At 71.9% G+C, this 114,519-nt stretch carries 97 protein-coding genes, 2 tRNA genes and 2 pseudogenes (2 of these 101 cut by a window edge); 62 read left to right on the top strand and 39 right to left on the bottom strand.

Translation table 11 applies throughout. From position 1 onward, the window contains the following. From AB0C46_RS08180 to AB0C46_RS08170, 3 genes are all read left to right on the top strand, one after another. A protein-coding gene (locus tag AB0C46_RS08180) for a Xaa-Pro dipeptidyl-peptidase (RefSeq protein WP_362827010.1) crosses the window boundary here: on the top strand, positions 1-887 show its end. The gene continues 1,030 nt to the left of window position 1, outside the view; only the last 887 of its 1,917 coding nucleotides appear in the window; its start codon lies beyond the left edge, outside the window; it ends in the stop codon at positions 885-887. A 139-nt stretch (positions 888-1,026) separates the two neighbouring features. Further along, a complete protein-coding gene (locus tag AB0C46_RS08175; protein WP_362827009.1) occupies positions 1,027-2,319 on the top strand; it encodes a M14 family metallocarboxypeptidase in 1,293 nt (430 codons plus the stop codon). A 78-nt stretch (positions 2,320-2,397) separates the two neighbouring features. After that, positions 2,398-4,095, top strand: coding sequence for a BCCT family transporter (locus AB0C46_RS08170; protein WP_362826660.1), 1,698 nt, complete (start codon positions 2,398-2,400; stop codon positions 4,093-4,095). 121 nt (positions 4,096-4,216) lie between these two features. Here the strand turns inward: AB0C46_RS08170 and AB0C46_RS08165 are convergent, their stop codons facing one another. Both AB0C46_RS08165 and AB0C46_RS08160 read right to left on the bottom strand, forming a co-directional pair. Continuing rightward, the gene (locus AB0C46_RS08165; RefSeq protein ID WP_362826658.1) at positions 4,217-5,110 is read right to left on the bottom strand and encodes a D-alanyl-D-alanine carboxypeptidase; all 894 of its coding nucleotides are present in this window, start codon (positions 5,108-5,110) and stop codon (positions 4,217-4,219) included. Between the two features lie 275 nt (positions 5,111-5,385). Continuing rightward, complete coding sequence (locus AB0C46_RS08160; RefSeq protein WP_362826656.1) at positions 5,386-6,426, bottom strand: FAD-dependent oxidoreductase; 1,041 nt, start codon at positions 6,424-6,426, stop codon at positions 5,386-5,388. A gap of 268 nt (positions 6,427-6,694) precedes the next feature. Here AB0C46_RS08160 and AB0C46_RS08155 point away from each other — a divergent pair, with 268 nt between their 5' ends. Continuing rightward, entirely contained in the window at positions 6,695-7,222 is a 528-nt protein-coding gene (locus tag AB0C46_RS08155; protein WP_362826654.1) for a TrmH family RNA methyltransferase, read from the top strand. Positions 7,223-7,466: 244 nt separating this feature from the next. Further along, positions 7,467-9,476, top strand: coding sequence for an FUSC family protein (locus AB0C46_RS08150; protein WP_362826652.1), 2,010 nt, complete (start codon positions 7,467-7,469; stop codon positions 9,474-9,476). A 93-nt stretch (positions 9,477-9,569) separates the two neighbouring features. Here the strand turns inward: AB0C46_RS08150 and AB0C46_RS08145 are convergent, their stop codons facing one another. The 5 genes from AB0C46_RS08145 to AB0C46_RS08125 form a co-directional block, all read right to left on the bottom strand. Then, complete coding sequence (locus tag AB0C46_RS08145; RefSeq protein WP_362826650.1) at positions 9,570-10,826, bottom strand: Cmx/CmrA family chloramphenicol efflux MFS transporter; 1,257 nt, start codon at positions 10,824-10,826, stop codon at positions 9,570-9,572. 389 nt (positions 10,827-11,215) lie between these two features. Next, a complete protein-coding gene (locus AB0C46_RS08140) occupies positions 11,216-13,141 on the bottom strand; it encodes an ATP-binding protein (RefSeq protein ID WP_362826648.1) in 1,926 nt (641 codons plus the stop codon). Beyond that, a complete protein-coding gene (locus tag AB0C46_RS08135; RefSeq protein ID WP_362827008.1) occupies positions 13,138-14,532 on the bottom strand; it encodes a hypothetical protein in 1,395 nt (464 codons plus the stop codon). The genes AB0C46_RS08140 and AB0C46_RS08135 overlap by 4 nt, the downstream gene beginning before the upstream one ends. Before the next feature lie 156 nt (positions 14,533-14,688). Next, positions 14,689-17,166, bottom strand: a complete 2,478-nt coding sequence (locus tag AB0C46_RS08130; RefSeq protein WP_362826646.1) for a Tex family protein — start codon at positions 17,164-17,166, stop codon at positions 14,689-14,691. 244 nt (positions 17,167-17,410) lie between these two features. Further along, positions 17,411-18,280 carry a hypothetical protein gene (locus tag AB0C46_RS08125; protein ID WP_362826644.1) on the bottom strand — a complete coding sequence of 290 codons (870 nt, stop codon included), beginning with the start codon at positions 18,278-18,280 and terminating at the stop codon, positions 17,411-17,413. Positions 18,281-18,495: 215 nt separating this feature from the next. Between AB0C46_RS08125 and AB0C46_RS08120 the strand changes: the two genes are divergently transcribed. Continuing rightward, positions 18,496-19,467 carry a GlxA family transcriptional regulator gene (locus tag AB0C46_RS08120; RefSeq protein ID WP_362826642.1) on the top strand — a complete coding sequence of 324 codons (972 nt, stop codon included), beginning with the start codon at positions 18,496-18,498 and terminating at the stop codon, positions 19,465-19,467. A 62-nt stretch (positions 19,468-19,529) separates the two neighbouring features. Next, the gene (locus tag AB0C46_RS08115) at positions 19,530-20,174 is read left to right on the top strand and encodes a DJ-1/PfpI family protein (RefSeq protein WP_362826640.1); all 645 of its coding nucleotides are present in this window, start codon (positions 19,530-19,532) and stop codon (positions 20,172-20,174) included. Positions 20,175-20,216: 42 nt separating this feature from the next. Here the strand turns inward: AB0C46_RS08115 and AB0C46_RS08110 are convergent, their stop codons facing one another. Then, the gene (locus AB0C46_RS08110) at positions 20,217-20,987 is read right to left on the bottom strand and encodes an enoyl-CoA hydratase-related protein (RefSeq protein ID WP_362826639.1); all 771 of its coding nucleotides are present in this window, start codon (positions 20,985-20,987) and stop codon (positions 20,217-20,219) included. A gap of 55 nt (positions 20,988-21,042) precedes the next feature. Here AB0C46_RS08110 and AB0C46_RS08105 point away from each other — a divergent pair, with 55 nt between their 5' ends. The 3 genes from AB0C46_RS08105 to AB0C46_RS08095 all read left to right on the top strand — a co-directional run bounded on the left by AB0C46_RS08105 (position 21,043) and on the right by AB0C46_RS08095 (position 23,693). Next, complete coding sequence (locus AB0C46_RS08105; protein ID WP_362826637.1) at positions 21,043-22,686, top strand: ABC-F family ATP-binding cassette domain-containing protein; 1,644 nt, start codon at positions 21,043-21,045, stop codon at positions 22,684-22,686. An 86-nt stretch (positions 22,687-22,772) separates the two neighbouring features. Beyond that, a tRNA-Met gene (locus tag AB0C46_RS08100) sits at positions 22,773-22,846 on the top strand. 355 nt (positions 22,847-23,201) lie between these two features. After that, positions 23,202-23,693 carry an ATP-binding protein gene (locus AB0C46_RS08095; protein ID WP_208680120.1) on the top strand — a complete coding sequence of 164 codons (492 nt, stop codon included), beginning with the start codon at positions 23,202-23,204 and terminating at the stop codon, positions 23,691-23,693. On the opposite strand, the gene idi is transcribed toward AB0C46_RS08095, so the two are convergent. Continuing rightward, the gene (gene idi, locus AB0C46_RS08090; RefSeq protein WP_362826636.1) at positions 23,668-24,279 is read right to left on the bottom strand and encodes an isopentenyl-diphosphate Delta-isomerase; all 612 of its coding nucleotides are present in this window, start codon (positions 24,277-24,279) and stop codon (positions 23,668-23,670) included. The genes AB0C46_RS08095 and idi overlap by 26 nt on opposite strands. A 547-nt stretch (positions 24,280-24,826) precedes the next feature. Here idi and AB0C46_RS08085 point away from each other — a divergent pair. From AB0C46_RS08085 to AB0C46_RS08010, 16 genes are all read left to right on the top strand, one after another. Beyond that, a complete protein-coding gene (locus AB0C46_RS08085) occupies positions 24,827-26,632 on the top strand; it encodes a DUF5941 domain-containing protein (protein WP_362827006.1) in 1,806 nt (601 codons plus the stop codon). Next, positions 26,629-27,366 (top strand): phosphocholine cytidylyltransferase family protein, encoded by a 738-nt coding sequence (locus AB0C46_RS08080; RefSeq protein WP_018090622.1) that lies wholly within the window; start codon positions 26,629-26,631, stop codon positions 27,364-27,366. The genes AB0C46_RS08085 and AB0C46_RS08080 overlap by 4 nt, the downstream gene beginning before the upstream one ends. Continuing rightward, the gene (locus tag AB0C46_RS08075) at positions 27,354-28,415 is read left to right on the top strand and encodes an iron-containing alcohol dehydrogenase family protein (RefSeq protein ID WP_362826634.1); all 1,062 of its coding nucleotides are present in this window, start codon (positions 27,354-27,356) and stop codon (positions 28,413-28,415) included. The genes AB0C46_RS08080 and AB0C46_RS08075 overlap by 13 nt, the downstream gene beginning before the upstream one ends. Continuing rightward, positions 28,393-29,172 carry a CDP-alcohol phosphatidyltransferase family protein gene (locus tag AB0C46_RS08070; RefSeq protein ID WP_362826632.1) on the top strand — a complete coding sequence of 260 codons (780 nt, stop codon included), beginning with the start codon at positions 28,393-28,395 and terminating at the stop codon, positions 29,170-29,172. Before AB0C46_RS08075 ends, AB0C46_RS08070 begins: the two co-directional genes overlap by 23 nt. Before the next feature lie 14 nt (positions 29,173-29,186). Beyond that, positions 29,187-30,059, top strand: coding sequence for a glycosyltransferase (locus tag AB0C46_RS08065; RefSeq protein WP_362826630.1), 873 nt, complete (start codon positions 29,187-29,189; stop codon positions 30,057-30,059). Between the two features lie 78 nt (positions 30,060-30,137). Then, positions 30,138-31,067, top strand: a complete 930-nt coding sequence (locus AB0C46_RS08060) for an ABC transporter permease (protein ID WP_362826628.1) — start codon at positions 30,138-30,140, stop codon at positions 31,065-31,067. After that, positions 31,060-31,863: an ABC transporter ATP-binding protein gene (locus AB0C46_RS08055; protein WP_362826627.1), complete on the top strand. Its 804-nt coding sequence runs from the start codon at positions 31,060-31,062 to the stop codon at positions 31,861-31,863. Before AB0C46_RS08060 ends, AB0C46_RS08055 begins: the two co-directional genes overlap by 8 nt. Positions 31,864-32,312: 449 nt before the next feature. After that, positions 32,313-33,179, top strand: coding sequence for a squalene synthase HpnC (hpnC, locus tag AB0C46_RS08050; RefSeq protein ID WP_362827005.1), 867 nt, complete (start codon positions 32,313-32,315; stop codon positions 33,177-33,179). Next, positions 33,176-34,129, top strand: a complete 954-nt coding sequence (gene hpnD, locus AB0C46_RS08045; RefSeq protein WP_362826625.1) for a presqualene diphosphate synthase HpnD — start codon at positions 33,176-33,178, stop codon at positions 34,127-34,129. The genes hpnC and hpnD overlap by 4 nt, the downstream gene beginning before the upstream one ends. A 100-nt stretch (positions 34,130-34,229) precedes the next feature. Next, complete coding sequence (gene hpnE / locus AB0C46_RS08040; RefSeq protein ID WP_362826624.1) at positions 34,230-35,690, top strand: hydroxysqualene dehydroxylase HpnE; 1,461 nt, start codon at positions 34,230-34,232, stop codon at positions 35,688-35,690. A gap of 53 nt (positions 35,691-35,743) precedes the next feature. Beyond that, positions 35,744-36,808 carry a polyprenyl synthetase family protein gene (locus AB0C46_RS08035; RefSeq protein WP_362826623.1) on the top strand — a complete coding sequence of 355 codons (1,065 nt, stop codon included), beginning with the start codon at positions 35,744-35,746 and terminating at the stop codon, positions 36,806-36,808. 140 nt (positions 36,809-36,948) lie between these two features. Next, positions 36,949-38,967 carry a squalene--hopene cyclase gene (gene shc / locus AB0C46_RS08030; protein ID WP_362826622.1) on the top strand — a complete coding sequence of 673 codons (2,019 nt, stop codon included), beginning with the start codon at positions 36,949-36,951 and terminating at the stop codon, positions 38,965-38,967. After that, positions 38,967-39,638, top strand: a complete 672-nt coding sequence (locus tag AB0C46_RS08025; RefSeq protein ID WP_362826620.1) for a 1-hydroxy-2-methyl-2-butenyl 4-diphosphate reductase — start codon at positions 38,967-38,969, stop codon at positions 39,636-39,638. Before shc ends, AB0C46_RS08025 begins: the two co-directional genes overlap by 1 nt. A 5-nt stretch (positions 39,639-39,643) precedes the next feature. Beyond that, entirely contained in the window at positions 39,644-40,669 is a 1,026-nt protein-coding gene (gene hpnH, locus AB0C46_RS08020) for an adenosyl-hopene transferase HpnH (RefSeq protein WP_362826619.1), read from the top strand. Positions 40,670-40,908: 239 nt separating this feature from the next. After that, complete coding sequence (locus tag AB0C46_RS08015) at positions 40,909-42,291, top strand: aspartate aminotransferase family protein (RefSeq protein ID WP_362826617.1); 1,383 nt, start codon at positions 40,909-40,911, stop codon at positions 42,289-42,291. Positions 42,292-42,313: 22 nt separating this feature from the next. Then, positions 42,314-43,483, top strand: coding sequence for a serpin family protein (locus tag AB0C46_RS08010; protein WP_362826615.1), 1,170 nt, complete (start codon positions 42,314-42,316; stop codon positions 43,481-43,483). A 15-nt stretch (positions 43,484-43,498) separates the two neighbouring features. Here AB0C46_RS08010 and AB0C46_RS08005 read toward each other — a convergent pair whose 3' ends face one another. After that, positions 43,499-44,308: a tyrosine-protein phosphatase gene (locus AB0C46_RS08005; RefSeq protein ID WP_362826613.1), complete on the bottom strand. Its 810-nt coding sequence runs from the start codon at positions 44,306-44,308 to the stop codon at positions 43,499-43,501. Between the two features lie 254 nt (positions 44,309-44,562). Between AB0C46_RS08005 and AB0C46_RS08000 the strand changes: the two genes are divergently transcribed. After that, complete coding sequence (locus AB0C46_RS08000; RefSeq protein ID WP_362826611.1) at positions 44,563-45,363, top strand: SGNH/GDSL hydrolase family protein; 801 nt, start codon at positions 44,563-44,565, stop codon at positions 45,361-45,363. A gap of 69 nt (positions 45,364-45,432) precedes the next feature. Here AB0C46_RS08000 and AB0C46_RS07995 read toward each other — a convergent pair whose 3' ends face one another. Then, positions 45,433-45,894: an ATP-binding protein gene (locus AB0C46_RS07995; protein WP_362826609.1), complete on the bottom strand. Its 462-nt coding sequence runs from the start codon at positions 45,892-45,894 to the stop codon at positions 45,433-45,435. 137 nt (positions 45,895-46,031) lie between these two features. Here AB0C46_RS07995 and AB0C46_RS07990 point away from each other — a divergent pair, with 137 nt between their 5' ends. The 3 genes from AB0C46_RS07990 to AB0C46_RS07980 are packed head-to-tail and all read left to right on the top strand — an operon-like array spanning position 46,032 to position 48,082. Next, positions 46,032-46,898, top strand: coding sequence for a helix-turn-helix transcriptional regulator (locus AB0C46_RS07990; RefSeq protein WP_362826607.1), 867 nt, complete (start codon positions 46,032-46,034; stop codon positions 46,896-46,898). 3 nt (positions 46,899-46,901) lie between these two features. Further along, positions 46,902-47,180, top strand: coding sequence for a DUF397 domain-containing protein (locus AB0C46_RS07985; protein ID WP_362826606.1), 279 nt, complete (start codon positions 46,902-46,904; stop codon positions 47,178-47,180). Beyond that, positions 47,177-48,082, top strand: a complete 906-nt coding sequence (locus AB0C46_RS07980) for an SAM-dependent methyltransferase (RefSeq protein ID WP_362826604.1) — start codon at positions 47,177-47,179, stop codon at positions 48,080-48,082. The genes AB0C46_RS07985 and AB0C46_RS07980 overlap by 4 nt, the downstream gene beginning before the upstream one ends. A gap of 42 nt (positions 48,083-48,124) precedes the next feature. Here the strand turns inward: AB0C46_RS07980 and AB0C46_RS07975 are convergent, their stop codons facing one another. Beyond that, positions 48,125-49,141, bottom strand: a complete 1,017-nt coding sequence (locus AB0C46_RS07975) for a carbohydrate kinase family protein (protein WP_362826603.1) — start codon at positions 49,139-49,141, stop codon at positions 48,125-48,127. Positions 49,142-49,554: 413 nt separating this feature from the next. On the opposite strand from AB0C46_RS07975, the gene AB0C46_RS07970 reads away from it, so the two are divergent. From AB0C46_RS07970 to AB0C46_RS07955, 4 genes are all read left to right on the top strand, one after another. Beyond that, the gene (locus AB0C46_RS07970; RefSeq protein WP_362826601.1) at positions 49,555-50,961 is read left to right on the top strand and encodes an FAD-dependent monooxygenase; all 1,407 of its coding nucleotides are present in this window, start codon (positions 49,555-49,557) and stop codon (positions 50,959-50,961) included. 340 nt (positions 50,962-51,301) lie between these two features. Continuing rightward, positions 51,302-52,477: an MBL fold metallo-hydrolase gene (locus AB0C46_RS07965; RefSeq protein WP_362826599.1), complete on the top strand. Its 1,176-nt coding sequence runs from the start codon at positions 51,302-51,304 to the stop codon at positions 52,475-52,477. Between the two features lie 178 nt (positions 52,478-52,655). After that, positions 52,656-53,096: a GNAT family N-acetyltransferase gene (locus AB0C46_RS07960; RefSeq protein ID WP_362826597.1), complete on the top strand. Its 441-nt coding sequence runs from the start codon at positions 52,656-52,658 to the stop codon at positions 53,094-53,096. A gap of 31 nt (positions 53,097-53,127) precedes the next feature. Next, positions 53,128-53,826: an alpha/beta hydrolase gene (locus AB0C46_RS07955; protein ID WP_362826595.1), complete on the top strand. Its 699-nt coding sequence runs from the start codon at positions 53,128-53,130 to the stop codon at positions 53,824-53,826. A gap of 3 nt (positions 53,827-53,829) precedes the next feature. Here AB0C46_RS07955 and AB0C46_RS07950 read toward each other — a convergent pair whose 3' ends face one another. Next, a complete protein-coding gene (locus AB0C46_RS07950; protein WP_362827004.1) occupies positions 53,830-54,432 on the bottom strand; it encodes a helix-turn-helix domain-containing protein in 603 nt (200 codons plus the stop codon). Between the two features lie 249 nt (positions 54,433-54,681). On the opposite strand from AB0C46_RS07950, the gene AB0C46_RS07945 reads away from it, so the two are divergent. Continuing rightward, the gene (locus AB0C46_RS07945) at positions 54,682-55,866 is read left to right on the top strand and encodes an NAD(P)/FAD-dependent oxidoreductase (RefSeq protein WP_362826594.1); all 1,185 of its coding nucleotides are present in this window, start codon (positions 54,682-54,684) and stop codon (positions 55,864-55,866) included. Positions 55,867-55,942: 76 nt separating this feature from the next. Here AB0C46_RS07945 and AB0C46_RS07940 read toward each other — a convergent pair whose 3' ends face one another. After that, on the bottom strand, positions 55,943-56,425 hold the full coding sequence (locus tag AB0C46_RS07940) for a DUF2269 family protein (RefSeq protein WP_362826593.1): 483 nt from the start codon (positions 56,423-56,425) through the stop codon (positions 55,943-55,945). Positions 56,426-56,483: 58 nt separating this feature from the next. Continuing rightward, positions 56,484-57,167, bottom strand: coding sequence for a DJ-1/PfpI family protein (locus AB0C46_RS07935; protein ID WP_362826592.1), 684 nt, complete (start codon positions 57,165-57,167; stop codon positions 56,484-56,486). A 217-nt stretch (positions 57,168-57,384) separates the two neighbouring features. Between AB0C46_RS07935 and AB0C46_RS07930 the strand changes: the two genes are divergently transcribed. The 6 genes from AB0C46_RS07930 (at position 57,385) to AB0C46_RS07905 (ending at position 62,745) form a co-directional block, all read left to right on the top strand. Then, on the top strand, positions 57,385-58,311 hold the full coding sequence (locus AB0C46_RS07930) for a helix-turn-helix domain-containing protein (protein WP_362826591.1): 927 nt from the start codon (positions 57,385-57,387) through the stop codon (positions 58,309-58,311). A 303-nt stretch (positions 58,312-58,614) separates the two neighbouring features. After that, the gene (locus AB0C46_RS07925) at positions 58,615-60,705 is read left to right on the top strand and encodes an ATP-binding protein (RefSeq protein ID WP_362826590.1); all 2,091 of its coding nucleotides are present in this window, start codon (positions 58,615-58,617) and stop codon (positions 60,703-60,705) included. After that, positions 60,695-61,144 carry a roadblock/LC7 domain-containing protein gene (locus AB0C46_RS07920; RefSeq protein ID WP_362826588.1) on the top strand — a complete coding sequence of 150 codons (450 nt, stop codon included), beginning with the start codon at positions 60,695-60,697 and terminating at the stop codon, positions 61,142-61,144. Before AB0C46_RS07925 ends, AB0C46_RS07920 begins: the two co-directional genes overlap by 11 nt. A gap of 2 nt (positions 61,145-61,146) precedes the next feature. Then, complete coding sequence (locus tag AB0C46_RS07915) at positions 61,147-61,545, top strand: DUF742 domain-containing protein (RefSeq protein ID WP_042160962.1); 399 nt, start codon at positions 61,147-61,149, stop codon at positions 61,543-61,545. Further along, complete coding sequence (locus tag AB0C46_RS07910) at positions 61,523-62,143, top strand: ATP/GTP-binding protein (protein WP_362826587.1); 621 nt, start codon at positions 61,523-61,525, stop codon at positions 62,141-62,143. The genes AB0C46_RS07915 and AB0C46_RS07910 overlap by 23 nt, the downstream gene beginning before the upstream one ends. Beyond that, entirely contained in the window at positions 62,140-62,745 is a 606-nt protein-coding gene (locus AB0C46_RS07905; RefSeq protein ID WP_362826586.1) for a GAF domain-containing protein, read from the top strand. The genes AB0C46_RS07910 and AB0C46_RS07905 overlap by 4 nt, the downstream gene beginning before the upstream one ends. A 123-nt stretch (positions 62,746-62,868) precedes the next feature. Here AB0C46_RS07905 and AB0C46_RS07900 read toward each other — a convergent pair whose 3' ends face one another. Both AB0C46_RS07900 and AB0C46_RS07895 read right to left on the bottom strand, forming a co-directional pair. Then, complete coding sequence (locus tag AB0C46_RS07900) at positions 62,869-64,206, bottom strand: acyl-CoA dehydrogenase family protein (protein WP_362826585.1); 1,338 nt, start codon at positions 64,204-64,206, stop codon at positions 62,869-62,871. A gap of 438 nt (positions 64,207-64,644) precedes the next feature. Next, a pseudogene (locus AB0C46_RS07895) lies at positions 64,645-65,778 on the bottom strand (twin-arginine translocation signal domain-containing protein); the annotation flags it as partial. Between the two features lie 178 nt (positions 65,779-65,956). On the opposite strand from AB0C46_RS07895, the gene AB0C46_RS07890 reads away from it, so the two are divergent. Beyond that, complete coding sequence (locus AB0C46_RS07890) at positions 65,957-66,880, top strand: alpha/beta hydrolase (RefSeq protein ID WP_362826584.1); 924 nt, start codon at positions 65,957-65,959, stop codon at positions 66,878-66,880. 59 nt (positions 66,881-66,939) lie between these two features. On the opposite strand, the gene AB0C46_RS07885 is transcribed toward AB0C46_RS07890, so the two are convergent. From AB0C46_RS07885 to AB0C46_RS07875, 3 genes are all read right to left on the bottom strand, one after another. Continuing rightward, positions 66,940-67,848: a transketolase gene (locus tag AB0C46_RS07885; RefSeq protein WP_362826583.1), complete on the bottom strand. Its 909-nt coding sequence runs from the start codon at positions 67,846-67,848 to the stop codon at positions 66,940-66,942. 53 nt (positions 67,849-67,901) lie between these two features. Next, positions 67,902-68,552 carry a thiamine pyrophosphate-dependent enzyme gene (locus AB0C46_RS07880; protein WP_362827002.1) on the bottom strand — a complete coding sequence of 217 codons (651 nt, stop codon included), beginning with the start codon at positions 68,550-68,552 and terminating at the stop codon, positions 67,902-67,904. A 226-nt stretch (positions 68,553-68,778) separates the two neighbouring features. Continuing rightward, entirely contained in the window at positions 68,779-69,072 is a 294-nt protein-coding gene (locus tag AB0C46_RS07875; RefSeq protein WP_362826581.1) for a YiaA/YiaB family inner membrane protein, read from the bottom strand. Between the two features lie 161 nt (positions 69,073-69,233). Between AB0C46_RS07875 and AB0C46_RS07870 the strand changes: the two genes are divergently transcribed. Then, positions 69,234-69,307: transfer RNA gene (locus tag AB0C46_RS07870), tRNA-Pro, on the top strand. A 212-nt stretch (positions 69,308-69,519) separates the two neighbouring features. On the opposite strand, the gene AB0C46_RS07865 is transcribed toward AB0C46_RS07870, so the two are convergent. Continuing rightward, a complete protein-coding gene (locus AB0C46_RS07865; protein WP_362826579.1) occupies positions 69,520-69,909 on the bottom strand; it encodes a helix-turn-helix transcriptional regulator in 390 nt (129 codons plus the stop codon). Between the two features lie 332 nt (positions 69,910-70,241). Between AB0C46_RS07865 and AB0C46_RS07860 the strand changes: the two genes are divergently transcribed. The 5 genes from AB0C46_RS07860 (at position 70,242) to AB0C46_RS07840 (ending at position 75,404) form a co-directional block, all read left to right on the top strand. Then, positions 70,242-70,730: a helix-turn-helix transcriptional regulator gene (locus AB0C46_RS07860; protein ID WP_362826578.1), complete on the top strand. Its 489-nt coding sequence runs from the start codon at positions 70,242-70,244 to the stop codon at positions 70,728-70,730. 4 nt (positions 70,731-70,734) lie between these two features. Beyond that, the gene (locus AB0C46_RS07855; RefSeq protein WP_362827001.1) at positions 70,735-71,421 is read left to right on the top strand and encodes a hypothetical protein; all 687 of its coding nucleotides are present in this window, start codon (positions 70,735-70,737) and stop codon (positions 71,419-71,421) included. Beyond that, positions 71,414-72,634 carry an MAB_1171c family putative transporter gene (locus tag AB0C46_RS07850; protein ID WP_362826576.1) on the top strand — a complete coding sequence of 407 codons (1,221 nt, stop codon included), beginning with the start codon at positions 71,414-71,416 and terminating at the stop codon, positions 72,632-72,634. Before AB0C46_RS07855 ends, AB0C46_RS07850 begins: the two co-directional genes overlap by 8 nt. 170 nt (positions 72,635-72,804) lie before the next feature. Further along, a complete protein-coding gene (locus AB0C46_RS07845) occupies positions 72,805-74,028 on the top strand; it encodes a cytochrome P450 (protein WP_362826574.1) in 1,224 nt (407 codons plus the stop codon). Between the two features lie 209 nt (positions 74,029-74,237). Further along, the gene (locus AB0C46_RS07840; protein ID WP_362826573.1) at positions 74,238-75,404 is read left to right on the top strand and encodes a serine hydrolase; all 1,167 of its coding nucleotides are present in this window, start codon (positions 74,238-74,240) and stop codon (positions 75,402-75,404) included. A 202-nt stretch (positions 75,405-75,606) separates the two neighbouring features. On the opposite strand, the pseudogene AB0C46_RS07835 reads toward AB0C46_RS07840, so the two are convergent. The 6 genes and pseudogenes from AB0C46_RS07835 to AB0C46_RS07810 all read right to left on the bottom strand — a co-directional run. Beyond that, a pseudogene (locus tag AB0C46_RS07835) lies at positions 75,607-76,143 on the bottom strand (DUF309 domain-containing protein); the annotation flags it as partial. A gap of 527 nt (positions 76,144-76,670) precedes the next feature. Continuing rightward, positions 76,671-77,003, bottom strand: a complete 333-nt coding sequence (locus AB0C46_RS07830; RefSeq protein WP_362826571.1) for a DUF427 domain-containing protein — start codon at positions 77,001-77,003, stop codon at positions 76,671-76,673. Positions 77,004-77,220: 217 nt separating this feature from the next. Next, positions 77,221-77,691 (bottom strand): thioesterase family protein, encoded by a 471-nt coding sequence (locus AB0C46_RS07825; protein ID WP_362826569.1) that lies wholly within the window; start codon positions 77,689-77,691, stop codon positions 77,221-77,223. Further along, positions 77,688-78,659 carry a 3-hydroxyacyl-CoA dehydrogenase NAD-binding domain-containing protein gene (locus tag AB0C46_RS07820; RefSeq protein ID WP_362826568.1) on the bottom strand — a complete coding sequence of 324 codons (972 nt, stop codon included), beginning with the start codon at positions 78,657-78,659 and terminating at the stop codon, positions 77,688-77,690. The genes AB0C46_RS07825 and AB0C46_RS07820 overlap by 4 nt, the downstream gene beginning before the upstream one ends. Before the next feature lie 57 nt (positions 78,660-78,716). Continuing rightward, a complete protein-coding gene (locus AB0C46_RS07815) occupies positions 78,717-79,604 on the bottom strand; it encodes a 3-keto-5-aminohexanoate cleavage protein (RefSeq protein ID WP_362826567.1) in 888 nt (295 codons plus the stop codon). 53 nt (positions 79,605-79,657) lie between these two features. Continuing rightward, positions 79,658-80,527: a TetR/AcrR family transcriptional regulator gene (locus AB0C46_RS07810; RefSeq protein WP_362826566.1), complete on the bottom strand. Its 870-nt coding sequence runs from the start codon at positions 80,525-80,527 to the stop codon at positions 79,658-79,660. A 206-nt stretch (positions 80,528-80,733) separates the two neighbouring features. On the opposite strand from AB0C46_RS07810, the gene AB0C46_RS07805 reads away from it, so the two are divergent. The 4 genes from AB0C46_RS07805 to AB0C46_RS07790 all read left to right on the top strand — a co-directional run bounded on the left by AB0C46_RS07805 (position 80,734) and on the right by AB0C46_RS07790 (position 86,048). Then, entirely contained in the window at positions 80,734-82,797 is a 2,064-nt protein-coding gene (locus tag AB0C46_RS07805) for a SpoIIE family protein phosphatase (RefSeq protein WP_362826565.1), read from the top strand. Between the two features lie 84 nt (positions 82,798-82,881). Then, positions 82,882-84,282 carry a glutamine synthetase family protein gene (locus tag AB0C46_RS07800; RefSeq protein ID WP_362826564.1) on the top strand — a complete coding sequence of 467 codons (1,401 nt, stop codon included), beginning with the start codon at positions 82,882-82,884 and terminating at the stop codon, positions 84,280-84,282. Positions 84,283-84,455: 173 nt separating this feature from the next. Continuing rightward, a complete protein-coding gene (locus AB0C46_RS07795) occupies positions 84,456-85,745 on the top strand; it encodes an MFS transporter (RefSeq protein ID WP_362826563.1) in 1,290 nt (429 codons plus the stop codon). 39 nt (positions 85,746-85,784) lie between these two features. Continuing rightward, positions 85,785-86,048: an oligopeptide/dipeptide ABC transporter ATP-binding protein gene (locus tag AB0C46_RS07790; protein WP_362826562.1), complete on the top strand. Its 264-nt coding sequence runs from the start codon at positions 85,785-85,787 to the stop codon at positions 86,046-86,048. On the opposite strand, the gene AB0C46_RS07785 is transcribed toward AB0C46_RS07790, so the two are convergent. After that, positions 86,035-86,817, bottom strand: coding sequence for a L,D-transpeptidase family protein (locus AB0C46_RS07785; RefSeq protein WP_362826999.1), 783 nt, complete (start codon positions 86,815-86,817; stop codon positions 86,035-86,037). The two genes, AB0C46_RS07790 and AB0C46_RS07785, sit on opposite strands and share 14 nt — an antisense overlap. A gap of 474 nt (positions 86,818-87,291) precedes the next feature. Between AB0C46_RS07785 and AB0C46_RS07780 the strand changes: the two genes are divergently transcribed. Further along, on the top strand, positions 87,292-88,689 hold the full coding sequence (locus AB0C46_RS07780; protein WP_362826561.1) for an NADP-dependent succinic semialdehyde dehydrogenase: 1,398 nt from the start codon (positions 87,292-87,294) through the stop codon (positions 88,687-88,689). A gap of 224 nt (positions 88,690-88,913) precedes the next feature. Here AB0C46_RS07780 and AB0C46_RS07775 read toward each other — a convergent pair whose 3' ends face one another. Beyond that, complete coding sequence (locus AB0C46_RS07775; protein WP_362826560.1) at positions 88,914-91,058, bottom strand: SpoIIE family protein phosphatase; 2,145 nt, start codon at positions 91,056-91,058, stop codon at positions 88,914-88,916. A gap of 342 nt (positions 91,059-91,400) precedes the next feature. Here AB0C46_RS07775 and AB0C46_RS07770 point away from each other — a divergent pair, with 342 nt between their 5' ends. Beyond that, entirely contained in the window at positions 91,401-91,832 is a 432-nt protein-coding gene (locus tag AB0C46_RS07770; RefSeq protein ID WP_362826558.1) for a DUF2000 domain-containing protein, read from the top strand. Positions 91,833-91,991: 159 nt separating this feature from the next. Here AB0C46_RS07770 and AB0C46_RS07765 read toward each other — a convergent pair whose 3' ends face one another. Together AB0C46_RS07765 and AB0C46_RS07760 are read right to left on the bottom strand one after the other, a co-directional pair. Then, positions 91,992-93,242, bottom strand: coding sequence for an erythromycin esterase family protein (locus tag AB0C46_RS07765; protein ID WP_362826557.1), 1,251 nt, complete (start codon positions 93,240-93,242; stop codon positions 91,992-91,994). Positions 93,243-93,551: 309 nt separating this feature from the next. Next, on the bottom strand, positions 93,552-94,157 hold the full coding sequence (locus tag AB0C46_RS07760) for a TetR/AcrR family transcriptional regulator (RefSeq protein ID WP_362826556.1): 606 nt from the start codon (positions 94,155-94,157) through the stop codon (positions 93,552-93,554). 139 nt (positions 94,158-94,296) lie between these two features. Here AB0C46_RS07760 and AB0C46_RS07755 point away from each other — a divergent pair, with 139 nt between their 5' ends. The 4 genes from AB0C46_RS07755 to AB0C46_RS07740 all read left to right on the top strand — a co-directional run bounded on the left by AB0C46_RS07755 (position 94,297) and on the right by AB0C46_RS07740 (position 99,762). Then, entirely contained in the window at positions 94,297-95,205 is a 909-nt protein-coding gene (locus tag AB0C46_RS07755; RefSeq protein ID WP_362826554.1) for an NADP-dependent oxidoreductase, read from the top strand. 414 nt (positions 95,206-95,619) lie between these two features. Next, the gene (locus tag AB0C46_RS07750) at positions 95,620-96,573 is read left to right on the top strand and encodes an NAD(P)-dependent alcohol dehydrogenase (RefSeq protein ID WP_362826552.1); all 954 of its coding nucleotides are present in this window, start codon (positions 95,620-95,622) and stop codon (positions 96,571-96,573) included. Between the two features lie 378 nt (positions 96,574-96,951). After that, positions 96,952-97,653, top strand: a complete 702-nt coding sequence (locus tag AB0C46_RS07745; protein WP_362826551.1) for a class I SAM-dependent methyltransferase — start codon at positions 96,952-96,954, stop codon at positions 97,651-97,653. A 447-nt stretch (positions 97,654-98,100) separates the two neighbouring features. Then, on the top strand, positions 98,101-99,762 hold the full coding sequence (locus AB0C46_RS07740; RefSeq protein WP_362826998.1) for an ATP-binding SpoIIE family protein phosphatase: 1,662 nt from the start codon (positions 98,101-98,103) through the stop codon (positions 99,760-99,762). Between the two features lie 86 nt (positions 99,763-99,848). Here AB0C46_RS07740 and AB0C46_RS07735 read toward each other — a convergent pair whose 3' ends face one another. Further along, the gene (locus tag AB0C46_RS07735) at positions 99,849-100,706 is read right to left on the bottom strand and encodes an SMI1/KNR4 family protein (protein ID WP_362826550.1); all 858 of its coding nucleotides are present in this window, start codon (positions 100,704-100,706) and stop codon (positions 99,849-99,851) included. A gap of 192 nt (positions 100,707-100,898) precedes the next feature. Here AB0C46_RS07735 and AB0C46_RS07730 point away from each other — a divergent pair, with 192 nt between their 5' ends. Continuing rightward, positions 100,899-102,353, top strand: coding sequence for a glycoside hydrolase family 30 beta sandwich domain-containing protein (locus AB0C46_RS07730; protein WP_362826548.1), 1,455 nt, complete (start codon positions 100,899-100,901; stop codon positions 102,351-102,353). A 110-nt stretch (positions 102,354-102,463) separates the two neighbouring features. On the opposite strand, the gene AB0C46_RS07725 is transcribed toward AB0C46_RS07730, so the two are convergent. The 4 genes from AB0C46_RS07725 to AB0C46_RS07710 all read right to left on the bottom strand — a co-directional run bounded on the left by AB0C46_RS07725 (position 102,464) and on the right by AB0C46_RS07710 (position 107,124). Beyond that, on the bottom strand, positions 102,464-103,687 hold the full coding sequence (locus tag AB0C46_RS07725; RefSeq protein WP_362826546.1) for a metallophosphoesterase: 1,224 nt from the start codon (positions 103,685-103,687) through the stop codon (positions 102,464-102,466). 258 nt (positions 103,688-103,945) lie between these two features. Then, positions 103,946-104,455 carry a DUF1990 domain-containing protein gene (locus AB0C46_RS07720; protein WP_362826545.1) on the bottom strand — a complete coding sequence of 170 codons (510 nt, stop codon included), beginning with the start codon at positions 104,453-104,455 and terminating at the stop codon, positions 103,946-103,948. Positions 104,456-104,608: 153 nt separating this feature from the next. Further along, positions 104,609-105,460: a crotonase/enoyl-CoA hydratase family protein gene (locus tag AB0C46_RS07715; RefSeq protein ID WP_362826543.1), complete on the bottom strand. Its 852-nt coding sequence runs from the start codon at positions 105,458-105,460 to the stop codon at positions 104,609-104,611. Further along, positions 105,460-107,124, bottom strand: coding sequence for an acyl-CoA dehydrogenase family protein (locus AB0C46_RS07710; protein WP_362826541.1), 1,665 nt, complete (start codon positions 107,122-107,124; stop codon positions 105,460-105,462). Before AB0C46_RS07710 ends, AB0C46_RS07715 begins: the two co-directional genes overlap by 1 nt. Before the next feature lie 82 nt (positions 107,125-107,206). Here AB0C46_RS07710 and AB0C46_RS07705 point away from each other — a divergent pair, with 82 nt between their 5' ends. After that, positions 107,207-107,980, top strand: a complete 774-nt coding sequence (locus tag AB0C46_RS07705) for a PaaX family transcriptional regulator C-terminal domain-containing protein (protein ID WP_362826540.1) — start codon at positions 107,207-107,209, stop codon at positions 107,978-107,980. Between the two features lie 144 nt (positions 107,981-108,124). Here the strand turns inward: AB0C46_RS07705 and AB0C46_RS07700 are convergent, their stop codons facing one another. Then, positions 108,125-109,543 carry a hypothetical protein gene (locus AB0C46_RS07700; RefSeq protein WP_362826538.1) on the bottom strand — a complete coding sequence of 473 codons (1,419 nt, stop codon included), beginning with the start codon at positions 109,541-109,543 and terminating at the stop codon, positions 108,125-108,127. A gap of 304 nt (positions 109,544-109,847) precedes the next feature. Between AB0C46_RS07700 and AB0C46_RS07695 the strand changes: the two genes are divergently transcribed. After that, a complete protein-coding gene (locus AB0C46_RS07695) occupies positions 109,848-111,116 on the top strand; it encodes an aminotransferase class I/II-fold pyridoxal phosphate-dependent enzyme (RefSeq protein WP_362826536.1) in 1,269 nt (422 codons plus the stop codon). Positions 111,117-111,141: 25 nt separating this feature from the next. On the opposite strand, the gene AB0C46_RS07690 is transcribed toward AB0C46_RS07695, so the two are convergent. Together AB0C46_RS07690 and AB0C46_RS07685 are read right to left on the bottom strand one after the other, a co-directional pair. Then, positions 111,142-112,551 carry an amino acid permease gene (locus tag AB0C46_RS07690; RefSeq protein WP_362826534.1) on the bottom strand — a complete coding sequence of 470 codons (1,410 nt, stop codon included), beginning with the start codon at positions 112,549-112,551 and terminating at the stop codon, positions 111,142-111,144. A gap of 98 nt (positions 112,552-112,649) precedes the next feature. Continuing rightward, positions 112,650-113,858: a lactonase family protein gene (locus AB0C46_RS07685; protein WP_362826532.1), complete on the bottom strand. Its 1,209-nt coding sequence runs from the start codon at positions 113,856-113,858 to the stop codon at positions 112,650-112,652. Positions 113,859-114,155: 297 nt separating this feature from the next. Between AB0C46_RS07685 and AB0C46_RS07680 the strand changes: the two genes are divergently transcribed. After that, on the top strand, positions 114,156-114,519 hold the 5' end (the start) of the coding sequence (locus AB0C46_RS07680) for a tetratricopeptide repeat protein (RefSeq protein WP_362826531.1). 725 nt of this gene lie beyond the right edge of the window; the window shows 364 of its 1,089 coding nt (coding positions 1-364); its start codon is at positions 114,156-114,158; its stop codon lies off the right edge, out of view.

The raw sequence follows: 114,519 nt of genomic DNA, 5'->3' as shown, positions 1-114,519 counted from the left end.
TGCTGGGCTACGACAACGGCATCGAGCGCACCCCGGTGGCCGATATCGAGCGCGCGCCCGGCAAGTGGTCCACCGACCCGCAGTGGCCCGCTCCCGGCACCGCGCCCACCACGCTGCGGCCGCGCGGCGGCACCGCGCCCGGCGTCGGTGTGCTGGGGACCCGTAAGGCGCCGCAGGGCGCGACCGAGACCTTCACCGACGACCCGAAGCTGAGTGAGGCCGACTGGGCGGCCCGGATCGATGCCCCGACAGCCGCCAAGGCCGGGTTCCGCACCGGACCGCTGCGCGCGCCGCTGCGGCTGTCCGGCTCCGGCACGGTGACCGTGACCGTCACCCCGAGCACCTCGACCGCCCATCTCTCCGCCGTCCTGGTCGACCTCGGCCCCGACACCATCCGCAACTACGCGGCCGACGGCGAGGGCATCACCACCCTCGACCGGCGCACCTGCTGGGGCGCCGGAACCACGGGCGACACCGGCTGCTTCAAGGAGACCGCGGCCGACACCCAGAAGGTCGCCCACACCGTCTTCAGCCGCGGCTGGGCCGACCTCGGCAACTATGCCGACGCCCACAAGGGCCGCCCGCTCACCCCCGGCAAGCCCTACACCCTCACCCTGGACCTGGCCGCGAGCGATCATGTGGTGCCCGCCGGGCACCGGCTCGCGCTCATCGTGGCCGGCACCGACGCCGGTCTGATCGACCCGCCCGCGTCCACGCCGAAGCTCACCCTCGACCTGTCCCGCACCTCCGCCGCACTGCCGCTGACCGGCGGCGCACCGGCCTTCGTACGGGCCACCGCAGGCGCACCGCGGCATCCGGACGGGGCGGCACCGCTGGACGGCATCGCCCCGCCGCGCTCGATCAGCCGGCTGCCGGCCGTGGGATGACCGCCCGGGGCCGCCCCACCGCGGGCGGCCCCACCCGGCCGGACCCGGCCCCACCCCACCTCCACCGCTCATCCAAGGGAGGCTCCTCCTCGTGATACCCCGCTCCCGCCGCCTCGCCGTGGTGCCGCTGGCCATCGGGCTGACGGCCACCCTCGGCGCGACCCCGCCGGCCGCTCCCGCCGACACCGCAACCCCCGCGCCCCGTACGGGATTCGAGACCAGCCATGGCGCCCGCTGGACCGGCCAGGCCGAGGAACAGGATTTCCTCAGGGCCGTCGACCGGGGCTCGGCGCGCGTACGGGTCGACCGGATCGGCACCACCGGGCAGGGCCGCCCGGTGCAGCTCGTCCGGATCGGCGCCCCCGCCCCCGAACGCCCGGCGCAGGTCCGCCGCGGCAACTCCGTCCTGCTGATCTGCTCACAGCACGGTGACGAGCCCTCCGGGCGCGAGGCCTGTCTGACCACCGTGCGCAATCTCGCCTACGCCAAGGATGCGGCGACCCGGCGCTTCCTGGAACGCACCAGCGTGCTGGTCGTACCGACCGCCAACCCCGACGGCCGGGCCGCGGACACCCGGGGCAACGCCGACGGTACGGACATCAACCGCGACCACATCGCCCTCCGGACCGCCGAGGGCCGCGCGATGGCCGCGGTCATCCGCGACTACCGCCCCGACACCATCTACGACCTGCACGAGTACGGCCCCACGGTCCCGTACTACATGAAGGACGTGCTGACGCTGTGGCCGCGCAATCTCAACACCGCGGACGGGGTGCACCGCGAAGCGGGCGCGCTCGCCCAGGACTTCGTGCGGCCCGCCGTCCACCGGGCGGGCCTCTCCACCGGCGTCTACGGCATCTGGACCGACCCGGAGACCGGTGACCCCGTCAAGCAGGTCGCCGGCGACGGCCAGGAGCGGATCCTGCGCAACACCGCGGGTGTCAAGGGCTCGGTCGGACTGCTCGTCGAGACCCGGGTCGATGCGCTCACCGACGCCGAGCAGGCCGACCCCGCACTCAACAACCGGCGCCGGGTGGACTCCCAGCTGGCCGCCTTGGACGGCGCCTTCACCTTCTTCGACCGGCACCGGTCACGGATCGAGGCGGCCACCGCTGCCGCCCGGCTCGCGGGCTACGCAGATCACGGTTCGGTCTACCTCGGCGGCGCGGATAACGAACCGGCCACCGACGACCAGATCCTGGTCCGTCCGCCTTGCGCCTACCGTCTCGACGAGGGACAGTTTGCCCAGGTCAGGGAAGAACTGGTGCGGCATGGAGTGATATGGCGTCGAGACCGTGACGGCGTCGTCGTGCCGCTGCGCCAGCCGCTGCGGAAGCTCGTTCCGCTGCTGTTGGACCGGCGGGCCGGTTATCACCTTACGGTCGCGACGCCCCTCAACGTCTGCCGTCGTGTGGTAGGGGGTAACGGGTAAGGAAAATATGGCCCATTGAAAGGTTGACACGTGTCGGACACAGACAGAAAGTCCGGAGATGGGGGTGGAACGTCACCCGTGACGGATCTCCCCGACGGCCCGCAGCAGAATGGGCCCCCACAGACCGACCGTGTGGTCTTCGGAGTGACCGCGCTGCTCACCCTCGCCTTCATCGCCTGGGGCGCGTCCTCCACCGAATCCCTCAAGAACGCATCGACCTCGATGCTGGACTGGGTGATCAAAAATCTGGGCTGGGCGTTCGTGCTCTCCGCCTCCGCGTTCGTGATCTTCGCGATCTGGCTTGCAGTGAGCAAATACGGACGGATCACTCTCGGCAAGGAGGGCGAGGAGCCCGAATTCCGCACCGTGTCATGGGTCGCGATGATGTTCAGCGCGGGCATGGGCATCGGCCTGATGTTCTACGGCGTCAGTGAGCCGCTGGGGCACTTCGCCACCCCGCCGCCGGGCACCGATCCCCAGGACGCCGCCCAGGCGATGGACACCGCGATGGCCACGACGCTGTTCCACTGGACGCTGCACCCGTGGGCGATCTACGCGGTGGTGGGTCTGGCCATTGCTTACAGTTGCTTCCGGCGGGGGAGGCGGCAGACGATAAGCGCGGTGTTCACGCCACTGATCGGCTCCCGGCGGGCGAACGGCTGGGGCGGCCGGGTCATCGACATCCTGGCCATCTTCGCCACCCTCTTCGGCTCGGCGGCCTCGCTGGGGCTCGGCGCGCTGCAGATCGGCAGCGGCATCAAGGTGCTGGGCTGGATGGACAGTGTGAGCACCACCCTGCTGGTCGGCGTCATCACCGTGCTGACCATCGCCTTCATCCTGTCCGCGGTCTCCGGCATCGCCAAGGGCGTCCAGATGCTGTCCAACATCAATATGGTGCTGGCGCTGATTCTGGCGGTCTTTGTGTTCGTCGTCGGACCGACCATTCTCATCCTCAATCTGCTGCCGACCTCCCTCGGCTCGTTCATCGGCGAGCTGCCGCAGCTGGCGGGACGTACGGAAGCCAGCAGCGGCGACGAGGTGGGTGGCTGGCTGCGCAGCTGGACGGTCTTCTACTGGGCGTGGTGGATCTCCTGGACGCCCTTCGTGGGCATGTTCATCGCCCGGATCAGCCGCGGCCGGACGATCCGGCAGTTCATCGGCGGGGTCATCCTCGTGCCGAGCGTGGTCAGCCTGGTGTGGTTCGCGGTGTTCGGCGGCTCGGCCATGAAGCTCCAGGAATCCAAGCAGCTCAGCGGGTCGAGCACCCCCGAAGGCCAGCTCTTCGACGTGCTGCACCAGTACCCGCTCGCCACAGTCACCAGCATTCTGGTGATGGTCCTGGTCGGCATCTTCTTTGTGTCCGGTGCCGATGCCGCGTCCATCGTCATGGGCACGCTCTCGCAGAAGGGCACCTTCGAGCCGACCCGGCTTGTGGTGATCTTCTGGGGGGTGGTGACCGGTGCGGTCGCCGCGATCATGCTGCTGATCGGCGGCGGATCGGGCGATGCCCTGACCGGACTCCAGAATCTGACGATTCTGGTCGCGGTGCCCTTCATGGTCGTGATGATCGCCATGTGCTGGGCGCTGATGCGCGATCTGCGCAGCGATCCGCTGATCGTGCGTGGCCAGAAGGGTGAGGAAGCCGTCGAGCTGGCCGTGATCGCGGGCCATGAGCAGTACGACGGTGACTTCGAGTTCCAGATCGGTCCCGGCAGTAACGGGGACGGTGACGGTGCCGGCGAGGACAGCGGCGCCGGAGTCAAGGCCGACAGCTAGGCCGGTTCCGGTGCGTCACCGTGCGGACCGGGTGCGTTGCCGGTCCGGCGCCGCACGATGACGAAGGGGCCTGCTCGCGGCCGGAAGGTCGCGAGCAGGCCCCACGCCTGTACCGGGCCGGTTACTTCTTGAAGCCGTAGTCCATCAGCTTCTTCGCGTCGGCGGTGCGGTTCTCCACCGAGGAGGAGGCGAGAACCGTGCCGATGACCGTCTTGCCACCCCGGGTGGCGGCGAAGACCAGGCAGTACTTGGCCTCCGGGCCGGAGCCCGTCTTGATGCCGAGGGTGCCCGAGTAGCTGCCGAGCAGCGCATTGGTGTTGGTCCACGACATGTTGCGGTAGCCACCGCTCTTCGTCGTGGCCTTCTGCGTGGTCGACTTCGTCTTCACGACCGTACGGAACGTGGAGTACTTCATCGCGTTGGAGGCGAGCTTGGTCAGATCACGCGGAGTCGAGTAGTTCGCGCCCTTCCCGATGCCGTCGAACGAGTCGAAGTGCGTGTTCGTCAGGCCGAGCGACTTGGCCGTGGAGTTCATCTTGCCGATGAACGACTTGACCCGCGCGTCCCGGGTGGAGCCGCTGCCGAACTTGTCGGCCAGCGCGTACGCCGCGTCGCAGCCGGACGGGAGCATCAGCCCGTACAGCAGCTGGCGGACGGTGACCTTGTCGCCGACGATCAGCCGGGCCGACGAGGCCCAGTTGTTGTCGACGATGTAGTCGCTGTACGCCTTCTGGACCGTCACCTTGGAATCAAGGTTGAGGTTCGGCTGTCCCAGCACCACCCGTGCCGTCATGATCTTGGTGGTGGAGCCGGTGGAGCGGCGGGTGTCAGCGGCCTTGGTGAAGAGACTCTTCCCCGTGCCGTTGTTCATCACGAAGCCGCCCTTGGCGGCGATCGTGGGGGTCTTGAGCGTAGCGGCCTGCGCCGGAGCGGTGACTGCCCCGGCGGTCAGGACGGCTCCCGCGGTGACGACAACCGCGGATACGCGACGAATGCCCTTAATGCCGTTTTTCAAAATGGATACTCCAAATACCCCTGCAGTGCGGCCATATAGGAATGGCGCTTGCTCATGAGACGCATGAGACGGGCGAATGGATGCGCGCTCCGGGCGGAAAATTCCGCTCGTTCGCGCGCTGCTGGACCGATCGGGCGGGTTTCCGGCCTGGCATCGGTGTATTCCCCCAGGTGGACACGAGTGTGACTACGGAGAGAACGGCCAGGAGCGGACAGAGATACGGATTCGCGGCGGATTCGCGGCGGATTCACGGCCAGGAGAAGGCCACGCCGTGGTTACCGGCGCACCGGTCCGCGGTCCTCCCGGACGGCCCGCACCCTCCGCAGCACCTCGTCCGCGCACCCCCACGCCACGGTCACGCCCGCACCGCCGTGCCCGTAGTTGTGGAGGCACGGTACGCCGCCGGAGAGCCGCTCCACCGCCAGCCGCACCGCCGGGCGGGCCGGGCGCAACCCCACCTTGTGCGCCAGGACCCGGGCCCGCGCCAGCTCCGGGAAGCGCCGCGCGCAGCGCGCCACGATGGCCTCCGCCACCGCCGGATCGGGCTCCCGGGACCAGGCGTTCTCCCGCGCCGTACCCCCCAGCACCAGACCGTACGGCTGCGGCAGCAGATACGTGGTGTCCGCCGCCCCCGCGTCGGCGGCCACATGCCACTCGTCGATGCCGGGGTTCTCGACGATCACCAACTGCCCCTGGACCGGCTGGACCTCCGGATCGGGCACGAGCTCGCGCGCGCCGAGCCCCGAGCAGTTCACGACCATGTCCGCCGCTGCTCCGGCCTCTTCCAGCGAGGTGACCTCGCGCCGCTCCACGGCCCCGCCCGCGGCCGTCAACCGCTGTTCCAGGTAACGGAGATGGGCCGGCATGTCCACCAGGGGAGTACGGGCCCGCCACCCCGCCTCGTAGCCCTCGGGGAGTTCCTCCGCCCGCGCCCGCCGCAACCCGGGCACCGCGTCGTACCAGGCGGCCAGACCGTCGTCGGCGCCGTCGCCCGCCTCCGCCGATGCGCCCCGGCCGCCGCCCGTCGTGGCCGTCATCGTGCCCGTCACCATCCGGGCGCCCGTCTCCTCCGGGCGCCGGGCGAGTGCGGCGAGCACCTGGAAGGAGCGGACGGACCACTCCACCGCCCGCTCGTACGGCCGGATGCGGTACGGCCAGCACAGCCCGCCCGCCACCGCCGAGGTCGTGTCGTCGGCCGCGTCCCGGCTCAGTACCCGTACCCGGTGCCCGTCCTCGGCCAGTGCGATCGCCGACGTCAGCCCGATCACGCCACCGCCGACCACCTGTATGTCCAGGCCCTCCGTATTGCTCGTCATGCCGGGACGCTAACCGGTCGGGCGGGCGCGGAAAAGGGGAGGACAGCAGGCGAGCGGCGTCCTAGCCTGGTGCGGCCGCGCCGGAACGGGGCGGCTTCGGAGAACAGCCGGGCCGGGTGACGGTCCGGACGACGATGGCTCGGGCGCGCCGCCAAGCGCCCTGGATGATGCAGACATTGCCGCAGTTCCGCACCGCCACCAAGGGCTTCCGGAGGGCCGCCTCCGCAGAGCGATGAGCGGCCGTGCGCGGCGCCGGGGGCCCGCGCCCGTGCCGTCGGCCGCGCCCGCCTTCCGCACCCGTACCCCCGGCGAACTCCGCCGCACCCGGCGGCCGCGCGCCCACTCGTGCTGGGACCACCTCTACGCCGCACCGCTGTGGCCGCTGCACGGCGCCAACCTCGGCACCCTGCTGCGCACCTGCGATGCGGTCGGCGCCTGTCTGACCGTGCCGCGGTTCCCCTGGGTGCCCGAGGCGCTGGAGCGCGGCAATACGCTCCGCAGACCCGCCTGTGTGCACTGGACCGGTGATCCGGTGGGCTGGCTGGAGCGGCAGCGCGCACGGGGGCTGCGCGTGGTGGGGGTGGAACTCGCCGACGAGGCGGTACGGCTGGCGGATCTGCCGGCGGCGCGCGAGCCGACGGTGATGGTTCTCGGGCACGAGCAGCACGGGATTCCGCCCGAGGCACTGGATCTGCTGGACGAGGTGGTGGAGATCCCGATGGTCGGGACCGGCGCCAGCCTGAATGTGGCGGTGGCGGGGTCGCTGGTGCTGTACCGGCTTGCGGGGCTGTGGTGAGCCGGGGCCGGTGGACGGGACGGTGTTCCGGTGACGGGCGGCGTCCACCGGGACGGGCGGAGCGGGAGAGGGCGTCCGGTGCGGAGCCGGGCCGCCCGCCCGCCATGCGTTCTTGATCTTGCGGTAACCCCGCGGCAGTGGTGTGGACCATTCCGGACCTTAGGCTGGTAGCAGCACCGTTGGCCGATGTCGCCCCTCGGATCCCGCTTGTCGTCCGTCCGTACGCCGTCGTCTGAGGAGGCTCATGCTCCGCGCGCCGCGCGCCGTGCCCGCCTGGCTGGCCCACCCCTTCCGCTGGCAGCGGCTGCCCGTACCCTGGGCGGCCGTTGCCCGCGGTGCGCTGTGTGCGGGGCCGCTGCTGGGCGCGGGTATCGCGACCGGCCACCCGGCGCCCGGCGTCCTGGCCGGACTCGGCTCGATGCTCGCCGGGGTCAACGACCGTCCCGGCACCCGGCGCACCGGCATCGTCCATATCGGACTGCCCGCCCTCGCCTCGTCGCTCGGCATGCTGATCGGCGCCTCGCTGCGGGCGGCCGACGCGGGCTGGTGGCTGATTCCGGCGCTGTTCGCCGTCGGCTTCCTCTCCGGTGCGGGCAGCGTGGCCGGGCCGGTGCGCTCCAACGCCGGGATGCAGATGCTGGCCACCACCATCCTGGGCGCCGGGATGCCGCTGCCCGGCGCGCCCTGGGCGAAGGCCCTCTATGTCCTCGCCGGCTGCCTGTGGCTGCTTCTGCTGCGGCTCGTCCTGCGCTCACCCCGTCCCGCGGGCGGTGCGCTCAGCGGCGAGCGGGCCGCGGTCGCCACGGTCTTCGACGCGCTCGCCGACGCCCTGAGCGCGGTCGGCGGGCCCGGTGCCGAGCCCGCCAGGCGCCGGCTCACTGCCGCCCTGGACCGTGCCGACGAGGCCCTGCGGCTGCGCCGCCTCACCAGTCGGCTGCTGCGCGGGCCCGCCCGTACGGAAGAACGGCTGCTCACCGAGCGGTTCGCCGCGGCCACCGCGCTGTGCGAGGCCAGCGTGGCGCTGCTGTGGGAGGCCCGCCCGCTGCCGTCCCGGGTGGCGGAGAGCCCCCGCAGGTTCGCCGAAGCCCTGCGCACCGGGCGGCCGCCGGGCCGGCTGTCCGCCCCGGAGACCAGCACCGCCGCGCGTGGCGCCTTCGACCAGGCCCTGCTGGACGCCGTGGTCGCCTTCGCCCGGCGGGAGCCGGAGTCGCCGCCGCGGGCGGAGCCGGCACCGTCCCCGCCGGGCCGTCCCGCCTGGGTGGCCCGGCCCGTGGCCGTGGTCCGCGGGGCGCTGGGTGCCGTCGGCGGGCGGACCCGGCGCGGGCGCGGCCTGTTCGGGCCGGCCGGGCGGGACTACGGACTGCGCGTCGCCGTCTGCATCGCCGCGAGCACCGCCGTGGCCCTGATGCTCCGCGCCGAACACTGGTACTGGCTCCCGGTGACCGTCACCTTCCTCGTCAAACCGGACCTGGGACCGCTCTTCTCCCGTACGGTCAACCGCTTCGCCGGGACCGTCGCGGGCGTGCTGGTCTTCGCCGGGGCGGGCCTGCTGCTGACCGGTTGGTGGTGGCCCGCACTGGTGGCGGGCGCGGGCGGTGCGCTGCTGCCGTTCGCCACCCGTCACTTCGCCCTGCAGACCGTCGCGATCACCCTCATGGTGCTGTCGTTCGTGTATGCCGGCGGCGATCCACAGGCCGCCGCCGAGCGGATCGTGGACACCTCCATCGCCTGCGGGATCGTCCTTGTCGTCGGACATCTGCCACGGCTCGCCGACCCGCGCCGCCGGGTCGGGCATCGCGTCACCGCGGCGCTGCGCAGCACCGAGCAGTTCCTGCGGCACGTACTCGAGTCGGAACCGAGCACGGACCCCACCCGGCGGCTGGCGCTGCGCCGCGCGGCCTACCGGGCGCTGGGGGAGGCCAGAGCGGCGGCGGAGACCGCCGCGGCCGAACTCGTCGCCGCCCGCGACCGCAACCCCGACTGGCTGACCGTCGTCACCGCGGCCGAACGCATCGTGGACGCCGCGACCGCCTGTGCGGTCCGCCTCGACCATGGCGCGCACCGCCCGAGCAGGGCCGAGGCCGAGGGGCTGTGCCAGGCGCTGTCGGCGATGGCCGACGCCCTGGAGGACCCGCGCCGGCCGCCCGAGGGCGGCCTGCCCGGCCCTGACCTCCCGCCGGTTCCGGACTGCGCCACGCTCACGGATGTGGCCGTGGAACTGGAGCGGATCCGGGGGTACGCGGGGACGGGCTGAACCGAGGCCCGCAGTGGGCGCGAGCCGTCCTGCGCCGGGAGAGGGAGCGGGCGCGGCTCCCGCAGGGCCGTCACGGAAGGGGCCACCGGCGGCTCATCCGACCCGTCGGCCGTCCGCCGATTCGCCGGCTGCCCGGGGGCAGGACGCGGGGGCGTCCGTAGGAGACGGCCGGCCCGAACCGTCCGGGGCGGTGACCGGCCCACCGCGCGTCACCCGGGCCAGGCCCGCGACGACGAGGGCGAGCGCCGTCAGGAGGGCACTCACCCACAGCGGCGAGCGGTGGCCGAGGCCCGCGGTGAGCGCGGCGCCGCCGCACCAGGGGCCGAGCGCCGCGCCCACGTTGAGCGCCGCCGTGGCGAACCCGCCGCCCAGGGTCGGTGCCCCGGTCGCCGCATAGAGGACCTGCGAGACGAGGGTGGAGCCGACGGCGAACGACAGCGCCCCCTGGACGAAGAGGAGTACCAGGACGGCCACGGGATTCCCGGCGGTGAGCGCACTCGCGATCCAGCCGGCGAGCAGGGCCGGTCCGCCGATCACCAGGAGCCGGACGGGCCGGGCGTCGGCCAGGCGGCCGCCGGCGCTGACCCCGGCGAACGCGCCCAGGCCGAAGAGCGCCAGCAGGGCGGGCACCCAGCCGGCGCGGAATCCGGTGACCTCGGTGACCAGTGGTGCGAGATAGGTGGAGGTGCAGAAGGTCGCGCCGTTCACCAGCGCGCCGAGGAGCAGGAGCACCACGAGCCGGGGGCTGCGCAGGGCGCGCAGCTGTGCGCGTACGCGGGGACCGCCCTCGACGGACCGCGGTGCGGAGCCTGCCGGTACCGACCACAGGATCGCGAGGATGGCGGGTACCGAGAGCAGGGCCACCGCCCAGAACGCCGAGCGCCAGCCGCACAGTTCACCGAGCAGCGCACCGGCGGGCACGCCCGCGACACACGCCAGGGTGGTGCCCCCGAGCAGGACGGAAGTGGCGCGGCCCTTGGCGTCGGGGGCGGCCATCGAGGTCGCGGTCGCCAGCGCCACCGCCAGGAAACCGGCGTTGGCCAGCGCCGCGACGACCCGGGTGGCCAGCAGGACCCCGTAGTGAGGGGTGACCGCGCCGAGGACATGGACGAGCAGGAACGTGACCAGGAAGGTCAGCAGCGCACGACGGCGGGACCAGCGCAGGCTCAGCAGGGCCAGCAGCGGTGCGCCGATCACCATCCCCACGGCGAAGGCCGAGGTCAGGGCGCCGGCGTCGGCGATCGAGACAGGGAGATCACGGGCGATGTCCGGAAGGAGGCCGGACAGCATGAACTCGGAGGTGCCTTGGGCGAAGACCGCAAGGGCGAGCAGATAGAGAACGCAGGGCACAGCAACACTCCGCAACCACATGGTGGATCGACACGGCGCGGCGGCAGGCGCAGCGGTGCCCATGGCGAGGCGAAGAGAGACCGTCCAGCCGGGCACGCGTGGCTGCCGCGCGAAAGTACCTGGGGCGTCACGGAAGTGACGCATAGTCAGGCGAGGAAAAGCCCGTACTTCGGCGATCCGATGGCAGGGGAATGTGCCGGGTGGCGCGGCGCGACAACGAGACGGCGCGACCGTGAGACAGCACAAGGAGCCACCGGACGACCGGTGGCTAGCGTCTGGACGCCTCGGGGCTGGACATGCGGGCAGATTAATCGAGCCGGCCGGCCCCGTCCACGCAATTCGGCGACGGCAGCCGGCGGCGGCACCGCCGACTGCCTTGCCCTACCGCCTCAGCCGCGGGGTATCAGTGCGAAGACCTCGATCCAGAATCGCTGGGCATCGCTCGATGCGCCCACCAGATAGGTGGAACGCAGCTTCGGCGGGAGCAGGGCCACCAGCCGGGCCACCGCCGCTTGATGCTGCTTCAGCTGGGACAACTCCGCGTTGGCCAGGACCTGGTGGACCAGATCGCTGTCGTTCGAGCCCTCACTCGAGGTGCGCGCCGCCGTCCGCAGCCGTGCCTCCCAGGCGTCGACCTCCTGGGCCAGCTCCCGCAGACCGGTGACGGGGCGGTTGCTGAGCCGGTCGAGCAGGGCGGTCAGCGGCACCGGAGCGTATTCGCCGTCGCCGAGATAGACCGTGCCCATCTCCAACGGCAGCCCCCGCTGGTGGAGTTTGATCAGCCGCTCGATGGTGCGCTTGGTGATCCAGGCCCGGCCGTCCTCGTCGATGTCGTGCTTCCACCACTCCAGGACCGTCTCGGCGACGGCACCGTACTTCGCGATCAGCCACTCGTTGGCCGGGATGTCGCCCGGCTCGATGGTCAGCGAGGCGGTGAAGCGGGTCGCCTGCGCGATGTTGTTCCGGGCGACCAGGAGCTTGCGGCCGAGGTGGTACGGGGGATTCTGCACCGCGATCTGCGCCCGCAGATTTTCGATCCGGCGCCCGGCCAGCGACCACTCCTGAGTGATCTCCATCAGCTTGGCGAACGCCGCCTTGTCCTTGGGGCGGTTGTACTCGTCCCAGACGATCACCTTCGGCTCCGGACCCAGGAACGAGCCGGCCAGGAGATTGTCCAGTGAGCCGTCGGTGGTCGGGATCGGCGCACAGAGGTCTTCGACATTGGTCACCGGCATCGAGAAGTACAGCGGCTCGCGCCCGTCGAGGCCCTCGCGGACGGTCTCGCGGACCAGCTCCGTCTTGCCGCACCCGGGCGGCCCCTGCAGCAGCACCGACCAGCGGTTGCGCAGCGCCGCGCGCACCACGGCGCGCACCGGATCGGGGATCGTGGCGGGGTTGGCGGCGCCCACCGCCGCCGCGATCCGGTCCAATATCTCGGTCGTACGGTCCTTGCCCGGCTTGCCGTTGTCCTTCTGCTCGGCCAGCCGCAGCCGCTCGCCGTTGACCAGCGGCAGCCCCCAGCGCAGCGGGAAGCCCTCCTGGGCATTGGCCAGGATGTGGTCGAGGGTGCGCGGGGAGAGCAGCTCACGCAGGGCCGGGGCGAGGGTGGCCCACAGGGTGAAGACCTCGCGCAGATCCCAGTCGCGGTACTTCGCCGCGAGCTGGTGCCGCCAGGACGTGTCGTTGGCGGTGATCCGGATCGTCACCATGCGGTCCAGGACGGCCAGATCGCTGCGCCGGGCCGCCGTTTCCGCCAGCGATTCATTGTCCGTCAGGAAGACGCCGATGCAGCCGAGCTCCCGCAGGTCGTACTCGCCCAGTGTCCAGTTGCAGGCGATCTGCATCAGCTGCGACTGGATCGTCGCACCCGCCTGCAGCGAGTCGTCGATCAGCAGCACGAACGGCCTGCCGGGCCGCAGCTGGCTCATCACCAGCTGCCGCAGCACCAGTTCCCCGCTTCCGGCGTCGCGCACCGGCGCGTTGGCGAGCAGATCGTCTGGGGTGAGATTGGCGGCCGGCACGAAGACCAGCTCGGCATCGGGGTACGCCTTGGGCAGATGGGAGAAGAAGGTGGCCGTCTTGCCGATGCCGTGCTCGCCGAAGATCTGGCCGGTCTGACCCATGTCGATCATCGCGTCGAGGAACGACTCCAGCCGGGACACCCCCGTCCAGCCCTCCGGGGGCTCGGGGTAGGTGGCGCTGGGCCGCCATCCCGCGGGGCGGGCCGGCGGGGTCTGCGCGGTCGCCGCGGTCACCATGGGTGGTGCGGTCGCCGCGGTCACCATGGGCGCCGCGGTCGGCGTGGTCGTGCTCATCGGTCTCCTGTCGTCACACGGTGGCAGGCCATCGGCGGGGTGTGGTGGTCGGGCCAGTCGTCGCCGCCCGCCGTGATCAGCCAGATCCATTTGTCCGGCTCGGCGGGGGTGAGGTGCGGGGCGTAGCCGTCGGTGAGCATCACCACGGCGTCCGGTATCTCCTCGAAGTGGCGGCCGTCGACCGGCGTGCGGCCCTCGACGTAGTCGGCCACCGCCTGGAAGCTCGTGCCCCCGCCGCCGTAGACCCGCTCGCCGGGGCGGAACGGCATCACCACGGCGTCGAACGACAGCCAGTGGGCGGCCACCCCGTCGATCGCGCCCACCAGCTCCGTCAGCCAGCCGACCACCGAGTCGGGCATCGAACCCGAGGTGTCATACGCGATCACGAGGTTCTTCTCCCGCACCGGGCCGCGCCGCGAAAGCATCGGATCGTGGCCCAGTGCGGCCAGCAGCGCGCCGCGCTTCTTCGGATAGACCAGCCGCTCGCCCTCCCGCAGCTTGGATGCGAGGACATCGACCAGCCAGCGCTGCCACCAGTCGACCTTCGCCGTCCGCGGGGTCGCGCCGCGCAGCGCCCCCGCGCCCAGCCGCCCCCACACCCGGGTCGCATGCTCCGAGGTGCCGTCCGTACGGTCCATCAGATCGAGCAGCTCCCGCTCCGCGCCCGGGTGTCCGCGCCGCGCCGCGAGCAGGGAGTTCACCAGCGCGGAGGACACCGTCTCGTCGAGGGTCCGCTGATCGCCGTCCGCCGTCTCCGGGTCCGTGAGATGGGCACAGGGCACCGTGGGGACGGGGGGCTGCCGCATGCGCTTGAGCTCGGAGAACACGGTCATGTCGGTCTCGACGAAGGCGGCATAGCGGAGCGGTTCGAGCCCCTGGGCCGTCAGATCGGCGGCATAGTCCCGATGGATCTCGCGCGGGTCGACGCCCGTGGGCCGGCCGTCCAGCTGCGGCAGCTCCTTGCGGCCGAGCCGTACCAGGGCGACATGGTTGATGGCGACCTCGGCGGCGAGCGTGAAGACCGGGTCGGCGCGCAGCTCGGGATCGGCGAACAGATGGCGGTGCACCAGATGCCGCGCCTCGTGGAAGAGGACGAACTTCACGCCCTCCAGGCCCAGTCGGACGAAGAAGCCGGGGTTGTAGAGCAGCGGACAGCTGCCGTCCCCGGAGGCCACCACGGCAGCGGTCGCCACGGCCGTCGTAGGGATCTGGTGGTGGCACTTCGCATAGATCCAGGACGCCACCACGGAATCCGTCAGCCCGAAATCCAGCAGCGCGGCTTCCTTCAGCCGCCGCGCCTCCGCGACCACTTCCGGATCCGCCGGCCGCCAGGCCTCCAGGGCCCGCCGGTCGGTCAGGTCGACCACCGGCCGGTGCCCCGCCGTCGTCATGTCGTACGCCACGTCCCGCCCCCGTTCTCAGCTGCCTCCTTTGGTATCAGGAGGCACTGACAACGGATCATGGCGGGCGGTGAATGAGGTGGGTGGCGGCCGGGGGACCGGCGGCAGCGGGACCCGGCCCGCCGCCGCCGGACACCGGCATGTTCCTCAGCGGCCGCCGCGGTCCTTGCCCAGGAGCCCGGCCCGCCGCAGGGCGTCCGCCATCGCGTCGTTGGCCGGTCCGGCGTCGCGGCCGCCCCGGCGGTCCCCGCCGCGCGGACTGCCGCCGCCCTGCCGCTGCCGCGGCGCGCCGCCCCGGCCGCCCTCGCGGGGTCCGCCGCCGTTGCCGCCCCGGCTGCCCTCGCGCGCTCCGCCGCCGTTGCCGCCCCGGCGTTCGCCGCCGCCGCGCCGCTCGCCGCCGCCGGCCGACGCGCCCTTGCCGTGCTCGTCGTCCAGCCGCAGCGTCAGCGAGATCCGCTTCCGCGGAATGTCGACATCGAGCACCTTCACCCGCACGATGTCGCCCGGCTTCACCACATCCCGGGGGTCCTTGACGAAGGTCTTCGACATCGCCGAGACATGGACCAGACCGTCCTGGTGGACGCCCACATCCACGAACGCCCCGAAGGCGGCGACATTGGTCACCACGCCCTCCAGGAGCATCCCCGGCTGCAGATCGCCGATCTTCTCCACGCCCTCCTTGAAGGTCGCGGTCTTGAAGACCGGGCGCGGGTCGCGGCCCGGCTTCTCCAGCTCCTGCAGGATGTCGCTCACCGTCGGCAGACCGAAGGAGTCGTCGACGAAGTCCGCGGCCTTCAGGGTGCGCAGCACCGTCGTGTTGCCGATCAGCGAACCGACCCCGGCACCCGCCGACTTCACCATCCGGCGCACTACCGGGTACGCCTCGGGGTGCACGCTGGAGGCGTCCAGCGGGTCGTCGCCGCCCCGGATCCGCAGGAAGCCCGCGCACTGCTCGTACGCCTTCGGGCCGAGCCGTGCCACGTCCTTGAGGGCCTTGCGGGAGCGGAACGGGCCGTTGTTGTCCCGGTGCGTCACGATGTTCTCGGCGAGGCCGGAGCCGATACCGGAGACCCGCGAAAGCAGCGGCGCGGACGCGGTGTTGACGTCCACCCCGACACCGTTCACACAGTCCTCGACCACCGCGTCCAGCGAACGCGACAGCTTCACCTCGGACAGATCGTGCTGGTACTGGCCCACGCCGATCGACTTCGGGTCGATCTTGACCAGCTCGGCCAGCGGGTCCTGCAGCCGGCGGGCGATGGACACCGCGCCCCGCAGCGACACATCCAGCTCGGGCAGCTCCTGCGAGGCGAACGCGGAGGCGGAGTACACCGAGGCACCGGCCTCGGAGACCATCACCTTCGTCAGCTTCAGCTCCGGCTGGGCGGCGATCAGATCGGCCGCCAGCTTGTCGGTCTCGCGGGACGCGGTGCCGTTGCCGATCGCGATCAGCTCGACGTCGTGCTCGCGGGCCAGCTTCGCCAGCGTGGCCAGCGAGGCGTCCCACTTCTGCTGCGGTACATGGGGGTAGATGGTCTCCGTGGCGGCCACCTTGCCGGTCGCCTCCACGACGGCGACCTTCACGCCCGTACGGAAACCGGGGTCCAGGCCCATCGTGGCGCGCGTACCGGCGGGCGCCGCCAGCAGCAGATCGCGCAGATTCGATGCGAAGACCCGTACCGCCTCGTCCTCGGCGGCCTGCCGCAGCCGCAGCCGCAGATCGATCCCGAGGTGCACCTGAACGCGTGTGCGCCAGGCCCAACGGACGGTGTCCTGCAGCCACTTGTCGCCCGGACGGCCCCGGTCGGTGACCCCGAAGCGGTGCGCGATGGACTGCTCGTAGGAGCTCGGCCCCTCGGTGGCTGCCGACGGGCCCTCCGGCTCCAGGGTGAGATCGAGGATCTCCTCCTTCTCGCCGCGGAACATCGCCAGCACCCGGTGCGAGGGCAGTTCGGTGAACGGCTCGGCGAAGTCGAAGTAGTCGGCGAACTTCGCGCCGGCCTCCTCCTTGCCCTCGCGCACCTTCGCCGCGACCCGCCCGCGCGACCACATGCGTTCGCGCAGCTCACCGATCAGGTCGGCGTCCTCGCCGAACCGCTCGGTCAGGATGGCCCGCGCGCCCTCCAGGGCGGCGGCCGGATCGGCGACGCCCTTGCCGTCGTCCACGAACGCCGCGGCGGCCGCGGCCGGTTCCACCGACGGATCGCTCAGCAGCCCGTCGGCGAGCGGCTCCAGGCCCGCCTCCCGGGCGATCTGTGCCTTGGTGCGCCGCTTGGGCTTGAACGGGAGGTAGATGTCCTCCAGCCGCGCCTTGGATTCGGCGCCGCGGATCTGCGCCTCCAAGGCGGCGTCCAGTTTGCCCTGGGACCGTACGGACTCCAGGATCGCGGTCCGCCGCTCCTCCAGCTCCCGCAGATAGCGCAGCCGTTCCTCGAGCGAGCGCAGCTGCGCATCGTCGAGCATCTCGGTGGCTTCCTTGCGGTAGCGCGCGATGAACGGGACGGTCGAGCCACCGTCGAGCAGTTCGACCGCGGCCTTCACCTGCCGCTCCTTGACGCCGAGCTCCCCGGCGATCCTCGCTTCGATGGACCCGAGGGCCCCGATGGGCTCAGTGGATGCCGTCACGTTGATCCAGACCCGCCTTCCAGCGCTTGCTTGAGCCTGCATTGTGCAGGGTGGCGGGCCGGACTGTCGCGCCGCCCAGCCGCCGGGGTGTCCGTGAAGTGCCCTCGTCCGCCCGGAAGCCGGGCGGGGCGTGGCGGACACCCCGGGCGCCGGGGTGCGCGACGGCGTACCCACACCCCGGCGCCCGCGGGGCGTTGCTCCCCGAGAGAGGCTTACGCACCAGAACGTGTCATCACGTGCCGGATCACTTGCCGAACAGTGCCGCGGGGAACGCCCCGGCGTCCATGGCGGTGGTGGTGAAGCCGGTCGCCAGCTCGGTGAGCCGGGCCACGCCCTCGGCGCCCAGGTGCTCGTACGGGGCCCGGTCCAGCCGGTCGGTCTTCCGCTCCAGCTCCTTGCGCAGCAGGACTCCGGCCTCGGTCAGCTCGCCCCCGTCGTCCAGGAGCCCCCGCGACCGCAGCCGCTCCTGCGCGTCCTGCCAGTCCTCCTCCGACCAGCCACGGGTCGCCAGCACGCCCTTGTGGCTCATTCCCCGGCCACTGGCGGTGTGGGTGACCAGCGCCTCCAGCCCGTCCAGTTCGGCGTCCAGCAGCGCTATCAGGTGGCCGTCGCCGCGGTGTTCGCGCAGCAGCGTCGCGGCGTGCCAGTAGGCCAGGTGCGGGGCCTCCGGCACCGGCAGATCGGCGTGCGCGGCGTACAGCGGCCGGGCCCGGCGGGTGCAGGCCTCGGCGGCGCGCAGCGCCAGCTTCGCCGCCTCCGCCATCTCCGGCGAGTCGACCGCCTCGGGGCCGAGCAGCCGGCGCAGCGTGGCGTCCGTGGCGCGCAGCCGCGCGTCGAGCACGTTCTGCGGTGTGGTGACCGTCCAGACGTGCGGGACGTGCTGGGCGATGAGCTCGTGCTTGAAGTTGTAGAAGGTGGCCGTGACGGTGCCGGGGCCCACGGCACCCATGGCCGCGCCGCGGCAGGCGAAGTAGCAGGCGCTGCGGTTCTCGATACCGAGCTTCGCCAGCTCCTCGGACAGCTCCGGCGCGAAGTAGTGCGTGGAGTGGAACGGGTTGACGACGTTGTGGCAGGTGCGGCCGGCCTTCTCGGGCAGTGCACTGGAAGAGGTCATGGGGGCAGGGTACCGACCCGTCGGTATGGGGAAATTCCAGGGGCCCGGACACCGGTCGTCGCCCGGCCGCCGGCCGTCCGGACGCCGCGGCGGGCGCACCCAGCGGCCGCCGTGCTGGGCGCCTTCGCCCCGTGCAGCCGGCCCGCCGCCCGATGGCAGGAAAGGTGGGTTTTCCGTCATTGCCGCCATCCCCGCCGCTGTCCAGGATGGACGGTATGGAACAGCGCGAAGTGCTCGTCGTTCTCTTCGACGGTGTGCAGGCCCTCGATGTCTGTGGACCGGTCGACGTCTTCAACGGTGCGGCCCAGGGAGTGCCGGGTGCCTACCGGATCCGCACCGCCAGTCTTGACGGTGCTCCGGTCCGCACGACCAGCGGGCTGACGCTCGTTCCCGACCAAAGCCTCGCCGCCGCCACGGCGCCGCACACCCTGCTGGTCCCCGGAGGCCAGGGCACCCGTACCCCCGACCCCCGGCTGATCGACTGGCTGCGTGACAACGCCCCCCGCGCCCGGCGGAAGGTCTCGGTGTGCAGCGGAGCGCTGCTGCTGGCCGAGGCCGGGCTGCTGGACGGCCGCCGGGCGACCACCCACTGGATGCTCTGCGGCACCCTCGCCGAGCGCTTCCCCGCGGTGCACGTCGAACCCGAGCCGATCTATGTACGGGACGGCGACCTGGCCACCTCCGCGGGCGTGACCGCCGGTATCGATCTGGCGCTGGCCCTGGTGGAGGAGGATCTCGGCCGGGACCTCGCGCTGACCATCGCCCGGCACCTGGTCGTCTTCCTGCGGCGTCCGGGCAACCAGACCCAGTTCAGTGCCCAGCTCGCCGCCCAGACCGCACAGCGCCGGCCACTGCGCGACGTCCAGCAGTGGATCACCGAGAACCCGGAGGCGGACCTCTCCGTCGACGCCCTGGCGGAGCGCGCGAGGCTCTCCCCGCGGCACTTCGCCCGGGCGTTCCGCGAAGAGACCGGCATGACGCCGGGTCGCTATGTCGACCGGGTCCGGCTGGAGGCCGCCCGCCGGCGCCTGGAGGACACCACCGACGGCATCGAGCAGGTGGCGCGCCGCTGCGGCTATGGCACCCCCGAGGCGATGCGCCGCGCCTTCCTCCGTGTCCTGGGCGCCTCCCCGGCCGAATACCGCCGCCGCTTCCGGCCGGCCGGCGCACCCGTACCCACCGCCTGAACCACGCCGGCCGCCACGAACCCACCGCGCCGGCCGCCACCCACCGACGACAGGAACCGGATATGCAGCTCGCGATCCTTCTCTACGACCGCTTCACCACGCTGGACGCCATCGGCCCCTACGAAACCCTCAGCCGACTGCCGGGAGCGGAGGCCGTGTTCGTCGGCGAGCGCACCGGCCCGTACCGCGATGACCTCGGCTCGCTCCGGCTGCTCGCCGATGCCACGCTGGCCGAGGTCACCGCGCCGGACCTCCTCGTCGTGCCCGGCGGCCCGGGGCAGCTCGCGCACATGACGGACGGCCCGCTGCGCGAGTGGATCCGCGCCGTGGACGCCCACACCACCTGGACCACCTCGGTGTGCACCGGTTCGCTGCTCCTCGGCGCCGCCGGACTCCTCAAGGGGCGCCGGGCGACCTCCCACTGGCTGGCCCTGGACCAGCTGCCCGGCCTCGGCGCCGAGCCGACCGGCGAGCGGGTGGTCTTCGACGGCAAGTACGTCACGGCGGCCGGTGTCTCGTCCGGTATCGACATGGGGCTGGCGCTGGCCGGCCGGATCGCCGGGGACACCGTGGCCCAGACGATCCAGCTCGGCATCGAGTACGACCCCCAGCCGCCCTATGACGCCGGCTCCCCGGACAAGGCGCCGGCCGAGGTCACCGCGGCGCTGCGGGAGCGCGGCCGGACCGTGCTGGCCGGGCAGGAGTAGCGGCGGCAGCCACCGCCCGGCTCCCCGGCGCCCGCCCGGGTGTCAGCCCGTGGGCCAGGTGAAGCGCGGCGCCCTGCGCTCCAGGAAGGCGGCGGCACCCTCCGTGGTGTCGCCGCTCGCGCGCGCCTGCCCGGCCCAGTACGCGCCGCGCTCCTCGGCCTCGGCAGGTGGTACGTCCCAGGTCCCGTTGGCCAGCTCCTTCGCCGCGGTCTGGGTCAGCAGCGACCGGCTCGCGAGGACGGCCGAGAACTCCGCCACCCGCTTGCCCAGCTCACCCTCGGCCAGCACCTCGTCCACCAGGCCCGTACGCAGCGCCCGCGCACAGTCGATCAACTCCCCGGAGAACAACAGGTACTTGGCCGCGGAGAGCCCGACCAGCCGGACCAGCCGCCGGGTGGCGGACGCCGGATAGGCCACCGCGAGCTTGGCCGGCGTCACCCCGAACAGCGCACCCTCCTCCGCGAACCGCAGATCACAGGCGGCCGCCAACTGGGCACCGCCCCCCACGCAGTAGCCGCGTATCGCCGCCAGCGTCGGCCCGGGGAACGCCGCCAGCGCCTCCTCGGCCGCCACCGCCAGGCCCTGCGACTCACCCGCCGCATCCCGCAGCGAGCCGATGTCCGCACCCGCGCAGAACGTCCCGCCGTCGCCGGTCAGCACCAGCGACCGGACGGAACGATCGCCCGCCAGCCGCTCCAGCAGCGGCGGCAGGTCCCGCCACATCTGCACCGTCATCGCATTCCGCTTGCCGGTGTTGCTGATGGTGACGGTTACTGTGCCGTCGCTGACATGCGTCTTCAGACCGGGTTCCATGCCCCGGATATTAGAGCGACCGCCAGGGGCCCGGCCGGATACGATCGGCGGCCTGATGTCAGCAACTCTCGTCGCCAAAGATCTCGCCGCCGGCCACGGCGAGCGCGTCCTGTTCTCCGGCCTCGATCTGGTCGTCGCCCCCGGGGATGTGATCGGCCTCGTCGGCGCTAACGGGGCGGGCAAGTCCACGCTGCTGCGCCTTCTGGCCGGTCGGGACACCCCGGAGGAGGGCACGCTCGGGCTCAGCCCGCCCACCGCGACCGTCGGCCATCTCCCCCAGGAGCCCGACCGCCGTCCGGGCGAGACCGTACGGGCCTTCCTCGCCCGCCGCACCGGTGTCGCCGACGCCCAGCTCGCCCTGGACACCGCCACCCAGGCGCTGGTCGAGGAAAAGCCCGGCGCGGACGACGCTTATGCCACCGCGCTGGAGCGCTGGCTGGCACTGGGCGCCGCCGACCTCGACGAACGCGCCGAGGAGACCGCCGCCCAGCTCGGCCTGACCATCGGCCTCGACCAGCCGATGACCACGCTCTCCGGCGGCCAGGCCGCCCGCGCCTCGCTCGCCTCACTGCTGCTCTCCCGTTACGACATCTTCCTGCTGGACGAGCCGACCAACGACCTCGACCTGGACGGCCTCGGCCGGCTGGAATCCTTCGTCACCGGGCTGCGCGCCGGCACCGTCCTGGTCAGCCACGACCGCGAGTTCCTGACCCGTACGGTCACCCGCGTCGTCGAACTGGACCTGGCCCAGCAGCAGGTCAACACCTACGGCGGCGGCTACACCTCCTATCTGGAGGAGCGTGAGCGCGCGCGGCGCCATGCGCGTGAGCAGTACGAGGAGTACGCCGACACCAAGGCCGCGCTGGAGACCCGCGCGCACACCCAGCGCAACTGGATGGAGAAGGGCGTCAAGAACGCCCGCCGCAAGGCCCCGGACAACGACAAGATCGCCCGCAAGGGCCGGGTGGAGGCCACCGAGAAGCAGGCCGCCAAGGCCAAGCAGACCCAGCGCCTGATCGAGCGTCTCGACGTCGTCGAGGAGCCGCGCAAGGAGTGGGAGCTGCGGATGGAGATCGCCGCCGCGCCCCGGGCCGGCGCGGTCGTGGCCACCCTGCGCGGTGCCGGGGTCCGGCGCGGCGAGTTCCGCTTCGGCCCGGTGGACCTGCAGATCGACTGGGCGGACCGGGTCGCCATCACGGGCCCCAACGGCTCCGGCAAGTCCACTCTCCTCGCCGCCCTCCTCGGCCGGCTCCCGCTGGACGCCGGGCAGGCGACGCTCGGCCCCGGGGTGGTGGTCGGCGAGGTCGACCAGGCACGCGGGCTGTTCTTCGGCGACGATCCGCTGATGGACGCCTTCCGGGCCTCCGTACCGGATCTGTCGCCCGCCGATGTGCGCACCCTGCTCGCGAAGTTCGGGCTGAAGGCGGCGCATGTACTGCGCCCGGCGCGCACCCTGTCGCCGGGGGAGCGGACCCGGGCCGCTCTCGCCCTCCTCCAGGGCCGCGGGGTCAACCTCCTCGTCCTGGACGAGCCGACCAACCATCTCGACCTGCCGGCCATCGAACAGCTGGAGTCCGCGCTCGCCTCCTACCCGGGCACCCTGCTGCTGGTCACGCACGACCGCCGGATGCTCGAAGCGGTCCACACCACCCGCCGGATCGAGGTCGACGCCGGACGGGTCACCGACCGGGCGGTGTGAGGACACCGGGACCGGCGGCCCGCGGCACCTGTGGTGATCATCGATTTGGCCCTGAGGCCGCCGACCCGTACTGTGGTGTTCACCGACGCGGGGTGGAGCAGCTCGGTAGCTCGCTGGGCTCATAACCCAGAGGTCGCAGGTTCAAATCCTGTCCCCGCTACTGAAGACAGAACAGCAGGCCCGGTGCTCAGGCACCGGGCCTGCTGTTCTGCGTGGCCCAAGGGGCCGCGTCGGCGGCTACCGGCCTGCTCGTTCCGCCGGATGCGGCCGTCGCCGGGGCATCGGCACGGCCGAGGAGGCAGGATGGCCGGATCCGGTTCCCCCGCCGGGCGGCCGATGGCGAGGACCGTACGGCGGCCCCTGCCTGGCCGGCCGGGAACGCAGCTCAAAGGGAACAGGTCCGGTCTCCGAGCCGCGCGAACCACTCGGAATCGGCCGTAAGGCGTCGATAGATGCTGACTTGTGTTCAGCAGGCCGGTCCGGACCAATGCATTCCCAACACTCTTCCTGTGAGGATGCCTTCCGGACCCCCTGCAGAACCCCCCGAAGAGCTGACCTCCCCGCTCGCGTACGAAGGTGTCTGGCGGTTCACCGCCCCGGCACTGGAGGCCTCGGTGCCGCAGGCACGGCACGCGGTCCGGGATCTGCTCGCCGAACAGTGTGTGCCCGTCGCCGCCGCGATCATGGACGGCCTGCTGCTCATCGTCTCCGAACTCGTCACCAACGCCGTCCGGCACGCCGCCCTGCTCTCGCCCCAGATCGCCGTACAGGTCACCCTCGGGGCGAACTGGCTACGGGTCGCGGTCGAGGACGACCACCCCTACCGCCCCAAGGCACTGGAGGCGGACCAGGGTGATCTCGGCGGCCGCGGGCTGTGGCTGGTCAAGACGCTCACCGCGGAGGTGGGCGGCAAATGCGGTGTCGAGCACACGAGGAACGGCGGCAAGGCCATCTGGGCCGAGCTGCCGCTCACCCCGCCGGTTACCAGCCCGCCGCTCCTCCTGTGAGCTCGCGCACCGCCGGCCGCGCCGCATCCAGCACGGTCATGAACCATGCGGAGAACGGTGCCTCGGCATGCCGCTCGGCCAGCTCATCCGGCGTCACGAAGGCGATCTCGCCGATCTCCTCGGGGTCGGGCGCCGTCTCGGCCCGCACCAGCCCGACGAACAGGTGGTTGTACTCCTGCTCCACGAGGCCGGACGCCGGGTCGGGATGGTTGTAACGGACCGTGCCGGCCTCGGCCATCAGGGAGGGCGCCACGCCCAGCTCCTCCGCGGTCCGGCGGGCGGCGGCCGCAAACGGCGCCTCGCCCGGGTACGGATGTCCGCAGCAGGTGTTGGACCACACACCGGGGGAGTGGTACTTCCCCAGCGCCCGGCGCTGCAGCAGCAGCCGGCCCTTCTCGTCGAAGAGGAAGACCGAGAAGGCCCGGTGCAGCTGCCCGGGGGGCTGGTGGGCCGCGAGCTTCTCCGCGGTGCCGATCGTCGTACCGTCCTCGTCGACCAGCTCCAGCATGATCGGTTCGGCGGTGCCGCCCGGTGTGCTCACCGCCGGGTCCCCGGCGGTCTGTCCGTTGGCAGGTGTGATCGGCATGCCCATCCTTGTCGTCGGTCTTCGACGCCAAGTCTGCCCTAGCCGGGTCCGCATCACCGGCACAGCGGGTGCGCGGCGCAACATGCCCGCGCGCCGGCCATGGAGCGCGCCTGCCGTGAGATGGTCCACATCCCCTGCCGCGCGCCCTGTCCCCGGCGCGGCGGGCGCCGCGCGGCGCGCTGCCGGCACCGGCGGACGGCGAGCGTCCCCGGACCTGCGATGGCTCTCACCACACCGGTCACGGCGCAACCCGCCCGCCCTGTGACCAGCCCTCTCATAACCGGCACCGGATCGGGTCCCGGGCCCCCGGGCCAGTTGTTCATGGGCCACCCGATCCACCATGATGATCGCGGCAGGCGCAGCCGTCGGTCACTCGATCGTGCGGTGAATGCGCGGTGAACGGCCGCATCCGGCGATCCGATAGCCTCTGCCGACGTGCCACCCGGCCCTCCCAGGGACGAGGTGTGCCACGCCCGCTGCCCGGGTAGTTCGTATCGAATGCGGACGGACCGGCGCTGCCTTGTCAGCATCCAAGGAGTGAGTTCGTCTGTCGACCGCCATCCTCACCGGTCCGCCGGTCGCCGGGTCGCCGCTCGAAGCCGACCTGCGCACGCTGGGTTTTGACGTCCGTACGGCGAACGATCCCGCGGCCGCCGCCGAGCTGATCCACGCGGTGCCCGCCCAGGAGCGGGTCGCCGTCGTCGATCCCCGCTTCGTCGGCCATCTGCACGCCCTGCGGCTGGCGCTGACCGACCCCCGCTACCCGGCCGCGGCCGTGCCCGGCGTGCTCACCGCGCAGCCCGCGGCCCGCGCCGCGCTGGCCCGCGCGGTCGGCAGGATCCCGGTCGGCGCCGGCACCGCCCACCTCACGGACGTCCTCACCGACACCCTCACCGAGTCCCTCGACCGCGAGGAGACCGGTCTGCACTGCGTCGAGCTGGGCAGCCTGGTCGCCACCGTCGCGCTCACCCCGGCACAGCGCGAGGAGGCACGGGAGGCCGTCGCCGCCGTCGACGACGAGGCCGTACGGCTGCGCACCGCCGTGAAGTCCCGCGACGGGTTCTTCACGACCTACTGCATCAGCCCGTACTCCCGCTACCTCGCTCGCTGGTGCGCGCGGCGCGGGCTCACCCCCAACCAGGTCACCACCGCGTCGCTGCTCACCGCGCTGATCGCGGCCGGCTGCGCGGCCACCGGAACCCGTGGCGGCTTCATCGCCGCCGGCTTCCTGCTGCTGTTCTCCTTCGTCCTGGACTGCACCGACGGGCAGCTCGCCCGCTACTCCCTGCAGTACTCGACGATGGGCGCCTGGCTCGACGCCACCTTCGACCGGGCCAAGGAGTACGCGTACTACGCAGGCCTCGCCCTGGGTGCGGCCCGGGGCGGCGATGACGTCTGGGCGCTGGCGCTCGGCGCGATGGTCCTGATGACCTGCCGCCACGTTGTCGACTTCTCCTTCAACGAGGCGAACCACGACGCCACCGCCAACACCAGCCCCACCGCCGCGCTCTCCGGCAAGCTAGACAGCGTCGGCTGGACGGTCTGGGTGCGCCGGATGATCGTGCTGCCGATCGGCGAACGCTGGGCCATGATCGCGGTGCTCACCGCGCTGACCACCCCGCGCATCGTCTTCTACGCCCTGCTCATCGGCTGTGCGCTGGCCGCCTGCTACACCACGGCCGGCCGGGTGCTGCGCTCGCTGACCCGCCGGGCCCGGCGCACCGACCGCGCCGCCCAGGCACTGGCCGACCTCGCCGACTCCGGGCCGCTCGCCGAGCTGATCGCCGCCGGTGCGCGCGGCCGCGGCAGGACCAGTTCCTACCTGGCGCCCGCTATGGCGTTTCTCTCGGCCGCGGTGCTGCTGGTCTGGGTGATTTTCGAGAACGACCCCGCGTCCTGGCTCACCGTCGGCGTCGCCCTCTGCTCCGCGCTGCTGGCCGGTGCGGCGGTGTCCCGGCCGCTCAAGGGCGCCCTCGACTGGCTGGTGCCGCCCTTCTTCCGGGCCGGTGAGTACGTCACCATCCTGGTGCTGGCCGCCCGCGCGGATGTCCCCGGAGCGCTGCCCGCGGCGTACGGGCTGGTCGCGGCGGTCGCCTACCATCACTACGACACGGTCTACCGCATCCGCGGTGGCACCGGAGCCCCTCCGCGGTGGCTGGTCCGGGCGACCGGCGGACATGAGGGACGGATCCTCGTGGTCACTGTCCTCGCCGCCGCGCTGTCCCCCTCAGGTTTCACAATCGCGCTGACGGCCCTTGCTGTGGCCCTGGCGCTGCTGGTGCTCATCGAGAGCATCCGCTTCTGGGTGTCCTCCCAAGCACCCGCCGTACACGATGAAGGAGAACCCGCATGATCGGCCTCGTGCTGGCTGCCGGCGCCGGACGGCGTCTGCGCCCCTACACCGACACCCTGCCCAAGGCTCTGGTGCCGGTCGACGGGGACACGACCATCCTCGACCTGACCCTCGGCAACTTCGCCGAGATCGGCCTGACCGAGGTCGCGATCATCGTCGGCTACCGCAAGGAAGCCGTCTACGAGCGCAAGGAGGCCCTGGAGCAGAAGTACGGCCTCAAGCTCACCCTCATCGACAACGACAAGGCCGAGGAGTGGAACAACGCCTACTCCCTGTGGTGCGGCCGTGACGCCATCAAGCACGATGTGATCCTCGCCAACGGCGACACCGTGCACCCGGTCTCCGTCGAGAAGACCCTGCTCGCCGCCCGCGGCAACGGCCAGAAGATCATCCTCGCGCTGGACACCGTCAAGCAGCTCGCCGACGAGGAGATGAAGGTCATCGTGGACCCCGCCAAGGGCGTCCAGAAGATCACCAAGCTGATGGACCCGGCCGAGGCGACCGGTGAGTACATCGGCGTGACCCTCATCGAGGGTTCGGCGGCCGAGGAGCTGGCCGACGCCCTGAAGACCACCTTCGAGCGGGACCCCGACCTCTACTACGAGGACGGCTACCAGGAGCTCGTCAACCGCGGCTTCAAGGTGGACGTGGCCCCGATCGGCGACGTCAAGTGGGTCGAGATCGACAACCACGACGACCTGGCGAAGGGCCGTGACATCGCATGCCAGTACTGACCCGCCTCATCCCGTCCCCGGTCGTCGTTGACATCAACGCCGGCGCCCTGGACGACCTGGCGGGCCTGCTGGCCGATCAGCGCATCTCCGCGTCCGGCAAGCTCGCCATCGCGATCAGCGGCGGCTCGGGGGCGCGGCTGCGCGAGCGGCTGTCGCCCGCGCTGCCCGGCGCCGAGTGGTACGAGGTCGGCGGCGGCACCCTGGACGACGCGATCAAGCTGGCCGACGCCATGAAGAAGGGGCACTACGACGCGGTCGTGGGCCTGGGCGGCGGCAAGATCATCGACTGTGCCAAGTTCGCCGCCGCGCGGATCGGCCTGCCGCTGGTCGCCGTCGCGACGAACCTGTCGCACGACGGTCTGTGCTCGCCGGTCGCCACGCTGGACAACGATGCGGGCCGCGGCTCCTACGGTGTGCCGAACCCGATCGCCGTGGTGATCGACCTCGACATCATCCGCGAGGCCCCGGTCCGGTTCGTCCGCTCCGGCATCGGCGATGCGATCTCCAACATCTCCGCGGTCGCGGACTGGGAGCTCTCCCACCGTGAGACCGGAGAGGCGATCGACGGACTGGCCGCCGCCATGGCACGCCAGGCCGGCGAGGCCGTGCTCCGGCACCCGGGCGGCGTCGGCGACGACCCCTTCCTCCAGGTGCTCGCCGAGGGTCTGGTCCTCACCGGCATCTCGATGTCGGTGGCCGGCGACAGCCGCCCGGCGTCCGGCGCCTGCCACGAGATCAACCACGCGCTCGACATCCTCTACCCCAAGCGTGCGGCGAGCCACGGCGAGCAGTGCGGCCTCGGCGCCGCCTTCGCCACGCATCTGCGCGGGGACAAGGAGACCCGGGACCTGATGGTCGAGGTGCTGCGCCGGCACGGTCTGCCGGTCACGCCGGGCGAGATCGGCTTCACGGACGAGGAGTTCGTCCAGGCCGTCGAGTACGCACCCAAGACCCGCCCCGGGCGCTACACCATCCTGGAGCACCTCGACCTGTCCACCGACCAGATCAGGGACGCTTACGCCGACTATGCACAAGCCGTCAGTAGCTGAACTCCGCCCGGTCGTGCACCCCGAGGGTGTCAAGGACCGGCGCAGCGGTGAGCACTGGGGCGGTCGCCTCTACATGCGCGAGATCTCCTTGCGCATCGACCGGCACCTGGTGAACACGAAGGTCACGCCCAACCAGCTGACCTACCTGATGACCGTCTTCGGCGTCCTCGCCGCCCCGGCACTGCTGGTGCCGGGGATCGCGGGCGCCGTGCTCGGCGTGCTGATGGTCCAGCTGTACCTGCTGCTCGACTGCGTCGACGGCGAGGTCGCCCGCTGGAAGAAGCAGTTCTCGCTCGGCGGGGTGTACCTGGACCGGGTCGGCGCCTACCTGTGCGACGCCGCGGTGCTGGTCGGCTTCGGTCTGCGCGCCGCCGACCTGTGGGGCTCCGGCCGGATCGACTGGCTGTGGGCCTTCCTCGGCACCCTCGCCGCCCTCGGCGCCATCCTGATCAAGGCCGAGACCGACCTCGTCGGTGTCGCCCGTCACCAGGGCGGGCTGCCGCCGGTCAAGGAAGCGGCGTCCGAGCCGCGGTCGTCCGGAATGGCGCTGGCCCGCAAGGCCGCCGCGGCGCTGAAGTTCCACCGGCTCGTCCTCGGGATCGAGGCGTCCCTGCTGATCCTGGTCCTGGCGGTCCTGGACACGATCAGGGGCGACCTGTTCTTCTCCCGTCTCGGCGTCGCCGTGCTCGCCGGTATCGCGATCCTCCAGACCCTGCTCCACCTCGTGTCCATCCTCGCCTCCAGCAGGCTCAAGTGACGGGGGCGTCCCGAATGCGACTCGGTGCGGTTGTCCTGACCATGGGCAACCGCCCCGAGGAGCTGCGCGCGCTGCTGGACTCGGTCGCCAAGCAGAACGGCGACCCGATCGAGATCGTCGTCGTCGGCAACGGTTCGCCGCTGCCCGAGCTCCCCGAGGGCGTACGGACCGTCGAGCTGCCGGAGAACGTCGGCATCCCGGCCGGCCGCAATGTCGGCATCGAGGCGTTCGGCCCCGGCGGCAGTGACGTCGACGGGCTGCTCTTCCTCGACGACGACGGGCTCCTGGCCAGGGAGGACACCGCCGAGCTGTGCCGCGAGGCCTTTGCCGCGGACCCTGAGCTGGGCATCATCAGCTTCCGGATCGCGGACCCGGACACCGGCGAGACCCAGCGTCGGCACGTCCCGCGGCTGCGCGCCGCGGACCCGATGCGGTCGTCGCGGGTCACCACCTTCCTCGGTGGTGCGAACGCGGTCCGCACGCATGTCTTCGAGGAGGTCGGCGGGCTGCCCGACGACTTCTTCTACGCCCACGAGGAGACCGATCTGGCCTGGCGGGCACTGGACGCGGGCTGGCAGATCGACTACCGGTCGGACATGGTCCTCTACCACCCGACGACGGCACCGGCCCGGCACGCGGTCTACCACCGGATGGTGGCCCGTAACCGTGTGTGGCTGGCCCGCCGCAACCTCCCCGCCCTGCTGGTTCCGGTCTATCTCGGTGTCTGGTTGCTGCTCACCCTCGCCCGCCGGCCGTCGCGACCGGCGCTGCGGGCCTGGCTGGGCGGCTTCAAGGAGGGCTGGGTCACGCCGTGCGGTCCCAGGCGCCCCATGAAGTGGGCTACCGTTTGGCGACTGACCCGACTGGGCCGCCCTCCCGTCATCTGACAAGCTCGTATCTGAGAGCATCAGGCGCGAACCGGGGCGCTGCCCCGGCAGCGCACCTTGAGGACGAAAGTGTCAACTGTGAGCGAGACCACGCACGACAGTGCGGTCGCCATGAGTGCCCCGCCATCTTCCGACGAAGGGCTCACTGCTGCCCAGCGGGCCCAGAAGTACGGGCTTTCGCAGAGCGGGGCCCGCCCCGGCCTTGCGGAGTACGTCCGGCAGCTGTGGGACCGGCGGCATTTCATCTCCGCCTTTGCCAGCGCCAAGATGACGGCGCAGTACAGCCAGGCGAAGCTGGGCCAGGTGTGGCAGGTGGCGACGCCGCTGCTGAACGCGCTCGTCTACTACCTCATCTTCGGTCTGCTGATCGGTACCCGGGACGGCGTCCCGGACTTCGTCCCGTTCCTGGTGACGGGTGTCTTCATCTTCACCTTCACCCAGAGCTCGGTGATGGCCGGCACGAAGTCGATCTCGGGCAATCTCGGTCTGGTGCGGGCGCTGCACTTCCCGCGGGCCTGTCTGCCGGTCTCGTTCTGCCTGATGCAGCTGCAGCAGCTGTTCTTCTCCATGGGTGTGCTGGTCGTCATTCTGCTGGGCTTCGGGCAGCTGCCGACGTGGTCGTGGCTGCTGGCCATTCCGGCGCTGGCGCTGCAGTTCGTGTTCAACACGGGGCTGGCGATGGTGATGGCGCGGCTGGGCTCCAAGACCCCGGACCTGGCGCAGCTGATGCCGTTCATCATGCGGACGTGGATGTACGCGTCCGGCGTGATGTTCAGCATCGACCTGATCCTCAAGGGCAAGCACGTCCCCGCCTTCGTGGAGGTGCTGCTCAATGTCAATCCGGCGGCCGTCTACATCGACCTGATGCGGTTCGCGCTGATCGACAGCTTCACGGACGACAAGCTGCCGCCGCATGTGTGGGCGTCCGCCGGGGGCTGGGCGCTGCTGATGGGCGTCGTGGGCTTTGTGTATTTCTGGAAGGCTGAGGAGCGGTACGGACGTGGCTGAGCAGAACAACGGCGTCCAGCCGACCGAGGCGGCCCAGGAACGGATCCCGACGGTGATCGCGGACGATCTGCACATCGTCTACCGGGTCTACGGCACGGGTGCGGGCAAGGGCGGCGCCACCGCGGCCCTGAACCGCATCGTGCGCCGCAAGCCCTCCTCGGGGGTGCGTGAGGTGCACGCGGTCAAGGGCGTCTCCTTCACCGCCTACCGGGGCGAGTCGATCGGGCTGATCGGTTCCAACGGCTCGGGCAAGTCGACGCTGCTCAAGGCGGTCGCCGGCCTGCTGCCCGCGGAGCGTGGCAAGGTCTACACGCACGGGCAGCCCTCGCTGCTGGGTGTCAACGCGGCCCTGATGAACGATCTGACCGGCGAGAAGAACGTCGTCCTCGGCGGTCTGGCGATGGGCATGAGCCGTGAGCAGGTCCGTGAGCGCTACGAGGGCATCGTCGACTTCTCCGGCATCAACGAGAAGGGCGACTTCATCTCGCTGCCGATGCGCACCTATTCCTCCGGTATGGCGGCCCGGCTGCGGTTCTCCATCGCCGCGGCCAAGGACCACGATGTGCTGATGATCGACGAGGCGCTGGCCACCGGTGACCGCAGCTTCCAGAAGCGCTCCGAGGCCCGCATCCGCGAACTGCGCAAGGAAGCCGGCACGGTCTTCCTGGTCAGCCACAACAACAAGTCCATCCGCGACACCTGCGACCGCGTCCTGTGGCTGGAGCGCGGCGAGCTGCTGATGGACGGCCCGACGGACGAAGTCATCAAGGCGTACGAAAAGGAGACGGGCAAGTAGTCCGCTCCGCACTCGAAGGCCTCCGCGAGTCCGCCTCGCGGAGGCCTTCGAGTGTGAAGAACAGGTCAACTCCGGCGGGTCCGGGAACAGTTCGGACTTAAGGGACGTTGACCGGATCGATGTCTCACGCTTCGGGACCCGCTCGGACGTGGGTGAGATGTACGACGTAAGCTGTACGGGTACCGAACAGCACAAGTGGTATATGTCGGGCAATGCTCACCCGGGCGGGCGATGCGGGCTCGATCGGGCGCGTCGCCTGCTGCGGCGTGTCCGAAATAGGATGTTTTAGCTTGGCGGTGTAGAACGGGAGACGTGACGGCAATGGCTACTGGTTCGCTCCGGCACCGAAATGCGCCGGGCAGCCCCCGGTGAGCCGAGACAACGAGCAGGCGCGTCGCGCCTTCCTCCGGAGGGGGGCGGCGGATGACGGGCGGGAGCAGACGCGCACCGTGCTCGATCAGGCCGCACACGAGAATTTCCCGGTCGCGCCGTTCTTCCTGCCCCGCGCCTGGCGGACCGATCTGATGGCCGTCTACGGCTTCGCCCGGCTCGTCGACGACATCGGTGACGGCGATCTCGCACCCGGCGGCGGCGATGCCGTACTCCTCGGGCTGGACCGCGCGCAAGGTGGGGACCGGCCGGCATTGCTGGACGCACTGGAGGCGGACCTCCACCGCGTCTTCAGCGACCGGGCCCCCGGCCCCCGGCATCCGCTGCTGCGCCGGCTCGGCCCGACCGTCCGCCGCTGCGCGCTGACCCCCGAGCCGTTCCTCGCGCTGATCGAGGCCAACCGGCAGGACCAGCGGGTGAGCCGCTACGGCACCTACGACGACCTGGTCGCCTACTGCGAGCTGTCCGCCAACCCCGTCGGCCGGCTCGTCCTCGGCATCACCGGCACCGCGAGCCCCGAGCGCATCCGTCGCTCGGACGCGGTCTGCACCGCCCTGCAGATCGTCGAACACGTCCAGGACGTGGCCGAGGACCTCGGGCGCGACCGTGTCTACCTCCCCGCCGAGGACATGAAACGCTTTGGTGTCACCGAGGCCGATCTGGCCGCGCCGAGCGGGGGCGTATCGGTGCGCGCATTGATCGCGTACGAAGCGGAACGCGCCCGTGAGCTGCTGAATGAAGGCACCCCGCTGGTGGGTAGCGTCCACGGCAGACTCAAGCTGCTGCTGGCCGGATTCGTGGCCGGCGGACGCGCTGCACTCCAGGCGGTCGCGGCCGCCGATCACGACGTACTCCCTGGACCGCCCAAGCCGACCAAGCTCAGCCTGCTGCGCGAGGTAAGGGCGACATTGCGAAGAGAGGGGTGAGTCGGACCGTGGAGGCATCTGCACACGCGTCCGCGCCGGTGCTCGCTGCGTATCGCTACTGCGAGGCCATCACCGGGCAGCAGGCACGCAACTTCGCCTATGGCATCCGGCTGCTGCCGACCGACAAGCGGCAGGCCATGTCGGCGCTCTACGCCTTCTCCCGCCGGATCGACGACATCGGCGACGGCACCCTGGAGCCCGCCGCCAAGCAGGGGCGCCTGGAGGACACCCGGGCGCTGCTGGCCCGCATCAAGGACGGCCGGATCGCCGACGACGACACCGATCCGGTCGCCGTCGCGCTGTCCGACGCCGCCCGCCGCTTCCCGCTGCCGCTGGACGGTCTCGACGAGCTGATCGACGGCGTGCTGATGGATGTGCGCGGCGAGACCTACGAGACCTGGGACGAGCTGAAGGTCTACTGCCGCTGCGTCGCCGGTGCCATCGGCCGCCTCTCGCTGGGCGTGTTCGGCACGGTCCCGGGCGCGCACGACGCCGAGCGCGCGTCCGAGTACGCCGATACCCTCGGCCTCGCGCTCCAACTGACCAACATCCTCAGGGATGTTCGCGAGGACGCCGGCAACGGGCGCACCTATCTGCCCGCCGAGGACCTCGCCAAGTTCGGCTGTGCGGCCGGCTTCGAGCGTCCCGTACCGCCGCCCGGCTCGGACTTCAGCGGTCTGGTGCACTTCGAGGTGAAGCGGGCCCGCGCGCTGTTCGCCGAGGGCTTCCGGCTGCTGCCGATGCTCGACCGGCGCAGCGGCGCCTGTGTGGCCGCGATGGCCGGCATCTACCACCGCCTGCTGACGCGGATCGCCGCCGACCCCGAGGCGGTGCTGCGCGGGCGGGTCTCCCTGCCCGGCCGGGAGAAGGCCTTTGTCGCGGTACGCGGACTGTCCGGGCTCGACGCGCGGGCGATCGGCCGCCGGCAGGCCGTCCGGAGGCGCGGATGATGTGCCGGGCGGCGAACGACGGCGGTGACCCCGCGTCAGCGCGGCGGGCAACCCTCCCCCGGGTTGCTGCGTCTGTGACAGGAGTACGGGGGGAGAACACATGACATCGGGAGCCACGCGGCTCGACCGGCACCGTGACCTGCCGCCCGGCCGTCCCGAAGAAGGGGCGGCTGCGGTGGTCATCGGGGGCGGTCTCGCGGGCACGACCGCGGCGCTCGCACTGGCCGACGCGGGGCTGCGGGTCACCCTGATCGAGGGCCGGCCCCGCCTCGGCGGACTGGTCTTCTCCTTCCGCCGCGACTCCACCGCCGGCGAACTGACCGTCGACAACGGCCAGCATGTCTTTCTGCGCTGCTGCACCGCCTACAGCCGACTGCTGGAGCGGATCGGCGCCGCACATCTGGTGCCCCTCCAGGAGCGGATGGACGTACCGGTTCTGGACGCCGACCGGATGCGGCTCGGCCGGCTGCGCCGCACCGCGCTGCCCGTTCCGCTGCACCTCGCCCGAAGTCTCGCCGGCTACCCGCATCTCTCCCCCGTCGAGCGGGCCGGGGTGGTGCGGGCCACCCTCGCGCTCAAGGGCCTCGACCCGGCCGACCCCGCGCTGGACGGTCTGGACTTCGGCAGCTGGCTGCGCCGGTACGGGCAGTCGGCCCGCGCGATCGAGGCGCTGTGGGACCTGGTCGGCATCGCCACCCTCAACGCCCGTGCCGGTGACGCCTCGATGGGCCTGGCCGCCAAGGTCTTCAAGACCGGGCTGCTGTCCGCCCCCGGCGCCGCCGACATCGGCTGGTCCCGCGTCCCGCTCGGCGACGTCCACGACACCCTCGCCCGCACGGCCCTGGAGAAGGCCGGCGTGCGCATCGCCCTGCGCACCCGCGCCGGGGCGGTGGTGCGCCGGGACGACGGCTGGCAGGTGTCGGTGGAGCACGGCCCGCACGGCACCGAGCAGCTCACCGCGGACACCGTCGTCCTCGCCGTACCGCAGCGCGAGGCGCACGGCCTGCTGCCCGACGGGGCGCTGGACGGCAAGGACCGGCTGCTGGACATCGGCACCGCCCCGATCCTCAACCTCCATGTCGTCTACGACCGCAAGGTGCTGCGCCGCCCGTTCTTCGCCGCGGTCGGCTCGCCGGTCCAGTGGGTCTTCGACCGCACCGACGCCTCGGGACTGACGCGGATCGCCGGGAACGAGCGCTGCCAGTATCTGGCGGTCTCGCAGTCGGCCGCGCAGGAGGAGATCGACCAGCCGGTCGCCAAGCTCCGCGCCCGCTATCTGCCCGAGCTGGAGCGGCTGCTGCCCGCCGCCCGGGGCGCCAGGATCCGCGACTTCTTCGTCACCCGCGAGCGCACCGCGACGTTTGCGCCCGCCCCGGGCGTCGGCAGGCTCCGCCCCGCCGCCCGCACTCAAGCTCCCGGCCTGTTCCTGGCCGGTGCGTGGACCGCCACCGGGTGGCCCGCGACCATGGAAAGCGCTGTTCGCAGCGGCACTGCCGCCGCTCGCGAGGCACTCAACGAACTCGGCTTCCCCCAGGGCCAGTTGCCTCAGGAGGCGGCATGACTACGAGTACGAGCGCTCGCACGAGCACGAGCGTCGGAAACAGAGGAGAAACCGTGAATCCGGCTTCCCCAGCTATCGACACCGAGAGCGTCACCGCGCTGCTGGAGCGTGGGCGGACACTCGCCACCCCCGTGCTGCGTGCCGCCGTGGACCGGCTCGCTCCTCCCATGGACACCGTCGCCGCGTACCACTTCGGCTGGATCGACGCCGAGGGCCACCCCACCGCGGGTGACAGCGGCAAGGCGGTCCGGCCCGCGCTCGCCCTGCTGTCGGCCGAGGCCGCCGGTGCGGCCCCCGAGGTCGGTATCCCCGGCGCGGTCGCCGTCGAGCTGGTGCACAACTTCTCGCTGCTGCACGACGACCTCATGGACGGCGATGAGCAGCGCAGGCACCGCGACACCGTCTGGAAGGTGCACGGCCCCGCGCAGGCCATCCTCGTCGGCGACGCGCTGTTCGCCCTCGCCAACGAAATACTGCTGGAGCTCGGCACGGTCGACGCCGGCCGCGCCACCCGCCGGCTCACCCTGGCCACCCGCAAGCTGATCGACGGCCAGGCGCAGGACATCTCCTACGAGCACCGCGAGCGGGTCACCGTCGAGGAGTGCCTGGAGATGGAGGGCAACAAGACCGGCGCGCTGCTGGCCTGCGCCGTCTCCATCGGCGCGGTCCTGGGCGGGGCCGACGACCGCACTGCGGACACCCTGGAGAAGTACGGCTACCACCTGGGCCTTGCCTTCCAGGCCGTCGACGACCTGCTCGGCATCTGGGGCGACCCGGAGGCCACCGGCAAGAAGACCTGGAGCGATCTGCGTCAGCGCAAGAAGTCGCTGCCGGTGGTCGCCGCGCTGGCGGCCGGTGGCCCGGCCTCCGAGCGTCTCGCTGAGATCCTGGCGGCCGACGCGAAGAAGAGCGAGACCGAGATTGCCGACTTCACCGAGGAAGAGTTCGCCTCCCGCGCGGCCCTCATCGAGGAGGCCGGGGGCCGCGAGTGGACCTCCCAGGAGGCCCGCCGTCAGCACGCCACCGCCATCGCCGCACTGGACGAGATCGCCATGCCGGAGCAGGTCCGCGCCCAGCTCGTCGCGCTCGCGGACTTCGTCGTCGTCCGGCAGAGGTGACTCGCGGACCTCGTCGTCGTACGACAGAGATGAGCAGTATCGAAACCGAATAGTTCGCAGTCGCCGGCCGGCGCCAGCCGGGCGCCGGCCGACGGAATCCCTGAGCACGCTTTTCACAGTTCACTGCAGAAGGGGAAGCCATGACAGCGACGACCGACGGAAGCACCGGGGCACTGCCGCCCCGGGCCCCCTCGGCCAGCGATGCCACCGCTGAGAACACCGCACCACCCGCGTCCACACGGACCGCCGTACGGCATGACACGGCGGACGCCGCCCGGCGCGCGACCGCACGCGCCACCGGCTATCTGCTGTCCGTCCAGGACCCCGCAGGATGGTGGAAGGGCGACCTCGAGACCAACGTCACGATGGACGCCGAAGACCTGCTGCTCCGTCAGTTCCTCGGTATCCAGGACCCCGAGCTCACCGAGGCCGCCGCCCGCCACATCCGCGGGGAGCAGGGCGCGGACGGCACCTGGGCCACCTTCTACGGCGGGCCCGGCGAACTCTCCGCCACCATCGAGGCCTATGTCGCCCTGCGGCTCGCCGGTGACGCCCCGGACGCCCCGCACATGGCCAAGGCCGCCGCCTGGGTCCGCGGGCAGGGCGGGGTCGCCGCGGCCCGGGTCTTCACCCGCATCTGGCTGGCGCTCTTCGGCTGGTGGAAGTGGGACGACCTGCCCGAACTGCCGCCGGAACTCCTCTACTTCCCCAAGTGGTTCCCGCTCAACATCTATGACTTCGGGTGCTGGGCGCGGCAGACCATCGTGCCGCTGACCATCGTCTCGGCCAAGCGCCCGGTGCGCCCGGCGCCGTTCGCCCTCGACGAGCTGCACACCGATCCGCGTCACCCCAACCCGCCCCGGCCGCTCGCCCCCGCCACCAGCTGGGATGGGGTGTTCCAGCGCCTCGACAAGGCGCTGCACCTCTACCGCAAGGTCGCCCTCCGTAAGCTGCGCGCCGCCGCGATGCGCTCCGCCGCCCGCTGGATCATCGAGCGGCAGGAGAACGACGGCTGCTGGGGCGGTATCCAGCCCCCCGCGGTCTACTCCATCATCGCCCTGCACCTCTGCGGCTACGACCTCGACCACCCCGTGCTGCGGACCGGTCTGGCCTCCCTCGACCGGTTCGCCGTATGGCGCGAGGACGGCGCACGGATGATCGAGGCCTGCCAGTCCCCGGTCTGGGACACCTGTCTGGCGACCATCGCGCTGGCCGACGCCGGACTGCCTGCCGACCACCCGCAGCTGGTCAAGGCGGCTGAGTGGATGCTCGCCGAGCAGATCGACCGGCCCGGCGACTGGAGCGTGAAAAGGCCCCAACTCCCGTCCGGGGGATGGGGTTTCGAGTTCGAGAACGACAACTACCCGGACATCGACGACACCGCGGAGGTGGTGCTCGCGCTGCGCCGCGTCCAGCACCCCGATCCGCTGCGGGTCGACGCCGCGGTGCGCCGCGCGGTGCGCTGGAACCTCGGTATGCAGTCCAAGAACGGGGCCTGGGGCGCCTTCGACGTCGACAACACCAGCCCGTTCCCCAACCGGCTGCCGTTCTGCGATTTCGGGGAGGTCATCGACCCGCCGTCGGCCGATGTCACCGCCCATGTCGTCGAGATGCTCGCCGACGTCGGCCGCACCCATGATCCGCGCACCCGCCGCGGTATCGCCTGGCTGCTGGCCGAACAGGAGTCCAGTGGCGCCTGGTTCGGCCGCTGGGGCACCAACTACCTCTACGGCACCGGCTCGGTGCTCCCCGCGCTCGCCGCGGCCGGTGTCCCCGGCTCGCACCCCGCGGTCCGCCGGGCCGTGCGCTGGCTGGAGCGGGTGCAGAACGACGACGGCGGCTGGGGCGAGGACCAGCGGTCCTACCAGGACAAGGAGCGGTGGGCGGGGCGCGGCGCCTCGACCGCCTCGCAGACCGCCTGGGCGCTGATGGCGCTGCTCGCGGCCGGGGAGCGGGACAGCGAGGCGGTACGGCGCGGGGTGCGCTGGCTGACCGCGACCCAGCGCGAGGACGGTTCCTGGGACGAGCCGTACTTCACCGGCACCGGCTTCCCCTGGGACTTCTCCATCAACTACCACCTGTACCGCCAGGTCTTCCCGCTGACGGCCCTGGGCCGCTACGTCAACGGGGGACCGGTCGGCGCCCCGGTGGGGGCCTGATGCCGAGACGGGCCCCGACGGACGCGGAACCACCGCTGCTGATCGCCTGTGCGCTCGGCATCGAGCGGTTCGCGCTGCGCGGCGGGGGCCGCGGGGGAGCGGCGGGCGGAGGAGCCGGCCCGCGGGTGGTCACGCTCCGCACCGGCATGGGCCCCCAGGCGGCCGAACGCGCCCTGACCGAAGCACTGAGTGAGGGGTCGGTCACCGAACGTTCCCCTGTTGTCGCCAGCGGTTTCTGCGCCGGCCTCGCCCCCGGGATGCGCCCCGGGGACGTGGTCGTCGCCGAGGCCACCCGCGGCCACCAGGCCGCCGCGCCGGAGACGCCCTGCCGTGACAACGGCCCGCTGCTCCGGGCCCTGCGAGAGCGCGGTCTGACCGTGCACAGCGGACTGCTGTGCGGCTCCGACCATGTCGTACGCGGTACGGAGCGGGCCGAGCTGCATGCTGCGGGCGCGGTCGCGGTGGACATGGAGTCCGCCGCCACCCTCCGTGCCGCCCAGCGCGCCGGCCGCCGTCCGGTTGCGGCCGTCCGGGTGGTCGTGGACGCTCCAGAACATGAACTCGTACGCATCGGCACCGTCCGCGGTGGAATATCGGCCTTCCGGGTGCTGCGCTCCGTACTTCCCGTTTTCCATGAATGGCACCGTTCTTTGCTGCTCCCCTGGAGGTGAGCCAGATGGCCATGCCGCTCCGTCAGTCCATCCGGGTCGGTACCTATCTTTTTGAACAGAAGGTGATCCGGCGGCGGGAGAAGTTCCCGCTCATCGTCGAGCTGGAACCACTCTTCGCCTGCAATCTGAAATGCGAGGGCTGCGGGAAGATCCAGCACCCGGCGGGCGTGCTCAAGCAGCGCATGCCGGTGGCGCAGGCGGTCGGGGCGGTGCTGGAGTCGGGCGCTCCGATGGTGTCCATCGCCGGCGGCGAGCCCTTGATGCACCCGCAGATCGACGAGATCGTGCGGCAGTTGGTGGCGAAGCGGAAGTATGTCTTCCTGTGCACCAACGCGATGTTGTTGCGCAAGAAGCTGGAGAAGTTCACCCCCTCGCCGTATTTCGCGTTCGCGGTGCACATCGACGGCATGCGGGAACGCCACGATGAATCCGTCGCCAAGGAAGGCGTTTTCGACGAGGCGGTAGCGGCGATCAAGGAAGCCCAGCGGTGCGGCTTCCGGGTCACCACCAACTCCACCTTCTTCAACACCGACACCCCGCAGACCATCATCGAGGTCCTCAATTTCCTCAATGACGATCTGAAGGTCGACGAAATGATGCTGTCGCCCGCCTACGCCTACGAGAAGGCCCCCGACCAGGAGCACTTCCTCGGCGTCGAACAGACCCGGGAACTGTTCAAGAAGGCCTTCGCCGGCGGCAACCGGCGCCGCTGGCGGCTCAACCACAGTCCGCTCTTCCTGGACTTCCTGGAGGGCAAGGCGGACTTCCCGTGCACGGCCTGGGCGATCCCCAACTACTCGCTGTTCGGCTGGCAGCGCCCCTGCTACCTCATGAGCGACGGGTACGTCCCGACGTACCGGGAGCTCATCGACGAGACCGACTGGGACAAGTACGGCCGCGGCAAGGACCCGCGCTGCGCCAACTGCATGGCGCACTGCGGCTACGAGCCGACCGCCGTCCTCGCCACCATGGGCTCGCTGAAGGAGTCCCTCAGGGCGGCCAGGGACACCGTCGCGGGAAACCGCGGATGACCCGTTGAGCAAGGGGAGCCCGTCGTCAGGGCTCCCCGGCCGTCGGCCCGGTCCGGCCCATGCGCCGTACGGCGTGTGAGCCGGACCGGACCGGGCACCGTCCGCTGAATCAGGAGAGGGGGACCGGACATGAGGTTTCTGACGCACGCCGAGCGTGGTGAGCCGGCCGGTCCCGGCCTCACCCCGGCCGAGACCGCCGCCCGGATCAGCGGTGTGCCGGCCCGTAAGGAGAGGCAGTCGTGACCGGATTCGACCTGACCGAGCTGCTCGCCGAACGCGGTGGCGAGCGCTACGCGCTGCACAGCCGCCACCTCAACCACCAACTGCCGCGGATGCTGCACACCATCGGCTTCGACAAGGTCTACGAGCGGGCCGAGGGCGCGTACTTCTGGGACGACGACGGCCAGGACTACCTGGACATGCTCGCCGGGTTCGGGGTGATGGGCCTCGGCCGGCACCACCCCGTCGTCCGGCAGGCGCTGCACGACGTCCTGGACGCCGGACTGGCCGATCTCACCCGCTTCGACTGCCAGCCGCTGCCCGGCCTGCTCGCCGAGAAGCTGCTGACCCACGCGCCCCATCTCGACCGGGTCTTCTTCGGCAACAGCGGCACCGAAGCCGTCGAGACCGCCCTGAAGTTCGCCCGCTACGCCACCGGCCGCCCCCGCATCCTCTACTGCACCCATGCCTTCCACGGCCTGACCACCGGCTCGCTCTCCGTCAACGGTGAGGACGGCTTCCGGGACGGCTTCGCCCCGCTGCTGCCGGACACCGCCATCGAGCTGGGTGATCTGGCCGCGCTGGAACGGGAGTTGAAGCGCGGGGATGTGGCCGGATTCGTGGTCGAGCCCATCCAGGGCAAGGGCGTACACCCGACCCCGCCCGGTTTTCTGCGCGCCGCTCAGGAACTGCTGCACCGGCACAAGGCCCTGCTGATCGCCGATGAGGTGCAGACCGGCCTGGGCCGCACCGGCGACTTCTTCGCCTATCAGCACGAGGACGGTGTCGAGCCGGATCTGGTGTGTGTGGCCAAGGTACTGTCCGGCGGATATGTGCCGGTCGGGGCGACCCTCGGCAAGGACTGGATCTTCAAGAAGGTCTACTCGTCCATGGACCGGGTGCTGGTGCACTCCGCCAGCTTCGGTGCCAACGCGCAGGCGATGGCCGCCGGTCTGGCGGTGCTCTCGGTGCTGGAGGACGAGCAGCTCGTGGCCGGTGCCCGGCGCACCGGCGAGCTGCTGCGCTCCCGGCTGGCGGAGCTGATTCCCCGGTACGAGCTGCTGCACGACGTACGGGGCCGCGGTCTGATGATCGGCATCGAGTTCGGCCGCCCCAAGTCCCTCGGCCTGCGGAGCCGCTGGACGATGCTGCAGACGGCCCGCAAGGGGCTGTTCGCGCAGATGGTCGTGGTGCCGCTGCTGCAGCGGCACCGCATCCTGACCCAGGTCTCCGGTGACCATCTGGAGGTCATTAAGCTGATTCCGCCGCTGATCATCGGCGAGCGGGAAGTGGACCGTTTCGTCGAGGCGTTCACGGCTGTCATGGACGACGCCCATGGGGGCGGCGGCCTGATGTGGGACTTCGGGCGGACGCTGGTCAAGCAGGCGGTCGCCAACCGCTGACCGACGACACGGGGGGATTGCCATGGTGGCTGCGGCGACGGCACGGGCCGTCAACGATATGACGGCCCGCTGGGCGCGCGAGACGGTGGGGGAGCGGAACAGCGTGCTGACCGCGGCCGGTGTCTGGCCGTTGCTGGCCCTGCTCGCCGGCCCGGCCGCCGGCCCGGCCCGCCAGGAGCTGGCCGAAGCGCTCGGCACCGACGCGCGGCACGCCGTACGCGAAGGCCGTGAGCTGCTCGCCGCGCTGGCGGCGGCGGACGGCGTCGATGCCGCGGTGGGGCTGTGGGCCCGCCGCACGCTGACCCTGCACCCCGAGTGGCTGGGCAGCCTGCCGCCCGCCGCGCACGGCGAGCTCACCGCCGACCCCGCCGCGGACCAGGAAGCGATGGACTCCTGGGCACGCCGGCACACCGACGGGCTGATCGAGCAGATGCCGGTGCAGGTGACTCCCGACCTGCTGCTCGTTCTGGCGAGCGCGCTGCTGGTGCGCACGACCTGGGTGGAACCGTTCCAGGCGTTCCCCGGCGGGGCCTTCGAAGGGCCCTGGGCGGGGCGGGAGTTGATGGCGCTGAGCCGCTCCGGGCCGGACGTGGACGGGGTGGCGGTGCACGGCACACCGGCCGGGCCGCTGACCGCGGTACGGGTCGAGGGCGACAACGGACTGGACGTCCATCTGCTGCTCGGCGGGCCGGAGGTGCCGGGCGGCGAGGTGCTGCGGCACGGTGTCGCCGCGCTGGACGGCGCCTATCGGGCCGTGTCCGGCGCGGCGCTGTCCGAGGGCGCTGACGGGCCGGGGCTGACGGTGACGACGGTACCGAGCTACGACGGCGTCCCGTGCTTCAACCTCACTGCCACGCAGTTCACCGTCGACGCCGATCACGATCTGCTGAAGCATGCGGCCCTCTTCGGGCTCGCCACCGCGACCGACACCTCCCGCGGACACTTTCCCGGCATCAGCGACCAGCCGCTCGCGGTGTCGGCCGCCCGGCAGACGGCGACCGCGACCTTCGGTCCCCTGGGTTTCCGGGCGGCCGCGGTCACGGTCATGCCGGTCGCCGCGGGCTCCGTGCCACCGCCCCCGCCGTACCGGGCCCAGCAGATCTCGGCCCGCTTCGACCGCCCCTTCGGCTTCCTCGCGGTGCACCGGGCGTCGGGGCTGGTGCTGGTCGCGGGGTGGGTGGCCACGCCGTGAGCGGAGCTGCCGTCGTCAGTCCGTCAGCAGCTGGTCACGCAGCCGTTCGCGGGTGGCGGGCGTCAGCTGCAGACCGTCGGTGAGGTACTTCTCCGTCGAGCCCCAGGTCTGGTGGATCGCGTCGTAGGCGGCCGTGAGGTAGTCGGTGTGTGCCCCGAACAGCGGTGAGAGCAGCTCCATGACCTCCTGCGACATCCCGACCGCGGAGTTGTCAGAGCGGCGGATCTTGTAGCGGCGGTGGGGATCGTTGGACTTGAGGTAGTCCGCCTCGATGGCGTCCCGTTCCACCCCGACCGCGAGCAGGGTCACGGCGACGGACAGGCCCGCCCGGTCCTTGCCGGCCGCACAGTGCATCAGCGCCGGGAGGCTGTCCTCGGCGAGCGCATGCAGCACCCTGCTGTGGTCTTCGGTGCGGGTGGTGATGATGTGGCGGTACGTCGCGGCCATACGGGCCGCGGCCTTGCCGTCGCCGAGTGCGGAGCGCAGCTCGTCCAGCTCACCGTCGCGCACCATCGCCCAGAATTCCGCGCCGTCGGCCGGGTCGGTGAGCGGGATGTTCACATTGCGCACGCCGGGCAGCGTGACATCGGGGCCTTCCATCTTGATGTCCGAGGCATTGCGGAAATCGAAGATGGTGTGCAGCCCGAGGCCGGCCAGAAAGGCGGAGTCGGCCTCGGTCGCATGGGCGAGGTGACCGCTGCGGAACAGCCTGCCCTCCCGTACGCGACGCCCGTCCACGGTCGGCAGACCGCCCACATCGCGGAAGTTGCGGACCTCCGTGAGCTCGGGCTGGGCCTGTGGGACCTGCGGCGTCTGCTGCGTCACGGGCGCGCTCCTCGGGTTCGGCCGCCGACGCTGCTCGTCGGCGAGGCGGGGCACCACCGACGATACGACATTGATGCAATAGACAATCAGGTCGCAATGGTGGTGTCACGACGCGCGCCGAAGTGCCGGGGAGCAGGGTGCGGTCGAACATTATTCCGACTTGAGCAGAATTTGACCTGGTGGCATTAATCACCCCTCGTCAACCCCTGGTTACGGTGGCGTAAGTCACTTCTTGAGGTGAAGTATGTCCTGACGTGGCAGACGATTCGAAGTACTTCAGCAACGGCGCCCTGGGCGCCATCGGGTCGTACGCAGCCGTCGGGGACAGCTTCACAGAGGGGGTCGGGGATCCCGGCCCTGACGGGGCGTACATCGGTTGGGCGGACCGGCTCGCGGTTCTGCTCTCGGACCAACAGGCCGAGGGGGACTTCCGCTATGCGAATCTCGCGGTCCGGGGCCGGCTCCTGGACAAGATCGTGGAGGAGCAGGTGCCCCGGGCGAAAGCCCTCGCTCCTGCGCTGGTGACGTTCTGTGCCGGCGGCAATGACATCCTGCGGCCGGGCTCGGACCCGGACGCGGTCGCCGAGCGTTATGAGGCGGCGGTCGCCGATCTGCGGGAGGTGGTCGGCACGGTCCTGCTGTGCACCGGCTTCGACACCCGCGGCGTCCCCGTCCTCAAGCATCTGCGCGGCAAGATCGCGACGTACACGGCGCATGTCCGGGCCATCGCGGACCGGCACGACTGCCCGGTCCTGGATCTGTGGTCGCTCAAGTCGGTGCAGGACCGGCGGGCGTGGAGCGACGACCGGCTGCATCTGTCCGCCGACGGGCACACCCGGGTGGCGCTGCGCGCGGCGCAGGTGCTCGGGCTGCGGGTGCCGGCCGATCCGGACCAGCCCTGGCCCCCGGAGGCGGAGCGTTCGGCCGCCGAGGCGCGGCGGGACAACATCCACTGGGCGCGGGAGCACCTCGTCCCGTGGATCGGACGCCGGCTGCGCGGGGAGTCCTCCGGCGACCATGTCGAGCCCAAGCGGCCCGACCTGCTGCCGCTGTAGGGCGGCCGCGGGCCGGGCAGGGTCCATGGCATGACGGAGGCCCCGTTTCCGCGGATGCGGAGCGGGGCCTCAGCGTGCGAGGGAGGAGTACGGCAGGTCCGCCCAGACCACCCGGCCATGACCGCTGTCGGCGGGCCGTGATCCCCAGCTTTCGGACAGTGCGCCGACGAGGAACAGCCCTCGTCCGCACTCCTGGTCCACGCTGCCGGGCTGGATGTGCGGCGCCGAGTCCTCCGGGCCGCCCTGGTCCGTGATCTCTATGCGTATGTGCGCGCCGAAGAGGGCGAGCTCGCAGCCGACCTTCTCGCTGTCGGTGTGCCGTACCGCGTTGGTGAACAGCTCGGAAACCACCAACTCCACGTCGTCGCGGACTTGTTGATCCGCGCCCCACTCGCACAGCAGCGCACTGACGCGTCTGCGCGCCTCGGGTACGGACGTGCGTCGCGCCGGCAAGTGGAACGCGTCCTGCGGGTACTGGGCGACAAAGCCGCCACAGCGCCCTAACGAGGGAGCGTTGTTGGAGGAAGCCACGCCGTAACTATGTGCGATGTTGGTCACCGATGGCAAGGATCAGTCTGTAATTTGCAGAATCGTAAGTGCAGTCTGTTCCTTAATGTTGACGGCATGACACACTGCTGACAATTGAAGTCAGTTGGAGGCGATCGGACGTGGCGGACCCACGGTCGGCAGGTGCACCGACCGTCCTGCGGGTGGTGCTCGGCAAGCGACTGCAGGACCTGCGCGAGAAAGCGGGCCTCTCCTTCGAGCAGGCCGCGGCGGCCCTCGATGTGACCCACGCCACGATACGGCGCATGGAAAAGGCCGAGGTCGGACTCAAGCTCCCCTACGTCGAGAAACTGCTGGCGACCTATGGCGTCACCGACGAGGACGAGATCGAGGGCTTCGTCTCCCTCGCCCGCGAGGCCAACAAGCCCGGTTGGTGGCACCGGTTCCGCGATGTGCTGCCCGAGTGGTTCAGCGCCTTCGTCAGCCTGGAGAGCGAAGCCAATCTCATCCGGGCCTACCAACCGCACTATGTCCCCGGGCTGTTGCAGACCGAGGACTATGCCGCCGCCGTCCTCAAGGCCGGGATGCCGCACGCCTCCACGATGGATATCGACCGCATCGTCGCGCTGCGCATGGAGCGGCAGTCCCTGCTGACCCGTGACCACGCACCGATGCTGTGGGTGGTCATGGACGAAACCGTGCTGCGGCGCCCGATCGGCGGGCCGAAGGTGATGCGCGACCAGGTCACCCGGCTGATGGAGGCCACCGCGCTGCCGAACGTCCGGCTGCAGATCATGCCCTTCGCCGCGGGCCCGCACCCCGCCATGTACGGCCCTTTCCACCTCTTCCGCTTCCCGATCCCGGAACTCCCGGACATCGCTTACGCGGAGAGCCTCGTCGGAGCCGTGTACTTCGACCAGCGCAACGACGTCTCGCAGTTCCTGGAGGCCCTGGACCGGATGTGTGCACAGGCCGCGCCGGCACACACCACCAAGGCCATTCTGGGTGGCTTTCGCAAGGAGATCTGAACCATGGATCGCATACGCATCTACAACGGCATGCCCGCCAAAGAACTGGGAACTGAGGGCTGGCACAAGCCGTGGAGCGGCGGAAACGGCGGCGAGTGCGTCGAGGCCATGCGGCTGGGGGACGGCCGGATAGCGCTACGGCAGTCGACCGACCCGGACGGCCCGGCCCTGATCTACACCCACGGCGAAATGGTGAGCTTCATCGAGGGAGCGAAGGCCGGCCACGCCGACTTCCTGCTCGCGGCGGCGCCGGGCCGGTGCACCGAACGGAGGACGGCATGAGCGAGCAGGAAGTTTCCCAGGGGGTGCCGGACGGCGAGGTCCCGGAGATCGGACCGTATGTCCAGGGGCCGGAGCACTCGGGCTTTTCCGCCGAGGAGATCGACACCAGCCGGCCGCACCCCGCCCGGATGTACGACTACTACCTCGGCGGCTGGGACAACTACGAGGTCGACCGGGTGGCCGCGGAACGCGTCATCGAGGTCCACCCCCAGGTACGGCTGAGCGCCCGCGCCAACCGCGCCTTCCTGCGGCGGGCGGTGCGCGATCTGGTCGCCGGCGGCATCCGCCAGATCATCGACATCGGCACCGGCATCCCCACCTCGCCCAACACGCACGAGATGGCCCGGGAGACCGCTCCCGACACCCGCGTGGTGTACGTCGACAACGACCCGATCGTCGCCACCCATGCCGGGGCCCGGCTGACCAACACCGAACGCACCGGATTCGTGCTCGGTGATGCCCGCGACCCCAAGGCGCTGCTGGACCATCCCACCGTCCGGGAGCTGATCGACTTCGACCGGCCGGTGGCGCTGCTGCTGGTGGCCGTACTGCACTTCATCCGGGATGACGAGGATCCCGCCGCGCTCATCGCCACCCTCGCCGATGCGCTCCCCGCGGGCAGCCACCTCGTCCTGACACATGCGACCGGTGAGCCCTATGAGGCCTACGAGGGGGGCCGCACGGATGAGCGGGCGCGCGACGGCGTGGTGAACGTCTACAAGAGCGCCACCGCCACCCTCAATCTGCGGTCGAAGGCCGAGATCGAGCCGCTGTTCGGCCCGTTCGCCCTGCTGGAGCCGGGCGTTGTACGGGTGCCGCTGTGGCGGCCGGACGGCCGGGTGCCCGGTGCTGAGGAGCTCAACAACACCATTTTCTACGGGGGAGTGGGCCGCAAGAACTGACCGGCCGGGGCTTCCCGGCCGGTCCGCGTTCCGTAGGCCGGGCTACGCGCCCGTACGGGACACCTGAGCGTCCGGCGGGCCCGGGAGCCGGTGCCCCTCACCGGCCGACGGCGTGGTGAGGGGGGCCGGCGCCGGCGCGCCGAGGGCCGCGCGCAGCTCCTGCGGCCCGACGAGCGCGGTGTGGGTGCCCCGCGAGGTACAGGCGTACGCCCCCGCGACGGCGCCCAGGCGCGCACACTCCTCCAGGTCCCGGCCCGCCAGCCGGCCGTAGAGGAATCCGCTGGTGAAGGCGTCGCCCGCGCCATTGCTGTCCACGACGGGGCCGGGCGGGACCACGGCCGGTACCAGGCGCGGGGTGCGGTCGTCGGCGCTGAGGAGGTAGGCGCCGCCCGCCCCGGCCGTGGCGATCACCGCTTCGGCGCGTCCCTCGCGCAGGATCTCCCGCATCACCGACCCGATCCGTTCCCCCGCCCCGGCCGTGCTGAGGAACACCAGGTCGGAGCGGAGTGCGAACTCGCGGTGATGGTCCGTCAGCCCGTCCCAGTCCTGCAGATCCGTGGAGACGGGGAGGCCCAGCGCTTCGATGTCGTCGTACAGGAAACGGGCGAAGTGCATGATCGACAGATGGACGTGGCGGGTGCGGCGCAGCGGGGGCAGATAGTGCTCGGGCGGCATCCGCAGATCGGCCGGGTCACGGGCGTCGTAGAACGACATCCGACGGCCGTCGGGGGCGACGAGGTTGACCGCACGCCGGGTGCCGTGTGGTGAGATCAGCGGCCGGAAGTCGACGCCGGTACCGGCCAGCCGCTCGCGGACCAGCGTGCCCGGATGATCGTCGCCGATGAAATCCACGAACCCGGTGGTGAGTCCGAGCGCCGCGCAGCCGAGCGCGACACCGGTGCCGGTGTGCCCCGCCCCTTCGTGCAGGGGTGGGACCGGGTAGGAATCGGCGAGCGGTACGGGCAGCGCGCCGACCGACACGAGAGTGTCCACGCCCGACCCGCCGACGACGAGGACGTCATAGGCGTCATACGGCTCAGAAACCTGCTGGAATGTCACAAGCGTCCCTGAATCCCTTGCTGATGAGGCGAATCCCTTGCTGGTGGGACCGTTGGCGGACGAGGTGCATCCGCTGCCGGGAGTCTAGACGCAGGCTCGTCCCATGACGGGATGTCAGGGATTCCGGTGACACGAGGGAGGAACGAACGCGGAAGAAGCCGGACCCGTGATCAGTGGCCGGGGGTGAGCGGGCGACGGCGGAGGCGGAGGACGGCGCGAACGGCCGAGGACACCCGCGGATCGGTTGGCGGAAAGGGCCGTTGACACGGCTGCCGAGTGCACTGAAGTCTGTGGCCGACGGTGATCAGTTTCCGCGGACGGCGCGCAGGTACCGGGCAGGGCGAGCCGTCCGGGGACAGAAACGAGTGGGCCGTACGGCGGTCGGACCACGCCGTCGGGGGAGCGAGGCAACGGTGACAGAGCACTCCAATGGCGGGCGCACCGCGATCGTGATCGGTGGCGGGCTCGCCGGGATGCTGGCCGTCACCGCGCTGATCGGGCAGGTCGATACGGTCACCGTGGTCGAGCGCGACCGATATCCGGAGGGGCATGCCTTCCGTAAGGGCGTCCCGCAGGCCCGCCATCTGCACATCCTCCTCAGCGGCGGCCGGCGCGCACTGGAGGAGCTGCTGCCCGGCACGGTCGCCGCGCTCGGCGAAGCGGGCGCCCGCAGCCTGTATCTGTCGCGCGATCTGCTCACCCGTACCCCTACCGGCTGGCAGCGCCGCTTCGACGAGCGCCGCCATCTCACCCTGAGCGTCACCCGGCCGGTGCTGGACTCGGTCGTACGGGAGCGGGTGCTGCAGGCGGCGGCCGGCTCGGCCACCCGGGTCGAGGTCCTCCAGGCGACCGAGGTCACCGGGCTGACCGGGGACGCCGGCCGGGTGACCGGGGTCCGGGTGCGGTCACGGGACGGTGCGCCGGGGGAGCGGACCGGGCGGGAGCTGCCGGCCGCGCTCGTCGTGGACGCCTCGGGCCGCGGCTCCCGCACCCCGCAGTGGTTCGCCGAGCTGGGCCGGTCCGCGCCGCAGGAGGAGACCGTGGACGCGGGGCTCGCCTACGCCACCCGGATGTACCGCCCCAAGGACCCGGCCACGGCGCCGGACGCGGGCGTCAATGTCCCGGGCTGGCCCGAGTGCCCGCGTGGCGCGGCGTATGTGCCCGTCGAGGACGGCAAGTGGCTGCTGACGCTGTCCGGTGTGCGCGGGCACCACCCGCCCACGGACGCGGCGGAGTTCACCGCCTTCAGCGCCACGGTCGGCGACCCGTACATCCATGAACTGCTCGCCCAGGCCGAGCCGTTGTCGCCGGTGCACGGCTTCCGCGACACCTACAACCGCCGCCGGCACTTTGAACGCCCCGGTGCCCTGCCCGGAGGATTCCTCGTCCTGGGGGACGCCGGGTGCACCTTCAACCCCGTGTACGGACAGGGCATGTCGGTCGCCGCCCTCGGCGCGCTGGCCGTGCGCAACACGCTCGCGGACGGCGGCGGTCTGCGCCCCGGCAGCACCGCCGAGGCGCAGCGGGCGGTGGCCCGCGCCGTGGAGCCCGCCTGGCTCGCCGCGGTCGGCGCGGACCGCCCGTACGCGAGCCCCGACGACGCCAGGGCGGGCGTCGGGGAGCGGCTGTCCACGTGGTACATCGACCGGCTGTTCGCCCGCGCCGCCATCGACCCCGTCGTCGGCGCGGCCTTCCGGGACGTCTTCTGCCTCACCGCGCCCCCCACCCGTCTCGTCGCCCCGCAGATCTTCCTGCGCACCGTGTTCCTGCCCCGCCGCCCCGGTCTGCCCAGCCCGCCCCTGGCCATCGAAGCGGTCTGACCCACGGCCGTGCCCGCAGCCGGGGTGCGGCCGCCCGGAGAACGGCGGCCCGCCGCCCCGCGACGCCCGTGCGGCCGACGACCGGCCCACCGGCTCCCGTCACCGCAATGGACGTGTCCCGGTGGCCGAGCCGGGAGACACCCCCGGAAGGGCCCGGGAAAGGTCACACCCCCGTCCGGAATGCGACGGCCGGTCGCGCGGTTTGTGTCTGCGGGTGATGGTGTTGAGTCCGGGTGTCGTGGTGCGGAAACCGTACGGCGGCGCCGAGTGGCGCGGTGTGCCGGAACCCACCGCTCATGCGGCCCGTTCCCTTCGCGACTGTCCCGACCATGGAGGTGCCGTGACCGGTTCCCGACCCCGCCGCACTCGACTCTCCGCGCTGCGGCCCGCGAGCTTCGGTGTCGCACCCACCGGGGAGCGGCTGGCCAGGATGCGCAGGTCGCCCCAGTTCGTGGACGGCCAGTTCCGCAATCCGGTGCCGACCAGGCAGCTGCTCAACGGCTCCGCGCTGTCGATGGCGCGTACCCAGCTGAGCCGGGAGGGACGGCTGCGCCGGGCGCCGGTCGGCCCGATTCCGGTGTACCGTCCGACCGCCGCGGACTGGGGCCGGCCGCCCGCCTCCGGGCTGCGGCTCACCTGGATGGGCCATTCGAGCATGCTGGCCGAGATAGACGGGCAGCGGGTGCTCTTCGACCCGGTCTGGGGCGAGCGCTGTTCGCCGTTCCGCTGGGCCGGCCCCCAGCGGATGCACCCGGTGCCCCTCGCACTGGACGAGCTGGACCCGGTCGATGCCGTGGTGATCTCGCACGACCACTACGACCATCTCGACATGCCGACGGTCCAGGGCCTGGCCGGCACCGGCGCGGCCTTCGTCGTACCGCTCGGCATCGGCGCTGACCTGGAATTCTGGGGGGTGCCCGCGGAGCGGATCACCGAGCTCGACTGGCACGAGTCCACCCGGGTCGGCGGGCTGACCCTCACGGCCACCCCCGCACAGCACTTCTGCGGGCGCGGGCTGCGCGGCCCGCAGCACACCCTGTGGGCCTCCTGGGTGGTCGCGGGACCCGAGCACCGGATCTTCCACAGCGGCGACACCGGCTACTTCTCCGGCTTCGCGGAGATCGGCGCGGCGCACGGCCCGTTCGATGCCACGATGATCCAGCTCGGCGCCTACAGCGACTTCTGGCCGGACATCCACATGACCCCGGAAGAGGGCGTCCGGTCCCACCTCGACCTCCAGGGCGGGCAGCCGCACGGTGTGCTGCTGCCGATCCACTGGGGCACGTTCAACCTCGCACCGCACCCGTGGGCCGAGCCTGCCGAACGGACGCTGGCCGCCGGCCGGAGATCCGGGGTCACCACGGCCCACCCCAGACCCGGCGAGCCCTTCGAGCCCGCCGAGCCGGCGGCCGTCTATCCGTGGTGGCGGGCGATTGCGGTGCCGCCCGTCCATGGCTGGCCCGCCTGGCCGCCTGCGGTGTCACCCACCGATGTGGGCCTCGCCGCGGACCGGTGAGCCCGCACCGGAGCGTGCGGGAGCGCACTCCCCGTCCGGCGCCTGCCGGGTGCGTGCCCGTGTGGGCACTGCCGACGCGGGCGAGGGCCAGGGGAGAGATCCCCTGGCGGCCGAGGGCGCAACGGGCCGGATGGCAAATGCAGTTGACGCCCCATGGTGTGCACGCTTTCCTGTGGCGGTGTCTCTCCTCCGCATCGAACGGGTGGACAACGAAGCCGGCCTTCACGACTGGCAGTTCGTCCACAACCTGATCATTCCGTCCGCCGTCCTGTCCCTCGACGAGGTGCGTGAGCGGTCCCGGCGCTATCTCCTGGAGGTGGCGTATCTGGACGACGTACTCGTGGGCTGCACGACGGTACGTCCGCCCATGGGCGACCCCGCGGCGGCCACGGTGATCGCCCGGGTGCTCCCCGAGTACCGGAGGCGGGGCTTCGGTGGCGAACTCTGGGCACGAGGGCTGGCACAGGCGCGGGAGCTGGCACCCGAGGTCATCGAGACGGTGGTCTGGGCGTCCAACGCGGACGGGCTGCGGTTCGCGCAACGGCACGGATTCGTCGAAGTGGAGGAGTACGTGCTGCCGGGCGACAGCGTGCCGTGGTTCACCCTGAGGCTGCCCTGAGCGCACGGTCCGGACCGTCTGCGGGGCCGGCGTGCGCGAGGTAGGCGTCCGCGGGGCCGGCCCGGCCACCTACCGCTGCGACCGGCAGGTCGCCGATGTCGAAGACCTCCGCGATCACCTCGGGCTGGACCGCGTCGACCTCCTCGCGCACTCGGCGGCCGGTGATCTCGCCCTGCTCTACGCGGCCCGGTACCCGCGGCGCATCCGTACCCACACGCTGATCACGGCGCGGGCCCGCGCCCTCGGTGTCGACTTCACCGAGGCGCACCGCCGGGAGGCGGCCGCCCTGCGCACCGCCGAGCCATGGTTCGGGGCCGCGTACGACGCCCGTGAACGAATCCGGGCCGGCTCCGACGCCGATGCCGACTGGGACGCCATCGCCCCCTTCTTCTACGGCCGTTGGGACGCGGCCGCGCAGGCGCACGCCGCATCCGAGGTGGCCCAGACCCACGACGAGGCCGCGGAGATCTACGCGTCCTCCGGCGCCTTCGCCCCTGAGGCGGCCCGCGCCGCCGTTGCGGGCCTGGACGCACGGGTCCTGCTGCTCGCCGGGGAAGTGGACAGCGGCCCGCTGCCCCGGATCGCCGCGGACATCGCGAAGCTGATCCCCCGGGCCGAACTCGTCGTTCAGCCGGGCGCCGGCCACTACCCCTGGCTCGACGATCCCCGCCGCTTCACCCGGACCGTCGCCACGTTCCTCGGCCAGGAGCCTGGCGGGCCCGCCGTCTGACGCTCATCCGGCGCCCTGCTCCGGTGCCCGGGCAGCGCGCCGGGCGGCGGGTGGGTGCCAGCCGCGTTCCAGGAGGTCGAAGGCGGCGTCTAGGGCCGCGCGGGGGTCGTCCTGGTCCCGGGCGAGGGCGAGTGCTTCGAGGGCGAAGTGCGCGAGTGCGGCGCAGGCCGGGTCGTCCGCGGGGGCGCCGGTGTCGGCGGCGATGGCCTGCGTGAGGGCGGTTTCGTGCCGCATCCACATGCGGTGGCCGTAGTCGCGGAGCGCCGGGGTGCTCGTGACGAGCTGTCTGAACTGGGCGAACGCGGGGTCGGTGGCGTTCTCGATATGGCTGCGCAGGAGGTGGTCACGCAGGGCGGCGGGAAGGGACCACCCATCGGGGCGCTCGCGGACGGCGGCGACAAGGGCGGCCTCGTGGGCGCTGTCCGCGTCGAAGACCAGGGCTTCCTTGCCGGGGAAGTGCTTGCAGAGGGTCGTGGTGGAGACATCGGCGGCTTCGGCGATGTCCTTGATGCTGACCTGGTCGTAGCCGCGTTCGAGGAACAGCTGCAGTGCCGCGTCGGCCAGCGCCTGGCGGGTGGCGGCCTTTTTGCGCTCGCGGCGGCCCATGGGCTGTGTCGTCTCACTCACGGCTTCACCCTACCCTCTTGTTGCCTGAGTGGAAAAGTTGACTCGTTGCACTTTTTGAATCGGTGTGCTCTTCTGGGAGGGCCGGGAGCGGAGGCCCAGCCCCGGCCGGCTCCGGTGCCACCGCACCGCTGAACTGAGCGATGCCCCCTGCCCGTTGCCGACCGAGGACGGTCCGACGGGACGGCGTGGGCCCGCTTGCCCCACCTGACCGGGAAAGAGGAATCACCCATGCCCACCACCCCCGCACCGCAGATCGCTGTCATCGGCGCCGGCCCCGGCGGTCTGACCTGCGCCCGCGTCCTGCAGCGCCACGGCATCGACGTCACCGTCCACGACCGGGATGCCGCCGTCGACGCCCGCGACCAGGGCGGCACCCTGGACCTGCACGCGGACTCCGGACAGATCGCCCTGCAGGAAGCCGGACTTCTCGACGGCTTCCATGACCTGGCCCGGCCCGAGGGACAGGCCCAGCGCATGCTCACCCGCCATGGCGAGGTGCTCGCCGACTACCGCCCCAGCGGTGAGGAGGACGCCGCCCCCGAGATCGACCGCGGCCAACTGCGCACCCTGCTGGCGCACTCCCTCACCCCCGGCACCATCCAGTGGGGCCACACCCTCACCTCCGCCACCCCAGGTCCGGCCGGCACCCACCGCCTCACCTTCGACAACGGCGTCACCCAGGACGTCGATCTCGTCATCGGCGCGGACGGCGCCTGGTCCCGGGTGCGGCCGTTGGTCAGTGACGCCACACCCGTCTACACCGGCGTGACCTTCCTGGAGGCCCGCTTCGACGAGGTCGACACCGCGCACCCCGCGGTCGCCGAACTCGTCGGCGACGGGAGCGTCTTCGCCTCCGGCGACCACAAAGGCCTGTTCGGGCAGCGCAACGGCAACCAGCAGGTACGCGCCTACATCGCCCTCCGCGACGAGGCGGACCGGTACCGCGCCGCCGGCACCGACCTAGACGACACCGAAGCCGTGCGCGCCGCGCTGCTCAGAGCCTTCGCCGGCTGGGACGAGCGGCTCCTCGCCCTGATCACCGACAACGACGGCCCATACGTCAACCGGCCGCTGTTCGTCCTCCCGGCCCCGCACACCTGGCCCCACACCCCGGGCGTCACCCTGCTCGGGGACGCCGCCCATCTGATGTCTCCCTTCGGCGGCCACGGCGCCAACTTCGCCATGCTCGACGGCTGCGAACTCGCCCTGGCCCTCGCCCGCCATGACACTCTCGACGAGGCCGTCGCCGCCTATGAGCGGACCATGCTGCCGCGGGCTGCCGCGGCCGGTGACGGCGCGGCAGCGCTGGAGGACGTCTTCGGGCCGGGCGACCGTGGCCGCGCCGACGTCCCCGACTTCGCCAAGGAGAAGGAGCGGTACCGGCAGGGCGCCGCCGCGTATCGCGGCCGGTGACCGTGGGCCGGACACCGCTCCCTGCCCCGGGGCGCGAGGTGGGGGCGGGCCGGTCAGCGACGCCGTGGCCGCCGGATCATGCTCCCGTGGTGGAGCCGGGCCTGATGATCATCAGGACGGTGACGGTCGCCCACAGCAGGTTGAACACACCCGTGAGCATCATCAGCCGGCTGGCCGCCCCCTGATCGGCCACCGAGGTGCCGGGGCTGTCCGCCGCGGCCTCGACCTCGTCCAGGGCGTCGTCCTGGCCGGGCAGTACCAGCACCACCAGAATCGCGGCGGCGGCGGTGGTGAGGACGAGGGAAGCGATCAGCCAGCCGCTCCCCAGCACACCGAGGCTGCCGGCGGTGGCGAAACCCAGGACGGGTACGGCGGCACCGAGGGCGGCGTAGACCCGGCAGATGCGGTGCAAGGTGCGCAGGACCGAGCGGGCGGCGAGGTCCTGCGGATCGGCCTGGGCACGGCGCAGCGCCCTGGGAAACATGCCGGCGGCGACGGTGACCGGCCCCACGGCAAGGACGGCGGCCAGGACATGCAGGGCGAGAAAGAGCTTGGTCACGGTGGGGGAGCCTTTGCGTCGGCGGCGGTGCGGAGGGGCCGGGGGAGAGGGGCGGGGTTCATACGGCGGACGGTTCCGGTCCGTGGTTGCGCCAGACCACACCACGCCGCTCATAGGCGAACAGGTCCTCCACGGCAACGGCGACCTTGGGGCCCACCTCCCGCTCCAGCAGATAAAGGCCCAGGTCCAGGCCGGAGGTGACACCGGCACAGGTGACCAGGTCGCTGTCGTCGACCACCCGGGACCGCACCGCGTGCGCCCCCGTCGCCTCCAGCATGTCCAGCCCCAGATGGTGGGTCGTGGCACGGCGCCCCTCCAGGAGGCCGGCGAGGGCGAGGACGAGCGAGCCGCCGCACACCGTGGCGACCGTCAGTCCGGGGCGGTCCATGGCGGCCTTCAGCAGGGACGGCAGACCGGTCTGCACGGTGCGGCCCAGCCGGACGGAGATGAACTCGTCCGGCGTCCGGCCACCGGTGTCCCCCGCAGGCGCTTCGCCGGGCTCTCCGGTGCGGCCCGCTGCACCGGGCACCACGATGAGACCGGCCCGTTCCGGGTCGAGGGCGGCCGTGGCCCGCAGCGCCAGGCCGCCGGTGCCGCTGATCACTTCGCGCGGCCCCTCGGCGGACACCAGCTCCACGTCCACCGCCCCGTCCGAGGCGATACCCCCGGCGGACAGCACCTCATAGGGGGCGATGACATCGAGCGGATCGAAGCCGTCGAACAGGACGAACTGAGCATGCATGGGGAGTCCTTCGGGGAGACCGGCCCGGCCCGTGCCGGGATCACCAGCGAAGCTAGCCCGCCGTACCCGCACACCCCAGTGGCGTGATGGACAACTGCCAACGGAATAACGCCAGGTGTCGGGCAGGGCAGTTGACCAGCTGCCACCGGTCAAGGCCCGCGGGGCGGGGCCAGTGACCCCCTATGGCGGGATTCCGAGGGCCGGGTAATTTATGGCCATGCACACCGTCGCCGTCCTCGCTCTCGACAAGGTGATCCCCTTCGATCTCTCCACCCCGATCGAGGTCTTCACCCGTACACGTCTCCCGGACGGCCGTCCCGGCTACCAGGTCCGGATATGTGCCGAGCGGCCAGAGGTCGACGCCGGCACGTTCACGCTGCGTGCGCCATGGGGGCTGGACGGGCTGACGGACGCCGACACCGTGATCGTCCCCGGGACCGCCGACCCGGCAGCGCCCCTCCCGCCCGCCGTCCACGATGCGCTGCACGCGGCCGCCGCCCACGGCACCCGCATCGCCTCCGTCTGCTCGGGCACCTTCTCGCTGGCCGCCGCCGGGCTGCTCGACAGGCTGCGCGCCACCACCCACTGGATCGTGGCGGGCATGCTGGCCGCCGCCTACCCGGACATCGAGGTCGACCCGGACGTCCTCTACGTCGACAACGGGCAGATCCTCACCTCCGCCGGACTGGACCTGTGTCTGCACATGATCCGCCGCGACTACGGCTCCGCGGTGGCCGCCGACGCCGCCCGGCTGTCCGTCATGCCGCTCGAACGCGAGGGCGGCCAGGCGCAGTTCATCGTCCAGCCCTACCCGTCCACACCCCGCGGCTCCGCCCTCGAACCCCTGCTCGCCTGGCTGCAGGACAACATGGCCCGCGAGCTCACGCTGGCCGATATCGCGACCCGGGCCGATATGAGCACCCGCACCCTGATCCGCCGCTTCCGCGAACAGACCGGCACCACTCCGCTCCAGTGGCTGCACCGCGCCCGGGTGCGCCAGGCCCAGCACCTGCTGGAAACCACCACGCACCCCGTCGAACGCATCGGCGCTCAGGTCGGTTTCGGTTCACCGACGGCCTTCCGCGACCGCTTCAAACGCACCACCGGCGTCAGCCCCCAGACCTACCGGCGCACCTTCCGCTGAGCGCCCTGGGGGCGACTGGCGTGAGCCCTCCGCGCCCGGTTGCACCCGTGGCCGGCCCGGCCGAGCCCCGGCGCGTGTCGTACCCGCGAGCGCCGTCCGTGAGCCATCGAAAGGGGCACCCTGGGAGAACTCAACTCTCCTTTGAGGAATGGGAGTTCGGATTGCGTCGCACTGATGTCCGGGTGGCGCCCACTCAGGGAGGTGGCGAGGGGTAGCGAAACCCCGAAGTGGCTCCGGACCCCACCCCGCCAACAACTAGCGTGCGTGCTCCGCGAACTGCCACGGCCGATCCGGAGGGCGCCGATGCCTACCGCATTCCCCCAGGGGACCCAGCTGTCCCAGGAGGCTCAGAGATCCCCAGGGTCCCAGGGTTCCCCGGGGGCCGCCCCCGTACCTGCCGCCGCCCGGCGGCGGGACCGTGAGGGCGGACGACACGGCCGGGCCTCGTTCCCCGAGTCGGCCGCCGACTCGGCGATACGGTCCCGTCTGGTCAGGCTCGCCGCCGTCCCCTGCCTTCTCGTCGCCGTCCTCTGCACGGCCGTCGCCGCCTTCGTCGTCCAGGCCGGGGGCGCCCGGATCACCGGCCGTGAGTGGGTGGTGCTGTGCGGCGGGCTCGCCCTGGTCTGTGTCATCGTGCTCACCGCGGGCGCCGCCGCCAACGCCGAGGCCCGCGCCACCGTCGCCCGCTACGCCCGGCTGCGCCAGGTCTGCGCCCGCAGCCAGTCCGATCTGTACGGCCTCCTGGACCGCGTACGGCAGGGCGAATGGATCCAGCGCCGCGAACCCGACCCGGGGCCGGTGCCCACCGGCGACACCCTCGACCTGCTCGCCCATGAAGTGGCCGCCGCGGGCCGGGCCGCCGAGTCCGCCGTCATCGACGCGGTCGCCATCGCCCGCAGCAACGCCAGCGGCAGCGAACAGAAGGTCGAGGTCTTTGTGAACCTCGCCCGCCGGCTGCAGTCCCTGGTGCACCGTGAGATCGAGCTGCTGGACGAGCTGGAGAACCAGGTCGAGGACCCGGACCTGCTCAAGGGCCTGTTCCACGTCGACCACCTGGCCACCCGCATCCGCCGGCACGCCGAGAACCTCGCCGTCCTCGGCGGCGCCATCTCGCGCCGCCAGTGGAGCCGCCCGGTGTCCATGACCGAGGTGTTGCGCTCCTCGATCGCCGAGGTCGAGCAGTACCCGAGGATCAAGCTGGTGCCGCCGATCGAGGGCACCCTGCGCGGACATGCCGTCGCCGACGTCATCCACCTGCTCGCCGAACTCGTCGAGAACGCCACGATCTACTCCGCCCCGCAGACCCCGGTCCTGCTGCGCGCCCAGCTCGTCACCGCCGGACTCGCGGTCGAGGTCGAGGACCGCGGTCTGGGCATGTCCGCGGACGAGCAGTCGCGGATGAACGGACTGCTGGCCGACCCCGAACACATCGATGTCGCCGAGCTGTTGAGCGACGGCCGGATTGGGCTCTTCGTGGTCTCCTCGCTCGCCCGGCGGCACGGCATCGTGGTCCGGCTGCAGAGCAACATCTACGGCGGTGTGCAGGCCGTGCTGATCGTGCCCCAGGCGCTGCTCGGCGCGGAACCGGCCGACGCGGACATGAACGGGGCGGGTGCGAACGGGGCGGGTGCGCCGCACACCGGATCACCGGACCCCGGCCCGGCCCGCGAGCTCGACGGCACGTACGACGGCACGTACGACAGGGAGTACGCGGGCGGATACCCCGGCGACCACGACGCCGGCCCGGCGCGTCACGACCGCCATGACCCCGGCCCCGCGGCCACCCGGACCCTTGCCATCCCCGCTCCCGGTCGCGCCCCCGACGACGCGCTCGACATGTCTCCGCGTGGCTACGACGGCCGCCCGGACCCGGTCCCGGCCCCCGCCCTGGACACCGATCCCGACGTCGGCGCCACCCGGCGCCGGCTGGTCCGCGCGTCCGGCGCTCACACTCCTGAAGTCCACCTGCCCGACGCGCACACCCAGGAGAGCCCCGCCCCCGACAATGCGCCGGCCGATCGCCCCGCCGCCCCCGGCCCGGTCGTGCTGCCGCCCGCGCCGCCCGCCGTGGACAACGGCGCCCGCCCGCGGCTGCCCCGGCGGCGCAAGCAGACCCATCTCGTTCCCGAGCTGCGCGGCGACCCGGTGCTGCCGTCCACGACGCCCCGTACGGGCCCGGAACCCGAGCACGACCCCGGCCTGATGGCCGCCTTCCGGCGCGGCTTCAGCCTCGCCGACGACAGCTACGCCGATGACACCGCAGGCGGCAACGGCACCACCCCGGACCAGGGCGGCGACCCCAGCAGCCCGGCCGGCAACGACCTGCTCTACGACCGTGACCACGACGCCCCGATGGCCCGCCCCCGAGGAGACGACCGTAACCATGGTGAGTGATGTGCGTGCGCAGGCGCATTTGCAGCCGCAGGGAGGCCAGCACACCGACCTGTCCTGGCTGCTGACCGGGCTCGTACAGCGGGTGCCGCACGCCCGGAGCGCGCTTCTGCTGTCCTCGGACGGCCTGGTCAAGGCCGCCCATGGGTTCGACCCGGACAGCGCCGACCACATGGCCGCCCTGTCCTCCGGCCTCTACTCCCTGGCCCGCAGCGCCGGTGTGCGCTTCGGGGAGGGTGACGACGTCCTCCAGGTCGTCGTCGAGCTGGAGTCCACCTTCCTGTTCGTCTCCACCGCCGGATCGGGCGCCTGTCTGGCCGTGCTCGCCGGCCGTGAGGCCGATGTGGCGGTGCTGGGATACGAAATGTCGATGCTGGTCAAGAGCGTCCGGCCGTATCTGTCCACCCCCGCACGCCACCAGGCGCCCGCGGGCGGTCGTTGACCATGACCGTGCGTCGCCTACGACGGCAGGGCGGGGAGCCGTGGTACGACGACGCGGCCGGCCGGCTGGTCCGTCCGTACACCATCAGCAACGGCCGGACCCGTCCGACGGCGCACTTCGACCTGCTGACCATGGTGATGGCCACCGGCCGGCGGCCCGTCTCCTGCCAGGGCCCCGATTACGCCCAGGTGCTGGGGCTGTGCGGCGGGCCGGTGTCGGTCGCCGAGATCGCCGCCCACATACGGCTGCCCGCCGTGGTCACCAAAGTGCTCCTCGCCGACCTCGTCGACTGCGGGGCGATCACCGCGCGGGCCCCCGCAGCCGTTTCGGCAGGGCCCGCGTCCCGTACCGACCGTGCCCTGCTGGAGGCGGTGCTGAATGGACTTCGCAAACGACTGTGACCCCCGCAGCCAGGGGGAGCCCACGACCGACCTCTTCCCCACCGCGCTCAAGATCCTGGTCGCGGGCGGCTTCGGGGTCGGCAAGACGACATTCGTCGGGGCGGTGAGCGAGATCGAGCCGCTCAGCACGGAGGAACTCCTCACCCAGATCAGCGTGGGGACGGACGATCTGGCCGGTGTCGAGGACAAGAACACCACCACCGTCGCCATGGACTTCGGCCGGATCACCCTCAGCCCCGCGCATATCCTCTATCTCTTCGGGACGCCGGGGCAGCAGCGCTTCTGGTTCATGTGGGACGAGCTGTCCAACGGCGCGCTCGGCGCGGTCATCCTCGCCGACACCCGGCGCCTGGACCAGTGTTTCGCCGCCGTCGACTTCTTCGAGCGGCGCGGTATCCAATTCATCGTCGCCGTCAACGAGTTCGAGGGCTCCTACCGCTATGACCCGGACGAGGTCCGCAGCGCCATGGACGTCTCCCCGGACATTCCCGTCGTGCTCTGCGACGCCCGCCGGGGCGGCTCGGCCACCCAAGTCCTGGTATCGCTCGTCCAGCATCTGCTCACCCCCGCCCTCGCCGCGACTCCGGAGCTGCCATGAACCACCCCGCCTCCCGCGTCCCGTACATCTCCTACGACCCGACGCGCCATCTGCTGCTCACCCCGCAGGACGACGAGGCCCCGGCGCGCGTCGCCCGGCTGCGCGCCCTGGGGATCGGCGACTCCCCGCTGCCCGCGTTCGACGAGTTCGCGCGCAAGCTCGCCCGGACCACCCGGGCGCCCTACTCGATGGTCAACTTCATCGACGAGCGGCGGCAGTACTTCGCCGGTCTCTACACGCCCTCCCAGGACCAGGCCGTCGAACTGGGCCCGGCGCCCGCCAGTGCCCAGCCGGGCCGGGTGATGGACCGTGACCACGGCTACTGCCCGCATGTCATCGTCCGCCGCAAGGCCCTGGTGCTGGAGGACGTCTGCGACTATCCGCGGTTCGCCGGCAACCCCGTCGTCGATGAGATCGGCATCCGCTCCTACTTGGGTGCGCCGCTGATCGACCGTACGGGGACGGCGCTCGGCACCGTCTGTGTCGTGGACCTCGAACCGCGGCCCTGGGGGCGCGAGGGGCTGGAGACCATCAAGGCGATGGCCGCCGAACTCGTCGACCAGATCCACCATATGGAGAAGCAGCAGAGCGACGCGCCCTGACGCCTGCCCCGACTCCCACCCCCGGCCCCGGTGCCCGGCGGACGGCCTGTGCGCCGGACGCCGGCCCGGGGCCGCGGCATCGGCCCTGCCCCGGGCCACTGGGCCCGGGGCAGGGCCGGCCGCTCACCTCGGCCGGGCGAACCAGGCGTGCCGCTGCACCGGTCCGGTGCGCTGGCCCGGCACCGTGGGCGTGGTGTCCTCGGCCCGCACCGTCGTGGCGGGCGTCTCCGCGGGGGCCTCGTCGGGGGCCTCGTCCTCCTCGGGCCACTCCGAGGGCTCCAGCCGCAGCAGATCCGCGAGCCGGCTGGACCAGTCGCCCTGTGCCCGGCCCAGGGCCAGCTCGCCCAGGCGCAGCAGCTGGATGTCGGAGGTGCCGGCCGGCGCAAAGATGTGGTGGGCATCGCGCAGGAAACGTTCCACCGGCCGGTCCGTGAACAGCCCGCACGCGGCATGGATGTCCATCGCGTCGCGCGCCGACTCCAGCGCCGATTCCACATTGACCAGCTTGGCGTTCATCAGCTCCGCGTCGCACGGCAGTCCCTGGTCCAGCAGATGCACCGCGTGGTACGCGGACAGCCGGGCCAGCAGCAGCCGCGACTGGATGCGTCCGAGCTTCAGCTTGATGTTGCCCAGGTCGGCCAGCGGATTGCCGTAGCGCTGCCGTTCCGTACAGAACCGCGTCGTCTCGTCCAGCACCGCCTGATGGATGCCCAGCGATACGGCGGTCAGATTGGGCCGTCCGTACAGCACGCTGGAGGAGTACGCGACCGACAGCCCGTCGCCCTCGCGGCCCAGCAGATTCGCCGCCGGAACGCGGCAGTTGTCGAAGAACAGCTCGCCGAAGCTGAAGCCGTGCAGGCCCATCGCGGGCCGCTGCTCCCCGACCCGGAAGCCGGGGGTGCCGGACTCCACGAGGAACGCCGAGAGGCCCTTGGAACCCTCACCGGTGCGGACCACGACGCCGTGCAGATCGCCGACATGACTGTTGCCGACGTAGATCTTCCGGCCGTTGAGGACATAGTCGTCGCCGTCGCGCACCGCGGTGGAGGACATGCCCAGCACGTGGCCGCCGGACTGTGGTTCGGTGACGGCGATGGTCGGCAGGCAGTCGCCGGAGGCTATGGCCGGCAGCCAGGTCTTCTTCTGCTCCTCGTTGCCGAAGTGGACGATCTTCGCGACGCCCAGCTGGGACGCCTGCACCATGGCGCCCATCGCGGCACTCACCCGCGAGAGCTCCTCGATGATGAGGGTCTTGGCGACATGCCCGGCGCCCATGCCGCCGTAGGCGCGGTGCACGGTCGCGCCTATCCATCCCTGCCGGGCGATCAGACGAGACAGGTCATGGCAAACGGAACGGCTCGCCTCCATCTCGGCAATCCGGGGGCGGACCTCGCGCTCGGCGAAGTCCCGCACCTGGTGCCGGAGTGCCTCATGTCTCTGGTCCGTGAAATAGCGATGCAAGACGAGCCCCTCCTTCGCGATCTTCCCCGCGCTGGTCGCACCCCGCCTTGGGCCGGCACCGGCGGTGCCGTCTGCAGCGAACGTTCCGGAAAGTGATCTTTCGTTTACCCCGTGCAATACCCGTTGGCATACCTACTGCGGGGCGCATAAAACATCAACTGGGTGCATTTAAGCGAAGAGTTGAAGCGCGAAGGAGTTGCGCACCACCCCCTGCGCCGCAGCGGCTGTGGCGTGGTCCCGGGAGCCTGGAACCACGCCACCCCACGCCTCCCCGACCGTCGTGACGGGGGTCGTGACGGGTGTGTCACGTCAGTGTGCGTCGCCGCAGCAGGACTCGCGGCGCTGCTGCCGGCCCACCTCCAGCCAGTCGGTGCCGGCCGACCGCAGCGCGGGGGCGGCGGGCGCCGGGAAGGAGTCCGTCAGCTCCCGCTGCTCGAAGAGCCGGCCGCCGTCCAGCAGCTCCCCGCAGGTCAGCAGCCGCGGCCCGGCGAGCACTCCGGCCGCCACGGCCTCCCGGATGCGGGCCTGTTCATAGGAGAAGCCGCCGCAGGAGACCGCGGTGGTGATGCCGTAGGAGAGCTGCAGGGCCGTCTGCCGGCCGCCGTAGGTCGTCTGCCACGGGTGGGTGTGTGCGTCCCACAGGCCGGGCAGCACGGTCCGCCCGGAGGCGTCGATCCGCCGGGCCGCGCCGGACCGGGCCGGGCGGTGCGGTTCCACGGCGGTGATCCGCCCGTCCCGCACCACCACATCGACGTCCTCCCGCACCTGGTCACCGGTGCCGTCCCAGAACCGGCCCGCGTGGACGACGGTGTCCCGGCGCGCGCGGGGCGCTGTTCCAGGGACAGCGGAACGGTCCGTGCCGCGCCGCCGGACACGCTGATCAGCCGCAGCTTCCCGGCTGACAGGTACAACAGCGTGCCGGAGTCCCCGGACCACGACGCATGGTCCGCGCTCTCGTCGGTCAGCTGCCGTGGCGCCCCGTCCGGCGTACCGTCGGGCCGCACCGGCAGCACCCACGGTCAGCCGCCAGGACTCCACCTCCAGAACCCAGATCCGGTACGGGCTGCCGGTCACCGCATCGCCGCCCCGCTCCGAGGCGAAGGCGATCCGGGTTCCGTGGGGGGACCAGGCGGGGCCCCGGTCGTCCCACGGGCCGTCGGTCAGCTGCTGGAGACCGGAGCTGTCGGTGTCGAGTATCCACAGGTGGAAGCTGCCGCCGCGGTAGGCGCAGACGGCGATCCGGCGGCCGTCGGGGGAGTGGACCGGTCGGGTGGGCTCCAGGTCGGGCGGGGTCAGCGCCACCGCGTCGCCACCCGTGCGCGGCATCGACCACAGGACGTTCTGGACCTCGGCGACCAGCCGGTCACCGGCCGGTGCGAGGGAGGCCGCGCCATTGGTGGCGGCGGTGAAGGACAGGGTGGTACCGGACGCCCGTGCCCCGGCGGGGGAAGCGGTGACGCCGGTCAGCCCGGCCGCGGCGGCGGCCGAGGCGGTGCCCTGGAGAAATCTGCGGCGGGACAGCGGTAAGGGGCGACGGGGGCATTCTCGGAACGGTCCGTGGTGTCCAACGATCCTCCTGCGAAAGGGGGTTGCCGCACAGTTGCCGGGCAAGAACCGCCCGATCGTGCCACGCCGCGCGGACACCGGGCCACCTCCGCCACGCGCGCCCCATGGCGCACCGCCGCCCGGCGCGGAAGAGTGGGTGGCGACGACTCGTCAGCCACCGCCCCGGCAGTCAGGAGACGACGCCATGCAGGCCATGCAGCAGGACTTCCACCAGGCTCCGGACGGCGCCCGCATCGCCACCTATACCTGGCTCCCGGAGTCCGGCCACCCGCGTGCCCTCGTCCAGATCGCCCATGGCGCCGCGGAACACGGCCGGCGCTACGACCGCTTCGCGCGCTTTCTGTCCGGCCACGGCTATGGCGTCATCGCCTCTGACCACCGTGGCCACGGCGCCACCGCCGTCTCCACCGGCGGCCGCGGGGTGGTCGGCGAGGACTCCTGGCGGGCGATCGTGAGCGACCTCAAGGGCATCGGCAACCACGCGGCCGCCGCCCACCCCGGCATCCCGCTGGTGCTGCTCGGCCACAGCATGGGCGCGATGCTGGCCCGCGACTACGCCCAGGAGTACGGCGCCGACCTCGCCGGGCTGATCCTCACCGGCACCTTCCGCACCCTGCCCGGCCTGGATATCAACGGGGCCGTCGCCGAACTGGAGGAGGAGATCGCCGAGCGCGGCCGCAGCGCGCTCTCCGCCTTCATCCCGCGCATCTTCAGCTCCTTCAACGACGCCTGCACCCACCGCACCGGCTTCGAATGGCTCTCCCGCGACGCCGCCGAGGTGGATGCCTACGTCGCCGACGAGGACTGCGGCTTCCCCTTCTGCGCCGGTCTCGCTGCCGACTGGGTACGCGCCATCCGCAAGATCAACGACCCGGGGAACCTCGCCCGTATGCCGCGCGGACTGCCCGTCCATGTCGCCGTCGGCGCCCTGGACCCCTGCCACCAGCGGATGACCCTGGTCCATGAACTCCTGGAGGACTTCCGCTACGTGGGCACCCGCGATCTGACGTGGCAGGCCTATCCGGACGCCCGCCACGAGATCCTCAACGAGACCAACCGCGACGAGGTCCAGGACGACCTGCTGGCCTGGCTCGACAAGCACATCTGAGCCGGTCGCCCCCTCCGAGCCCGCGGTCGGCGCCCCGCACCCCGCACCCCGCGCCCCGGTCAGGACCGTGCCGTCACAAATCCGGCGATCCGCTCGCGCAGGCCGTGCGGATCGAGGCCGTGCGCCGCCAGGTGCTCGTCGAGCTGCCCGTAGCGGCGCAGCTCCTGGCGGCCGACGCCGAGCCCCAGCAGCCGGTGCGGCCGGTCCTCCAGCGCCTCGGCCGCCGGGCGCGTCGAGGTCCCCGCGAGATACGGCTCCACGATCACCACATCCGTGGTGCCGGCGGCCCGGGCCGCGGCGCGCAGCCCGGCGGCGTCGAAGGGCCGTACGGTCGTCGCGTAGAGCACGGTCACCGGCAGCCCCTCGGTCGCGGCGAGCACATGGTCCAGCATCGGGCCGACGGCGATCACCACCCCGCCGTGACCCTCCCGCACGGTCCGGAAGCGGGCCCCGTCCACCGCCCGGGCCGCGGAGTTGGCCTGCACGGACAGCCGGACGTACACCTTGTCGTCACCGGCCGCCGCGGCGTGCCGCAGCAGGGTCTCGGCCTCGTCCGGGTGCCCGGGAACATGCACGGTCCAGCCGTCGAGGGTGTCCAGCAGCGCGACATCGCCGGGTGCCATATGGGTGAAGCCACCGCTCGGCCAGTCGTAGGAGGCCCCGGCGCTCACCAGTACCCCGCCCACGCCCTGGTGGCCGAGGTCCAGCTTCACCTGTTCGAAGGGGCGCTCCACCAGAAAGCTGGCGAAGGTGTGCATGATCGGGCGGAGCCCGGTGAGCGCCAGCCCGCCGCCCACACCGATCAGCAACTGCTCCCGGATGCCGACGTTCACCACCCGGTCCGGATGCTGCTTTTCCGCTTCGGCGAAGCCGGCCGCGCCGATGTCGGCGAGTACGAGCGCCAGCCGCGGGTCCTTGGCCAGCAGCTGCGAGGTGACCGAGGCGAAGCGCTCACGCATGGTGTCCATCACTGAAACCCTCTCGAAGTCCTGGTCGTATACGGGGAGACAGGGCGGGCCGCTCAGGCGCCCTTGGGCTCGACACGGGCGATCACCGCATGCGGACGGCCCGGGTGCGGCGCGCGGAAGGCCGCGTACAGCGCCTCGTGATCGCGGCCGTCCACAGTCGCCGCGGACCATCCCGCGGCCTCGAAGCGGGAGGCGATCCCGCCGCGCCATCCATGAGTGGCGGAGGAGTTGTCGATGACCAGGGTGTGCAGCCGGTCCAGCCCCGCGGCGGCCGCGTAGGCCAGGGCCTCGTGATTGCTGCCCTCGTCCAGTTCGGCGTCGCCGATCAGCACCCATACGGCCGGTCCCGGCCGGTCCTGCGCCCGCAGACCGAGGGCGGTGCCGACGGCCAGCGGCAGCCCGTGGCCGAGCGATCCGCTGCCGATCTCGGCGCCGGGCACCAGCAGCCGGTCGGGGTGGTGGCCGAGCGGGGAGTCGTACGAGCCGAAGCCCGGCAGCCATGCGGTGGGGAAGAAGCCCTTGGCGGCCAGTACCGCGTAGTAGGCCATCGGGCCGTGCCCCTTGGAGAGCAGAAAGCGGTCCCGGTCCGGGTCCGCGGCGGTGCCGGGGGAGACCCGTAGCACCCGGTCGTAGAGGACCCAGAGGGCGTCGAGTGTGGAGGTGGCGGCCGGGCCGTGCTTCTCATCGCCCGTCATCAGGCTCATCAGGGCGGGCAGTTGGGCGAAAGTGATGCTCTCACCGTGCGGGGTGGGCTCCGCCGGGGTCCCCGCCGCCGGGGCGGTCGTCGGGTCCGTCGTCGATTCCGTTGTCAGCTGCGTCATACGACCGAGCCTGCAACCTCAAGCGCGCTTGCGGTCAAGCGTGAGCCCCACGCTTGAGGTCAAGCCTGGGGCCGCGGGCCGGAAGACCCACGGCCCGCGGCCGCCGGGATCAGACCTGCCCCGGCTTGAAGACATCCTGCTCGATGAGGAGCTTGTCGATCCGGGCCTTGTCCACCCGGTTCGTCACCTCCTCGACCTCCTGGCGGTCGCGAATGCACTTCGCCAGCGTGAACGCCGAGGACACCACGAAGATCAGACCAAGGGCGAGAAACCCGCGCTCCCACGGTCCCACCGGCAGCTTGATGATCCCGATCACCAACGCCACCAGCGACAGCCCGAAGGAGATCGCGGCCTGCGCGAAGAAGGCCGTGGTCGTCGGCCGCTGAATCGATGGAGTAGTCATGCGCGTAGCGTGGCGGCGCGGTGACACCGGCACATGAGTACAGGTACTCATCTCGCCCCTCCCGCCCCGCCGCACGACGGGAAAGTGGCAGCGCCCACCCTCTGACATGCGGTATTGTTCTCGTGCGCGGTCAGCCGGGACATCCCGGCCGGATCGGGCACCGGGACGTGGCGCAGCTTGGTAGCGCACTTGACTGGGGGTCAAGGGGTCGCAGGTTCAAATCCTGTCGTCCCGACGGTGCGAAAAGGCCCGTTGGCCGGGAGAAATCCCGTGTCAGCGGGCCTTTTGCGATGCCGCGGCCGTGCTCCGTCACCGGGCGCGCCGCCGGATGCGCGGGGGCCGGTCAGGGGCAGCTCCTGGGCCGCTTGGCCGCACGGATCGAGAAAGCCGCTGGTCAATCGAGAAAGCCGCTGGTCAGAGGCTGATTCCTGGTCCGGTGGGGGTGCCTCAGGTCAGTTCGTCCCGGAAGCGGCGAGCCAGTTCCACCCGCGAGCCCACGTCCAGTTTTCGGAAGATCTGGCGCAGGTGATAGTTGACCGTGTGGGGGGAGCGGGAGATCAGGCGGGCCACCTGTTGGTTCGTCATGCCTTCCGCCACCAGCAGCGCCACTCTCTGCTCCGCCTCGGTGAGCGCGGCGGCGAGGGGCTCCGCTGCCGCCGGACCCGGCTCCGCGAGGGGCGACGGGGGCGCGGGCTGTGCCACGGAGGAGGCGGCGGGCGCCGGCGACCGGTGCCCGGCGGTCCGGCCGCTGCCGCCGTCGGTACCGCGTGACGCCAGCAAGCTCACCCGCACCCGGGCCACTTCCGCCTCCGCGCCGATGGCCGCGTACCGCTCCATCGCCGTCCGGAGGTGCCGCTCCGGGAAATCGCTCTGGGCACCCCGCAGAAATGCCCGTGACCCGAAGGCCGTGTCCGGCGGGTCTCCGGCGCGTGGTGGTGCCGGCGTCCGGGCGCCCGCCGGCGTCCACCCTCCGTGGAGCGCCCCGGTCGGCATGCTCCGTGTGACGCTCTGTGTGACCTGCGCCCTTCGCCACTCAACTCCCCGTTAAGTCCGACGATCCCTACTGTCCGTAAGTGGACTGGTGCACCGCGTTCATGGCGTGACAGGATGAGTGAGAGGTGGCGGAGCCTTAACTGTTCGTTGGGCTCGATCGACGGGGGACGGTAGGCATGAACGTGGGGGGAGACGGCCGGTCCAAGGGGGCGGGCAGCGTGCTCGCGGAGCGGCTCAACCATCTCTTCGCCAACATGCATCCGCCGGGGCCCCCGTATACCAACGCCTTTGTGGCCGAGGAGATCAGCGGGGGAGCGGAGGAGTACGGCGGGGTCAAGGTCACCGAGCAGTATCTGTCGATGCTGCGCAACGGCAGGCGTGCGAACCCGAGCCCGGAACTGCTGCGCGCGCTGGCCAAGTTCTTCGCCGTACCTGTCGGTTATCTGCTGGGGGACCTCTCACAGCCGCAGGCCGCGCGGGTGGAGGAAGAGGTCCGCTTCCTGGCCGCGATGCGGGACCAGCGGGTGCGCGCGATCGCGCTGCGCTCCGTCGGGCTGCCGCCAGAGGTGCAGGACAGTCTGACGACGATCATCTCCCAGTTCCGGCAGCAGATGAATCTGCCGGCCGATCCGCCGGAGCAGGGCGGTGACCGACGCGGTGAGTGAACCGATGCGGACCGCTGAGCGCGGCCAGATCTTCTCTTCCTGGCAGCGGGTCGGACACGAGGACGGGACGAGCATGCGAGTGGGGCAGATACGCAGGCGGTGCAAGCGGCTCATCAAGGAGCTGGCGCTGCCGGCCACCACCGATCTGCGCGGCATGTGTGACATCGTCGCCGCCCGGGTGGCGCGGCCCGTCCACCTGGTGCCGATGAGCCTGGGCGGGGTGGTCTCGGGGATGACGGCCGTCACCGACGACGGCTACTGGGTCTTCTACGAGCTCAAGACCTCACCGTGGCACCAGGCGCACATCGTGCTGCACGAACTGAGCCATCTCCTGCTGGGACACGGCCAGGATCCGGCGGTCACCGAGGACGCACTGAAGCTGTGGACCCCGTCGGTCGATGTCGCCACCGCCATGCGGCGGATGGGCCTGACCATGGGCTTCGCCCGGCATCACGGCTATGACAACCCCGCCGAGCGGGAAACCGAAGTGCTCGGCACCCTGCTGATGGAGCGGGTGGCGCCGTCCGCGGCCGAGCGTGAACTCCCCCTGGAGGGACAGGCGGCCGAGCTGGCGGCGGCGCTCGGGCCCGCGCTGCAGCACATCCGGCGCCGGCAGGGGACCCCGGCCGGGGACGAGGGGGCCGACGGCGTCGGAGCGGGCGCGGCCGGAGACGGGGGCCCGCGTGTTTGACGTCATCTATCTGTCCTTCGGCGTCGCCGCCTGGGCGATCGTCGGATACAAGTCCGTCGCCTGGTTCCGGGACCGCAGCAACGCCGACCTGGGGCTGGCCTGTGTGATGACCGGCGGGGTGGCGACGGTCTTCCTCTTCTCCGCGCCCAGCCTCTACCGCGCCTTCGACCGGCTGGCCGGCGTGGCCAACCTCGCCATGGTCTTCCTCTACTCCTCCGTCGTGGTGTTCGCCGCGGGGGCGCTGGTGTTGATGCTGCGCTGGACGGCGGGGGAGGGCGCGCTCGCGCGGGCCCGGGCCCGGGTCAGGGCGCGCGTGGCCGTGGGGAGCGTGGCCGCGCTGTGGGCGGTGGCGGTCACCGGATTCGCGGTCGGGCGGCCGGACGCCGTCGAGCACCCCCGCGACTTCAGCACCGCCTACACCGACTCCCCGGGAGTCATGCTGTTCCTGGTGCTGTATTTGGCCATATTCGGATTGAGTTCGGCGGCTCTGGGGACGCTCTGCCCGCGTTACGCCGCACAACTCGGCGGCACGCACCTGGCACGCGGTCTGCGGGTGCTTGCCGCGGGCTGCTGGCTCGGCCTGGTCTACTGCGCCTGCAAGGTCATCGGCTTCGTCCTGTCCTGGACGGGGCACCCGGCGCTGTGGCTCTCCAACGGCGTGGCCCCGTTGAGCGCCTCGGTCGCGGCGCTGATGGTCCTCGCCGGATTCGCGCTGCCGGCGGCCGGCCCCCGGGTCGCCGCCTGGCGCCGGCTGCGCCGCCTCTCCCCGCTCTGGCGGACCGTCACCGCGCAGACCCCCGAGGTCACGATGGGCTCCTCGGCGTGGTCCGTACGGTGGCCGTTCGCCGACCTGGAGTGGCGGGCCAACCGGCAGATGGCCGAGATCCGGGACGTACAGCGCGGCATCCGGCGCCATGTGGAGTCCGACGCCGTCGACATCGCCCGTGAGCGGGCCCGCGCGGTCGCCCTCGACGACCGGCAGCTGGCGGCCGTCGCGGAGGCCGCCGCGCTCCGCCGTGGCCTGGAGAACCGTGCGGTGGGCCATGTCCCCGACCACGGTGCCGACAGCGTGGTGGTCGCCACGGGTGCCGAACCGGCCGAACTCGCCGCGGAGTACGAGCACTTGGCGCTGGTCGCGGATGTCTACCACTCACCGCTGATCGAGACCGTGCTCACCGAACTGCGCCAGCGAAGCTCGGTGGCGCACGGCTGAGGAAGTACCACAGACGGGGTGGCCCGGCACGGGGGTCCGGGCCGCCCGAACCACCCGGGCGGCACCGGCCCATGAGACCGGTGCCGCCCTCGCGGCCGTCGCCGAACGGCGGGCCAAGGACCGGGAGTTTGCCGACAGGGCTCAGGGAGACAGCCCTTAGGGTCGGGCTCATGCAGAAGACCGCTGAGACCGGCCCCGACGCCCCCATCGATGTGACGCCCCTCCTCGACGATCCGTACGCCGCCTACGCCGCGCTGCGCGACGCCGGACCGGTGCACCGGATCACCGGTACGGACGGCCACCCCGCCTGGCTGGTGACCCGCTACGACGACGTCCGCCGCGCCCTCGCCGACCCCCGGCTCTCCCTGGACAAGCGGCATGCCGCGCCCGGCGGTTACCGCGGCTTCGCGCTGCCGCCCGCGCTGGACGCGAATCTGCTGAACATGGATCCACCGGACCACACACGGGTGCGCCGTCTGGTGGTGAAGGCCTTCACCCCGGGCCGGGTCGAGGCGCTGCGCGCCCCCGCACGGCGGACGGCCGACGAGCTGCTGGACGCGATGGCGGAGCGCGGCCGCGCGGATCTGATCGCGGACTACGCGGGGCCGCTGCCGATCGCCGTGATCTGCGATCTGCTGGGCATCCCGCAGCGTGACCGCCGCGACTTCCTGGCCTGGTCGGACGCCCTCATCACACCGGACCCGAGCCGGCCGGAGCTGATGAAGGAGGCGATCGGGGCGATGCTGGAGTTCTACACCGGTCTGATCGCGGCCAAGCGCGCGGAGCCGGGCGACGATCTGCTCTCGGATCTGATCGCGGCGCGTGATGACGAGGCCGCCGGTGCGGGCGACGACCGGCTCACCGAGGACGAGCTGACCTCGCTCGCCTTCCTCCTTCTCTTCGCCGGATACGAGAACACCGTCCACCTCATCGGCAATGCCGTGCTCGCCCTGCTCGACCACCCGGACCAGCTACGGCAGTTGCAGCACAATCCGGCCGAACTGCCGGCGGCCGTGGAGGAGTTCCTCCGCTTCGACGGCCCCTATCCGGTGGCGATCCGTCGCTTCCCCAAGGAGGACGTGGAGATCGGCGGCGTGCGGATCCCGGCCGGGGAGAGCGTGCTGCTGTCGATCGCGTCCGCGAACCGGGACCCCGCGCGCTTCCCCGAACCGGACGTGCTGGACCGCGGCCGGGACCTCTCCGGGCATCTCGCGATGGGGCACGGCATCCATTACTGCCTCGCCGCTCCACTCGCCCGGCTGGAGGCCGTCACCGCGCTCGACGCGCTCCTCAGCCGCTTCCCGGAGCTGCGACTGGGCGTCCCGCGTGGTGAATTGCGGCATCGACGGTCGCTGCGGGCACGTGGCCTGATTTCGCTGCCCGTCACCTGGTAATCGGCAAACGAACAAGTTTTTGAGGCATAACCGTTCGCTCATGCGGTAAAAAGGTTCCTGAGACCCGCCCGGTGTGCATCCCCCGTCGCACCGGGCGGGTCCTTCTTTGCACCGGTTGCAGTTGCGACACGCCCGGAGATGCGGCGCGGCCCTGGTCCGTCTGGCTCAACTGCGCTGCGGACCGCGGCACCACTTCTTAGCGTGACGGCATGGCAATTGACGCGCGTGTGTCCAGGAAGGCCGGTGCGGTGGCGCTGGTCGCTGTCGCCGGTATGTCGCTGACGTCCATACCGGCCGCAGCCAACGGACCGACGGCCCGTCAGCCCGCCGTCGCCGCAGCCGGGGTACAGGCACCCACCGCCCCCGGCACCCCCAGGCTGCCCAGCGGCCTGTCCGCCCTGTCCTGGATGGTGGCCGACGCGGACACCGGCAGCGTGCTGGCGGCGAAGAGCCCGCACCGCAGGCTCGCCCCGGCCAGCACCCTCAAGACACTGTTCGCGGTCACCGTTCTGCCGAAGTTCTCGGCCGGCACGGTACGCCGGGTCAGCTCCGCCGACCTCGCGGGTATCGGGGCCGGCAGCAGCGTCGTCGGCGTCCGGCAGGGCCGCAGCTACACCGTCGGCGACCTGTGGCGCGGGGTCTTCCTCCGCTCCGGCAACGACGCGGTGCATGTGCTGGCCGCGATGAACGGCGGCTGGCGGACCACGGCACAGGAGATGCAGGAGACCGCCCGGAAGCTCGGCACGCGCGACACCACCGTCAAGTCCCCGGACGGCTATGACGCGCCCGGTCAGGTGTCCTCCGCCCACGACCTGACCGTCTTCGCCCGCGCCGGGCTCGCCAACGAGGACTTCGCCCGCTACTGCGCCACCACCCGCGCCACGTTCCCCGCTGCCGGCGGCACCACGCAGATCGAGAACACCAACCGCCTGCTGGCGGGCTCGCACGGGATGACCCGCTACCCCGGCATCATCGGCGTCAAGAACGGCTACACCACCAAGGCCGGCAACACCCTGATCGCCGCCGCGCGCCGGAACGGCCGCACCCTCCTGGTCACCGTGCTGAACCCCCAGTCGAACGCGTACAACGCCGTCTACAAGGAAGCCGGTGCCCTCCTCGACTGGGGCTTCCGGACCGCCGGCACGGCTCAGCCGGTGGGCACCCTGCACGCCGTACGCGCCACCGACGGCGGCGGCCCAATCCGCCCAGTGGCTGCCGAGGTCACCGAAGGCCAAACCCGCGACGGTTCCCCCCGGTGCGCCACCCTCGCCCTGGCGGCGGGCGGCGCCGGCATCGCGGCATTCGGGCTGGGCACCCTGCTCGCCCGCCGGAGGCAGGCACGCGACGGCGGTGGTCGGAACGGAGGGGCGGCGTAGGCACGGGACGGTGGCCTGTGGCCGGTGGTGCGTGGCCCGTGGGGCGTGGCCCGTGGTGCGTGCGCGTCGCCTGTGGCCCGTACGGCAGTGGCGTCGGCTCGGCGCGTCCCGGCGGAGCCCGGTGCCATCGGTCGCCTGTGGGGCGGTCTCAGACCTCATCCCCGGTGGGGCGGTCTCAGACCTCGCCCACGGTGGGGCGGTCTCAGACCTCGTCCCCTGTGGGGCGGTCCCGGACCTCGCCCACGGTGGGGCGGATTTCGGTCGCTTCTCCCGTCGTCCGCAGCCGGGGTGCGGTCTCCGCCGCCGGCACGGCCCCGGGGCCGGTCAGACGCCCGGTCAGCTCCCGGGCCCAGGTCATGAGTCCCGCGACATCGATCCCGTAGGGGGCGGCGTCCGCGTACGGCGCGATGGCAGCCGTACCCCGGTCGAGCAGCGCCGTACCGCCCACGGCATTGCCCCGCGCCGCATGGGTGAGTCCCACCGCGAGCTGGGCGAGCCCCCGCCACAGCTCACGCTCCGGCTCCGGCGCCGCCTTCCAGGCGTCCTCCAGCACCTCATGGGCGTGGAACGGCATCCCGCCGTCGAGCAGCCGCTGTGCCTCGGTCAGCGAGTGTGCGGGTGTCCGGGGCACGCCCTCGGGCTGCCGGGCCACGCCCGGGGAGCCGTACGGCAGCGGCCGGCCGAGCCCGTCACGGGGGCGGGCGCTGCGGGCCCGCCCCTCCTCGTCACGGTCCCGGCGGCGCGGCCCCGCGGGGTCGGGCCCGCCACGAGTCCTGGCCGGGGTGTTGGTCGGGGTGTTTGCCGGGGGCGGGGCCGGGGCCGGGCTCGGGGCTCCGGTCCGTTCCCCGTCCGCCCTGTCACCGCCGTTCTCCCCGCCGCTGCCGCTGCCGCTGCCGCCGTTGCCGTCGCTGTCCGCCGCACCGGCGCCGCAGTGCTCGCAGACCGCGCTGCCGGGCCGTTCCCTGATCCGGCCGCAGGCGTCACACACCTGGTCCAGCCAGCAGGCCGGATCGCCGCCTTCGTCGACCGCCCGGTGCGGGACGGACGGGCGGGACGGGAGGGGCTGGTCCTGGGGGCTGTCCGCGTTGTTCACGCTTCGATTGTGCGCCGTGCGGCCGACCGGCGTCGCCGGGGGCGGGCGCCCTGCCGGGCAGTCGGCCCCCCCCCCGGGGCATTGTTAGGAACCTTTCCTATCCTCGTCGGGCGGACAGCCGGGCTGTCGGGCGGACAGCCGGGCTGTCGGGCGGGCGTCCGGGCTGTTCCGGCTCAGGCCAACTCGACCTCGTAGAAGCAGAAATGATCCTTGATCCGGGCGACCTCGGGGCGCGGCTCGGGGTAGGCCCACACGACGTCCTCCGGACCGCCGGCGAGCGACCAGTACGAGGCGGTGCCCTTGAAGGGGCAGACGGTGTGCGTTCCGGACGGGGTGAGCAGCTCGGTGCGGACGTCCTCGGGAGGGAGGTAGTACCGCACCGGATAGCCGGTCTCGGAGAGGAGCAGCGGGCGGCGGCTCTCGGCGATCAGCTGTCCGCCGATCTCGACGCGGACGTGGTCGGTGCCTTCTGTGACGTCGATGTGGTGGCCTTGGGTGGTGCTCATGGTCACTTCCCTTCGGTGGGCGAGGGGCACAGCTCCCTCCCGGTCCAGCATCGCACCGGGAGGGAGCAGGGGCAGTCGGGGCAACGGTGTGTGCGGGGGATGCGGGCGTGGGGCCCACCGGCAGCCCGTACGCCGTAGCCGCGCCGCATCCCGCAAACCTCACCACCCGCACACCGCTCGGAACCCCTCACTCCCTCACTCCCTCGCCCCTCACCCCTCACACCTCGCGGATACCGCGCCCCGCCCACTCCGGCGCAGCAGTGACGAGGCCGGTGAGGTACGCGCGGGGCGCGCCGGGCAGTGGCGCCGAGCGTCCGGCGGCCTGGTCGATGTGCAGGGTGAACAGCTCCTCAGTGGCCACCGGTTCGCCGGAGGGTTCCCCGGTGAACATCTCGTGCAGTATGCGGAGTTTCTTGCCGTCCACGCCCAACACGGTGGTGTGGACGGTGAGTTCGCTGTCGCGGGCGACCTCGTGGAGATAGCGGACATGGGCCTCGACCGTGTAGAGAGAGCAGCCGGTGCGCTTGCGGTAGGCGGCGTCGAGGCCGGCCGCGTCCATGAGGGCGTCGGTCGCGAAGCCGAAGATCAGGACGTAGTAGGCCTCGCTGAGGTGGCCGTTGTAGTCGGTCCACTCGTCCCGGACGGTCTGGCGAAAGAGCGGCGGGCCGCCCGGTGTGGCGTCGGTCATCGGCGGGTGCTCCCCAGCCGGCCCGTGGCGCGGAGGACGTCGATGACGCCCTGGTCGCGGGCGGCGACCAGCTCCGCGTACGTACGGTCGCCCGCGGCCTCCCGGCAGCCGTCGACCATCGCGTCGCGCAGCTCACGGTCCAGCTCGGGCGCCTCCAGACGGGTCCACGGCGACTTCAGGGACGGGCCGAAGTGGTCGAGCATATGGGCCATTCCGCCCTCGCCGCCGGCCAGTGCGAAGGTCAGGCAGGGGCCCATGAACGCCCAGCGCAGGCCCGGTCCTTCGGTGATCGAGGCGTCGATGTCCTCGACCGAGGCTTCGCCGTTGGCGACCATGTGCAGTGCCTCGCGCCAGAGCGCCTCCTGGAGGCGGTTGGCGATGAAGCCGGGCAGTTCGCGGTCCATGGTGATCACGGACTTGCCCGCCGCGTCATAGAAGCGGGAGGCCCAGGCGACGGCCTCGTGGTCCGTCTTCCCGCCGCCGACGACCTCGACCAGCGGGATGAGGTAGGGCGGGTTGAAGGGGTGGCCGACGACGAGGCGGCCGGCGTCCTCGGCCGCCGTCTGCATATCGCTCATCGGATAGCCCGAGGTGGAGGAGGCGATGACCACACCCGGCCGGGTCGCGGCGGCGAGCTCGGCGAGCAGGGAGCGCTTCAACTCCAGCTGCTCGGGGGCGCTTTCCTGGACGAAGTCGGCGTCGGCGACCGCCTCGGCGAGGGTGGGGGCGATCGTCAGCCGGTCCTGCGAGGCACCGTCGGCCAGGCCTATCTGTTCCAGCGCGGGCCAGGCGGCGGCCACCAGGCGGCGGAGTTTGTCCTCGGCGTCCGCGGCCGGGTCCCAGGCGGTGACGTCATAGCCGCGGGCGAGGAAATGGGCGACCCAGCCGCCGCCGATCACTCCGGCGCCGATACAGGCGATGTGGCGTACGTCCTCGGGGGCGCAGGGGGCAGGGGTGGTTTCAGGCATGGGGGAGCGGCTCCAGGTGGCGGGGAAGGGGAACGGGGAGGCGAGGGCGGCCGCGGGTCAGGCGCGGGGCTTCAGGCCCAGCCGGGCGCGCGCCCGGTCGGGGGTGGCGACCGTGGCACCGAGCAACTCGGTGATCTGGACGGCGCGTTCGACGAGCTGTCCGTTGGTGGCCTTGACGCCCTTGCTGAGGTACAGGTTGTCCTCCAGGCCCACCCGCACATGCCCGCCGAGGAGGATCGACTGGGCGACCCACGGCATCTGCATCCGGCCGAGCGCAAAGCTCGCCCACTGGGCGCCCTCGGGCAGCATGTGCACCATCGACTGCAGTACCCCCGGGTCGGCCGGCGCGCCCCACGGGATGCCCATGCACAGCTGGAAGACGGTCGGGTCGTCCAGTAGCCCCTCGGCCAGCAGCTGCTTGGCGAACCACAGCTGACCGGTGTCGAAGATCTCCAACTCGGGCCGCACACCGAGCTCCTGGATGCGCTGCGCGCCCGCCCGCAGCATGTCGGGGGTGGAGACATAGAGGCTGGAGCCGTCGCCGAAGTTGAGGGAGCCGCAGTCCAGGGTGCAGATGTCGGGCAGCAGTTCCTCGACGTGCGGCAGCCGCTCCAGACCGCTCACCAGGTCCGTACCGGGCAGCTGCCGGAGCGGGGCGTCGGGGTCGATCACCAGGTCGCCGCCCATGCCGGCGGTGAGGTTGATGACGACGTCGGTGCCGGTCTCCTTGATCCGCTCGACCACCTCCGCGTACAGGCGCGGGTCGCGCGACGGATCGCCGGTCTCGGGATCGCGGACATGAATGTGCACCACCGCGGCGCCCGCGGCCGCCGCCTCGACGGCCGACGCGGCGATCTGCTCGGGCGTCACGGGGACGTGCGGGGAGCGGCGGACGGTGTCGCCGGCGCCGGTGAGCGCGCAGGTGATGATGACCTCGTGGTTCACGGGGATCCCTTCGACGGGGGTGGGTGCCTCGGGCTCGGCGGGGAACGGCGGCGTCAGACGGCGGAGGCGGGGGTGAGCTCGCTCTCCACAAAGGCCAGCAGTGCGGCGTGCATGGTGTCGGGGCCGGTGCTGTCCGGAGCGGTGGCGAGCACCTGCGTGGCCAGGCCGTCGATCAGCGCGGTCAGCCGTAGCGCGGTGAACTCCGGATCGACCGTGCGGAAGACGCCCTGGTCGACGCCGCGGCGCACGACCTCGGCGACGGTGGTGCGCCACTGCCGGTAGTAGTGCTCGTGCAGGCGCCCCACGGCGGTGGAGCGGGCGGCCTGGGCCCACAGATCGAGCCAGACCAGCCACTGGCGGCGCTGCTGATCGGTGCGCGGGGTCTGCAGCGCGATCAGATGCAGCAGCTCGGCACGGGCGTCGGGGGCCGCGGCCAGCCCCGCGGCGCGGCGCTCGGTGTCCTCGTCCATGCACCAGCGCACGGCCGCTTCCAGCAGTTCGTCGCGGCCGGGGAAGTGGTAGTGGACGGCGGCCGGGCTGGTACCGCAGGCGGCGGCGATATCGGCGACCCGTACACCGTGGAAACCGTGCTCGGCGATCAGCCGGACGGTCTCGCGCACGATCTGCAGCGGCCGGCCGCCCTCGGGCACGGCGGCCGGCTCACGGCCGGGCGGCGCAGCGGGCCGCTCCGGGGCGCCGAGCAGCCAGCCGGTGTCCACCGTGCCGATATCGGCGATACGCACGATCTCGGCCAGTGTGAAGCGCCGGGTGCCCCCCAGTGACCTGGACAGTTTCGAGGGATCCATCACGATCCGGCGGGCGAACTCGCGATGGCTGCAGCCGAGCCGGCCGATCACCTGCCGGACCCGGTCGGTGACCTCTCCGGCGTCGTCGGCGACCCGGTCTCCGGGGGTGTCCTTCATGGTCCGGGACCGTAACAGCGTGTTGAGAACATCGCAACGGTCGGGGGAGGGGATGGAGGTGCATGGGCCTGATATCGCTGGGTTCAGGACGCGGTGATGAGGGGAATCTGAGAGAGGAGTCAGTGAAGTGGCGGCGGTGGCCGCGGCGGGACCGGGCAAAGGGGCTGGAGACGCCGCAATCCGGGTGCATGTGGCAAAGTGACGACATGGCTGACCGGGGAGCGAAGCGGCCCACCGTGTCGGTGCCGGACGACTGGCCCGCCCACCCGGACCTGACCCTGGCCCTCAACGGCATGGGCGGCTTCGACTGGGACCTCGACAGCGGGCTGATGCACATGGACCCGCCCGCCCTCGAGGTGTTCGACATGCTCCCGGCGGAGTACGACGACCGTCCGGCCACGCTCAACTGCCGCGTCCCGCCCCATGAGGCGGCCCGCCTGGACGCCCTGGTCGCCCGTGCGCTCAAGGACGGCAGTCATTCCTACGGCGCCTACTTCCGGGTACGGCTGCGCAACGGTGAGCTGCGCTGGACCCACTCCCAGGGCAGCATCCGCCGCGACGGCACCGGCAGGCCCCGCCGCATCATCGGGGTGGTCCGCGACGCCAGCCACGAATACACCCACGCGGCGGAGCGGCTCGCCGTCGATGAGGAGCGCCGGCGGCACACAAGCGTCGTCGAGCGCACCACCGCCGCCCTGGCGCACGCCAGAACGGTCGGTGAAGTGATCGCGGTGCTCGCCGATGAGCAGGGGCTGAGCCGGCTGGGCGCGGAGAACGTGATTCTGGGCCTCGTCGAGGCGGGACGCATCCGGCTGATCTCCGAGGGCAAGGCGGGCAGCTTTGTACCCGACCTCGAATACACGCGGGTGGGGGACGAATTCCCGATGAGTGAAGTCGTCCGCACCCTCACCCCGCGCTATGTGTGCAGCCGCGCGGAATTCCGGCACAAATACCCCCGGCTGTGGCCGGCCATCGAGCCGCTGAACGTCAACTCCGCCGCATATCTGCCACTGATCGCGCAGGGCCGCCCGATCGGTGTGATCGGTCTGTTCTTCGAGCGGGAGAGCGACTTCCGCGACCAGGAGCGCAACGTCCTGGTCGCGCTCGGCAGCAGCATCGCGCAGAGCCTGGCCCGCGCCATGCTCTACGACCAGGAGCACGATCTCGCCGCCGGCCTCCAGCAGGCCATGCTGCCGCGCCGGATCCCCGGCATCCCCGGCGCCCAGATCGCCGTCCGCTATCGCTCCGCCCGGATGGGCCGGGACATCGGCGGCGACTGGTACGACGTGATCCCGCTGCCCGACGGCCGGGTCGCCGCCGTCATCGGCGACGTCCAGGGCCATGACACCCAGGCAGCGGCGCTGATGGGCCAGCTGCGGATCGTGCTGCGCGCCTACGCCGCCGAAGGGCATGCCCCCGCCACCGTCATGGGCCGCGCCTCCGCCTTCCTCAACGAGCTGGACACCGACCGCTTCGCCACCTGCACCTACGTCGACGCCGATCTGAGCACCGGCTCGGCCCGGATCGTCCGGGCCGGCCATATCGACCCGCTGCTGCGGCACGCCGAGGGCATCTGCCGCCGGCTGCCGGTGGCCGGCGGGCTGCCGCTCGGGATCTCCTCCGAATTCCGGCGGCTCGACTACCCGGTCACCACCGTCCAGCTCGCCCCCGGCGACACCCTGCTGCTGTGCACCGACGGCATCGTCGAACAGCCCGGCACCGACCTCGACGTAGGGATGCGGGAGCTGGCCCGCGAGGTCCGCGACGGTCCCCAGGACGTCCAGCAACTCGCCGACCGCCTCTGTGAGTTGGCGGGCGACCGGACCGGCGAGGACGATATGGCGCTGCTGCTGCTGCGCCGGCTGGGCGTCCCGGAGCACGACATCGTGGGACGGTTCCGCCAGCACATCGCGCCCGCCGACCCCGAAGGCCTCTCCGCCGCCCGGCACATGATCCGGGCCGCGGTACGCGCCTGGGGCGCGGCGGACCGCGCCGAGGAGATCGAACTGGTCGCCGACGAGCTGATCACCAATGCGCTGCTGCACACCGACGGCGAGGCCGTGGTCAACATCCGTATGCCGCACAGCGTCGGGCGGCTGCTGCGGCTGGAGGTCGAGGACCACTCCAGCAGCCTGCCGCGACGCCGCGAGCCCGGTGAGGCCGGCGTCTCCGGCCGCGGCCTGCTCCTCGTGGACCGCCTGGCGGATGTCTGGGGTGTGGAACCGCGCGGCAGCGGAAAGTGCGTATGGTGCGAGTTCAACTGCTCCTGACCGGACGGCGCCGAGCCGTGCCGGCACGGGCGATCAGCGGGCACGGGTGCCGGGGCATCGGCACGGTCGAGTGAGGACGGCTCTATGGGAACGCGGGCTGCGGAACAGCGCGAGGAAGCCCGCCGGTCGGCGGCGCGGCTGGAGGCGGAAGGCGTCCGCAACGTGGCGCTGACCTGGGTGGACAACGCCGGCGTCACCCGCGTCAAGACCATTCCGGCCCAGCGGCTCACGGCTGCCGCGGAGCGCGGCGTCGGAATGTCGCCCGTCTTCGACGTCTTCACCTCCGACGACAGCATCACCGAATCCGAGCACCTCGGCGGGCCCGACGGGGACCTGCGGCTCTTCCCCGACCTGGACCGCGTCACCGTACTCGCCGCACAGCCCGGCTGGGCCTGGGCGCCGGTGGACCGCTACGACCAGCTCGGCCGGCCGCACCCCGCCTGCCAGCGGCAGTTCGCCCGGCGGATGGTGGAGCGGGCCGGCGCGGCCGGGCTGGAGCTGCGGATGGGCTTCGAAACCGAATGGGTGGTCACCCGCGCCCCCGACGCACACCAACCGGCCGGAACCGGCCCGGACGAGGCGCTCGACTACCCCTGCGCGGGCCCCGCGTACGGCATGACCCGGGTCGTCGAACTCTCCGACTACCTCCGCGATGTCACCGAGGCGCTGTCCGTCCAGGGCATCGACGTCCTCCAGCTCCACCCCGAGTACGCCCCGGGCCAGTTCGAGGTCACCACCGCCGCGGGCGACCCCGTCCGCGCCGCCGACGATGTGGTGCTGGTCCGCGAGACCGTCCGCGCCGTCTCCGCCCGGCACGGACTGCGTGCCTCCTTCGCCCCGTCGGTCGTCGCCGGACAGGTCGGCAACGGCTGCCACCTCCACGTCGGCCTCTACCGCGACGGGGTGAGCCTGCACCGCACCCCCGACGCCCGCTGGGGCCTGGCGCCGGACGCCGTGGCCTTCCTCGGCGGCATCCTCAACACCCTGCCCGCCCTGCTCGCCATCGGCTGCCCCTCACCCGCCAGCTATCTGCGGCTGCAGCCCTCCCGCTGGGCCGGTATCTACCAGTGCTGGGGCGTGGAGAACCGGGAGGCGGCGCTGCGCCTGATCACCGGCGCCCCCGACGACCCGGACGGCGGCCACGCCGAGGTCAAGTCCTTCGACGCCGCGGCCAACCCGTATCTCGCGGTCGGCGCGGTGCTCGCCGCGGGACTGCACGGCATCGAGTCCGCGGCGCAGCTGCCGGCACCGCAGACCGGCGACCCGGGCATCCTCGGCGTCCGCGAACGCGCCCGGCGCGGCATCGTACGGCTGCCCGCCACCCTCACCGAGGCGGCCGACCAGCTGGAGAAGTCCGCCCCGCTGTACGAGGCGATGGGCGAGGTGCTGCACGGCGCGGTGCTCGCGGTCCGGCGCGCGGAGGAGGCCCGGTTCGCCGACAGTGAGGCCGAAGAGATCGCCGCCGCCACCCGCTGGCGCTGGTGAGGCCGGCGGACGTCCCGGGGGCGGCGGCCACTTCCTGGACACCGGACTGCCCGACGATCCGACGATCCGACGGACCCGCCGGGACGGCCGGGTCGCACGACGACGACGGCTGGTCGGGCGGCCGGAGTGCCTCTTCCGGTTCCGGTTCCGGGTCCCCACGGTGCCCCCATCGCATGCTTTACTGCCGCGTGCCCTCTACAACGACCTCCGAAAAGGGCGAAATACCCCTGCGCTCCCGGATATTCGCCGATCTGACGCCGCTGCGCACCTCCCTGGACTACCGCCGCCTCTGGTGTGGCAACACCATCTCCTGGATGGGCCAGCAGATGACCGCGCTCGCGGTCTCCCTGCAGGTCTACGACCTCACCCACTCCACCTTCTCGGTCGGCCTGGTGGGCCTGTGCTCACTGGCCCCGCTGGTCGTCTTCGGGCTCTACGGCGGTGCCATCGCCGACACCGTCGACCGCCGCAAACTGGGCCTCTACAGCGCTCTGGGTGCGACGGCGATGTCCCTGGCCCTGGCCACCGCCGCGCTGGCCGGATACCACCGGGTCTGGCTGCTCTACACCGTCGTCGCCTGCCAGGCCGTCTGCTTCGCGATGAACTCACCGGCCCGCAGCTCGATGATCCCGCGGCTGCTGCCCACCGAGCAGTTGCCGGCCGCCAATGCCCTCAACTCCCTGACCAGCAACCTCGGTCTGATGGGCGGGCCGATGCTGGGCGGGGTCATCGTGGGCCTGTGGGGCTATCAGACCGCGTATCTGATCGATGTGGCGGCCTTCAGCGGCTCGCTGTACGCGATGTGGCGGCTGCCGTCCATGCGGCCCGACCAGGGGGAGGGGCCGCGGCGCCGGGCCTCCGTACTGGACGGCCTGCGCTTCCTCGCCACCCGTCCGAATCTGCGGATGACGTTCTTCTCCGACCTGGCGGCGATGGTGCTCGCCCAGCCGCGCGCACTGTTCCCGGCGGTGGCGGTGCTCTGGTTCGGCGGGGACGCCAAGACCGTCGGCCTGCTGGTCGCGGCGCCCGCGGTGGGCGCCGTACTGGGCGGACTGTTCTCCGGCTGGCTCGGCGGGATCCGCCGGCACGGCCTCGCCATCCTCATCGCGGTGGCCTCCTGGGGCGCGGCCATTGCCTGCTTCGGGTTCTCCCGGCAGTTGTGGCTGGGGCTGTTCTTCCTGGCCGTGGCCGGCTGCGCGGACACCGTCTCGATGGTGTTCCGCAGCACCATGCTGCAGGCCGCGACGCCGGACGAGATGCGCGGCCGGCTCCAGGGCGTCTTCATCGTCGTGGTCGCCGGCGGCCCGCGGCTCGGCGACTTCCTCGCCGGCTCGGCGGCCGATCTGACCTCCCCGGCCACCGCGGTGATCGGCGGCGGCCTGGCCTGCGTCCTGGCCGTGACCGCCCTCGGCCTCGGCCGCCGCGCCTTCGCCCGCTACGACGCCCGCGATCCACAGCCGTGAGGGTGGGGGCTATTCCCGTGCCTCCGGTGGCTCACGGGTGTGAGGGCGGGGGCTGTTCCCGCGCCTCCGGTGGCCCGACCCGGACGCCGCCCGGTCCGGCACCCCGCTCGGCGGCAAAGCGCCCTCGGCGGCGAAGCCCCCTCGGCGGCCGACCCGCCCTCTGGCTGCCGCTTCCGCACCCGCTGCCCGCTCGCGACGGGACGGTGCGCGACCACCGAGCCGCCGCCGGCCGGGCCGGAGACGGCGGGCCACCGGGTGACCTGCCACTTCCCGCTCACCGCGGCGCCGCTCAGTAGCGGGTGAGCGCGGTCGGCCCGGACGCGGTGCCGAGGGCGATATGCGGATGTGCGGACGGCCGCACCCAGGACAGGATCCGCGCCATTGCCCCGGCCGGTACGGACACACAGCCGGCCGTGGCGCCCCTCCCGTGGACATGGAGGAAGATCCCGGCGCCGCGGCCGCGCACCGGACGGTGGTAGTTGAAGCCGATGACCAGGGCCCGGCTGTACTGCGTCGGATAGGCGGCCAGGTGCTCGGACTCAGCGGCCGCGCAGTCCGGGGGCCGGGGGTCCACCCAGCGGTTGTACGAGGCGGAGGCGTTGTCCTCGCACCACCAGGAGTGCGTGCCGACCCTGCGGTAGGGAGTTGCGGTGCCGGGCGGTGCCGGTGCGGTACCGAAGCCGAACGGCAGGTCGTACAGCCCGGTCGGGGTGGTCGCGGTGCCCTGTACCCGGCTGCGGCCCTCGGCCAGGCCGCCGGACCCGAACCGGGCAGGCGCCGAACCCACTTGTCGCCAGCGGCCGTTGTGCCGCTGCCACCACCGCACGGTCCCGGTGGTGGCGCCGGTGGTGTGCGCACGGGCGGTGATGAGCTGGGTGCCGCCCCCGGTGTCGGCCATGGTGGCGGGGAGGGGGACGTGCGGGGCGGGGGAGACGGCGGGCGGTGTGGCTGCCCGGCCGGGGGCGGCAGACGCGCCCAGCGCCACCGCGGCCGCTGACAGCAGTGCCACGGCCCTGGCTCCGAGCCGGGTGCGGGCCGTCGCCGGGTGCGTCGTCGTCCTGGTCCGGGGCATGGGCATGACCGCACGGTAGAGCGTGACCGGCGTGCCCGGCGCCGCCCGATCGGGTCACATACGCCGGGCCCGGCCCCCGCGCAACCCGTCCGCGGCAATCCGCCGTGCGCCGGGGCCATGGACGGGCGAAACTCGGGTACGGGGGCTCATATGCCACTAGCCGTCTCATTCTGGAGGCCCGCAGTGCAGCGGCAACCGCATACGTGCAGTGAGCGCACGCTCGACCGCGACCCGGAGCCGGGGGGCCCACCGCCGAACCCCGTCCCGGACCCGCTCCCCGGCCCGCCGGTCCCGCCCGCGCCACCTGAACCCATACCGCCGGAACCGTCGCCGATTCCCCGTCCGCCCGGACCCGACCCCGACCCGGTCCCGGAGCCGTCCCCGGCTCCTTCGCCGCTCTCCTAGGAGCCGCCCGGACTTTCGCCCCGTATACCGCGGGTACCACGTCCCCGCACCACCAAGGAGGTGCTGATCATGGCCATCGCCACGGTCAACCCGGCCACCGGCGAGACCCTGAAGACCTTCGACGCGCTCAACGCGGGCGAGATCGAAGATCATCTGGTCCGGGCGGAGCAGGCCTTCCAGGAGCACCGCACCACGAGCTTCGCCCGCCGCAGGGAACTGCTGCTCGCGGCCGCCGACCTGCTCGACGCCGACCAGGACGGCATCGCCCGCACCATGACCACCGAGATGGGCAAACCGCTGCCCCAGGCGCGCGCGGAGGCCGCGAAGTGCGCCAAGACCATGCGCTGGTACGCCACCCACGCCGAGGCGCTGCTCGCCGACGAGCACCCCGACCCCGCCGACGCCAGCGACTCCGGCGCGCGGCGCGCCGTGGTGCGCTACCGCCCCCTCGGCACCGTGCTCGCGGTGATGCCCTGGAACTTCCCGCTCTGGCAGGTCGTACGGTTCGCCGCACCCGCCCTGATGGCGGGCAACACCGGGCTGCTCAAGCACGCCTCGAACGTCCCGCAGACCGCGCTCTACATCGAGGAACTCTTCCGCCGCGCCGGCTACCCCGAGGGCTGCTTCCAGACCCTGCTGATCGGGTCCGGGGCCGTCGAGGGCATCCTGCGCGACCCGCGGGTCGCCGCCGCGACCCTGACCGGCAGTGAACCGGCCGGCCGCTCGGTGGCCGCCATCGCCGGCGACGAGGTCAAGAAGACCGTCCTCGAACTCGGCGGCAGCGACCCGTTCGTCGTGCTCCCCTCCGCCGACCTCGACAAGGCGGCCCGCGTCGGGGTGACCGCGCGCGTCCAGAACAACGGGCAGTCGTGCATCGCGGCCAAGCGGTTCATCGTGCACGAGGACGTCTACGACGCCTTCGTCGAGCGGTTCACCGGCCGGATGGCCGCACTGACCGTCGGCGACCCGATGGACGAGGACACCGATGTCGGACCGCTCTCCAGCGAACAGGGCCGCTCCGACCTGGAAGAACTCGTCGATGACGCGGTCCACAAGGGCGCTGTTGCGCTGTGCGGCGGACGGCGCCCGCCGCAGCACCACGCGGGCTGGTTCTATGAGCCGACGGTGCTGTCCGGCATCACCCCCGAGATGCGCATCGACCAGGAGGAGGCGTTCGGGCCGGTCGCCACGCTCTACCGCGTCGCCGACCTGGACGAGGCGGTGCGGGTCGCCAACGACACGCCGTTCGGGCTCAGTTCCAACGCCTGGACCCGGGACCCCGACGAACAGGAGCGCCTCGCCCGCGACCTGCAGGCCGGCGGGGTCTTCTTCAACGGGATGACCGCCTCCCACCCGGGCCTCCCGTTCGGCGGCGCCAAGCGCTCCGGCTACGGACGGGAGCTCTCCGGGCACGGCATGCGGGAGTTCTGCAACATGACGACGCTGTGGTACGGGCCGGAGGACTGAGAACCGCAGCCCGGTACGGGAGTTGGCCCGACGGACGCGCATGCCGGAGCGGGTTTTCGTCGGGGGACGTGAGGGTGTACGTTCCGGTCAGGCCGAGTCGGCCAACGGCCAGGTTGGTCGGCTCGGCCCCTTGTGGACCGGGTGCAGGATGACGTCGCCGGCCCATGGCATCCGGGCCTTCCGCACCACTGACGCACCGTCAATGTCCCTGCCCGGCAGGGAATTCAGTGCGTGATGTCCGTCGTGTCCGGCACCGCGAACTCACACCACAGGGCCTTGCCCGCGCCCCGCGGCTCCGCACCCCATGCGTCGGCGAGGGCCTCGACCAGCATCAGCCCCCGGCCCGACGTGGCGGTCTCGCCGGGGCTGCGCCGCCGCGGCCACCGGCTGGAGCGGTCCTCCACCTCCAGCCGGATCCGGCGCGGGGTGCCGGGCAGCAGCTCCACGGAGACCAGGGCGCCGCTCTCGGTGTGCGTCAGCGCGTTGGCGATCAGCTCGGAGGCGGCGACCTCGATGTTGTGCATGACGGCGCCCGCCCGCCACTGGTCCAGGGTGCGGCGCAGCGCGGAGCGGACCTCCGCGGTGCCCGACGGATCGGCCTGATGGACATGCAGCCGCATCCGCGGGGTGGTGACGCCCCCGGAGCCGGGCAGCCGGTGCAGCAGCAGAAGGGCCATATCGTCCTCGGAGCCGGGATCGGCCCACAGATGGTCCGAGAGCCGGTCGGCGAGCGCCTCCAGGTCCGTGGGCCCGGCGCGGACCGCAGCGGACAGCGCGTCGATGCCTGTGGAGATGTCCTGTCCGGGCTGTTCCACCAGGCCGTCGGTGCACAGCAGCAGCGTCGACCCCGGCTCCAGGAACAGCTGGGTCTCCGGGAAGTGGTCGTGCCCGAAGTGTGTGGCCAGGCCCAGCGGCAGCCCGCCGCGGATCTCGGGCCAGTCGATGTGCCGGGAGCTGTTGCTGATCAGCGGGCCGAGATGGCCGGCCCGCGCGAGGTGCAGCGCCCCGGATTCCAGGTCGGCCTGGATGTACGTACACGTCGCGAAGCGCTCGGTGTCCAGCTCGGCCAGAAAGCGCGAGGCCCGCACCAGCACGGTCTCCGGGGAGTGCCCCTCGCTGGCGTAGGCGCGCAGGGCGATGCGCAGCTGGCCCATCACGGCGGCTGCATGGGTGTCGTGCCCCTGCACATCGCCCACCACCAGCCCGGTCCGCCCCTGGGGCAGCGCGATCACGTCGTACCAGTCGCCGCCGATGTCCCGCCCGACGCTCGCCGGGTGATAGCGGACGGTGACCGCGCCACCGGTGAGGGGCGGGAGCCGGCGCGGCAGCATCGTCGCCTGCAGCCCCGTCGCGAACTCCCGCTCCTGGTCGAAGAGGGTCGCCCGCTGCACCGACTGCGCGACGACACCGGCCAGCGCCAGCGCCAGGTTCCTGGCCTCCGGTGACTGCACCGCCGGCTCGGCGTTGAACAGCCCCAGCGCACCGATGACGGTGTCCTGGGCGACCAGCGGCAGAAATGCCGCGCTGCCCGTCGGCAGCACCTCGGTGTACGGGCGCAGCCGCGGATAGCGCGCGATGAGTTCGCCGCGGCTGCCGAGGAAGATGGGCCGCCGCGAGCGCGCCGCGTCGGCCAGCGGCAGGGTGTCGTCCAGCCGGGAGGTCATCATGTCGTCGGGCACCTCGCCCCCCATCCCGGCGGTGGCGATGACCTCGAACTGATCGTTCTCCACCAGCCCCAGGACCAGGCCGTCCGCACCGAACCGCCGCGCGCCGCCGGCCCCGGTGAGCACCCGGGTCACGTCCTTGACGGACAGTGCGCGGGCCAGTGCGGCGGTGGTCTGCTGCACCATCACGGTCTGCCGCTGCCGCTCCTGCTGGAGCGAGCGCAGCAGCGCGGAGTCCGCCAGCTCGCTGGTCGCCTCCCGGACGATGCCGATGATCCGGTACGGCTTCCCGTCCGCGTTGTGCAGAATCCGCCCCTGGGAGTGCGTCCAGCGCTGGGTCCCGTCGCGGCACTGGACCCGGAAGTACGCGCCGTAGGACGAGTGGCCGTCCTGCAGGGCCTGGGACAGCGCCTCGTCCAGCCGCAGGCCCTCCTCCGGCGGCACCCGCGTGACCAGGGACATCGGCGCGCCGTCGTATTCGTCCGGGCGGAGGTCGAAGACCTCCATGGCACCGGGGTCCAGGTCCATGGAGCCGCGGTCCAGATCCCAGTCGAAGGTGCCCATCCGGTTGAGCGAGAGCCGCTCGCGCAGTCCGATGGGCTCATGGTGCGACACCCCGGGGGTGTCCTCCGCGACGAGGCGCCACTCCCGGTCGGCCCGCGGGTCGTAGTCCTTGCCGGACGGTTCCAGGGACGGGCCGGTCATGGGGTGCCGCGCCTCGTGCCCCGGCCGCGCGGGAGGTGCGGACCCGCTCCTCGCGGGTAGCGGCGCATCGGGACGGCGGCCGGCGACGCCACGCCGAGCACACCTCGCGCCCTCGGTCGCGGGCCGTTGACCGGGGCCGATATCCACCGGAACGCGGCCATGCGAACACCCTAGGCGTGGGTCGCAGGCCCCGCATGTCCGGTGCCGCCGGATGACCACGGCGGTGGGGACACCGTCCGTACCCGTGGCCAGGGCTTCCAGGCGCCGGTTCAGCTCAGGTGACGTGCCACCACGCCAGGAACGTACAAGAAGGCGTGACGGGGCGGTTGGCAGTCTCAGCGCATGACGACCGACAACACCTCCGTACGATTCGACACCAAGATCGCCGTTCTGCTGCGCGAGGATCTGGCGCCCTGGCAGCGGCTGAATGTGACCGCGTTCCTGGTCAGCGGTCTTGGCTCAACGCTCCCCGAAGTCATCGGCGAACCGTACGCCGACGCCGACGGCACCCCGTATCTGCCCATGTTCCGCCAGCCCGTCCTGGTCCTCGAAGGGACGAAGGAGACACTGACCGCCGCGCACGGCCGCGCCTTGTCCCGCTCGCTTCCCCGGTCGGTGTTCACCTCCGACCTCTTCGCCACCGGCAACGACCAGGACAACCGCGCGGCGGTGCGGGCGGTGCCGAAGGACCAGTTGGATCTGGTGGGTCTCGCCGTGTACGGGCCGCGCAACGCGGTCGACAAGGTGCTCAAGGGCGCCCGCATGCACCCCTGAGCACCACCGACGGCCTGGTGTTCGACCACATGGCCTGGCTGGGCCGGGTCGATCCGCGGTGGACCACCGTGTTCTGCGACAGCCGGTAGTCAGCCGCCGGACCGGTCCGTCAGCCGCATACGCGACACCTCCACAAGCGCGTCCACCGGTCCGTGGTGCTCAGGTCTTGGCGGGCGGCAGGAGGCGGGAGCAGGTGGAGCGGGCGACGAAGGCGATGCCGTCGTAGTCCTCGGCCGGCACGAGCGGCGCCACGTGGAAGCGGTAGACGAACCGTGGCACGTGGGCACCGAAGCTGCGCTGCAGGTGCGGGGCGCGCAGCCACTGCGCGGATTCTGATGGCGGGCCGGCGGCGCGCAGGTCGGCGTAGTAGTCGCCGGGGACGGCGCCCGCGAGCCGTGCTTCGACGGACCGGATTCCCGTGCCGATCCGGTGCCGGCGCGGCGGGCCCTGCAGGTCGGCGCCGCGGCGGGCGAGGAAGGAGCCCTTGCCGAAGAGCAGGGCCAGCGCGTAGTAGCCGTCGCCGTAGCGCTCCCGGAGTCTGCTGCCGAGCGCGGGCACGCCGTCGCCGTACGTGCCCTTCGCGATGTGTCCGTTGTGGGCCCAGACGATGACGCGCGCCTGGGGGTTGTCGTCGACCAGCCGCGCCACGGCGTCGGCCATGTAGCGGTCACGGGCGGCGAACACGCTGCTCTCGCCGGAGCGCAGGCCGGGGGAGCGGGTCACCAGATCGGCGGCGCGGGTGAGGATGCGCGCATGTTCCAGGGCCTCGTCCGCGGTATCCACCGTGGTGTGCCGGGCGAACTCCTCCCGGTGGTCCTCCAGGAAGCCGGCGAGTGCCTCGGCGCGGCGCAGGAGGGCCTGTTCCGGGTCGGGCTGAGAAGCGGGGCGGGCCTGCGCCAGCACCTCCAGTTCTCGCACGTTCTCCGCCTGCTCGGGCGCCACTTGGCGCAGGAAGGCGGCGACCGCTTCGACCGAGTCGGCGCAGCGCTGGGGATCCGTGCCGACGAAGCGCACCCGCCGGCCTTCGGGGAGGCCGCGGTTGTGGGCGCGCAGCCACTCGACGAGGTCGAGCATCTCCTCAGTGCGCCAGGTCCAGAACCCCAGGCGGGTGATGAGGCGCGCGGGGTCCCCGGTGCCGTGCCGTACGTACGCGTCGAGGGCGCGGGCGGCGGAAGCGCTGGCCTCCAGGGCGAAGGTGGTGAAGCCCGCCTCGCGCACCAGGAACTCCACGATCCGGTGCTTCAGCCGGAAGAACTCCCGGGTGCCATGGGGGGATTCGCCCAGACCGACGATCCGCACATCCCGCAGGGCGTCGCTGAGCGGTTCGAGGTCCTGAGGGGGAGCGCCCGGTGTCAGCGTGCCGAGCGGTCTGGCGTGCTCGGTCAGCCAGCGAGCGATGTCGTCGGGCACTGTGGTGCGTCTCCTTCTTGGGTGCGGCCGGGCGGCGCCTCGGCGCGCCCGTGCTCCCGCACTTGATCGTGTGTCTGCTCCTGCTCCTGCTCCTGCTCCCGGCACACGGCACGCGGCACGCGGCGAGGATGTCCTGGAGTTCTTGCACGAAGTCCGGGTGTCTCGAAGTCCGGGTGTCCCTGAAGGACTTCGAGGACGTGTGCATCGCGCGGGCGTGACTCCCACCACGGTCACCCCGCTCACGGAGGCCGCGCCGTCCTCCCTCCTGGAGGCCGTGGCCGGCCGGCTGACCGCAGAGGGCGCCCGCCCTCAGGAAGCGTTCGGAGCTCCCGGCCGCCGCAGGCTTTCGAGCGTGGTGAGCCACTGAGCGACAACGGTGTCGATGAACTCGTCGGTCACATGGCTGCGGTCGAGGAAGAGCCGGGCGAGGACCGGCCCGTAGAGCAGGGTGTACTCGGGGGCGTCGATCTGGACGCCTGAGGGTTCCAGCAGTTTGTTCAGGGCCGCCCGGCGGTCCTGGCCGATGCGCTCCAGGGCCTGGGCGCTGTCGGGGTCGTGGTCGGCTTGGGCGGTGACGGCCAGTACTGCGGTGCGGATGGCCGGTTCGCTGATGCCGTCGCGCAGGCTCTTGAGCCAGTCGGTGGCGACGGTGCGTACATCGCCGCCCGGCTTGGGGTAGTTGCCGAGGTCGGGGCCTTCCAGGATCAGGTCGAAGAGCAGCGCGGCCCGGTTGGGCCAGTGGCGGTAGAGGGTCTGGCGGGTGACCTCGGCGCGCTCGGCCAGCAGTGCGTACGTCAGCCCGGTCGGTCCGACCTGGGGCAGCAGTTCACGTGCGACGGTCAGGACGCGATTGCGGGTGCGCTGGACGCGTGGGTTGCTCGGAGTCGGCCGGCGGCGATGGAGGGGCTGCTGCATGGACCCATCCTACCCATGAATCATACGGTTCGTGTGATTTTGGCCACCACTTGAATCATCCAGTGCGTGTGATACAAAGAAATCACACGCACTGGATGATTCGTGGTGTGTGCGGTTCTCTCTCCCCAGGAAGTGCTCGATGTCCACTGCAATCACCTTCTCCGAGTACGGCGGGCCCGAGGTCCTCGCCCTGTCCCAGGTCGCCACCCCCGAACCGGGCCCGGGCCAGGTCCGCATCCGCGTGCGGGCGACCGCCGTCAACCCCATCGACCTGCGGATTCGCGCCGGGTTGATGCAGGGCGTCTTCCCGGTCGCCTTCCCGATGGTCCCGGGCTGGGACGTGGCCGGTGTCGTCGACAAGGCCGGCGACGGCGCCACCGCCTCGCTGGGCGACGAGGTCTTCGGCGTCGCCACGGCCGGCGGCTACAGCCAGTACGCCTTGCTCGACCGGCCCGTCGCCAAGCCCGCGGAGGTGTCGTTCGAGACCGCGGCCGCGATGGTCACGGTCGGCGAGGCCGCCTGCCGGGCGATCGAGCACCTCGGTGTGCAGCCGGGGCAGACGCTGCTCGTCCACGGCGCCGGCGGCAGCGTGGGCGGTATCGCCGTGCAGGTGGCCGCCGCCCGCGGCATCACCGTGCTCGGCACTGCCGCCGAGCAGGACATCGAGCGCGTCAACGGCATCGGTGCTCACGCCGTGCTGTACGGCGAGGGCTGGGCGGAGCGGGTCAAGGCCGCCGCCCCGGACGGTGTGGACTCCGTGTTCGACACCTCAGGTGCGGGTGTACTCGCCGACTCCGTAGCCCTCGTCGGCGATGCGGGCAAGGTCGTCACCATCGCCGACCCGTCCTTCGCCCGGCACGGCGTGCGGTTCACCGGCATGGACCCGGCCGACCGCTTCCCCGAAGCTCTGCCGCAGCTGGCCGGCCTGATCGCCGCCGGCCAGCTCGACGTTCCGGTGTGGCGCGCCTACCCGCTCGCCGAGGCCGCCCAGGCCCACACCGACCTCGAAGCCCGCCGCAACCAGGGCAAGGTCGTCCTCCTGCCCTGACCCGAGCCCATCGGGTGAGGCGTCGGCGGCGAGGCGGCCGCCAGGGCCACCGCGGCCGCCAGTGCCGTCACGGTCGCCAGGGCCACCGCGGTCGCCAGGGCCGTCACGGTCACCACGCCGCCCCACGCCCATCACGGCCCCCACGCCGTCCCCCAGTCCCCACGCCCCCCACAGGCGCCCGCCGCCCGGTCGAACCCCGCTGCCCCGGGGCTCCGCACCCGCGCTGCGTGCCCGGAGTCCCGCACACCGGGCCGGCCACATGCCATCCGGCGGGCGGCCCGAGGCGTGCGCACTCGATCGGGACAAGGGCCTCCTTCCGGGCGCGTTCCACACCCACAGGCGCTGCTGGAAGCAGTCGCCTGAGGCAACCCACGACCGCTACCGCCTGACAGCAAACCACCGAGAGGAAATGACATGAAGGCCGCTCAGATCACCGGCTTCGGCGCACCAGATGTCCTGCAGGTCAATGACGTTGACCGCCCCGACCCCGGTGCGGGTGAGGTCCTGGTGTCGGTCGAGGCGTCGAGCGTGAACGGACTCGACACGATCGTTCGCGCAGGGGGCCTGCGCATCGTGACCGGAGGCCGGTTCCCGATAGGTGTGGGACTGGACTTCGCCGGTGTCGTCGCCGCAACCGGCCCCGACGTCCAGCAGTACCAGGTGGGAGACCGGGTGTGGGGCTCGGTGAAACCGCTCAAGCGGCTCACCGCCGGTGCAGCTGCCGAATATGTCGTGGTCCCCGCGGACCGCATCGGGCCCGCACCGGCAGGCATCTCGCCGGTGGAGGCAGCCTCCCTGGTCGTCGCCGGAACGACAGCGCTGATCGCGCTGCGGGACACGTTGCAGCTCACGAGCGGTGAACGCCTCCTGGTGCGTGGCGCAGCCGGCGGAGTCGGGACGGCCGCCGTGCAACTCGCCCACGCGATGGGCGGGCACGTCACCGCGCTGTCCCGCGGCGGCCATGCCGGGGCGCTGCGTGAGCTGGGAGCTGACGAGGTCTTCGACTACGGCACCACAACGCCGGATCAGATCGGGCCCTTCGATGTCATCCTGGACACCGTCGGCACGGAACTGAATGGCTACCGGCGCCGCCTGACCCGCGCAGGCAGGATGGCCACCATCGCGCTGTCGGCCTCCTCCATGGCCGCGATCGCCGCGTCGAGCGTGCACGGCGCCCGCCGCATCCGCACCTTGAGCGCCAACCCCGACACCGTCCTGCTGCGTGCCCTGGCCGATCACGTGACCTCTGGTGGACTGTGGCCCGTCATCGACAGCGTGTATCCGCTGGCGGACATCGCCGCGGCGCATCAGGCCTTCGAGCGCGGCGGTGTGGTGGGCAAGCAGGTGGTGACGGTGTCCGGGGAGTAGGTAGCGGAGCAGGCTCTGTAACGGGCTATGGCTCGTCGGCAGTGCCTCGGCAGAAGTCCTGCGCGCGCGGCAAGCCGGGGATGAGGGGGACGGCGGCCCGGGACGGCAGGCAGCCCCACCGGCGGTGGGCTGTCCGGCACGTCGCCGTCGGCCTGGCCTCTCCGTCGCCGTCGCCGTTGCCGTCGGCCTGACCTGGCCCGTCGCCGTCGGCCTGGCCTCGGTGGCCGTGGCGCTGGTCGGCTCGTCCCACCGCGGACGGATTCCTCCGCGTCCGTGGCAGATGTGGCAGATGTGGCAGATGAAGGGCCAGGCAAAGGCGCACATAAAGGTGCACACAGTAGATACAATCGAATAACTGCACGTAAAGAGGTGCAATTCGTGAGCAGAGGATTCATCGAGGCCGATTACGCGAGCGACGAGACCGGCCCCGAGGGCATAAGGGTTGACCGCGTGGAACAGGCCGAGGCGTTCGACGCGATCGGCGACCGCTATGACGAGGCGTTCCCCTACAAGAAGGGGCAGCTCGCCGCCGCCGAGTGGGTGATCAGGTCGCTGCCCGCCGGATCCCCTGTGCTGGACCTGGGCTGTGGAACCGGCCTCCCGACCGCCCGGCAGATGGTGGAGGCGGGGTTCGAGGTGGTCGGCGTCGACCTGTCCCGCGGGATGGTGGAGCTCGCCCGGGAGTATGTGCCCGGTGCCACGTTCCACCGGCTGGACATCGCCGACCTGGGGCCCGACGGCCCCCACGACCTGGGGCGTTTCGATGCGGTCGTGGCCTTTTTCTCCCTGCTGATGCTGCCGCGCGCCGAGATCCCCGGCGCGCTGCGGACGGTCCATGACCTGCTGGTTCCCGGTGGCCTGTTCAGCCTCTCGATGGTGGAGGCCGACGTGGACTACTTCAAGATCCCGTTTCTCGGCAACGCCATCCGGGTGTCCGGCTACCTGCGGGAGGACTTGCGCAAGGTCATCGAGGAGGCGGACTTCGAGGTCGTCGAGGAATTCTCGTACACCTACGCCCCGGAGATCTCGGACGTGCCGCCCGAGGAACAGCTGTTTCTCAACTGCACGCGACGCGGCTGAGGCCGCCCCGCGAGGCCCCCGGCACCCAGCGGACGGGCGAGACGAGTGATGGATCCCCGCACCCCCGACCAAGGCCCCGGCAGGTTCCGTGCCGGGGCCGGGGGGCGCCACGCTCCCCAGGACCTGACAGCGACGGCCGCCCCCGCGGACGCACACGCCAACGCGCCGCCCCGGCCGACGCGGCCGCAGCACCCACCGCTCGACCAGGAGCGGCCCCCGCCGCCCCCGCAGCCGGACGACGCACCACCACGGACACCGCCGTCCCGGCCGCCGACTCCCGGAGGCTGCCGTCGCGACGACGTGTCCGATGAACCGCAGGAGAGCCTGCCCCTCCCGGGCTGGGGCACCACCTGCCCCGTACCGACCGTCGCGCGTCCCGCGGAGGCGGCCCGCGACCAGTCCGAGCGTGCCCCCGGGGCGCAGAACGATCGGCTTCGGTTCCTCGACATCGCGACGCGGCGGATCGCCCGCGGCGTCGACCCGGACGAAACGCTGCGAGAACTGCGCCAGGCAGCGATTCCCGCGTTCGCCGACGCGATTCTCGTCCATCTGCGTCACCCGCTGTCGACCGGCGAAGGGCAAGCGGCCGAGCCTCTTGTCCTGCGACTGCACAGCCTCGCCGAGGGGCCGGAGGATTCAGCCACCGCGGCGCCTCCGGGGGCCGCCGAGCCGAGGCAACTGACGGTCACCGGCCGGTTCGTCGAGCTTCTGCTGGCCCGGCAGCCCGTGCTCGGTGACGCCCCGGAGATCGCGCCCGCGGTGGCCGAGCTGCTGGAGCCGGCGGCGAGCCTGCCGACGACACCGGCACCGGGCCGACGGCTGATCATCGCCCCGCTGTACGGCCGCCGTCACCTCATGGGAACCGTTGCCCTGGTGCGCGGGCCCGACCGGCTCGCCTTCACGAGCGACGACCTGCTCGTCGCCTCCCAGCTCGCCACGCACGCCGCGTTCGGCATCGACGAGACGATGCGGTACGGGCATGAAGCCTCGGTCGCGGACGCGCTCCAGCTCACGATGCTGCCGGCGTCGCTCCCCGAGACCACGGGCGTCCGGCTGGCGAGCCGGTACCTGCCGGCTGCCGGGACCACCCAGGTGGGCGGGGACTGGTACGACGCGATCCCGCTGCCCGGCAACCGCGTCGCGCTGGTCGTCGGCGACGTGATGGGGCACTCCATCACCTCCGCCGCCATCATGGGACAGCTGCGCACCACCGTGCAGACCCTCGCCAGGCTCGACCTGCCGCCGGAAGAGGTCCTGTATCACCTCGACGAGCAGGCCCAGCGTCTCGGCAGCGAGCACATGGCGACCTGCCTCTACGCCATCTACGACCCGATATCGCAGCGACTGCAGGTGGCCGACGCGGGCCATCCGCCCCCGGTACTGCTGCACGCGGACGGCTCGGCAGAGGTACTTCCGGTCCCGCCCGGCGCGCCGATCGGAGTGGGCGGCATTCCCTTCGAAACCGTGGAAATGCCCGCGCCCACCGGAGCGACACTGCTCCTGTATACCGACGGCCTGGTCGAGACGCGGAACATGGATGTCTGGACCGGAGTGGAGCTGCTGCGCGCCCGCCTCGAAGCTGCTGCCGCCACGCTCGCCTCCCCGCCGCTGGACATACTCTGCGACGCGGTGCTGACCCTCCGGGATCTGGACGCCCGGGGTGACGACGTTGCGCTGATAGCCGCCCGGTTCGACGGTTTTCCGCCGCGCAATGTCGCGTACTGGTTCCTCAGCCCTCAGCCGCAAACGGCCGGCCGGGCGCGGCAGCTGACCCGCAGGGCGCTGCACCGCTGGGGCCTGGGCTCGATGCTCGATGCGACCGAACTCATGGTCAGCGAGGTGGTGACGAACGCGGTGCGCTACGCCTCCCGGCCGATCGCCTTGCGACTGCTGCGCACCGAGGTGCTCCGGTGCGAGGTGGGCGACGATTCGCCGCAGCTGCCCCGGATGCGGCGCGCTCAGGCCGGTGACGAGGGGGGACGTGGCCTGTTCCTGGTCGACCAGCTCGCCCAGCGCTGGGGAGCGACGATGCTGAGCACCGGCAAGGTCGTCTGGTTCGAGCAGCAGATGCCCGAGGAATACCGCCAGCAGGGGCCGGACGCGCTGTAGTTCCCCGTCCGGCCTCAGCAGACGATAGCCACGGCCGACAACCCCGGGCGAGTGTCTGCGTTCCAGCAGCTCACGCTCACGCGGGCCTACTCGCGGTCGCAGAGGGCCCAGGACGAGGTGCCGTGGACGGTGTCGATGGACTGGACGACGCATCCCATGCGGTCGATGGCGGTGAGGACGGCGTGGCGGGCCTGTGCGCTGTCGGCAGGCGGGAAGGCGACGCGGAGCTGGTGCCCGTAGGACGTCTCATAGGTCAGGTGCCAGTCGGCCTCGGTGACGACGAAGTGGTCCTGGCGCTTGCCGTCGTGTTCGTACGAGCCGCGGTCCGCGGTGGGGCCGAGCGCATCGCGCAGGATCCGCAGCCGTTCGGTGTAGGGGAGAGTCCCGCCGTCCAGCCGGAGGTAGAGGTGGTCGCGCTCGACCGCCGCATCGAACCAGGGGGCGAGGTCCGGCTCGGGGTGCAGGAGTTCAGAGGTGATGCGGCTGCTGAGCCACCCGTCGAGAAATGCGGCGACCCCGCAGTCGAAACGTTCGTACTCGTCGTCGCGTGACCAGATGACCACCGGCCATGAGTCGGGCGGACCAACGGTCAGCCAGCACACATGCGTTCCGATGTCGGTCACTGCCCAGGCAAGCAGCCCGCCCGGTTCCGGGAAAAGCGGGTAGGGATACCGCTCGGGCCAGCTATCCCGCAACGGACCGAAGTCCTCCAGGAGGTCCGCCGTGAGCCGGACGGGGTTGTCGTCACCGAAGGGTGTGCACAGGCACAGCGCGTCCCAGAAGTCGCCGCGTCCGTACGTCTCCACGACCTGCTTGAAGTCGTCCGGCAGCGGGGTGCCCAGCATCCGCTCGGCAGCAGTCCAGTTGCCTGATCCGTTCACCGCTTCAACGGGCGGCGGTACCCGTTCCATGATGCGGGCAAGCAGGCCAGCTGAGTCGGTCATGGGCACACTTTAGAACCGGCGGCCGGGGCACGCAGCCGCGCCTGCCTTCCCACTGCGTCGCCTGCCTCCTGCCCGGCATCCGCCCCCGACATCTGCCCCGACGCTCGCTCCGACACTTGCCCCCGTCAACTCCCTTGTCGCGCACTACCCTTGAGGCAGCACGACTGCCTTCGCCGGAGGAAGACACCCCACATGAGATCCAGCAGCGTCCGGCGGGTTCTGACCGGTGTGTCCGGGGCGGTGGTGGCCGTCCTCGTGGCGCTGTGGGCGGCCGGCCCGCCGGCCGGTGTCCCGCAGCAGGTGCAGGTCTACCTCACCACCACCTCCGGCCCCGGGGGCCGGCAGGTCGTGCAGGGGCTGGCGAAGCAGGCCCCGCTCACCTTCGCGCCGGGCGGCGCGGGCGGTATCGCCGTCGACGAGGCGAAGACCTACCAGCGGTTCGCGGGCGGTGGCGCCTCCTTCACTGATACCGCCGCATGGCTGATGAACAGCAGCGGCGCGGTCAGTGACAGTGCCCGCGCCGCCATGATGAGGAAGCTCTTCGACCCCGCCGACGGCATCGGCCTCAGCTTCGTCCGGAACCCCATGGGCGCCTCCGACCTCGCCCGCTTCGGCTACACCTACGACGACCTGCCCGCCGGACGGACCGACCCGGACCTGAAGCACTTCTCCGTCGCGCACGATCTCGCCGGGGTGCTTCCGCTGACCGCCTGGGCCCGCCGGCTCAACCCGGCCGTCACGGTGATGGCCTCGCCCTGGAGCGCGCCTGCCTGGATGAAGGACAACAGGAAGCTCGACCAGGGGCGGCTCCGGGCGAGGTACTACGGCGTCTACGCCCGGTACTTCGTGAAGTACCTCCAGGCGTACCGGGACCGCGGGGTGCCGGTCGACCTTGTCTCCGTCCAGAACGAGCCCACCTGCTGCTCGGGCTATCCGTCCATGCAGTGGAACGGCTCCGGACTCGCCTACTTCACCAAGCACGACCTGCTCCCCGCCCTGCGCAGTGCAGGGCTGTCCACCAAGGTCCTGGCGCATGACTGGAACTGGGACACCTACCGCGACTTCGCCGCGCCCACCGTCGACGACCCCGCCATCCGCCGCCACCCCAACTTCGGCGGCATCTCCTGGCACGGCTACAGCGGTGAGGTCACCCGGCAGACCAGGGTGCACCACCGGTACCCGGGGCTGGCCGCGTACGACACCGAGCACTCCGGTGGCCCGTGGGTCGGCAACCAGCAGCGGGAAGACATGCACAACCTCATCGACTACACCCGCAATTGGGGCCGCAGCTGGGTCAAGTGGTCCCTCGCCGTGGACCAGAACGGCGGCCCGCACCACGGCGGTTGCGGCTCCTGCACCGGACTGGTCACCGTGCACCGCGGCGACGGACGGCACGGCGCGGTCGACTACACCGTCGAGTACTACACGATGGGCCATCTCACCAAGTTCGTGCGGCCCGGTGCCCGCCGCATCGGCTCCACCGCCTCGGCCGCCCTCCCCAACGTCGCATGGCGCAACCCGGACGGTTCCAAGGCCCTGATCATGTACAACGACACCGGACGCACCCGGCGGGCACGTATCAACTGGGGCGGCCAGCACGTCACATACGATCTGCCGGCCGGTGCCGCGGCCACCTTCACCTGGTAGGCCCGAGAGCTCCTCGTGCCCCTCCTGGGGGAGCCCCCGCCGGCCTCCTGTCCCCTCGCGTACGAGAGGAGCCGTCCCGGGGGAGTGCGGCCCCGGGACGGCTGCCGGCCTCAGGCGGGCGTCCCCGCCGGTGCCGCCACCGGACGGGTCTGGCGGGTCCGGTGGGCCAGAGTGGCCTTCCGGGTCGCCACATCGACGGTGTACGCATCGATGGTCAGCCGCGCGCCGGACACCTTCAGCACCATGAACCCGTGGTCGGAGAAGTTCTGCCAGGCCGCCGGGTGCCCGAAGTGCGCCGTGCCGTCCTCCGTCTTGGCCGACGCACCGCACACCACCTGGCGGGTGCCGCCCGTACGGGCGGTCGGTTCCAGGATCTGCAGCGTGTGGTCGTGACCGGACAGGATCAGATCGGCCCGTCCGCAGACCACGTTCTCGTACATGTCCTTGAGGTGGACACCGCTGGTGTAGTTCCCGATCTCGAAACCGTCATAGGAACCGGCGCTGCCGTGCTTGCCGTTGTTGAGGTACGGGTGATGGCCGATCACCACTTTCCAGCGGGCCCGCGAGGCGCGCAGCGCACCGTCCAGCCAGCTCCGCTGCTCGCGCATGTACGGCCCGTCCCAGCGGTAGTGCGGGTCGAGCTGGGCCACATACGACGACCAGGGAATGGTGTCGATGGCGAAGAACTCCACCAGCGGGTCGGCGGCCGGCAGCGGCACGCTGTAGTAGCGGCTCGGCATGTACCAGCGCCGTGACGTGGCGGCATAGGCGACCTCGCGGTCACCGCGGGACGGGTCGCCGCCGCTGCCGGGGATCAGCCCGGAACAGTCGTGATTGCCCAGCACCATCAGCCACGGCACATCGATACCGCTGTTCGGCTTCTCGAACTTGTCCTGGAACTCCGAGTCGTCGTCGGATTCCGGCCCGTTCTCGTAAATGTTGTCGCCGAGCCCCACCGCAAGACCTATCCCCTCGGTCCGGCAGAGGTCCCGTGCGGCGGCCGCCACCGCGTACTGCGCCTCGTCCCCCGTCCCCGCGTCACCGGTGACCAGGATGGCGAACTCGCCCTTCCCATTGGGGTGTTCGGGGAACGGGAAGGCTTCCGGGCCCCCGAGGCGGGGCGCGGCGGACGCGGGCGACTGGCCCGGCGAAGGCAGTACCGCGAGCGCCGCGCCGGCCATCGCGCCGCCCAGCAGGGTCCGCCGGTTCACCCACTGCGGAACGCGCCCCGTCGTCCGCATCGACGGCCCCCCGGCCGTCGTCTCCGACCCGGCCCGCAGCCACTCCCGCTCGGTCATGTCCGCCTGCGGCGGGATCAGTTCGTCATCACACATGTCTGGTTTTCTTTCACGGTCGCCAGAGGTGATGGTGACGAAATGATGAAGCGGAGGTGGACGTATGGCGATCGGAAGCCCCTTTGCTACGCGTCGGTAACCACGCGTATCCGGGGGGCCATCAGGGGGTGAGCGATCCCCGCGTCAGGGGGCTGGAAGGCAGGGTGAGATGCTCCCGCAGACGTCCGGCCGGACGAGTGGCATGGCGGGCGGTGATGTCCGGTTCCTGTCGCGCGGAATTCACGGACGGTTCGCGATTCACGGACGGTTCGCGAGGCGGCGCAGGGTCCGGCCGAGATGGCGGACGTACTGGCGCTGGAAGACGGGGACCAGCGGGCCGGCGAGACGGGTGATCGTCCGGGCGGGCCGGCTGAAGGCGGTCACCGTGAACCAGACCGAGCCGTCCGCGCGCAGCTCCGCGACGAACGCCTCCTCGCCGCACTGGGGATGCCCCTTCCGGGCCCCGTATCCGAACCCGATGCGGTGCTCCTCGGCCACCGTCCACACCACGGTGCACGGCGCCCGCAGCCGCAGCGGGCCGAACCCCAGGGAGACCTCGACGTGCACGCCCGGCGCGGCCCGTGGGGCGTCGGAGCGGATACCGGTGCCGGCCGCGCGATGCATCCGGAAGGTGGTGATCGCCTCGCCCGCCGCGGTCAGCACTGCGCGGCCGTGCCCGAGCGGCAGCTCCTCGTGGAGGTGGCGGTAGCCGGGCGGCAGCGGGGTGCGCCGAGTGCCGCCCTCCTCGGGGTAGTTCAGCTCGCGCATGCTGTGCTCCTCGGGGACGGGCGGCGACGGCGGGGCAGAGCGACGGTACGCGGCGGGCCGCAGGCGTTCAACGACGTCGGCCATCGGTGGGGTGGCGGGTCCGGCGGCTGTGGCCCGCCGACGTCGGTCGCCGTCAGCCGATGTCAGCTGATGTCAGCCGCCGTGACCAGGGCCGGAGCGGGAGGAATCCGGAGCGGACCCGGGACGGAGCGGCTCCGTGGGGGCCATGGCTCCCGGTTCCCGGCTCCCGTCCGGCGCACCGTGCCGCCCCGCCCCCGCGGTGAACCGCGCCGCACCCGCCGTCGCCTCGGGCAGCACCGACTGCCCGTAACGGAGTTCCGCGGCCATCGCCGACTCCTCGTCCCGGCCCTCCTGGTCCAGCAGGGAGGCCCGGTCGCTGCGCAGACACGCCTGCGGGAAACGGGCGATCTCCGCCGCCAGCAGCTCCGCCTCCGCGCGTGCCGTCCCGGCCGGCACCACACGGTGGACGAGACCGATGTCCAGCGCCTCGGCGGCCGGGACCGGACGCCCCGTCAGCACCAGGTCCATCGCCCGGCTCGCACCGATCAGCCGCGGCAGCCGCACCGTACCGCCGTCGATCAGCGGCACGCCCCAGCGCCGGCAGAACACCCCGAACACCGCGTCCTCCTCCGCCACCCGGAGATCGCACCAGAGCGCCAGCTCCAGACCGCCGGCCACCGCATGCCCCGAGACCGCCGCGATCACCGGCTTGCCGAGCCGCATCCGGGTCGGCCCCATCGGCCCGTCCCCGTCCGGGGCCACACGATTACCGCGCCCGGTGCCGATCGCCTTCAGATCGGCACCGGAGCAGAACGTCCCGCCCTCGCCCCACAACACCGCGACCCGGGCCTCCTCATCGGCGTCGAACTCCCGGAAAGCATCGGCGAGTTGACGGGCCGTCGCCCCGTCCACGGCATTGCGGGAAGCGGGCCGGGACAGCACCACCGTCGTCACCGGCCCGGCGCGCTCCACCCGTACGGACATCAGGACGCGTTCCCGGCCATGCCCGCCGCATCCGGCCGGGCCCGCTCCAGGATCGAGGTCAGATCGGCGCCGGCCGGCAGGGTGCCGAAGGCATTGCCCCACTCCCCGTCGAGCCGCGAGGCGCAGAACGCATCGGCGACCGCCGGGTGGCTGTACCGCACCAGCAGCGAACCCTGCAGCACCAGCGCCATCCGCTCCGCCAGCGACCGCGCCCTCAGCTGCGCCTGCTCCGGATCGGTGAGCCCGCCGAGCATCTTGCGGACCCCGGCCACCGCCGCGTCCAGCCGCCGGTCGGCGCCCGCCGCGGTCTCCACCTCGGCGAAGAACGCGTCCAGCGCGGCCGGCTCCTTGCCCAGCGCCCGCAGTACGTCGAGCGCGGCGACATTCCCCGAGCCCTCCCAGATGGACAGCAGCGGCGCCTCCCGGTAGATCCGCGGCATGCCGGAATCCTCGACGTAGCCGTTGCCGCCCAGACACTCCAGTGCCTCCGCCGCATGGGTGCTGCCCCGCTTGCACACCCAGTACTTGCCGGCCGCCAGCGCCAGCCGGCGCAGCGCCGCCTCCCCGGTGTCCCCGGCCTGCGAGCGGTCCACCGCCGCCGCCAGCCGCATCCCCAGCAGGGTCGCCGCCTCCGACTCGACCGCCAGATCGGCGAGCACCGAACGCATCAGCGGCTGGCGGTCCAGCTCCCGCCCGAACGCCCGGCGGTGCGCGGTGTGGTGCAGCGCCTGCCGCAGCCCGGCCCGCATCCCGGCCGCCGACCCCAGCACACAGTCCAGCCGCGTCATGTTCACCATCTCGACGATGGTCCGCACCCCACGGCCCGGCTCGCCGACCGGCCAGGCCACCGCCTCGTCGTATTCGATCTCGGAGGACGCGTTGGAGCGGTTGCCGAGCTTGTCCTTGAGCCGCACCAGCCGCATCCCGTTGAGCGTGCCGTCCGGCAGCACCCGCGGCACCAGGAAGCAGCCGAGCCCCTCCGCGGTCTGCGCCAGCGCCAGAAACACATCGCTCATCGGCGCCGAAGTGAACCACTTGTGGCCGGTGAGGCGGTATGTGCCGTCGCCGGCCGGCACCGCGCGGGTGGTGTTGGCCCGTACGTCGGAGCCGCCCTGCTTCTCCGTCATCGACATACCGGCGATCAGACCCGACTTGGTCAGCGGCGCCCGCAGCCCGAAGTCGTAGCTGCGGGCGGCGAGCAGCGGCTCGTACTGCGCGGCGAGATCGGGAGCGGCGCGCAGCGCGGGCACGGCGGCGTAGGTCATCGAGACCGGACAGCCGTGTCCCGCCTCGGCCTGCGACCAGACATAGAACTTCGCGGCGCGCACCAGATGCGCCCCGGAGCGGCCGTCGGTCCAGGGCGCGCCGTGCAGCCCGTGCTCCACCGCGACGGTCATCAGCTGATGCCAGGCCGGATGGAAGGCGACCTCGTCGATGCGGTGGCCGAACCGGTCGTGGGTGTGCAGCCGAGGCGGCTGCTCCTCCGCCCAGCGGGCCTGCTCCTGCACCGCCGCGGAACCGGCCAGCGCGCCGAGCTCGGCCACTTCCCGCACGCCCCACTCGGCGCCGTCCCGGCGCAGCGCCTCCAGCAGGGCCGGCTCGTCCGCCGTGCTGAACCCGGTCAGCGGCGGGGCCTGATTCACGACTTCATGGGTGACGGTCATACCGTTGACGTTACAGAACACCGACAGTCGTGGGAAGGCTGTAATGCCGTCCGGGCCGCCCTCGCTAGAATCTCGGGCACATATGAACGACGACCACACCCGCACGATCGACGACACCGGGGCCGCCGCGCTCGCGCTACGGCCGCTCACCGCCCGCTCCATCGTGCTGAGCACCCTCCTCGGGCATCACCCGCCGCGGCTGCCCGCGCGTGCCCTGGTGCGGGTCGGCGAGCTCTTCGGTATCGCCGAGGGCACCGTCCGGGTCGCGCTCTCCCGGATGGTGGCCGCCGGTGACCTGCGGCAGGCCGAGGGCGCGTACGCCCTCACCGCCCGGCTGCTGGCGCGCCAGACCCGGCAGGACGAGAGCCGCTCACCGCGGACCCGCCCCTGGAACGGGGACTGGGAGATCGCCGTCGTCACCACCGCGGAAGGCCGCCCGGCGGCCGAGCGCACCGCGCTGCGCCAGGCCATGGCGACGCTGCGGCTGGCCGAGCTCCGCGAGGGCAGCTGGCTGCGCCCCGCCAACCTCGACCGGCCCCGCCCCGCCGTCGTCACCGACCAGTGCACCTGGTTCAGCGGCACCCCGGACGGCGACCCGGCCACGCTCGCCGGCCGGCTGTGGGACCTGACCGGCTGGGCCGGACGGGCCCGCGCCCTGTCGGCCGCACTGGACCGCGCCGGCACCCACGCCGACCGCTTCACGGTCGCGGCGGCCGCACTCCGCCATCTCCTCGCCGACCCGCTGCTGCCCGCCGAGCTCCTGCCGGAGAAGTGGCCGGGCGAACAACTCCGCCGTACCTACGCCGAGTTCGAAACCGAGCTGCGCGATCTGCTACGGCAGTACCTGGCCGGCTAGGAGTAGGGGCCGGGCCGGGCAAACCGCTGCGAGCGTGACGGTGGCTGCGTGGTGGCAGACCTCCGCGCGTTTCCCGTCAAACCGCTGCGAGCGTGACGGTGCCTCCGTGCTGGCAGACCTCCGCGCGTTTGCCGTGTCCCATGGTCATGCCAGGGCCGCGAGCGCCTCCTCGGCCAGCCCGGCCAGATACCGGGGGCAGCCCCACGCATCGGCACCCCGGACGTCCGCCGGGGCATCGAACTCACCCGGTGCGTAGAGGTGGTTGAGGTGGGCCTGGAAGTCCGGGTATTCGGGAGGATGGGCATCGCCGTGCGCACACGCCGTGCCGAACGGGACCGTCCGGACGCCGACGAGTACGTCCCGGATCTCCTCGCCCACGTCAGGAGCCAGTTCGACCGCCTCCGCGCACCACAGGACGAGGAGCAGCAGCACCAGACGCTCCCGCGGGTTGCCGTCCCCCGTGGCCGTGTACCGGCGGGCGGCCCAGCGCACGGCGTTTTCGGCCTGCCATGACTTGTCGTACTCCGCCTCGTCGAAGCAGTGCGTGAGCGTGCCGATGTCGAGCCGCCCGTCGGGGTGGGTGTACTCGTCGTCCAGGAGGTGGTCGTCCCGGGTGCCGAAGAGCGAGTCCCGCGCGTAGCGCAGATTGCTCAGCGCCTCGTCGGCGAGATCGCGCAGGAAGTCGTGGCACAGCCACCGCTCCGGAGGCGCGTCCGTGTGCCACGACCTGAGCTCGGCCCGTCCGCCGGGACTGCGCAGGTAGTAGCCGGTCATGGCGTTGGCGCTCGGGTCGCCGGACAGATCGGGGTGCTCGGCGGTGGTCCGCGCGCAGGAAGCGTCGGCGAGCAGGGGCAGCACCGCCTCCAGGCCCGCGATCATGTCGTCCAGCACGTGCCGCTCGGTGATCCGGCCGGACGCCGCGTACCACTGGCTCGCGTGCAGGGTGACGACGTGGCCGGCGAGCACGCCCTTCGTCGGATGGCGGGGGAGGGCGCCGGCCTGGAAGGACAGCTCCTCGCCGGGGTCGCCGTAGGGGTGGTCGTTGAGGACCGAGGACAGGCTACCCAGGCTGCTCGTATGGGCGTCGGGAATCAACCCGGGTATGCCGCTCACCGTGAACGGGGCGAGGACGTCGGCGGTGAGCCGCGCAAAGCCGGCCACGTTGGCCGGGCACCGCCAGGCGTCGTCCTCGGATGCCTGGCCGGCCAGGCTCGTCAGGTCGGGCCCGGCCAGCCACACCTCGTCCGCCACGAGCCCCTTCAGCGTGTCCTTGTACGGGTGGGAGGGGTGGGCGCAGGGCGGGTCCCCCAGCGCCCGGTCGACGGCGAGCAGAGCCGTCAGAGCGCTTCGGGCGGCTTCCTGTCCCGGCTGCCAGGCGAGGTATCCCGCCATCCGCACCAGTCCGAAGGTCCACAGATGCGCCTGCTCGCCGCTGGGGTCGGCGAGCAGGCGGCGGGCGCAGTCCTGTACGAGCAGGTCCGCTTCGGCGCGATCCGAGGCCGCCGAGACGTGCCCCCAGGTCTCGATGAGCCGCTGTGTCCGAGCGGCAGGAGTGTCGATCATGCTCAGGAGGACGACGCGGTGCCCACGCGGGGTTCCTGGCCGTCCGGGCGGACCGCGTCCGGTGGATCTTGGCCGGTGGCTCGCGGCCGCCGGGGCGTACTTCACAAGACACTCATTCCTCACCATAGCGGGTGTATTGCCATGAAAGGGGCGGTGGCGAGGTGGCAAGTCGGGGCATTTCGGGCCCGAGCAAGATCCATCCGGGCCTGACCGGGGCGGCCGGGCGCCGGTTTGTATCCTCGGCAGGCAGTACCGAAGCCCTGGGTGCCGACCCCGCGGCGCCACCGGCCTGAGAGGAAACACCATGACCACCGAGCTGAGCGCCGACGCCCTGAGTGGGCTCCTTGAGCGGGCCCGCAAGGACTATCAGGATCTCGCGGGGCGCGGCCTCTCGCTGAATCTCACCCGGGGCAAGCCGGCGCCCGAGCAGCTCGACCTCTCCGAGGATCTGCTGAGCCTGCCGGCCGGGCGGCACACCGCCGCCGACGGCACGGATGTGCGCAACTACGGTGGTCTGCAGGGGCTGCTGGAGCTTCGGGAGATATTCGCCGAGGTGCTCCAGGTGCCGGTCGGGCAGCTCCTCGCGGCGGGCAACTCCAGCCTTGAGCTGATGCACGACTGCCTGGTGCACGCCCTGCTGAGCGTGCTGCCGGGGGCCGAGTCGCGGTGGGTGGAGCAGGAGCGGATCGCGTTCCTGTGCCCGATACCGGGCTACGACCGGCACTTCGCGCTCTGTGAGCGGTTCGGGATCGAGATGATTCCGGTCCCGATGACGGCCGAGGGGCCGGACATGGCGGTCGTGGAGCGGCTGGTCGCCGAGGACCCGGCCGTCAAGGGCATCTGGTGCGTCCCGAAGTACAGCAACCCGGACGGGGTCTGCTACAGCGACGAGACCGTGGCGCGACTGGCCGCGATGAGCACCGCCGCACCCGATTTCCGGATCTTCTGGGACAACGCGTACGCCGCCCACCACCTCACCGACGAGCCCACCGAGATCGCCGATCTGCTCGCCGCCTGCGCGGACGCCGGGAACCCGGACCGGGCCTTCGTGTTCGGCTCCACCTCGAAGATCACCGCGGCGGGCGCGGGCGTCGCCTTCTTCGGCTCGTCGCCCGCGAATGTGAAGTGGCTGCTGGCCAACAACTCCAAGCGGTCGATCGGCCCGGACAAGGTCAACCAGCTGCGGCACGTGCTGTTCCTGCGGGACGCCGACGGGGTGCGGACCCACATGGCGCGCCAGCGTGCCCTGCTCCAGCCGAAGTTCGAGGCGGTGGCCCGGATCCTGGAGGCCGAGCTCGGCGGCACCGGACTCGCCCGGTGGACCGACCCCAAGGGCGGTTACTTCGTCACCCTCGACGTGCCGGACGGCTGCGCCAAGGAGGTCGTACGCCGGGCCGCCGAGGCGGGCATCGTGCTGACCCCGGCCGGCGCCACCCACCCGTACGGCGACGACCCGCGCGACGCCACCATCCGGATTGCGCCCAGCTACCCGGGCCTCGCGGAGCTGGAGCAGGCCATCGAGGGCCTCGCCGTCTGCGTCCGGCTCGTGGGCTACGAGCAGCAGGCCGGCTAGAGCCCTTCCGGTCGGCCGGCGCGGCTCAGGACGCGTCGGCCGGCCCCTTCCGCCGCCGCAGCTCGTAGCCGGCCAGTACCACGGCCACCGTCAGCAGACTCAGCCAGAACTGCGACCGGCTGTCCGGCAGGTACGCCATCGCCCCGATCACCGCCGCCATCAGCGCAATGGTCAGCCTGCTCAGCCACGGGAACAGCCACATCTTCAGCGTCAGCCGCTCCGGCTCCGTACGCTCCAGCTTCCGCCGCATCCGCACCTGGGCGAGGGCGATCGCCAGATAGACGAACAGGGCGACCGCGCCGTAGGAGTTGATGAGGAAGCGGAAGACGACATCGGGGGAGATCCAGGCCGCGATCACCGACAGATAGCCGGCCGAGGTCCCGGCCAGCAGCGCCCGGCGCGGCACCCCGCTCGCGCTGACCTTGGTGAAACCGCGCGGCGCGTCCCCGTTGCGGGTGAGCGCGAACAGCATCCGGGAGGACGTGTAGAGCGCGGAGTTCAGGCAGGACAGCACGGCGATCAGCACCAGCGCGTTCATGACCGTGCCGGCCGCGGGCACCGCGAGCCGGTCCAGCACCGCCGCGTACGGACTCACCTCGATCGCCTTCGACGTCCAGGGCACCACCGTGACCACCAGGAAGACCGACAGCACATAGAACGCGACCACCCGCAGCACGATCGAGCGGATCGCGTCCGCCACCGCCCGCTCCGGCTCGACCGACTCGGCGGCCGCGATCGTCACGATCTCCGCGCCGGTGAAGAACCCGATGCAGGGCACGACGGCGGCCAGCACCGCGCCGACGCCCTCGGGCGCGAACCCGCCGTGCCCGGTCAGATTGCCCAGCCCGCCGGGGGCGTCCGGCCACAGCCCCAGCACGAACAGCGCGCCGAGAAAGAGAAACACCACGATCGCCAGGACCTTGACCGACGAGAACCAGTACTCGAACTCGCCGTAGGAGCGGGCCGAGACCATATTGGTCGCGGTCAGCAAGGTCATCAGCACCAGGCTCACCGCCCACAACGGCACGCCCGGAAGCCACAGTTGGACGATCCGGCCGCCGGCCACCGCCTCGACGGCGACCACGATCACAAAGAAGTACCAGTACAGCCAGCCGACCGTGAACCCCGCCCGCAGCCCCAGCGTCTCGCGGACATGGGCGTAGAACGACCCCAGCGCCGGGCGGGCGACGGTCATCTCGGCCAGCATCCGCATGATCAGTACGGTGAGCACGCCGGCCGCCAGGAACGACAGCACAGCGGCCGGACCGGTGGACCGTATGACCACCCCGCTGCCGACGAACAGCCCGGCCCCGATGACCCCGCCCAGCGCGATCAACTGCATATGGCGGCGCCTGAGCCCCTGCTGCAGCCCGCCCGGCGCGGCCGGCGCCCCGTCCCGTGTGGTGCTGTCGTCCCGTACCGTTCCCGTGCTCATGGGGCCGACGCTAGTGGGCCAGTCCTTCGGCGCTGTTGCCGCAGTGTTTCAGCACACGGGAGGGTGCGGCGGGGGCCGGAGCGGCCCGTGCGCGGCGCTCACCGCGGCAGGACACACACCGGCACCGGAGCGGTGAACGGCGCACCCGCGCGCTCCAGCGCCCCGGTCCGGGCGTCCACCGCGAACACCGTCACCGAACCCGACTTCTGGTTCGCCGCGAACAGCCACCGCTGATCCGGCGAGAAGGCGATCTGCCGGGGAAAGTCCCCGCCCACGGGCACGGTGTCCAGCAGCCGCAGCCGGGCCCCGCCCGCCTCCACGGCATAGCGGGTCAGGCTGTTGTGCCCGCGATTGGCGAGATAGGCGAAACCGCCGCCCCGGGTGACCAGGATCTGTGCGGGATAGCTGGTGCCCGGACCGGTACCCGTGGACTGCGGCGCGCCGGGTGTGAGCCGTCCGCTCCGGCGGTCGTAGCGGCAGACCACGACCGTGTTGTCGACCTCGTTCGCGAGGTACGCGAAGCCGCCCGAGGGATGAAAGGTCAGATGCCGGGGACCGGCCCCGGGCCGCAGCGCCGCATACGACACCTGGGTGAGTTTCCCGGCCGGGGCGTCCAGCCGGTAGGTGTAGACGGTGTCGTTGCCGAGGTCCACCGCCAGCACATGGCGGCCGTCCGGGGCGGTGAGGATCTGGTGGGCGTGCGGCCCGTCCTGCCCGGGGCCGGGCGGCGGGCTGGAGTGGGTGACCAGATCCGTGCGCTCGCCCAGGGCGCCGGTGGCCGGGTCGACCGGATGCACGGCGACGCTGCCGGAGAGGTAGTTGGCGCTGAGCAGCCAGCGCCCGCCGGGATGCACCGACAGATGGCAGGGGCCCGCGCCGCCGGTGGACCGGGTGCCCAGCACCGCCGGCCGGCCGTCCGGCCGCAGCGCCATCGCGGTCACCCCGCCCTGCTCCTGCTCATCGACCGCGTAGAGCGTCCGGCCGGAGGGCGCCAGGGCGAGGTACGAGGGATCGGCGACGCCGGTCACCACCCCGCCGGCGGTGATCCGCCCGGTGACGGAGTCGTACGTCCCGTAGCCGACGCCGGTGCCGCCGCCCGCGACCGAGGTGTAGGTCCCCAGGAAGAGCGGCCGGATGCGGGGCGGACGGGGCCCCGGGCGGCGGGTGTCCTCTGCGGGCTCGGTGTCCTGCGCCGACCGCAGTCCCGTCCCGGCCGCCGCGGCCAGTCCCAGGCCCGCGACGGTGCCGAGGAACCGCCGGCGGCCCGCGCCGTTCCCGGTCTGCTTTCCCGTGCCTTCTGCTCGCATGCCACACCTCGGTGCTCGCGGTAGGTGGTCCGTGCTCGGGTGGTTGTCAGCAGGGTGTCCCGTCCTGCCCGGCTCCGGCAAGCAGAGCATCCCGCGGAGCGCGGTGCACGGAGCGCGCGCGGTCCCCCATCGGAGGGAGGCCCCTGACGTGCCCCTACATCCCCATGATGACCATGAACCTCCTCCGTAGCACTCGAGTCGTACAGCACAACCCATACGCGGACGGATTCGCTGCACCCTGCACCACTCGTAGGTTTGGTGATCAAGGCACGGAGATGATCGAGAGGCCACGGATATATGTACGGCAAGGCATTCGCCCCGGAATACCAGGGCGAGTTGGGCTCGGCGCTGGGCGTGAACTCCTCCTACGAGGAGGTGCTGGCGACGGCGAGCCGGGCGCACGCCGACGCGGGCACGCCACTGGAGCGGTCGCGGGCCGCACTCGCGGTCGCCGAGGCCAACCGCCGGCTCGGCCGGGTGGCGGAGGCGGGCGACGCCTGGCGGGAGAGCTACCGCAGCGCCCGCACGGCCGGTGACCAGGGCGCCATGGCCTGGGCCCTGTGGAGCGGCGGCACCCTGGCCCGCCAGTGCGGGACCCTGCCGCTCGCCCGCCGGCTGCTCACCCATGCCGTGGCGCTGGCCGACGGCAGCGGCGACCGCC

This window comes from Streptomyces sp. NPDC048637 (assembly GCF_040650675.1).
In the GTDB taxonomy this organism is placed as follows: domain Bacteria; phylum Actinomycetota; class Actinomycetes; order Streptomycetales; family Streptomycetaceae; genus Streptomyces.
This window is presented reverse-complemented; position numbering and strand designations above follow the sequence as displayed.

Excerpts from the sequence above, each read along its gene's own strand:
- AB0C46_RS07710 (WP_362826541.1), bottom strand. The coding sequence starts at position 107,124 with ATGACCGTCACCCATGAAGTCGTGAATCAGGCCCCGCCGCTGACCGGG.
- AB0C46_RS07915 (WP_042160962.1), top strand. The coding sequence starts at position 61,147 with ATGACCGTGCGTCGCCTACGACGGCAGGGCGGGGAGCCGTGGTACGAC.
- AB0C46_RS07985 (WP_362826606.1), top strand. The coding sequence starts at position 46,902 with ATGGATCGCATACGCATCTACAACGGCATGCCCGCCAAAGAACTGGGA.
- AB0C46_RS08110 (WP_362826639.1), bottom strand. The coding sequence starts at position 20,987 with ATGGAACCCGGTCTGAAGACGCATGTCAGCGACGGCACAGTAACCGTC.
- AB0C46_RS07820 (WP_362826568.1), bottom strand. The coding sequence starts at position 78,659 with ATGCCTGAAACCACCCCTGCCCCCTGCGCCCCCGAGGACGTACGCCAC.
- AB0C46_RS07780 (WP_362826561.1), top strand. The coding sequence starts at position 87,292 with ATGGCCATCGCCACGGTCAACCCGGCCACCGGCGAGACCCTGAAGACC.
- AB0C46_RS08125 (WP_362826644.1), bottom strand. The coding sequence starts at position 18,280 with ATGACCTCTTCCAGTGCACTGCCCGAGAAGGCCGGCCGCACCTGCCAC.
- AB0C46_RS08105 (WP_362826637.1), top strand. The coding sequence starts at position 21,043 with ATGTCAGCAACTCTCGTCGCCAAAGATCTCGCCGCCGGCCACGGCGAG.
- AB0C46_RS07810 (WP_362826566.1), bottom strand. The coding sequence starts at position 80,527 with ATGAAGGACACCCCCGGAGACCGGGTCGCCGACGACGCCGGAGAGGTC.
- AB0C46_RS07855 (WP_362827001.1), top strand. The coding sequence starts at position 70,735 with ATGCGGACCGCTGAGCGCGGCCAGATCTTCTCTTCCTGGCAGCGGGTC.
- AB0C46_RS07875 (WP_362826581.1), bottom strand. The coding sequence starts at position 69,072 with ATGACTACTCCATCGATTCAGCGGCCGACGACCACGGCCTTCTTCGCG.
- AB0C46_RS08080 (WP_018090622.1), top strand. The coding sequence starts at position 26,629 with ATGATCGGCCTCGTGCTGGCTGCCGGCGCCGGACGGCGTCTGCGCCCC.
- AB0C46_RS07715 (WP_362826543.1), bottom strand. The coding sequence starts at position 105,460 with ATGTCCGTACGGGTGGAGCGCGCCGGGCCGGTGACGACGGTGGTGCTG.
- AB0C46_RS08120 (WP_362826642.1), top strand. The coding sequence starts at position 18,496 with ATGGAACAGCGCGAAGTGCTCGTCGTTCTCTTCGACGGTGTGCAGGCC.
- AB0C46_RS07890 (WP_362826584.1), top strand. The coding sequence starts at position 65,957 with ATGCAGGCCATGCAGCAGGACTTCCACCAGGCTCCGGACGGCGCCCGC.
- AB0C46_RS07760 (WP_362826556.1), bottom strand. The coding sequence starts at position 94,157 with ATGCAGCAGCCCCTCCATCGCCGCCGGCCGACTCCGAGCAACCCACGC.
- AB0C46_RS07690 (WP_362826534.1), bottom strand. The coding sequence starts at position 112,551 with ATGAGCACGGGAACGGTACGGGACGACAGCACCACACGGGACGGGGCG.
- AB0C46_RS07750 (WP_362826552.1), top strand. The coding sequence starts at position 95,620 with ATGAAGGCCGCTCAGATCACCGGCTTCGGCGCACCAGATGTCCTGCAG.
- AB0C46_RS07945 (WP_362826594.1), top strand. The coding sequence starts at position 54,682 with ATGCCCACCACCCCCGCACCGCAGATCGCTGTCATCGGCGCCGGCCCC.
- AB0C46_RS08070 (WP_362826632.1), top strand. The coding sequence starts at position 28,393 with ATGCACAAGCCGTCAGTAGCTGAACTCCGCCCGGTCGTGCACCCCGAG.
- AB0C46_RS07695 (WP_362826536.1), top strand. The coding sequence starts at position 109,848 with ATGACCACCGAGCTGAGCGCCGACGCCCTGAGTGGGCTCCTTGAGCGG.
- AB0C46_RS07840 (WP_362826573.1), top strand. The coding sequence starts at position 74,238 with ATGGCAATTGACGCGCGTGTGTCCAGGAAGGCCGGTGCGGTGGCGCTG.
- AB0C46_RS07860 (WP_362826578.1), top strand. The coding sequence starts at position 70,242 with ATGAACGTGGGGGGAGACGGCCGGTCCAAGGGGGCGGGCAGCGTGCTC.
- AB0C46_RS07925 (WP_362826590.1), top strand. The coding sequence starts at position 58,615 with ATGCCTACCGCATTCCCCCAGGGGACCCAGCTGTCCCAGGAGGCTCAG.
- AB0C46_RS07770 (WP_362826558.1), top strand. The coding sequence starts at position 91,401 with ATGACGACCGACAACACCTCCGTACGATTCGACACCAAGATCGCCGTT.
- AB0C46_RS08095 (WP_208680120.1), top strand. The coding sequence starts at position 23,202 with ATGCCTTCCGGACCCCCTGCAGAACCCCCCGAAGAGCTGACCTCCCCG.
- AB0C46_RS07685 (WP_362826532.1), bottom strand. The coding sequence starts at position 113,858 with ATGCGAGCAGAAGGCACGGGAAAGCAGACCGGGAACGGCGCGGGCCGC.
- hpnE (WP_362826624.1), top strand. The coding sequence starts at position 34,230 with ATGACATCGGGAGCCACGCGGCTCGACCGGCACCGTGACCTGCCGCCC.
- AB0C46_RS08135 (WP_362827008.1), bottom strand. The coding sequence starts at position 14,532 with ATGACGACGGCGGGGCACCGGCCGGTGGTCGACCTGACCGACCGGCGG.
- AB0C46_RS08140 (WP_362826648.1), bottom strand. The coding sequence starts at position 13,141 with ATGAGCACGACCACGCCGACCGCGGCGCCCATGGTGACCGCGGCGACC.
- AB0C46_RS08115 (WP_362826640.1), top strand. The coding sequence starts at position 19,530 with ATGCAGCTCGCGATCCTTCTCTACGACCGCTTCACCACGCTGGACGCC.
- AB0C46_RS08025 (WP_362826620.1), top strand. The coding sequence starts at position 38,967 with ATGCCGAGACGGGCCCCGACGGACGCGGAACCACCGCTGCTGATCGCC.
- AB0C46_RS07935 (WP_362826592.1), bottom strand. The coding sequence starts at position 57,167 with ATGCATGCTCAGTTCGTCCTGTTCGACGGCTTCGATCCGCTCGATGTC.
- AB0C46_RS08065 (WP_362826630.1), top strand. The coding sequence starts at position 29,187 with ATGCGACTCGGTGCGGTTGTCCTGACCATGGGCAACCGCCCCGAGGAG.
- hpnH (WP_362826619.1), top strand. The coding sequence starts at position 39,644 with ATGGCCATGCCGCTCCGTCAGTCCATCCGGGTCGGTACCTATCTTTTT.
- AB0C46_RS07825 (WP_362826569.1), bottom strand. The coding sequence starts at position 77,691 with ATGACCGACGCCACACCGGGCGGCCCGCCGCTCTTTCGCCAGACCGTC.
- AB0C46_RS07775 (WP_362826560.1), bottom strand. The coding sequence starts at position 91,058 with ATGACCGGCCCGTCCCTGGAACCGTCCGGCAAGGACTACGACCCGCGG.
- idi (WP_362826636.1), bottom strand. The coding sequence starts at position 24,279 with ATGCCGATCACACCTGCCAACGGACAGACCGCCGGGGACCCGGCGGTG.
- AB0C46_RS07950 (WP_362827004.1), bottom strand. The coding sequence starts at position 54,432 with ATGGGCCGCCGCGAGCGCAAAAAGGCCGCCACCCGCCAGGCGCTGGCC.
- AB0C46_RS07845 (WP_362826574.1), top strand. The coding sequence starts at position 72,805 with ATGCAGAAGACCGCTGAGACCGGCCCCGACGCCCCCATCGATGTGACG.
- AB0C46_RS07700 (WP_362826538.1), bottom strand. The coding sequence starts at position 109,543 with ATGATCGACACTCCTGCCGCTCGGACACAGCGGCTCATCGAGACCTGG.
- AB0C46_RS07805 (WP_362826565.1), top strand. The coding sequence starts at position 80,734 with ATGGCTGACCGGGGAGCGAAGCGGCCCACCGTGTCGGTGCCGGACGAC.
- AB0C46_RS08075 (WP_362826634.1), top strand. The coding sequence starts at position 27,354 with ATGCCAGTACTGACCCGCCTCATCCCGTCCCCGGTCGTCGTTGACATC.
- AB0C46_RS08150 (WP_362826652.1), top strand. The coding sequence starts at position 7,467 with ATGCTCCGCGCGCCGCGCGCCGTGCCCGCCTGGCTGGCCCACCCCTTC.
- AB0C46_RS07920 (WP_362826588.1), top strand. The coding sequence starts at position 60,695 with ATGGTGAGTGATGTGCGTGCGCAGGCGCATTTGCAGCCGCAGGGAGGC.
- AB0C46_RS07910 (WP_362826587.1), top strand. The coding sequence starts at position 61,523 with ATGGACTTCGCAAACGACTGTGACCCCCGCAGCCAGGGGGAGCCCACG.
- AB0C46_RS07800 (WP_362826564.1), top strand. The coding sequence starts at position 82,882 with ATGGGAACGCGGGCTGCGGAACAGCGCGAGGAAGCCCGCCGGTCGGCG.
- AB0C46_RS07720 (WP_362826545.1), bottom strand. The coding sequence starts at position 104,455 with ATGCGCGAGCTGAACTACCCCGAGGAGGGCGGCACTCGGCGCACCCCG.
- AB0C46_RS07785 (WP_362826999.1), bottom strand. The coding sequence starts at position 86,817 with ATGCCCCGGACCAGGACGACGACGCACCCGGCGACGGCCCGCACCCGG.
- AB0C46_RS07930 (WP_362826591.1), top strand. The coding sequence starts at position 57,385 with ATGCACACCGTCGCCGTCCTCGCTCTCGACAAGGTGATCCCCTTCGAT.
- AB0C46_RS07730 (WP_362826548.1), top strand. The coding sequence starts at position 100,899 with ATGAGATCCAGCAGCGTCCGGCGGGTTCTGACCGGTGTGTCCGGGGCG.
- AB0C46_RS07885 (WP_362826583.1), bottom strand. The coding sequence starts at position 67,848 with ATGGACACCATGCGTGAGCGCTTCGCCTCGGTCACCTCGCAGCTGCTG.
- shc (WP_362826622.1), top strand. The coding sequence starts at position 36,949 with ATGACAGCGACGACCGACGGAAGCACCGGGGCACTGCCGCCCCGGGCC.
- AB0C46_RS08160 (WP_362826656.1), bottom strand. The coding sequence starts at position 6,426 with ATGACGAGCAATACGGAGGGCCTGGACATACAGGTGGTCGGCGGTGGC.
- AB0C46_RS07905 (WP_362826586.1), top strand. The coding sequence starts at position 62,140 with ATGAACCACCCCGCCTCCCGCGTCCCGTACATCTCCTACGACCCGACG.
- AB0C46_RS07830 (WP_362826571.1), bottom strand. The coding sequence starts at position 77,003 with ATGAGCACCACCCAAGGCCACCACATCGACGTCACAGAAGGCACCGAC.
- AB0C46_RS08010 (WP_362826615.1), top strand. The coding sequence starts at position 42,314 with ATGGTGGCTGCGGCGACGGCACGGGCCGTCAACGATATGACGGCCCGC.
- AB0C46_RS07735 (WP_362826550.1), bottom strand. The coding sequence starts at position 100,706 with ATGACCGACTCAGCTGGCCTGCTTGCCCGCATCATGGAACGGGTACCG.
- AB0C46_RS07880 (WP_362827002.1), bottom strand. The coding sequence starts at position 68,552 with ATGAGCCTGATGACGGGCGATGAGAAGCACGGCCCGGCCGCCACCTCC.
- AB0C46_RS07705 (WP_362826540.1), top strand. The coding sequence starts at position 107,207 with ATGAACGACGACCACACCCGCACGATCGACGACACCGGGGCCGCCGCG.
- AB0C46_RS07725 (WP_362826546.1), bottom strand. The coding sequence starts at position 103,687 with ATGTGTGATGACGAACTGATCCCGCCGCAGGCGGACATGACCGAGCGG.
- AB0C46_RS07865 (WP_362826579.1), bottom strand. The coding sequence starts at position 69,909 with ATGGAGCGGTACGCGGCCATCGGCGCGGAGGCGGAAGTGGCCCGGGTG.
- AB0C46_RS07980 (WP_362826604.1), top strand. The coding sequence starts at position 47,177 with ATGAGCGAGCAGGAAGTTTCCCAGGGGGTGCCGGACGGCGAGGTCCCG.
- AB0C46_RS07755 (WP_362826554.1), top strand. The coding sequence starts at position 94,297 with ATGTCCACTGCAATCACCTTCTCCGAGTACGGCGGGCCCGAGGTCCTC.
- AB0C46_RS07795 (WP_362826563.1), top strand. The coding sequence starts at position 84,456 with ATGCTTTACTGCCGCGTGCCCTCTACAACGACCTCCGAAAAGGGCGAA.